General features: G+C 70.9%; 106 protein-coding genes and 1 tRNA gene. 61 read left to right on the forward strand and 46 right to left on the reverse strand.

Going from position 1 to position 105,358, the window contains the following annotated elements; translation table 11 throughout:
• Positions 1–168: 168 nt before the first annotated feature.
• Positions 169–735, reverse strand: a complete 567-nt coding sequence (locus MKL11_RS12120; RefSeq protein ID WP_243943610.1) for a NifU family protein — start codon at positions 733–735, stop codon at positions 169–171.
• Between the two features lie 115 nt (positions 736–850).
• Between MKL11_RS12120 and MKL11_RS12125 the strand changes: the two genes are divergently transcribed.
• The 4 genes from MKL11_RS12125 (at position 851) to MKL11_RS12140 (ending at position 3,091) form a co-directional block, all read left to right on the forward strand.
• Positions 851–1,372 (forward strand): atp-dependent helicase, encoded by a 522-nt coding sequence (locus MKL11_RS12125; protein ID WP_243943613.1) that lies wholly within the window; start codon positions 851–853, stop codon positions 1,370–1,372.
• 99 nt (positions 1,373–1,471) lie between these two features.
• Positions 1,472–1,870, forward strand: coding sequence for a DUF2934 domain-containing protein (locus MKL11_RS12130; protein WP_243943615.1), 399 nt, complete (start codon positions 1,472–1,474; stop codon positions 1,868–1,870).
• A 155-nt stretch (positions 1,871–2,025) separates the two neighbouring features.
• Positions 2,026–2,691: an HAD family hydrolase gene (locus tag MKL11_RS12135; protein WP_243943617.1), complete on the forward strand. Its 666-nt coding sequence runs from the start codon at positions 2,026–2,028 to the stop codon at positions 2,689–2,691.
• Positions 2,692–2,881: 190 nt separating this feature from the next.
• On the forward strand, positions 2,882–3,091 hold the full coding sequence (locus MKL11_RS12140; RefSeq protein ID WP_243943618.1) for a hypothetical protein: 210 nt from the start codon (positions 2,882–2,884) through the stop codon (positions 3,089–3,091).
• Between the two features lie 21 nt (positions 3,092–3,112).
• Here the strand turns inward: MKL11_RS12140 and MKL11_RS12145 are convergent, their stop codons facing one another.
• From MKL11_RS12145 to MKL11_RS12155, 3 genes are all read right to left on the reverse strand, one after another.
• On the reverse strand, positions 3,113–3,349 hold the full coding sequence (locus MKL11_RS12145) for a hypothetical protein (protein WP_313900746.1): 237 nt from the start codon (positions 3,347–3,349) through the stop codon (positions 3,113–3,115).
• Between the two features lie 181 nt (positions 3,350–3,530).
• Positions 3,531–3,812, reverse strand: a complete 282-nt coding sequence (locus MKL11_RS12150) for a hypothetical protein (RefSeq protein ID WP_243943623.1) — start codon at positions 3,810–3,812, stop codon at positions 3,531–3,533.
• A gap of 315 nt (positions 3,813–4,127) precedes the next feature.
• Positions 4,128–4,502, reverse strand: a complete 375-nt coding sequence (locus MKL11_RS12155; RefSeq protein WP_243943625.1) for a DUF6481 family protein — start codon at positions 4,500–4,502, stop codon at positions 4,128–4,130.
• A 509-nt stretch (positions 4,503–5,011) separates the two neighbouring features.
• Here MKL11_RS12155 and MKL11_RS12160 point away from each other — a divergent pair.
• The 11 genes from MKL11_RS12160 (at position 5,012) to MKL11_RS12210 (ending at position 15,543) form a co-directional block, all read left to right on the forward strand.
• Positions 5,012–5,491 carry an ureidoglycolate lyase gene (locus tag MKL11_RS12160; RefSeq protein ID WP_243943627.1) on the forward strand — a complete coding sequence of 160 codons (480 nt, stop codon included), beginning with the start codon at positions 5,012–5,014 and terminating at the stop codon, positions 5,489–5,491.
• 171 nt (positions 5,492–5,662) lie between these two features.
• Complete coding sequence (locus tag MKL11_RS12165; RefSeq protein WP_243943629.1) at positions 5,663–5,857, forward strand: DUF4089 domain-containing protein; 195 nt, start codon at positions 5,663–5,665, stop codon at positions 5,855–5,857.
• Positions 5,854–7,251 (forward strand): AtzE family amidohydrolase, encoded by a 1,398-nt coding sequence (locus tag MKL11_RS12170; RefSeq protein ID WP_243943631.1) that lies wholly within the window; start codon positions 5,854–5,856, stop codon positions 7,249–7,251. The genes MKL11_RS12165 and MKL11_RS12170 overlap by 4 nt, the downstream gene beginning before the upstream one ends.
• Positions 7,251–7,634 carry an oxalurate catabolism protein HpxZ gene (hpxZ, locus tag MKL11_RS12175; RefSeq protein WP_243943633.1) on the forward strand — a complete coding sequence of 128 codons (384 nt, stop codon included), beginning with the start codon at positions 7,251–7,253 and terminating at the stop codon, positions 7,632–7,634. Before MKL11_RS12170 ends, hpxZ begins: the two co-directional genes overlap by 1 nt.
• Before the next feature lie 103 nt (positions 7,635–7,737).
• The gene (locus MKL11_RS12180) at positions 7,738–9,360 is read left to right on the forward strand and encodes an ABC transporter substrate-binding protein (RefSeq protein ID WP_243943635.1); all 1,623 of its coding nucleotides are present in this window, start codon (positions 7,738–7,740) and stop codon (positions 9,358–9,360) included.
• A gap of 201 nt (positions 9,361–9,561) precedes the next feature.
• Positions 9,562–10,515 carry an ABC transporter permease gene (locus MKL11_RS12185; protein ID WP_243943637.1) on the forward strand — a complete coding sequence of 318 codons (954 nt, stop codon included), beginning with the start codon at positions 9,562–9,564 and terminating at the stop codon, positions 10,513–10,515.
• Positions 10,516–10,529: 14 nt separating this feature from the next.
• Positions 10,530–11,459, forward strand: a complete 930-nt coding sequence (locus MKL11_RS12190) for an ABC transporter permease (RefSeq protein WP_243943890.1) — start codon at positions 10,530–10,532, stop codon at positions 11,457–11,459.
• 13 nt (positions 11,460–11,472) lie between these two features.
• Positions 11,473–12,528, forward strand: a complete 1,056-nt coding sequence (locus MKL11_RS12195) for an ABC transporter ATP-binding protein (RefSeq protein WP_243943639.1) — start codon at positions 11,473–11,475, stop codon at positions 12,526–12,528.
• Between the two features lie 8 nt (positions 12,529–12,536).
• Positions 12,537–13,562 (forward strand): ABC transporter ATP-binding protein, encoded by a 1,026-nt coding sequence (locus MKL11_RS12200; protein ID WP_243943641.1) that lies wholly within the window; start codon positions 12,537–12,539, stop codon positions 13,560–13,562.
• 96 nt (positions 13,563–13,658) lie between these two features.
• Positions 13,659–14,906, forward strand: a complete 1,248-nt coding sequence (locus MKL11_RS12205) for a hypothetical protein (protein ID WP_243943644.1) — start codon at positions 13,659–13,661, stop codon at positions 14,904–14,906.
• A 13-nt stretch (positions 14,907–14,919) separates the two neighbouring features.
• On the forward strand, positions 14,920–15,543 hold the full coding sequence (locus MKL11_RS12210) for a hypothetical protein (RefSeq protein ID WP_243943646.1): 624 nt from the start codon (positions 14,920–14,922) through the stop codon (positions 15,541–15,543).
• Between the two features lie 31 nt (positions 15,544–15,574).
• Here MKL11_RS12210 and MKL11_RS12215 read toward each other — a convergent pair whose 3' ends face one another.
• Positions 15,575–17,059, reverse strand: coding sequence for a PLP-dependent aminotransferase family protein (locus tag MKL11_RS12215; RefSeq protein ID WP_243943647.1), 1,485 nt, complete (start codon positions 17,057–17,059; stop codon positions 15,575–15,577).
• Positions 17,060–17,151: 92 nt separating this feature from the next.
• Here MKL11_RS12215 and MKL11_RS12220 point away from each other — a divergent pair, with 92 nt between their 5' ends.
• Complete coding sequence (locus tag MKL11_RS12220; protein WP_243943649.1) at positions 17,152–17,778, forward strand: FMN-binding negative transcriptional regulator; 627 nt, start codon at positions 17,152–17,154, stop codon at positions 17,776–17,778.
• Positions 17,775–18,491, forward strand: coding sequence for a GNAT family N-acetyltransferase (locus MKL11_RS12225; RefSeq protein WP_243943651.1), 717 nt, complete (start codon positions 17,775–17,777; stop codon positions 18,489–18,491). Before MKL11_RS12220 ends, MKL11_RS12225 begins: the two co-directional genes overlap by 4 nt.
• A gap of 2 nt (positions 18,492–18,493) precedes the next feature.
• Here the strand turns inward: MKL11_RS12225 and MKL11_RS12230 are convergent, their stop codons facing one another.
• Positions 18,494–20,041, reverse strand: coding sequence for a GMC family oxidoreductase (locus tag MKL11_RS12230; RefSeq protein WP_243943653.1), 1,548 nt, complete (start codon positions 20,039–20,041; stop codon positions 18,494–18,496).
• A complete protein-coding gene (locus MKL11_RS12235) occupies positions 20,038–21,462 on the reverse strand; it encodes an alpha/beta hydrolase (protein ID WP_243943655.1) in 1,425 nt (474 codons plus the stop codon). Before MKL11_RS12235 ends, MKL11_RS12230 begins: the two co-directional genes overlap by 4 nt.
• A 115-nt stretch (positions 21,463–21,577) precedes the next feature.
• Here MKL11_RS12235 and MKL11_RS12240 point away from each other — a divergent pair, with 115 nt between their 5' ends.
• Positions 21,578–22,333, forward strand: coding sequence for a GNAT family N-acetyltransferase (locus MKL11_RS12240; protein WP_243943657.1), 756 nt, complete (start codon positions 21,578–21,580; stop codon positions 22,331–22,333).
• Positions 22,334–22,384: 51 nt separating this feature from the next.
• Here MKL11_RS12240 and MKL11_RS12245 read toward each other — a convergent pair whose 3' ends face one another.
• From MKL11_RS12245 to MKL11_RS12280, 8 genes are all read right to left on the reverse strand, one after another.
• Complete coding sequence (locus tag MKL11_RS12245) at positions 22,385–22,837, reverse strand: NUDIX hydrolase (RefSeq protein ID WP_243943659.1); 453 nt, start codon at positions 22,835–22,837, stop codon at positions 22,385–22,387.
• 23 nt (positions 22,838–22,860) lie between these two features.
• On the reverse strand, positions 22,861–24,549 hold the full coding sequence (xseA, locus tag MKL11_RS12250; protein WP_243943661.1) for an exodeoxyribonuclease VII large subunit: 1,689 nt from the start codon (positions 24,547–24,549) through the stop codon (positions 22,861–22,863).
• A gap of 52 nt (positions 24,550–24,601) precedes the next feature.
• Positions 24,602–24,883, reverse strand: a complete 282-nt coding sequence (locus tag MKL11_RS12255) for a type II toxin-antitoxin system ParD family antitoxin (protein WP_243943663.1) — start codon at positions 24,881–24,883, stop codon at positions 24,602–24,604.
• A gap of 150 nt (positions 24,884–25,033) precedes the next feature.
• Positions 25,034–26,506 (reverse strand): MDR family MFS transporter, encoded by a 1,473-nt coding sequence (locus MKL11_RS12260; protein WP_243943665.1) that lies wholly within the window; start codon positions 26,504–26,506, stop codon positions 25,034–25,036.
• A 96-nt stretch (positions 26,507–26,602) separates the two neighbouring features.
• Positions 26,603–27,922 carry an MFS transporter gene (locus tag MKL11_RS12265; RefSeq protein WP_243943670.1) on the reverse strand — a complete coding sequence of 440 codons (1,320 nt, stop codon included), beginning with the start codon at positions 27,920–27,922 and terminating at the stop codon, positions 26,603–26,605.
• Complete coding sequence (locus tag MKL11_RS12270; RefSeq protein ID WP_243943672.1) at positions 27,922–28,131, reverse strand: Rmf/CrpP family protein; 210 nt, start codon at positions 28,129–28,131, stop codon at positions 27,922–27,924. The genes MKL11_RS12265 and MKL11_RS12270 overlap by 1 nt, the downstream gene beginning before the upstream one ends.
• Positions 28,132–28,196: 65 nt before the next feature.
• Positions 28,197–28,454 (reverse strand): DUF6894 family protein, encoded by a 258-nt coding sequence (locus MKL11_RS12275; protein ID WP_243943674.1) that lies wholly within the window; start codon positions 28,452–28,454, stop codon positions 28,197–28,199.
• 137 nt (positions 28,455–28,591) lie between these two features.
• Complete coding sequence (locus tag MKL11_RS12280) at positions 28,592–28,855, reverse strand: hypothetical protein (RefSeq protein ID WP_243943676.1); 264 nt, start codon at positions 28,853–28,855, stop codon at positions 28,592–28,594.
• 506 nt (positions 28,856–29,361) lie between these two features.
• Between MKL11_RS12280 and MKL11_RS12285 the strand changes: the two genes are divergently transcribed.
• Positions 29,362–30,378, forward strand: coding sequence for an NAD-dependent epimerase (locus tag MKL11_RS12285; protein WP_243943678.1), 1,017 nt, complete (start codon positions 29,362–29,364; stop codon positions 30,376–30,378).
• Between the two features lie 16 nt (positions 30,379–30,394).
• Here the strand turns inward: MKL11_RS12285 and MKL11_RS12290 are convergent, their stop codons facing one another.
• Positions 30,395–30,598: a hypothetical protein gene (locus MKL11_RS12290; protein ID WP_243943681.1), complete on the reverse strand. Its 204-nt coding sequence runs from the start codon at positions 30,596–30,598 to the stop codon at positions 30,395–30,397.
• A 392-nt stretch (positions 30,599–30,990) separates the two neighbouring features.
• Between MKL11_RS12290 and MKL11_RS12295 the strand changes: the two genes are divergently transcribed.
• On the forward strand, positions 30,991–31,356 hold the full coding sequence (locus MKL11_RS12295) for a c-type cytochrome (RefSeq protein ID WP_243943683.1): 366 nt from the start codon (positions 30,991–30,993) through the stop codon (positions 31,354–31,356).
• A 111-nt stretch (positions 31,357–31,467) separates the two neighbouring features.
• Here the strand turns inward: MKL11_RS12295 and MKL11_RS12300 are convergent, their stop codons facing one another.
• The 3 genes from MKL11_RS12300 to MKL11_RS12310 form a co-directional block, all read right to left on the reverse strand.
• Positions 31,468–31,986, reverse strand: a complete 519-nt coding sequence (locus tag MKL11_RS12300) for a MarR family winged helix-turn-helix transcriptional regulator (RefSeq protein ID WP_243943685.1) — start codon at positions 31,984–31,986, stop codon at positions 31,468–31,470.
• A gap of 125 nt (positions 31,987–32,111) precedes the next feature.
• Positions 32,112–33,050: a site-specific tyrosine recombinase XerD gene (locus MKL11_RS12305; RefSeq protein ID WP_279600436.1), complete on the reverse strand. Its 939-nt coding sequence runs from the start codon at positions 33,048–33,050 to the stop codon at positions 32,112–32,114.
• Positions 33,047–33,199: a histidine kinase gene (locus MKL11_RS12310; protein ID WP_243943687.1), complete on the reverse strand. Its 153-nt coding sequence runs from the start codon at positions 33,197–33,199 to the stop codon at positions 33,047–33,049. The genes MKL11_RS12305 and MKL11_RS12310 overlap by 4 nt, the downstream gene beginning before the upstream one ends.
• Positions 33,200–33,457: 258 nt before the next feature.
• Between MKL11_RS12310 and MKL11_RS12315 the strand changes: the two genes are divergently transcribed.
• The 8 genes from MKL11_RS12315 to MKL11_RS12350 all read left to right on the forward strand — a co-directional run bounded on the left by MKL11_RS12315 (position 33,458) and on the right by MKL11_RS12350 (position 41,216).
• On the forward strand, positions 33,458–34,057 hold the full coding sequence (locus tag MKL11_RS12315) for a shikimate kinase (protein ID WP_243943689.1): 600 nt from the start codon (positions 33,458–33,460) through the stop codon (positions 34,055–34,057).
• A gap of 19 nt (positions 34,058–34,076) precedes the next feature.
• Positions 34,077–35,222 carry a 3-dehydroquinate synthase gene (aroB, locus tag MKL11_RS12320; protein ID WP_243943697.1) on the forward strand — a complete coding sequence of 382 codons (1,146 nt, stop codon included), beginning with the start codon at positions 34,077–34,079 and terminating at the stop codon, positions 35,220–35,222.
• A gap of 146 nt (positions 35,223–35,368) precedes the next feature.
• Positions 35,369–35,443 (forward strand) — tRNA-Thr (locus MKL11_RS12325).
• Positions 35,444–35,637: 194 nt separating this feature from the next.
• Entirely contained in the window at positions 35,638–36,207 is a 570-nt protein-coding gene (locus MKL11_RS12330; protein WP_243943699.1) for an NUDIX domain-containing protein, read from the forward strand.
• A 112-nt stretch (positions 36,208–36,319) separates the two neighbouring features.
• Positions 36,320–38,038: an IlvD/Edd family dehydratase gene (locus MKL11_RS12335; protein ID WP_243943706.1), complete on the forward strand. Its 1,719-nt coding sequence runs from the start codon at positions 36,320–36,322 to the stop codon at positions 38,036–38,038.
• 67 nt (positions 38,039–38,105) lie between these two features.
• Positions 38,106–39,275, forward strand: a complete 1,170-nt coding sequence (locus tag MKL11_RS12340) for an acetyl-CoA acetyltransferase (RefSeq protein WP_243943715.1) — start codon at positions 38,106–38,108, stop codon at positions 39,273–39,275.
• A 250-nt stretch (positions 39,276–39,525) separates the two neighbouring features.
• Entirely contained in the window at positions 39,526–40,488 is a 963-nt protein-coding gene (locus MKL11_RS12345) for an acetyl-CoA carboxylase carboxyltransferase subunit alpha (protein WP_243943717.1), read from the forward strand.
• A complete protein-coding gene (locus MKL11_RS12350) occupies positions 40,485–41,216 on the forward strand; it encodes a DUF1796 family putative cysteine peptidase (protein ID WP_243943719.1) in 732 nt (243 codons plus the stop codon). The genes MKL11_RS12345 and MKL11_RS12350 overlap by 4 nt, the downstream gene beginning before the upstream one ends.
• 6 nt (positions 41,217–41,222) lie before the next feature.
• On the opposite strand, the gene MKL11_RS12355 is transcribed toward MKL11_RS12350, so the two are convergent.
• Entirely contained in the window at positions 41,223–42,125 is a 903-nt protein-coding gene (locus MKL11_RS12355) for a LysR family transcriptional regulator (protein ID WP_243943721.1), read from the reverse strand.
• 115 nt (positions 42,126–42,240) lie between these two features.
• On the opposite strand from MKL11_RS12355, the gene MKL11_RS12360 reads away from it, so the two are divergent.
• Positions 42,241–43,398 (forward strand): MFS transporter, encoded by a 1,158-nt coding sequence (locus MKL11_RS12360; RefSeq protein ID WP_279600462.1) that lies wholly within the window; start codon positions 42,241–42,243, stop codon positions 43,396–43,398.
• Between the two features lie 440 nt (positions 43,399–43,838).
• Here the strand turns inward: MKL11_RS12360 and MKL11_RS12365 are convergent, their stop codons facing one another.
• Positions 43,839–44,090 carry a CCDC90 family protein gene (locus MKL11_RS12365; protein WP_243943726.1) on the reverse strand — a complete coding sequence of 84 codons (252 nt, stop codon included), beginning with the start codon at positions 44,088–44,090 and terminating at the stop codon, positions 43,839–43,841.
• A 434-nt stretch (positions 44,091–44,524) separates the two neighbouring features.
• Between MKL11_RS12365 and MKL11_RS12370 the strand changes: the two genes are divergently transcribed.
• Positions 44,525–46,030, forward strand: a complete 1,506-nt coding sequence (locus tag MKL11_RS12370; protein WP_243943728.1) for a murein L,D-transpeptidase family protein — start codon at positions 44,525–44,527, stop codon at positions 46,028–46,030.
• 3 nt (positions 46,031–46,033) lie between these two features.
• Here the strand turns inward: MKL11_RS12370 and MKL11_RS12375 are convergent, their stop codons facing one another.
• The 11 genes from MKL11_RS12375 to MKL11_RS12425 all read right to left on the reverse strand — a co-directional run bounded on the left by MKL11_RS12375 (position 46,034) and on the right by MKL11_RS12425 (position 57,397).
• Complete coding sequence (locus MKL11_RS12375) at positions 46,034–46,207, reverse strand: YqaE/Pmp3 family membrane protein (protein WP_082643446.1); 174 nt, start codon at positions 46,205–46,207, stop codon at positions 46,034–46,036.
• A gap of 257 nt (positions 46,208–46,464) precedes the next feature.
• Positions 46,465–47,394, reverse strand: a complete 930-nt coding sequence (locus MKL11_RS12380) for a class I SAM-dependent methyltransferase (RefSeq protein WP_243943729.1) — start codon at positions 47,392–47,394, stop codon at positions 46,465–46,467.
• A 276-nt stretch (positions 47,395–47,670) separates the two neighbouring features.
• Positions 47,671–47,814, reverse strand: a complete 144-nt coding sequence (locus tag MKL11_RS12385; RefSeq protein WP_243943731.1) for a hypothetical protein — start codon at positions 47,812–47,814, stop codon at positions 47,671–47,673.
• Between the two features lie 317 nt (positions 47,815–48,131).
• Positions 48,132–49,718, reverse strand: coding sequence for a cytochrome c (locus MKL11_RS12390; protein WP_243943733.1), 1,587 nt, complete (start codon positions 49,716–49,718; stop codon positions 48,132–48,134).
• Positions 49,719–49,740: 22 nt separating this feature from the next.
• Positions 49,741–50,088: a hypothetical protein gene (locus MKL11_RS12395; protein ID WP_243943735.1), complete on the reverse strand. Its 348-nt coding sequence runs from the start codon at positions 50,086–50,088 to the stop codon at positions 49,741–49,743.
• On the reverse strand, positions 50,088–50,588 hold the full coding sequence (locus tag MKL11_RS12400; protein ID WP_243943737.1) for a TspO/MBR family protein: 501 nt from the start codon (positions 50,586–50,588) through the stop codon (positions 50,088–50,090). Before MKL11_RS12400 ends, MKL11_RS12395 begins: the two co-directional genes overlap by 1 nt.
• Positions 50,585–51,799: a geranylgeranyl diphosphate reductase gene (locus tag MKL11_RS12405; RefSeq protein WP_243943748.1), complete on the reverse strand. Its 1,215-nt coding sequence runs from the start codon at positions 51,797–51,799 to the stop codon at positions 50,585–50,587. Before MKL11_RS12405 ends, MKL11_RS12400 begins: the two co-directional genes overlap by 4 nt.
• Before the next feature lie 4 nt (positions 51,800–51,803).
• A complete protein-coding gene (locus MKL11_RS12410; protein WP_409565854.1) occupies positions 51,804–53,393 on the reverse strand; it encodes a BCD family MFS transporter in 1,590 nt (529 codons plus the stop codon).
• A 35-nt stretch (positions 53,394–53,428) separates the two neighbouring features.
• Entirely contained in the window at positions 53,429–54,313 is an 885-nt protein-coding gene (gene chlG, locus MKL11_RS12415; protein WP_243943752.1) for a chlorophyll synthase ChlG, read from the reverse strand.
• Between the two features lie 696 nt (positions 54,314–55,009).
• A complete protein-coding gene (gene ppsR, locus MKL11_RS12420; protein ID WP_243943754.1) occupies positions 55,010–56,455 on the reverse strand; it encodes a transcriptional regulator PpsR in 1,446 nt (481 codons plus the stop codon).
• Positions 56,456–56,485: 30 nt separating this feature from the next.
• Positions 56,486–57,397 (reverse strand): B12-binding domain-containing protein, encoded by a 912-nt coding sequence (locus MKL11_RS12425; protein WP_243943756.1) that lies wholly within the window; start codon positions 57,395–57,397, stop codon positions 56,486–56,488.
• A 324-nt stretch (positions 57,398–57,721) separates the two neighbouring features.
• Here MKL11_RS12425 and bchF point away from each other — a divergent pair, with 324 nt between their 5' ends.
• The 16 genes from bchF (at position 57,722) to MKL11_RS12505 (ending at position 76,526) form a co-directional block, all read left to right on the forward strand.
• The gene (gene bchF / locus MKL11_RS12430) at positions 57,722–58,228 is read left to right on the forward strand and encodes a 2-vinyl bacteriochlorophyllide hydratase (protein ID WP_243943758.1); all 507 of its coding nucleotides are present in this window, start codon (positions 57,722–57,724) and stop codon (positions 58,226–58,228) included.
• Positions 58,225–59,514 carry a ferredoxin:protochlorophyllide reductase (ATP-dependent) subunit N gene (locus MKL11_RS12435; RefSeq protein ID WP_409565851.1) on the forward strand — a complete coding sequence of 430 codons (1,290 nt, stop codon included), beginning with the start codon at positions 58,225–58,227 and terminating at the stop codon, positions 59,512–59,514. Before bchF ends, MKL11_RS12435 begins: the two co-directional genes overlap by 4 nt.
• Before the next feature lie 4 nt (positions 59,515–59,518).
• On the forward strand, positions 59,519–61,114 hold the full coding sequence (bchB, locus tag MKL11_RS12440; RefSeq protein ID WP_243943761.1) for a ferredoxin:protochlorophyllide reductase (ATP-dependent) subunit B: 1,596 nt from the start codon (positions 59,519–59,521) through the stop codon (positions 61,112–61,114).
• Positions 61,104–64,850 carry a magnesium chelatase subunit H gene (locus MKL11_RS12445; RefSeq protein ID WP_243943771.1) on the forward strand — a complete coding sequence of 1,249 codons (3,747 nt, stop codon included), beginning with the start codon at positions 61,104–61,106 and terminating at the stop codon, positions 64,848–64,850. Before bchB ends, MKL11_RS12445 begins: the two co-directional genes overlap by 11 nt.
• Complete coding sequence (bchL, locus tag MKL11_RS12450) at positions 64,847–65,740, forward strand: ferredoxin:protochlorophyllide reductase (ATP-dependent) iron-sulfur ATP-binding protein (RefSeq protein ID WP_243943773.1); 894 nt, start codon at positions 64,847–64,849, stop codon at positions 65,738–65,740. Before MKL11_RS12445 ends, bchL begins: the two co-directional genes overlap by 4 nt.
• On the forward strand, positions 65,740–66,603 hold the full coding sequence (bchM, locus tag MKL11_RS12455) for a magnesium protoporphyrin IX methyltransferase (RefSeq protein WP_243943781.1): 864 nt from the start codon (positions 65,740–65,742) through the stop codon (positions 66,601–66,603). The genes bchL and bchM overlap by 1 nt, the downstream gene beginning before the upstream one ends.
• Positions 66,600–68,027 carry a BCD family MFS transporter gene (locus tag MKL11_RS12460; RefSeq protein WP_243943782.1) on the forward strand — a complete coding sequence of 476 codons (1,428 nt, stop codon included), beginning with the start codon at positions 66,600–66,602 and terminating at the stop codon, positions 68,025–68,027. Before bchM ends, MKL11_RS12460 begins: the two co-directional genes overlap by 4 nt.
• Before the next feature lie 18 nt (positions 68,028–68,045).
• Positions 68,046–68,825, forward strand: a complete 780-nt coding sequence (gene puhA, locus MKL11_RS12465; protein ID WP_243943785.1) for a photosynthetic reaction center subunit H — start codon at positions 68,046–68,048, stop codon at positions 68,823–68,825.
• Positions 68,822–69,478, forward strand: a complete 657-nt coding sequence (puhB, locus tag MKL11_RS12470) for a photosynthetic complex putative assembly protein PuhB (RefSeq protein WP_243943786.1) — start codon at positions 68,822–68,824, stop codon at positions 69,476–69,478. The genes puhA and puhB overlap by 4 nt, the downstream gene beginning before the upstream one ends.
• 11 nt (positions 69,479–69,489) lie before the next feature.
• A complete protein-coding gene (puhC, locus tag MKL11_RS12475; RefSeq protein WP_243943788.1) occupies positions 69,490–69,978 on the forward strand; it encodes a photosynthetic complex assembly protein PuhC in 489 nt (162 codons plus the stop codon).
• Positions 69,978–70,274, forward strand: a complete 297-nt coding sequence (locus MKL11_RS12480) for a hypothetical protein (protein WP_243943797.1) — start codon at positions 69,978–69,980, stop codon at positions 70,272–70,274. Before puhC ends, MKL11_RS12480 begins: the two co-directional genes overlap by 1 nt.
• A 41-nt stretch (positions 70,275–70,315) precedes the next feature.
• Positions 70,316–71,359 (forward strand): magnesium-protoporphyrin IX monomethyl ester (oxidative) cyclase, encoded by a 1,044-nt coding sequence (gene acsF / locus MKL11_RS12485; RefSeq protein ID WP_243943896.1) that lies wholly within the window; start codon positions 70,316–70,318, stop codon positions 71,357–71,359.
• A gap of 1 nt (position 71,360) precedes the next feature.
• Positions 71,361–72,155 carry a putative photosynthetic complex assembly protein PuhE gene (gene puhE, locus MKL11_RS12490; protein ID WP_243943799.1) on the forward strand — a complete coding sequence of 265 codons (795 nt, stop codon included), beginning with the start codon at positions 71,361–71,363 and terminating at the stop codon, positions 72,153–72,155.
• Between the two features lie 110 nt (positions 72,156–72,265).
• The gene (gene hemA, locus MKL11_RS12495) at positions 72,266–73,483 is read left to right on the forward strand and encodes a 5-aminolevulinate synthase (RefSeq protein WP_243943801.1); all 1,218 of its coding nucleotides are present in this window, start codon (positions 72,266–72,268) and stop codon (positions 73,481–73,483) included.
• A gap of 176 nt (positions 73,484–73,659) precedes the next feature.
• Positions 73,660–74,673 carry a magnesium chelatase ATPase subunit I gene (gene bchI / locus MKL11_RS12500; protein ID WP_243943803.1) on the forward strand — a complete coding sequence of 338 codons (1,014 nt, stop codon included), beginning with the start codon at positions 73,660–73,662 and terminating at the stop codon, positions 74,671–74,673.
• A 215-nt stretch (positions 74,674–74,888) separates the two neighbouring features.
• On the forward strand, positions 74,889–76,526 hold the full coding sequence (locus MKL11_RS12505) for a magnesium chelatase subunit D (protein WP_313900749.1): 1,638 nt from the start codon (positions 74,889–74,891) through the stop codon (positions 76,524–76,526).
• Positions 76,527–76,562: 36 nt separating this feature from the next.
• On the opposite strand, the gene MKL11_RS12510 is transcribed toward MKL11_RS12505, so the two are convergent.
• Positions 76,563–76,709 carry a hypothetical protein gene (locus MKL11_RS12510; protein ID WP_243943805.1) on the reverse strand — a complete coding sequence of 49 codons (147 nt, stop codon included), beginning with the start codon at positions 76,707–76,709 and terminating at the stop codon, positions 76,563–76,565.
• Between the two features lie 207 nt (positions 76,710–76,916).
• On the opposite strand from MKL11_RS12510, the gene bchO reads away from it, so the two are divergent.
• The 6 genes from bchO (at position 76,917) to MKL11_RS12540 (ending at position 82,955) form a co-directional block, all read left to right on the forward strand.
• Complete coding sequence (gene bchO / locus MKL11_RS12515) at positions 76,917–77,822, forward strand: alpha/beta fold hydrolase BchO (protein ID WP_243943807.1); 906 nt, start codon at positions 76,917–76,919, stop codon at positions 77,820–77,822.
• Between the two features lie 100 nt (positions 77,823–77,922).
• Positions 77,923–78,705: a gamma-glutamyl-gamma-aminobutyrate hydrolase family protein gene (locus MKL11_RS12520; RefSeq protein ID WP_243943809.1), complete on the forward strand. Its 783-nt coding sequence runs from the start codon at positions 77,923–77,925 to the stop codon at positions 78,703–78,705.
• Between the two features lie 293 nt (positions 78,706–78,998).
• Positions 78,999–79,757: a guanitoxin biosynthesis heme-dependent pre-guanitoxin N-hydroxylase GntA gene (gene gntA / locus MKL11_RS12525; protein WP_243943811.1), complete on the forward strand. Its 759-nt coding sequence runs from the start codon at positions 78,999–79,001 to the stop codon at positions 79,755–79,757.
• 63 nt (positions 79,758–79,820) lie between these two features.
• A complete protein-coding gene (locus MKL11_RS12530; RefSeq protein WP_243943813.1) occupies positions 79,821–80,417 on the forward strand; it encodes a DUF1989 domain-containing protein in 597 nt (198 codons plus the stop codon).
• Positions 80,418–80,720: 303 nt separating this feature from the next.
• Positions 80,721–82,460: a methyl-accepting chemotaxis protein gene (locus tag MKL11_RS12535; protein WP_243943816.1), complete on the forward strand. Its 1,740-nt coding sequence runs from the start codon at positions 80,721–80,723 to the stop codon at positions 82,458–82,460.
• 111 nt (positions 82,461–82,571) lie between these two features.
• A complete protein-coding gene (locus MKL11_RS12540) occupies positions 82,572–82,955 on the forward strand; it encodes a VOC family protein (RefSeq protein ID WP_243943819.1) in 384 nt (127 codons plus the stop codon).
• 30 nt (positions 82,956–82,985) lie between these two features.
• On the opposite strand, the gene MKL11_RS12545 is transcribed toward MKL11_RS12540, so the two are convergent.
• From MKL11_RS12545 to MKL11_RS12555, 3 genes are read right to left on the reverse strand one after another with little or no spacing between them, the layout of a single operon-like run.
• Positions 82,986–84,239, reverse strand: coding sequence for a cytochrome P450 (locus tag MKL11_RS12545; protein WP_243943821.1), 1,254 nt, complete (start codon positions 84,237–84,239; stop codon positions 82,986–82,988).
• A gap of 9 nt (positions 84,240–84,248) precedes the next feature.
• A complete protein-coding gene (locus MKL11_RS12550; RefSeq protein WP_243943823.1) occupies positions 84,249–85,529 on the reverse strand; it encodes an NAD(P)/FAD-dependent oxidoreductase in 1,281 nt (426 codons plus the stop codon).
• 1 nt (position 85,530) lies between these two features.
• A complete protein-coding gene (locus MKL11_RS12555) occupies positions 85,531–85,776 on the reverse strand; it encodes a ferredoxin (protein ID WP_243943825.1) in 246 nt (81 codons plus the stop codon).
• A gap of 89 nt (positions 85,777–85,865) precedes the next feature.
• Here MKL11_RS12555 and MKL11_RS12560 point away from each other — a divergent pair, with 89 nt between their 5' ends.
• The 3 genes from MKL11_RS12560 (at position 85,866) to MKL11_RS12570 (ending at position 87,091) form a co-directional block, all read left to right on the forward strand.
• Entirely contained in the window at positions 85,866–85,985 is a 120-nt protein-coding gene (locus MKL11_RS12560; RefSeq protein WP_313900750.1) for a type II toxin-antitoxin system RelE/ParE family toxin, read from the forward strand.
• 90 nt (positions 85,986–86,075) lie between these two features.
• Positions 86,076–86,342 carry a helix-turn-helix domain-containing protein gene (locus MKL11_RS12565; RefSeq protein WP_243943827.1) on the forward strand — a complete coding sequence of 89 codons (267 nt, stop codon included), beginning with the start codon at positions 86,076–86,078 and terminating at the stop codon, positions 86,340–86,342.
• Positions 86,343–86,542: 200 nt separating this feature from the next.
• Positions 86,543–87,091 carry a hypothetical protein gene (locus tag MKL11_RS12570; protein WP_243943829.1) on the forward strand — a complete coding sequence of 183 codons (549 nt, stop codon included), beginning with the start codon at positions 86,543–86,545 and terminating at the stop codon, positions 87,089–87,091.
• Here the strand turns inward: MKL11_RS12570 and MKL11_RS12575 are convergent.
• The 9 genes from MKL11_RS12575 to MKL11_RS12615 form a co-directional block, all read right to left on the reverse strand.
• Positions 87,058–88,830: a class I adenylate-forming enzyme family protein gene (locus MKL11_RS12575; RefSeq protein ID WP_243943831.1), complete on the reverse strand. Its 1,773-nt coding sequence runs from the start codon at positions 88,828–88,830 to the stop codon at positions 87,058–87,060. The two genes, MKL11_RS12570 and MKL11_RS12575, sit on opposite strands and share 34 nt — an antisense overlap.
• Complete coding sequence (locus MKL11_RS12580; protein ID WP_243943833.1) at positions 88,827–89,597, reverse strand: SDR family NAD(P)-dependent oxidoreductase; 771 nt, start codon at positions 89,595–89,597, stop codon at positions 88,827–88,829. The genes MKL11_RS12575 and MKL11_RS12580 overlap by 4 nt, the downstream gene beginning before the upstream one ends.
• A gap of 256 nt (positions 89,598–89,853) precedes the next feature.
• Entirely contained in the window at positions 89,854–90,630 is a 777-nt protein-coding gene (locus MKL11_RS12585; protein ID WP_243943835.1) for an SDR family NAD(P)-dependent oxidoreductase, read from the reverse strand.
• 1 nt (position 90,631) lies between these two features.
• Complete coding sequence (locus MKL11_RS12590) at positions 90,632–91,690, reverse strand: phosphotransferase family protein (RefSeq protein WP_243943837.1); 1,059 nt, start codon at positions 91,688–91,690, stop codon at positions 90,632–90,634.
• Entirely contained in the window at positions 91,687–92,922 is a 1,236-nt protein-coding gene (locus MKL11_RS12595) for an acyl-CoA dehydrogenase family protein (protein ID WP_243943840.1), read from the reverse strand. The genes MKL11_RS12590 and MKL11_RS12595 overlap by 4 nt, the downstream gene beginning before the upstream one ends.
• Before the next feature lie 215 nt (positions 92,923–93,137).
• Positions 93,138–94,649, reverse strand: a complete 1,512-nt coding sequence (locus MKL11_RS12600; protein ID WP_243943842.1) for an ATP-binding cassette domain-containing protein — start codon at positions 94,647–94,649, stop codon at positions 93,138–93,140.
• Positions 94,646–95,566 carry a branched-chain amino acid ABC transporter permease gene (locus tag MKL11_RS12605; RefSeq protein WP_243943844.1) on the reverse strand — a complete coding sequence of 307 codons (921 nt, stop codon included), beginning with the start codon at positions 95,564–95,566 and terminating at the stop codon, positions 94,646–94,648. The genes MKL11_RS12600 and MKL11_RS12605 overlap by 4 nt, the downstream gene beginning before the upstream one ends.
• Positions 95,567–95,777: 211 nt before the next feature.
• Entirely contained in the window at positions 95,778–96,653 is an 876-nt protein-coding gene (locus MKL11_RS12610; protein WP_243943846.1) for a branched-chain amino acid ABC transporter permease, read from the reverse strand.
• A gap of 24 nt (positions 96,654–96,677) precedes the next feature.
• On the reverse strand, positions 96,678–97,937 hold the full coding sequence (locus tag MKL11_RS12615; RefSeq protein WP_243943848.1) for an ABC transporter substrate-binding protein: 1,260 nt from the start codon (positions 97,935–97,937) through the stop codon (positions 96,678–96,680).
• A gap of 318 nt (positions 97,938–98,255) precedes the next feature.
• Here MKL11_RS12615 and MKL11_RS12620 point away from each other — a divergent pair, with 318 nt between their 5' ends.
• The 5 genes from MKL11_RS12620 to MKL11_RS12640 all read left to right on the forward strand — a co-directional run bounded on the left by MKL11_RS12620 (position 98,256) and on the right by MKL11_RS12640 (position 103,302).
• Positions 98,256–99,281 (forward strand): cyclase family protein, encoded by a 1,026-nt coding sequence (locus MKL11_RS12620; RefSeq protein WP_243943850.1) that lies wholly within the window; start codon positions 98,256–98,258, stop codon positions 99,279–99,281.
• A gap of 10 nt (positions 99,282–99,291) precedes the next feature.
• Positions 99,292–100,242 (forward strand): 3-hydroxyacyl-CoA dehydrogenase family protein, encoded by a 951-nt coding sequence (locus MKL11_RS12625; protein ID WP_243943852.1) that lies wholly within the window; start codon positions 99,292–99,294, stop codon positions 100,240–100,242.
• Entirely contained in the window at positions 100,239–100,997 is a 759-nt protein-coding gene (locus tag MKL11_RS12630; RefSeq protein ID WP_243943854.1) for an SDR family NAD(P)-dependent oxidoreductase, read from the forward strand. The genes MKL11_RS12625 and MKL11_RS12630 overlap by 4 nt, the downstream gene beginning before the upstream one ends.
• Before the next feature lie 56 nt (positions 100,998–101,053).
• Positions 101,054–101,938 (forward strand): 3-keto-5-aminohexanoate cleavage protein, encoded by an 885-nt coding sequence (locus MKL11_RS12635; RefSeq protein WP_243943857.1) that lies wholly within the window; start codon positions 101,054–101,056, stop codon positions 101,936–101,938.
• 134 nt (positions 101,939–102,072) lie between these two features.
• Positions 102,073–103,302 (forward strand): ABC transporter substrate-binding protein, encoded by a 1,230-nt coding sequence (locus MKL11_RS12640; RefSeq protein ID WP_243943859.1) that lies wholly within the window; start codon positions 102,073–102,075, stop codon positions 103,300–103,302.
• Between the two features lie 15 nt (positions 103,303–103,317).
• Here MKL11_RS12640 and MKL11_RS12645 read toward each other — a convergent pair whose 3' ends face one another.
• On the reverse strand, positions 103,318–104,187 hold the full coding sequence (locus MKL11_RS12645) for an aldo/keto reductase family oxidoreductase (protein WP_243943861.1): 870 nt from the start codon (positions 104,185–104,187) through the stop codon (positions 103,318–103,320).
• Positions 104,188–104,279: 92 nt separating this feature from the next.
• Here MKL11_RS12645 and MKL11_RS12650 point away from each other — a divergent pair, with 92 nt between their 5' ends.
• Positions 104,280–105,182 carry a LysR family transcriptional regulator gene (locus MKL11_RS12650; RefSeq protein WP_243943864.1) on the forward strand — a complete coding sequence of 301 codons (903 nt, stop codon included), beginning with the start codon at positions 104,280–104,282 and terminating at the stop codon, positions 105,180–105,182.
• Positions 105,183–105,358 lie beyond the last annotated feature (176 nt).

Here is a 105,358-nt window from a genome sequence, read left to right on the forward strand (position 1 = left end):
GTCCGAGAGCCGACGGCCACCTTTCGGGACGATGCTGTCGCGTCTGGAGGCCGCCCGGCCGCAGCGTCATCGGGCGCAGCTTCGGGCGAGTCGTCAAACGCAAAGCGCCGGCGGTCGCGAGACCGCCGGCGCCGATCCGATCAACGTCCAGGGGACGGCGCGCGGTCCTCAGACCGCCTGGACCTCGCGGATTTCCGGCAGGAAGTGCCGGAACAGGTTCTGCACGCCGTGCCGCAGGGTGGCGGTGGAGGACGGGCAGCCCGAGCAGGCGCCCTTCATCTCCAGGTAGACCACGCCCTCCTTGTAGCCGCGGAAGGTGATGTCGCCGCCGTCACCGGCCACCGCCGGGCGGACCCGCGTCTCGAGCAGGTCCTTGATGGTCACGACGGTGTCGTGATCGGCCTCGTCGTAGAACTCGTCCTCGCCGCCCTGATCGTCGAGGCCGCCTTCGGCCATCACGGGGGCGCCGGACTGGAAATGCTCCATGATCGCGCCGAGGACGGCGGGCTTCACCTGGGCCCATTCCGAGCCGTCCTCCGCCTTGGTGACGGAGACGAAGTCGTGGCCGAAATAGACGCCGGCGACACCGGGAACGGCGAACAGCGCCGACGCGAGGGGGGAGCGGACGGCCGTCTCGGCATCCCGCGCCTCGAAGGTGGCTTCGGGCAGGACGACGCGGCCGGGCAGGAACTTGAGGGTCGCCGGGTTCGGCGTGGCTTCGGTCTGGATGAACATGGTCGGCGAACTCCGCTGCGCCGGTTCAAGGCCGGCCGGGACAGGCACCGCAAGGTGCTGCGTCCCATGTGGACCGGCGGGGGGATTTTCTCAACCGGGCCGGAGCGCCCGGAGAGTGGACATTCGCGCCACGCCCCTTCAGGACGGGCCGAACGACAGGCTGACGGAGCCGGCAGTGGATGTAACCGGGGATGGGATGCTCGCCCAGGACTTGCTGAACGACCTGCGGGCGGCGCAGGCCAAGCTGGAGGCCGCGCGCGAGGACGCGGCGTCGCTCAAGGTGCTGCTCGCCCTGCGCACGCACCAGCACGATCTGGCATGGCAGGACGCGCAGCGTCTCGGGGCCGAGCTGGAGGGCGTCCGCGCCCGGGCGAGCGCCCTGGAGGCCGACCTCGCCGAGGCCCGGACGCGCACGGCCTCCGCGGACGCGCTGGCGGAGGCCGACGAGCGCACCGAGGCCGTCCGGGCCGTGCTCGGCGCCGTGCTGGACAGCATCGGCAGCCGCGCCCTCGACCGGCGCCGGTTCCAGGAGATCATCGCGCGGGCCGGGCGCGCGGCCCCGACCGACGGTCCCGGCGCGGCCCGGCACGCGGTGCTGCTGACAGAGGCGCGCCGGGTGCTTGGCATTCCCGGATAGGGCGATCGGCGGACCAAGTCCGCGGCCGGCGGCACAGTTAACCGGCCCTTAACCCGACGCTCGCATCGTCGATCCCAGGACGGACAGGAGATCGGACGCATGCAGATCAGCGAGCAGCACGTGCGCGAATGCGCCTACTACATCTGGGAGAACGAAGGCCGGATCCACGGTCGTGCCGTCGCCCATTGGATGCGCGCCGAGGCCGAGCTGCGCGCCGGCGTGGTGCTGGCGGACGGCCAGGCCGCCGAGGCCAAGCCGGTCGCCGTGAAGGCCGCCGCCAAGGTTTCGGCTCCGAAGGCCGCCGCCGCCAAGACTGCGGCTCCGAAGGCCCCGGCCAAGGCCGCCGCGGCCAAGACCGTGACGCCCAAGACCGTGACGCCCAAGGTCGCGCTGGCCAAGCCGGCCGCCGCGAAGGCCGCCAAGGCCTCGAAGGCTGCCGTCACCGCCGGCCTCGCCGCCAAGGCCAAGCCGGCCCGCGCCCCGGCCTCGATGCACTGAGCCGACGGCGCCGTCACACGGCTCCATCAGAAGCCCGCCCCTCCGCCGAGGGGCGGGCTTCTGCCGTTTCCGCCCGGTGAAAGCCCGGAACAGGCCGCCCCCGCCCTCGTTGTTCGGCCGGATGCGTACGCCGTGCGCCACAACAGGGGCCCGCGATGCGCGCCGTGATCTTCGACATCGACGGGACGCTGCTCGACAGCGTCGACCTGCATGCCCGCGCCTGGGTCGAGGCCTTCGCGCATTTCGGCGTGGCGACCGAGGAGGCGAAGGTCCGCAGCCAGATCGGCAAGGGCGGCGACGAGTTGATGCCGGTGTTCCTGCCGCCCGAGCGCGTCGCGCGCGAGGGCAAGGCGATCGAGGGCTTCCGCTCCGACCTGTTCAAGAAGACGTACCTGCCCGAAGTCCGGCCGTTCCCGGGAGTCCGGCCGCTGTTCGAGCGTCTTCGCGCAGCCGGTCTGAAGATCGCGCTGGCCTCCTCGGGCAAGGGGCCCGAGGTCGAGCGCTACCAGGAAATCCTGGGGATCGCCGATCTCGTCGACGTCGTCACCAGCTCGGACGACGCGGATCGCTCGAAGCCGCATCCCGACATCTTCGAAGCCGCCGTGAAGAAGCTGGACGGTCTCGACAAGGACGCGATGATCGTGATCGGCGACACGCCCTACGACGCCGAAGCGGCGTCAAAAGCGGGCTTGCGCACCATCGGCGTGCTCTGCGGCGGCTTTCCGGAGGCCGATCTCTCGGCCGCGGGCTGCGTCGCGATCTATCGCGACCCGCAGGATCTGCTCGACGGATTCGATCGATCCCCGCTGGCCGCAGGCTGAGCGGCCGCAAAAGCAAGCTCTTTCAGAGGCGCAGCCCGCGTCGTCCACGGTTTCCCGCTGTCGGTGTTGCAGTGCGGTGACGGAGCCCGATGCCGGCTACGTAAAACCACGAATGGGGCTGGCGCGGCGCGGCGGGAAGGCGTAGCCACCCGCCCGCCATCTGGAACGTCTCCAAGCACGAGCGCCGCGCATGCCCCAGACTCACCAGGCCAGTCCCGCACCGCGCTTCGTGCCGGCGGCCAAGCCCCTAACGGACCAGATCGCCGAGGCGATCGCATGCCGGTCGACGCCACTCAGCCATCTGCTGCGGCTGATGGCGGCGCTCAACGCCGAGGGCGGCAACGAGGTGCTTCGCCACAAGCTGCGCGCCCGGATCGGCGCCCCGTTGCTCGACGCCTGAGCCCGTAACGCCGGCGGCGCATCAGCGCTGCCGATGCGGATGATTCGGTGGTCGCGCGGTGGCCTGGGTCGTCCGCGCCATGCAGGCGAAGTAGATCTGCCGGCCGATATCCTCGAGCTCCAGCCCGTTGGGGTTGGGCGCGGAGAACACCTTGGCGCGGGCCTCGTTCCGGCAGGCCGCATCCTCCGGGCTGCGGATCGGCGGCTCGGCCCGGGCCGGCTCGCCTCCGAGGAATGCCGCGACAATTGTAGCCGACACCAATGCGGGGACCCGCGTCCTGGCTTGGATACTCAACATACCGGAGCGTATTCCTCGTTGAACCGAGCCGCCGAGATAGGGCGGATCGCCGTGCCGTGAAGCTTCGTCAGACTGCGGTCTCCTGCCGAAATGCGGCGCTCGATCAATGTCGGGGTGCCGCGTTCGGTCGGTGGTCGGGGCCTCACGGCACGACCCACAGGCAGCGGCCGGCGCCCGCCACCGTCATGCATTCATAGGGTGCGCCGCCGATCAGCGCCCGCTGCTCCACGGTTCCGATATCGGCCCGCGCGATCTGGCGGCACCCGGCCTCCGGCGCCTCACGGGCCGGGCCGGTCGCGGCATCAATCCGGCGCGTGGCGATCAGCGTCTCGCAGGCGGTGACGGTGGTTCGATCCTGCGCCGAGGCATAGCCCGCCCCCAGGAAAACGATCGGCATCGCCGCCAGCAGGGTTCGTGAGCGCATCGTTTCCTCGCCGTTCACGTCGTCTTCTCGAAGGACGACGGGTCACGCCGCGCGTCGTGCAAGACGGCGGCAACTCTCAACCGGCGTCGGCGGGGGAGGGTTGCGCTTCTGCTGGCGCCGCAAGGGTTGGCGATCGCCAGCACGATTTTGTCCTCCAGCACGATTTTGTCCTGGAGACGTCCCACAGTCTCGCAGATCCCGGCTTCCCTCCGACGGATCGATGGCGACAGACCCGAAAACGACAACGCCGCCCGCCTGGGAGGGCGGACGGCGTTCGCGCGCGCGATGGATGCGCGCCGGGGCCGGCGCGGCGCCTCAGCGCTTGGCTTTGGCCTTGCGGGCGGCGTAGCGCGCGTCGCGCTGGGCCTTCTTCAAGGCGAGCTCGGCAGACTTGCGCTCTTGCGCGGCAGCGAGTTCGGCGGCTTCGCGGGCGAGCCGCGCCGTGAGCTCGGCCTCCTCGCGCAGACGCTTCTCCTCGGCAGCCTTCCGCTCGGCGGCGATCCGGGCGGCCTCGCGCTCGCGGGCGCGCTCTTCACGGGCCTGGGCGATCTCGGCCCGGGCCTTGGCCTTGGCGATCACCTCGGGATCGTCGGCCGGCGGGCGGGCCTTGAACTTGGCCAGCAGGGCGGCCTTGGCGCTCTGCGAATGCTGGCGGCGGTCGTCGAAATTCCGGTAGTCGAATGCGCTCATCTGACCTTTCTCGGTTGGGTACGTCACGCGTTTCGCGGGGACGACCGGCGACGCCGGCCACGTACGGAGACTACGGGTTCCAGAACCGTCCCCGGGCCCTGGAACCGCACCGATCCATCGGCAATACCGATGGTCCGACCCGAGCGCTCGGGTCACGCAAAAGCGCTCGGGTCGAACCATGTCTGATAAAAACGGGACAGCCCTTAGACCCAGCCTGCCCCGAGACGCAATCGTGTCTGCGTGCCGAGGTGGCCGCCAAGGCGACAATCCACGGCGACTCTGTAAAAGATTTGCCCGACGATGCCGAAAAACCTCAAGCCGACGATGGGACGCAGTGATCGCGAACCGCGTTTCGCCGGTTGCCGGTTGGGCCGAGCCGCAGGCTCGTTCTGATGCGCGAGAGGTAGGTCGCGCGCTTCGCGACGGCAAGAACAACGGTGCGGCATCGATGCCGCATCCTCCCATCGCAAGGCCGCCGAAAGTCGAAACCGATGGCGCAAGGAGCCTCGATGCGCACGATCACCCTCTCCGCGATCACGGCGGAGGCTTTCGCGCCCTACGGCGAAGTCTTGGACACCCCCGCGTCTCCGCCGCGCCAGGACCAGGCCGGGCAAATACAGAACACGCGGCCGACGGCGCGCGCCAACCTCGCGCTGATTCAGAGTGACCCGATGGACCGGCTGATGCCCCTGCACCGCCTGGAACGGCACCCGCATTCCAGCCAGGCCTTCGTGCCGCTCTCCGTCGCGGCCTATGTCGTGGTGGTGGCCCCGGATCGCGACGGCAGTCCGGACGAGGAGGGGATCCGGGCGTTCCAGGTCCCGGGTCAGGTCGGAATCAACTACCGCGCGGGTGCCTGGCACGCCCACATGATGACCCTGCAGGCCCCGGGCGTCTTCGCCATGCTCGTGCACGAAGACGGTACCGACGCGGATTGCAGCTTCGCCCCGATCGAACCGCTGACCGTTGCTTTCCCCGAGGGTGCGTGAAAATGCAGCAGGCGGTGTCGCAATCTGGAGTGATTTCGTTGTGCGACGAAATCCGCCCAAAAATTGGGCAGCGCGAACCCGTCGATGCGCAGGACGGCGCGGCGCGAACGGCACGATGCCTGCTAATCGACGAACCGGCCGGCTGCCGACATCGCCGGTGCGAGGAACGCGATGCCTGAGACGCCCCCTCCGTTCGACCCGGATGCCTACGCGGCGGCGGCCGCGCCGCTGCTCGGCCTCGAGATCGATCCGGCCTGGATCGCGCCGGTGACCGCGAACCTGCGCGTCCTCGCGGCGGCGGCCGAGCTGGTGGCGGGCTTTCCGCTCCCCGACGCGGTCGAGGCGGCGCCGAGGTTCGAGGCATGAGCGTGCCGGCCAATTCCGACGCCGCGACGATCGCCGCCGCGATCACCGAGGGCCGTGCGAGCGCCCGCGCGACCGTGGCTTCCGCCCTCGACCGGATCGCCCGGATCGACGGCCGCGTCGGCGCCTTCACGGACGTGCTGACCGAGCGGGCGCTGGCCCGGGCCGACGCGCTCGATGCCGCGATCGGCCGGGGCGAGCCGGCCGGCCCGCTCGCCGGCGTGCCGTTCGCGGTGAAGAACCTGATCGACGTCGCCGGCCTGCCGACCCGCGCCGGATCGACGATCAACCGGGACCGCCCGCCGGCCGCGCGCGACGGCACCGTGGTCCGGCGCCTGGAGGCAGCCGGGGCGATCCTGGTCGGCGCGCTCAACATGGGCGAGTACGCCTACGACTTCACCGGCGAGAACGTCCACGACGGCGACGCCCACAACCCCCACGCCCTCGACCACATGACCGGCGGTTCCTCCGGGGGTTCGGGCGCGGCCGTGGCGGCCGGTCTGGTGCCGCTGACGCTGGGCTCCGACACCAACGGCTCGATCCGGGTGCCGTCCGCCTTCTGCGGCTGCTTCGGTCTGAAGCCGACCTACGGGCGGATCAGCCGGGCCGGCAGCTTCCCGTTCGTCGGCAGCCTCGACCATCTCGGGCCGATGGCACGCAGCGTCACCGACCTCACCCTGGCCTACGACGCGATGCAGGGCCCCGACCCTGAGGATCCGGTCGCCACCACCCGGGCGCCGGAGCCCGCCGCCCCGGGCCTCGAAGCCGGGATCGGCGGCCTGCGCATCGCGGTGGCGGGGGGCTACTTCGCCCGCGGCGGAGACCCGGAGGCGTTCGCCGCGGTTGCCCGCGTCGCCGAAGCGCTGGGGGCGAGCTGCACGGTCGAGATCCCGGAGGCCCACCGCGCCAGGGCCGCAGCCTATCTCATCACGGCGGCCGAGGGCGCGACCCTGCATCTGGACCGCCTGCGCACCCGGCCGCGGGATTTCGACCCGGCGGTGCGGGACCGGCTGATCGCCGGGGCGATGATCCCGGCGCCGTTCGTGGAGCGCGCCCAGCGCTTCCGCCGCTGGTACCGGGACGCGGTGCTGGCGCTGTTCGACGGCGTCGACGTGATCCTGGCGCCGGCCACGCCCTGCCGGGCGCCGAAGGGCGGCCAGACCCACTTCGTCCTCGACGGCGTGACCCTGCCGGTGCGGGCCAATATCGGCCTGTTCACCCAGCCGATCTCGTTCATCGGCCTTCCCGTGGTGGCCGTGCCGGTGCGGCTCGATGCCGGGTTGCCGCTCGGCGTCCAGGTCATCGCCGCGCCCTGGCGCGAAGACCTGGCCCTGCGGGTCGCCCGCCAGCTCGAGCGGGACGGGATCTGCACGGCACCCGTGGCGGAGCTGTCCTGATGGTCATCGACGATCCCGCCGTGAAGGCCGAGGTCGAGGCCGCGTTCCGGGCCTACGAGATCGCGCTCACCACCAACGATGTCGCGACCCTGGAAGCCCTGTTCCGGGACGATCCCAGGACCATCCGGTACGGCATCGGCGAGAACCTCTACGGCATGGACGCGATCCGGGCCTTCCGGCGTGCCCGCTCGCCCGTGGGCCTGGAGCGGGCGCTGGCCCAGACGGTGATCACCACCTACGGGCGCGACTGCGCCACCGCGATGACCCTGTTCACCCGGGACAACGCCCCCGGCAGGACCGGCCGCCAGAGCCAGACCTGGGTGCGCTTTCCGGATGGCTGGCGGGTGGTCGCCGCGCATGTGAGCGTCATCGACGCCGGGTAATCGTGAGACCGTGCATGGGCCGGGGCCTGTTGGCCGCGGGCTTGCATACGGTCGATGGCATTCCGGGTCCCAGGCCCGGACCAGAGCGAGTACCCGAACCGATATGCTGTCTCGTCTGAAAACCTTCGGCGCCCGTGCGGCGCTGGCCGGTGCCCTGGCACTCTCCGCGAGCACCGCCGCCCTCGCGCAGGGCACGCTGCGGATCGGCATGACCGCGTCCGACATCCCGCTGACCACCGGCCAGACCGACAATGGCGGCGAGGGCATGCGGTTCCTCGGCTACACGGTCTATGACGGCCTGATCAATTGGGACCTGTCGAGCGCCGAGCTCGCCTCCGACCTCGTGCCCGGCCTCGCCACCAGCTGGGCGGTCGACGCCGCCGACAAGACCAAGTGGACCTTCAAGCTCCGGCCGGGGGTGAAATTCCACGACGGCTCCGACTTCACCGCCGACGCCGTGGTCTGGAACCTCGACAAGCTGCTGAAGTCGGACGCGCCGCAATATGATCCGCGCCAGTCGGCCCAGGGCAAGACCCGCATCCCGGCGGTCGCCTCCTACAAGGTGATCGACCCGCTCACGGTCGAGATCGTCACCAAGGCCCCCGACGCGACGCTGCCCTACCAGATCGCCTGGATCATGATGTCCTCGCCCGCGCAGTGGGAGAAGGTCGGCAAGTCCTGGGACGCCTTCGCCAAGCAGCCCTCCGGCACCGGCCCGTGGAAGCTGACCCTGTTCGCCCCGCGCGAGCGCGCCGAGATGGTGCCGTTCAAGGAGTACTGGGATAAAGACCGGGTGCCCAAGCTCGACAAGCTCGTACTGGTGCCGCTGCCCGAGGCCAATGCCCGGGTCGCGGCGCTGCGCTCCGGCCAGGTCGACTGGATCGAGGCGCCCGCGCCCGACGCCGTGGCCTCGCTCAAGGGCGCCGGCTTCACGATCGTCACCAACGCCTACCCGCACAACTGGACCTGGCACCTGTCCCGGGTCGAGGGCTCGCCCTGGAACGACATCCGGGTCCGCAAGGCCGCCAACCTCGCCATCGACCGCGACGGCCTGAAGGAGCTGCTCGGCGGCCTCGCCATCCCCGCCAAGGGCTTCATGCCCCCCGGCCACCAATGGTTCGGTCACCCGACCTTCGACGTGAAGTACGATCCGGACGCCGCCAAGAAGCTGCTCGCCGAGGCCGGCTACAGCCCGGCCAAGCCCCTGAAGCTGAAGGTCGCGATCTCGGCCTCGGGCTCGGGCCAGATGCAGCCGCTGCCGATGAACGAGTTCGTCCAGCAGAACCTCGCCGAGGTCGGCATCCAAGTCGATTACGAAGTGGTCGAGTGGAACACGCTGATCAACATCTGGCGGGCCGGCGCCAAGGCCGACATCTCCCGCGGCGTGTCGGCGATCAACTATTCGTACTTCATCCAGGACCCGTTCACCGGCTTCATCCGCCACCTCCAAAGTAACTTCGCCCCGCCGAACGGCACGAACTGGGGCTATTACAGCGACCCGGCGATGGACAAGCTGTTCGACCAGGTCCGAACCACCTTCGACAAGCCCGAGCAGACGAAGGTCCTGGAGAAGGTCCACGAGAAGTTCGTGGACGACGCGCTGTTCATCATGATCACGCACGACGTGAACCCGCGGGCGATGAGCCCGAAGGTGAAGGGCTTCGTCCAGGCCCAGAACTGGTTCCAGGACTTTTCGAAGATTACCATCGCGACGGCGGGGCGGTAGCACCACCGGCTCCCTCCCCCCTCTGCGGGGGAGGGTACCTGCGCAGCAGGGGGGAGACGGGCAGCGCGACGACGCGGGTTTCGGCTCCCGGCGCATCCTTTTCGGGCGCGTCGCTCCCCTCTCCCGACCCCTGCTGACGCAGGGGCCACCCTCCCCCGCAGAGGGGGGGAGGGGAATTTTCCGGCCACGGCAAGGCACGCGATGCTGATCTACATCCTCAAACGCCTGGTCTACGTGACGCCCGTGGCGTTCGGCGTCAGCCTAGTCTGCTTCATGCTGGTCCACCTGGCGCCGGGCGATGCCCTGAGCGCGGTGCTGCCGGCGGACGCCACCCAGGAGACCATCAACGAGATGAAGGCCGCCTACGGCTTCGATAAACCTTTGCCGGTCCAGTACCTGATCTGGCTGTGGCACGTGCTGCACGGCGATCTCGGCACCTCCATCGCCACCGGCCGGCCGGTGCTGGGCGAAGTCACCCGCGCCGTCATCAACTCGCTGATCCTCGCCTCGGTGGCGACCGTGATCGGCTTCACCTTCGGGACCCTATTCGGCTTCGTGGCCGGCTACCACCGCAACTCCGTGGCCGACCGGGCGGCATCCGCGCTCTCGGTCTTCGGCGTGAGCGTGCCGCATTACTGGCTCGGCATGGTGCTGGTGATCGTGTTCTCGGCCACCCTCGGCTGGCTGCCGCCCACCGGCGCCGGGCCCGACGGCTCCGGCAACTGGCGGCCCGATTTCGACCATCTGCGCTACCTGATCCTGCCGGCGGTGACGATGTCGGTGATCCCCACCGGCATCATCGCCCGCACGGTCCGGGCGCTCGTGGCCGACATCCTGGCCCAGGACTTCGTCGAGGCCCTGCGCGCCAAGGGCATGGACGAGTTCGGCGTGTTCAAGCACGTCGTGCGCAACGCCGCCCCGACCGCTTTGGCGATCATGGGCCTCCAGCTCGGCTACCTGCTCGGCGGCTCGATCCTGGTCGAGACCGTGTTCGCCTGGCCCGGCACCGGCTTCCTCCTCAACGCCGCGATCTTCCAGCGCGACCTGCCCCTGCTCCAGGGCTCGATCCTGGTGCTGGCGATGTTCTTCGTGGTCCTCAACCTGCTGGTCGACGTGATGCAGACCGCCCTCGACCCGCGCATCGAACGCGCCTGACCCGGAGGCCGATGATGACCGCACCGATCACCGCCGCCTCCATGGCCCTCGACGGCGGCGTGCTCTCCGCCGGGGACGTCGCTCCGGAGGCCGCCTTCGTCCCGTCCCGCGGCTTCTGGGGCCATGTCGGCCACCGCCTGGTGCGCGATCCCGTAGCCATGGGTGCCGGGGCCTTGATCCTGCTCGTGGTCCTGATCGCGATCCTGTCGCCCTGGATCACCCCGATGGACCCGTACAAGGGGTCGATGCTGCGCCGGCTCAAGCATGTCGGCGACGCCACCTACTGGCTGGGTTCCGACGAGCTCGGGCGCGACATGATCAGCCGGCTGATGCTGGGCTCGCGGCTGTCGCTGTTCATCGGGGTCACCCCGGTGCTGATCGCCTTCGTGATCGGCTCGGGGATCGGCATCCTGGCCGGCTATGTCGGCGGCTGGACCAACACGATCCTGATGCGCACCATCGACGTCTTCTTCGCCTTTCCCTCCGTGCTGCTGGCGATCGCGCTGTCCGGGGCGCTGGGCGCCGGCATCTTCAACTCGATCGTGTCGCTGACCTGCGTGTTCGTGCCCCAGATCGCCCGGGTCGCCGAGAGCGTCACCACCGGCATCCGCAAGCGCGACTACATCGACGCGGCGAAGCTGTCGGGCGCCTCGCCGCTGACGATCATGCGGGTGCAGGTGCTCGGCAACGTCGTCGGGCCGATCTTCGTCTACGCCACCAGCCTGATCTCGGTCTCGATGATCCTCGCCTCGGGCCTGTCGTTCCTGGGCCTGGGCGTGCGCCCGCCGGAGCCGGAATGGGGCCTGATGCTCAACACCCTGCGCACCGCGATCTATGCCAACCCGGTGGTCGCGGCCCTGCCGGGCGTGTGCATCTTCGTCGTCTCGATCGCCTTCAACATGTTCTCGGACGGCCTGCGCGCGGCCATGGAAATCCGCCAATGACGGAGATTCGCCAGTGAGCGTCATCCCGGACGCCCCCGACCCGTTCGACCGCGACCGCGGCGGACCGGCCCAGCCGCTCCTGTCGGTCTCAGGGCTCTACAAGCACTTCCCGGTCCGCAAGGCCGGCGGCAAGAAGCAGGTGGTGCGCGCCGTCGACGGCGTCGATTTCGATGTCCTGAAGGGCGAGACGCTCGGCATCGTCGGCGAATCCGGCTGCGGCAAGTCCACCACCGCCAAGCTGCTGATGGGCCTGATCGAGCGCGATTCCGGCTCCCTGCTGTACGACGGGCAGGCCGTGGGCGAGCGGGTGATGCCGTGGCGGTCGTACCGGCGCCAGGTCCAGATGGTGTTCCAGGACAGCTACGCCTCGCTCAACCCGCGCATGACCGTGGAGCAGTCGATCGCCTTCGGCCCGAAGGTCAACGGCGTGCCCGGCCGGGAGGCGGTGGAGCGCGCCCGGGCGCTGCTCGCCCGGGTCGGCCTGGAGCCGAAGCGCTTCGCCGGCCGCTACCCGCACGAGATCTCCGGCGGCCAGCGCCAGCGGGTCAACATCGCCCGCTCGCTGGCCCTGGAGCCGCGGCTGGTGCTGCTCGACGAGGCGGTCTCGGCGCTGGACAAGTCCGTGGAGGCGCAGGTGCTGAACCTCCTCCTCGACCTCAAGGCCGAGTTCGGCCTGACCTACATCTTCATCAGCCACGACCTGAACGTCGTGCGCTTCATCTCCGACCGGGTGATGGTGATGTATCTCGGCCGGGTCTCCGAGATCGGCCCGTCCGACACGGTGCTCGACGCACCCGCCCATCCCTATACCGAGGCGCTGCTGGCCTCGATGCCGTCCCTCGACCCCGACAACCGCACCCAGGCTGCGCTGCTGCAGGGCGACCCGCCGAACCCGATCGACCCGCCCTCCGGCTGCCGGTTCCATCCCCGCTGCACCCTCGCCGAGCCGATCTGCGGCGAGAAAGAACCGCCCCTCGACACGGTCGGGCCGCTGCACCGGGTGTCGTGCCTCGCCCGCCAGCCGGGCTCCGGCCATTCCGCCGCCCCGGCCCGGGCGCTCGCGGCATGAGCGCTTCGATGTCTCCTCCAGAGCCGGCCGTCACCCTCGGGAACCTGCGCGTCGCCTTCGGCAAGGTGCAGGTCGTCGACGGCGTCGACCTCACCGTGGAGCGCGGTCAGGCGATGGCGCTCATCGGCGAATCCGGCTCGGGCAAGAGCGTCACCCTGCGGGCGATCCTGCGGCTGTTCCACGAGGGGCGCAGCCGGATCGAGGGGACGATTCTCGCCGCCGGCCGGGACGTGCAGGCGCTGAGCAAGCGCCAGCTCGCCGATTTCCGCGGCGGCGACGTCTCGATGATCTTCCAGGAGCCGCTGCTGGCCTTCGACCCGGTCTACACGGTCGGCCAGCAGATCACCGAGGCGATCCGGCGCCACGAAAAGATCTCGAAGGAGGACGCCCGCAAGCGCGCGCTCGCTTTGTTCGAGCGGGTGCGGATCCCGAGCCCGGAGCGGCGGCTGGACAATTACCCGCACGAGATGTCGGGGGGCATGCGCCAGCGCGCCATGATCGCCCTCGCGCTCGCCTGCCACCCGCAGGTGCTGCTCGCCGACGAGCCAACCACCGCCCTCGACGCCACGGTGCAGATCCAGGTGCTGCTGCTCCTGCGCGAGCTTCAGCGCGACCTCGGCCTGTCGATCATCATCGTGACCCACGATCTCGGCGCGGCCGTCGAGGTCGCCGACCGGATCGCCGTGATGTACGCGGGCAAGATCGTCGAGACCGGCACCGCGCACCAGGTCGTGCTCGACCCGCACCACCCCTACACGATCGGCCTGCTGCGCAGCCGCGCGGAGGGGGCGCTGGCGAAGGGTTCCCGGCTCCAGACCATCCCGGGCAGCCCGCCCGACCTCGCAAACCGGCCGCCGGGCTGCCCGTTCGCGCCGCGCTGCTTTCTGGTCGAGGAAAGATGCCGCCAGGAGATGCCGCCGGTGGGCGAGATTTCCCCGGGTCACAAGGTGGCCTGCTGGCGGACCGACGAGGCATCGGCCGCCTACCGGGCGGGACCGACGCCGGTGCGCGCGGCGGAGCCGGTCCCGGCCTGACCGCCGGGGATCGACGCATCCGCGCGAAGTCTTTATCCGGGCTCGCGCGGCGTTCAGGCGGCGGATCACCGTGCGACCGGCCGCCCGAGCATCGCGATGAGCCAAGCCTCTCCTGAGATCGTCCTGGTTCCCCGCGGTGAGGCCGGCCATTTCCTGCCGGCGGCCCTCGGCTGGATGGGCAAGCCGGTCACCGTGACGGCCCACCCCGGCGCTTCCAATCACATCCTGTGCCTGCCGGTGCTCGATTTCGTCCGCCTCGGCTTCCCGGAGGCGAACGGGCGGCTGGACCTGCTCGAGCCCGGCGATGTCGAGAATCTGCGCTCCGGCCGGGCGGCCCTGTTGCTCGACCTGTCGAACGAGGGGCCGGGCCTGCACGCCCCGACCTTCGAGGCCCTGCACCGCAACCTCGAAGCGCTCGGCATCCCGCGGGCGCAGGTCGTCCTAGTCAGCCAGAACCGGCTGCTGCGGCTCGATTACGAGGGGCTCTACGGCGAGGGCCTGCGCTTCTGGACCTTCGATTTCTTCCCGCTCCAGGTCGCCCTCTGGCTCGACGCCGAGGCCGGCCCAAAACTCTTCCCCCAGCATCCCCTCGACCGGACCGGCGACGCGCCGCTCGCTCACGCCGCCGGCCCGGCCCGGTTCCTCTGCCAGAACGCGGCCCTGCGCTGGCACCGGGTGCTGCTCTACCGCTGGTTCCAGCTCAACGAGCTGGAAAGCGACGGCCTGATCTCGTTCCACGGGATCGGCGCCGACAACCCGAAGGCGGGCGGGATCGACGTGTTCCACGCGCCGCCGGAGATCGGCACAGCCTTCGGGCCGCTGCTGGCCGATATCGGCACCTGGATCCCCCGGCAGGCCAGGCTGCTCGATACCCCGGCGCCGGGCGGCGACATGGTGTTGACGCTCGATTCCCAGGCCTATGCGGCTTCCGACCTGACCATCATCTCCGAGACCGATTTTTTTGAAGTGGGCGTCGAGCGCATCACCGAGAAATCGCTGAAGGCCGCCGCCATGGGGCTGCCCTTCGTGATGGTCGGCGCCCCCCGCGCCGTCGCGCTCCTGTCGGAACTAGGCTTCCACACCTTCGGCAGCCTGATCGACCACCATTACGACCGGATCACCGACCCGATCGAGCGTCTGCCGCAGGTGTTCCGGTCGATCGCGGCGGCCTGGGCCGATTGCAAGCGCGACCGCACCGCCTGGCAGCGCCGGGCATGGGAGCAGGCCGAGGCGAATGTCGCGCATGCGCGCCACGGGCTGCTGCGGCAGCTCGACCGGGTGATGGTCGCGCCGCTGGTGGACCGCCTGGCCCGGTTCATGGAAACGGGCACCCTCGTGCACTGACCCGCGCCCTGTTGTGATTTCCGGCATTCCGATCGCGCCCCGGCGCTGCACCGCCTGCGACCGCGACCACTACGTCCCGGTGCGGTACTGTCCGTTCTGCGGCGCGGAGCAGGCGCAGCCGGACGCCGAAGCGCCAACTCCGCCTTCACCGCCGCCAATGGTGCCGGCGGCGGCTCCGGCCAGCGTCGCCGTGGAGCCGACATCGCCTCCCGAACCACCGGCCGCGGAGCCGCCGCCGGCAGCCGCGCCGGACCCGGCGCCGCCGAGACCGATCCCGTCGGCACGCCCGGACCCGCCCCAGCGCAAAGGACGGGTCCGGCTCCGCCAGGTCGTGCTGGCGCTCGGGGCCATCGTGGGTCTGGCGGCCCTGGCGCTGGCGCGCCGCGATGTCGTCCCGGCGCCAATACGGATCGAGGTCGGGGCGGCCTGGACGCCGGTAGCGCTGAAATCCTTTCGGAACGTCGCGGCGCTGCGGATCACCGCGGAGGGCGTGGTCAGCCTGCGCCTCGACGGCGAACGGGTGCAGCGCATCAGCCCGTCGAGCGGCGCGACGTTGCGGCCCAGGACCCTGCGGAGCCTGGAACTGCGCGCCGGCCGCGGTCCTGTCACCGTGACGCTGACGCCCCGGGGCGAGTGACCGGGCGGGGCTCCGTGCGGCCGCGGCGGCCTCAATCGACAACCTGCCGCACCGTCTCGGCCATGCGCCGAACCGCCGGCTCGATCGCCCGCTCGGGCACCGCCGCGTAGCCGAGCAGCAGCCCCGGCTCCGGCGGCCCAGCATGGTAGGCCGAGAGCGCCACCGTCGAGATCCCGGCCCGGCCGAGGCGCGCGACCGCGTCGGCATCGCCGCGGGCGGCGGGCCAGGCCGGGCCAGGCCGCGCGATCAGGTGCATCCCGCCCTCCATCGGGGCGACCGCGATCACGTCGGCGGCGTGGCGGCGGGCGGCCTCGACCAGAACCTCCTGGCGCAGGGCGTAGAGCCGCCGGGTCCGGCGCAGGTGGCCGGCGAGATGCCCGTCCTCGATGAACCGGGCCAGCGCCCATTGGCCGATCCCCGGGGGCGCCGGGCCGGTCTCGGCGAGCGCCTGGTTCACCGGCGCCACGAGACCCCGCGGCAGGACCAGGTAGCTGAGGCCGAGCGCGGGCAGCAGGAGCTTGGAGAAGCTGCCGACATAGATCACCCGGCCGCCGCGATCCAAGGCCCGCAGCGGTGCGAGCGGACGCCCGGCATAGCGGTAGGCGCCGTCGTAATCGTCCTCGACGATCCAGCCCGAGGCGGCGTCCGCCCAGGCCAGGAGGTCGAGCCGGTTCTCCAGGCTCATGGCGTGGCCCAGGGGATAATGATGGGCCGGCGTCACCACGGCGAGCCGTGCGCCGTGGAGCAACACCCCGGCCCCGGCCACCGAGAGGCCGCCGGGTCCGACCGGGATCGGGACCGGGCGCAGGCCGGCGCTCGCGAGCGCCTGGGCGATCCCGGGAAAGCCCGGCTCCTCGACGAGCGCGGTCTCCCCGGGATCGAGCAACAGTTCGGCGAGCAGGCGCAGGCTCTGGCGGATGCCGGCGGTGACGATCACGTCGTCGGCCTCGCAGGCCACGCCCCGCGCCTGCGCCAGATAGCCGGCGATGGCCGCCCGGAGCGCCGGCGAGCCGCGGGGATCGGGCCGCTCCGCCGGGCCGTGGCGCCACTCGGCCTGGAGCAGGCGCGCCCAGACCGCGAACGGGAAGGCGTCGAGCGCCGGCCGTCCGAGTGCGAAGGCATCGGGTACGCCGGGGCCGGCCATGAACTGCCGGGCCGGCGCCGCCACGAGTCGGGCGCCCCGGCGCGACAGCCTGGGCATCTTCGCGCTCGTCGACTGCGCCGCGGCATGCGTTAGGGGCAGGGTGTCGTCCGGCAGCATCGCGGCGACGCGGGTGGCCGAGCCGGACCGCGCCGTGAGGTAGCCCTCCGCGATGAGCTGCTCCAGGGCGAGCACCACCGTGCCCCGGGCGCAGCCGAGATCGGCGGCCATCACCCGCGAGGCCGGCAGCCGGGCGCCGCGGGGCAAGCGCCGGTCGAGGATGGCCGCGCGCAACCCCTCCCGCAGCTGCGCATGCAGCGGAACCGAGGATGCCGGATCGAGGCTGACGGGCGGCGGCAGCGGGCCCCGGGCCATGCGGAAAGCGGTCCAGTCGGATTTCGGAAACCGGACCTTTTGCCTGGTCCGCCGCAAGGTCAAGCAAGGCGGCGTCAGGAAGGACGGATTCGATGTACCAGCCGCCGCAGTTCCGGAACGACACGCGCGCGGCGCAGCACGGGCTGATCCGCGCGCATCCGCTCGGCCTGCTGGTCACCGGCGGCGCGGGCGGCCTGATTGCCAACCCCGTGCCGTTCCTGCTGGACGAGGCCGGCGCCCACGGCACCCTGCGCGCCCATCTCGCCCGGGCCAACCCGCAATGGCAGGCGCTGGCCGAGGCCGAGGACTGCCTCGTCGTATTCCAGGGACCACAGGGCTACGTCACCCCCGGCTGGTACGCGAGCAAGCGCGAGCACGGCCGGGTGGTGCCGACCTGGAACTACGCCACTGTCCATGCCTGGGGCCGGCCGCTTGTGATCGACGATGCGGACTGGCTGCGCCGCCAGATCGCCGATCTCACCGCCCTGCGCGAGGCTCCGCGCGCCGAGCCCTGGGCGGTGGACGACGCGCCCGCGCCGTTCGTGGCGGCGCAGCTGCGTGCCATCGTCGGAGTCGAGATCCCGATCACCCGCATCGAAGGGAAGTGGAAGATGAGCCAGAACAGGTCCGAGGCCGACCGCGCCGGCGTGATCGCCGGGATGCGGGCGGAGGGCGAGACGATCCTCGCCGACATGGTCGCCGAGCGGAGCGGATCGTGAGCCAGCGCCTCGACGCCTTCGGTCAGCCGATCGGCCCGGCCCTGCCGGACTGGACCCCGCGTCCGCGTCCGCCGCGGACACCTCTGGAGGGCCGTACCTGCCGGGTCGTGCCGCTCGATGCCGAAGCCCATACGGCCGGCCTGTTCGCCGCGTACAGCGCGGCGCCCGACCGGCGGAACTGGACCTATCTGCCCGACGAGATGCCGGAGAGCGAGGCCGAATTTCGCACCCGGCTCGAGGCCCGGGCCACGAGCGCGGATCCGCTGTTCCACGCGATCCTCGACCGGGCGAGCGGCGCGCCGCTGGGGATCGCCTCGTATCTCCGGATCGATCCGGGCAACGGCGTGATCGAGGTCGGCCATCTGCATTTCGGCCCGCGGCTCCAGCGCGCGCCTGCGGCGACCGAGGCGATGGCGCTGATGATGGCCCGGGCCTTCGACGACCTCGGCTACCGCCGCTACGAGTGGAAATGCGACAGCCTCAACGCCCCGTCCCGGGCAGCGGCGCTCCGCCTGGGCTTCACCTTCGAGGGCATTTTTCGCAATGCCACCGTGGTGAAGGGCCGTTCCCGCGACACGGCGTGGTTCTCGATCACCGACGCGGACTGGCCGCGGGTGCGGGCGGGCTTCACGGCGTGGCTCGACCCGGCGAACTTCGATGCGGACGGGCGCCAGATCCGCGGGCTTGCCGAGTTGCGCGCTGCGGCCGGATGAGGTCAGCCCCCGGCGGCCAAGAACGCCTCCGCAGTGCGCAGGCTCAGCGCCATGATGGTGAGCGCAGGGTTCGCCGCGAGCGAGCTCGGGAAGGTCGAGCCGTCGCAGATCCACAGATTGCCGATGTCGAAGCTGCGGCCGACGGGATCGACCACCGCGCTCGATCCGTCGCGCCCCATCCGGCAGGTGCCGATCGTGTGGGCGACCCGTTCCAGAACCCAGATGTCCTCGGCGCCGGCCGCCTGCCACAGATCGCGCATCACCTTGGTGGCATGCGCGTTGAGGCGCTCCTCGTTGGTGCCGTAGCCGAAGCTGATCTGCGCCTTGCGCATCCCGCGCGCGTCGGTCTCGTCCGACAGGGTCAGCACGTTGGCGTCGCAGGGCAGCGTCTCGCCGTTGATGCCGATGCCGGCGAGGTGGTTGTAGCCGTCGAGATAATCGAGCAGCGGCTGGCCCCATAGGCCGCGCCCGCGCGCCACCGCGTTGCCGAAGGTCAGCGGCACCACGCCGAGGCTCTGGATCAGGTAGCCGCCAGCGAAGTCGGCCCCGGCGCGGATGAAGTCCTCGGTGATCAGCGACGAGGGATAGCCGCGGTTCATCCGCACCGCGTTGGCGAAGGTGCCCCAGACCTGCGTGGCGACGTGGCCCATGTAGTTGCGGCCGACCTGATCGCTGGAATTGGCCAGCCCGAGATGCAGCAGCAGCCGCGGCGTCTCGACGGCGCCGGCACAGAGGAACACCGCGCCGCACCGCTGGCGCCGTTCCTGCCCGTCCTGCGTGTAGACCACCGCGGTGACCCGGCCGTCGGTACCGCGCTCGAGCCCGTGCACGAAGGCCCCGGGCCGGATCTCCGCCCCATGGGTGACGGCGAGCGGCAGGTAGGTGACGTCCATGCTGGTCTTGGCGCCGTTGCGGCAGCCCTGGTGGCAATAGCCGCAATTGATGCAGGCGTTGCGGCGGGGGCCGCCCTCGGAGTCGAAGTCCCGCGAGACCACCGCGGCCGGAGCGTCGGCCCAGCGGATGCCGAGCGCGTCGCAGGCGCCGGCCATGATCTGCGCCGGGCCGTTGCGCGGCACGGGCGGCAGGGAATAGCGGCGGTCGGGATCCCAGGGATAGGATTGCGGCCCGGAGACGCCGATGAAGCGCTCGACCCGCGCGTAGAACGGGGCCAGATCCTCGTAGCTCAGCGGCCAGTCGACGCCCTCGCCGGACTCGGTATGGAGCCGCAGGTCGCGGGCATCGGCCCGGGGCACGAAGGCGCCCCAATGCAGGGTCGAGCCGCCGACCCCGGTGCCGCTGTTGTTGGCCCCGAACGCCTCCGGGGTGGAGCCGCCGCTCAGGCGCTCCTCGGTCCAGTAGATCTCATCGGCCAGGGTCTCGTCGAAGGCGAAGCGCGCCGGTGAAAAATTCGGCCCCGCCTCCAGGGCCACGACCTTCAGGCCGGCCGCGGCCAGCCGGGCGAGGAGCGGCGCGCCGCCCGCGCCGGTGCCGACGATGACCGCGTCGACGGATTCATCCGTGCGGTAGGTCCGCATCCCGTCGAGGTTCATCGTGCGGTCTCCCCCTGCATTGGGCGCGGTTCCCAGGGTTCCGGCGCGTCGAGCCCGACTTCGTGGAAGCCCGGCAACCCGTCCGCGATCGGGCCCGGCCGGTCGCCGCCGGCGCCGATGCCGGAGAAGCCGATCCGGGCCAGGGCCGCCGGATGGGCGAGCCACAGGCGCACCGCGTCGGCCCGCAGATCCTCGAACCAGAACCGCATCCGGTCGCCGTCCAGGCGGCCGCCGAGGGATTCCGGCACCTTCAGCGCGCCGCGCTCGGTGAGCGTCAGCAGCGCGTCCTGATCGCGCCCGTCGAGGACGACGAAGGGGCGGCCGTGGGCGGCGCGTGCGGCCGCGTCGAGGGTGCGCAGGGCGGCGCGATAGGCCTCCGCATCGGGCGGCAGGGCCACGAAGCGCCAGCCGTCGCCAGCCCCGGAGGCCAGGCGTGCATCGATCCGGGCGGCGAGGTCGATCCCGGTCGCCGGCAGGACGCGGGTGCAGGCGGCGCGCAGGATTCCGAGTTCCACCGGATCGAGCGCTTCCGGCCGGTAAGCGGGATCGCCGGGCTCCGCGCGCTCTTCGAGGGCCGTGCGCAGGCGGCTGTTGACCCGCTCCGAGGCGATCAGCGCGGCGTAGGCGGGGGCGATGTCGGCAGCCTGCGCGGCATCCACGCGCGGCCGGTCGCCGATATGCGTGCGCAACAGGTCGGCCAGGGCCTCGGGACGCTCCAGCGGCAGAAGATGGCCGACGCCGTCGACCGTGACGACCCGATAATGGGCGAGGTGTGGCGCCATCAGAGCGCGCTGCGCGTCGGCGCCGAGATCGGCATCCTCGGACCCCGCCAGGATCAGGGCCGGGGTGGACAGGATCCCGATGCGACGGCTCAGATCCTCGTTCGCGCCCGATTGGAGCCAGGCCTTCCAGGCGTCGGGTGCGGCCTGCAGGACATCGGCGACCGCGCTCGCCTCGGTCTCGGGGTCGAGCGAAGCGCCGACATTCGCGCGCACGAAGGCCTTGGCTTCGCGCAGGCGGGTTTCCGGATCCGCGTCGATCCACGCGATCATCTTGGCGCGGCGATCCTCCGGGATCGGCTCGGGGCTCGGCGGCGAGCCCGAGATCAGGATCAGGTCGGTCAGTCCCTCCAGGCCCGGCTCGCCGTCCTCGGAGCGGCGGGCGAGGGCGAGCGCCACCTTCGCGCCCATGCTGTGGCCCGCGATGGCGAAGCGCGCAGGCGCCCGGGATCGGATCACGGCCGCCACGTGATCCGCCATGGCAGCGACGGAAAAGCCCGTCGCCCCGGCGGCGTTGCCGAAGCCTGGCAGGTCCACGGGCACACAGACCGGCGCGTCGCCGAGGGCGCGGGAGACGGGCGCCCAGGTCCGGGCGCTGCCGCCGAGAAAATGGAGGCTGAAGAGAAGGTCAGGGGCGGACATGGCGGGGACATCGCGCGAGGCTGGAATGCTTCAAGCGTACGCGACGCCGCATGGACCGAGCGCACCGGGGTGGCGCGTTCCCGAGCCGCATGGGATCAAGCGGTCGGAGCGACTCATGACGTCCGACATCGATCTGGCCTGGCGCGTGGAAGAGGCCTGCCTCAACGCCTGGCCGAGCCCGCGCCAGCTCCTCGTCCACGGCTACCTGCTGCGCGCCACGGGCGGTACCTCGAAGCGGCAGAACTCGGTGAACCCCCTGCGCGGCAGCGGGGCGCCGGAGCCGGCGATCGCGGCCGGGCAGGCGCTCTATACCGCCCTCGGGCGCCGGCCGATCTTCCGGGTGCCGGCGATCGCGCCGCAGATGGAGCCGCTCCTGGCCGGGGGCGATTACACCGTCGTCGACGAGACCTGCACGCTGTTCCGCGACCTTACCGACTTACCGGGCGGCCCGGATCCGGGGGTCAGGCTCGCACCGACGCCCGATGCCGCATGGCTGGCCCTGCGCGACGCCGTGAACCGCGCCGATGCCGCCGCCGCGCAGGCGTTTCGCGACACGGTCGAGACCCTGATCCTGCCACGGGCCTTCGCGTCGGCGACAGTGGACGGCGGCATCGGCGCTTTCGCCTTCGGGGTGCTCGACGGCGACTTGCTGGTGATCGAGTCGGTGGCGACGCCCGAACCCCTCCGGGGCCGCGGCCACGCCAAGCGCGCCGTAGGCGCGCTGCTGCACTGGGCCCGGGGGCGGGGCGCCCGGGCCGCATGCCTGCAGGTGGTCGCGGCGAACACGCCGGCGCGGGCGCTGTACCGGGGGCTGGGATTCGAGCGGGAGCTGTACCGGTATCACTACCGGGTCGGGCCAGAGCCGGCTTGATCGGCCGAGCAGCGTCTCAGAATCGGTAAACCAGAGATCCCGTCCTCGACCTCATCCCGAGGTGTTTCCGCCGGCGGCCCGCACATAATCGGACAGGCGTTCCCGAAGGTGCGAGACCGCTTGCGGATGGGCGGTGAACCGCCCAACCGGCATCAAGGTCCAGTCGGTGCCCTCGCTTCCGAAACGGATGCTCCCGACTTCGGCCGGCAGGAGCGGAGCGGCACAGAAATAGGCCGAGGCCCCAGTGCCGGACCAGCTCGGATAGCGACGCTGCCAGACGATGCGCTCAGGCTCGATGATCAGGCCGAACTCTTCGTGGGTCTCCCGAAGCGCGCAGTCCGCCGGAGACTCGTCGTTCTCACGACCGCCGCCTGGGAGGTCCCAAAGCCCGGGGAACGGGATGTCCGGCCGGTCGTCGCGCCGGTAGACGAGGATCTCGTCACCGAGGATCAGGGCGATCTTTGCGCCGGTAAAGGGCCGCCCATCCCAAACGTCGATCCACACGCCGCTCTGCCCCTCGGCGCGGTTCAGAAGAGCGAACCCTGCCGCGTCGGTGCGGCGGCGCTCGCGGGCGTGCGCTTCCCGGTCTCCGCACCGGATGCCGGCTGCGTCCGCGCCGTGCGCCGGGCGGGCCTGGCGGAGACGGACGGGTCGGACGTTCCATCGGGTACCGCGTTCACGGTCCCGTCGGCGAATTGCAGGCTGAGGCGGGTGGCGGCGGCGGCCTCGGCGGCGTGGCGGACCGGCAGGCCGGCGGCGTCCCGGACCAGGACGTAGCCGCGCTCCAGCACGGCCCGGTAGCTCAGCGAGCCGAGGAGATGGGCGAGGCCCTCCAGCCGGTCGCGGCGGCGCTCGACGCCGCGCAGGCCGGCCTGGGTCAGGCGGTCGGACAGGGCGACCAGGCGGTCGGCCCGGCGCGCCTGCAGGGCCCGCGCCCGCTCCAGGCTGGCATCCCGGGCGACGACGAGGCGGCGCCCGAGCTGGGCCAGGGCCTCGCCCTTGCGCTGGACGTCGTTGCGCAGGGCGGTCAGCGGCCGGTGGTCGATCCGCGCCAGCCGCGCCCGGGCGTTGGCGAGCGCCACGTCGGGCGAGCGCCGGGCCATCCGGTCGAGGAGGAGCTGCAGCCGCGCGCGATGGCGGCTGGCGCCGGCCGCGAGCGCCGGGGCGAGGCGCGCCTCGGCGAGGTCGAGGCGCTGGCGCTTGGCCGCCAGCAGGGCATCGGCGCTCGGGAGCGCCCGGGCCAGCGCCCGCAGATCGGACCGGTCGCGCTCGACCCGGCGGCCGATCGACCCGACCGCCCGGGCGGAGAGGTCCGCCACCGTCGCGATCAGGTCGGCGCGAACCGGCACGGCCATCTCGGCGGCGCCGGTCGGGGTCGGCGCCCTGCGGTCGGAGACGTAATCGATCAGCGTGGTGTCGGTCTCGTGGCCGACCGCCGAGATCAGCGGGATCGCGCTCTCGAAGGCGGCGCGGACGACGCATTCCTCGTTGAAGGCCCAAAGATCCTCGATGGAGCCGCCGCCCCGGGCGACGATCAGCACGTCCGGGCGCGGGATGGCGCCGTCCGCGCCCAGCGCGTTGAAGCCGCGGATCGCTGCGGCGACCTCTTCCGCCGCGCCGTCGCCCTGGACGCGCACAGGCCAGACCAGGACCGGGCGCGGGAACCGGTCCTCCAGCCGATGGAGGATGTCGCGGATCACCGCCCCCGTGGGCGAGGTGACGACGCCGACGACGCGGGGCAGGTAGGGAATGGCGCGCTTGTGCTCCGTAGCGAACAGCCCCTCGGCGGCGAGCTGCTTCTTGCGCTCCTCCAGCAGGGCCATCCAGGCGCCGAGCCCGGCCGGCTCCAGGCTCTCGACCACGATCTGGTAGGAGGACTTGCCCGCGAAGGTGGTGATGCGCCCGGTGGCCACCACCTCCAGCCCCTCCTGGGGCTTCTGGCGCAGGCGCCCGAACACGCCCTTCCAGACCACCGCGTCGATCCGCGCCTGCCCGTCCTTCAGGGAGAAATAGGCGTGGCCGGACCCGTGCTGGCCGCGATAGCCGGAGATCTCGCCGCGCAGGCGGACATGGCCGAAGGCGTCCTCCAGGGTGCGCTTGAGCGCGCCCGCCAGCTCGCCGACCGACCATTCCGGCTGGTTGGCGGTGAGCACGCTGGTCGGCGGGATGTCCGCCGCGGGCGAGGCTGCGGGGCGCGGAGGCGGCACGAGGGGCATGGGCGGACGCTAGAGCAAGCGGCGGAAAAGTGGAAACCGGTTTTCGGCGGCTTCACGCACTATCCCGCATCCGCGCTTCGTGACGCTGACGCATCCGCTCGGCCATGTCTTCCGACGACACCGCGCGTTCGGGATGGGCTTTCATCTCGTCGTAGGTCGCACCCACCTCGTCGCGAAGCCAGCGCTCGACGGCGGCATCGCGCTCCTGCAGCGCACGGAGACCGGCCCGGACCACCTCACTCGCGCTCGCGAACGCGCCGGCCTTGACCTGGGAGTCGATGAAGGCCGCCTGTTCGACGGGAAGGCTGAAAGTTCGCTTCTCGGTCGCAGCCATGCGGGGTCCAGCGTGTGGACGGTATGAAACAATCATACCGCCGCCCGGACGGACCGCAAACGCAGACCGGCGCTGGTTCGTAGCGCCGAAGCGTTCGACGAATTGAGGCTCGGCGAAGCGCCCGTTCTGCGGCGGCGAGGCCGCGCGTTCTTACTCCACCGCCAGCTCGCGCGGCGCATCCGAGATCGCCACCCGCGGCACGAACAGCGACAGCACCAGCGTCAGCAGCGCCACCGCGAAGACTGTCCAGAACGTGCCGTGGAGGGCGTGCTGCAGCCCGTTGCGGATCGCGTCGCCGCCCGTCCCGAGGCTCGCGGGATCGTCGAGGAGGCGCCGGAGCTGGCCGGGATCGACCGCCGGCCCGCCGGCCGGATGGACCAGACGGTAGTTCAGCACGGCGCCGAGCGCGGTGGCGCCCAGGGTCGAGCCGAGGTTGCGGGCGAAGATGTTCGAGGCGGTGGCGGCACCGCGCTGCGCCCAGGCGACGCTGTCCTGGATGATCACGATGGCGGCGGTCGAGAGGAAACCCATGCCGAGCCCCATCACGATGGAGCCGCAGGCGGCCACGATCGGCGAGGTCTCGGAACCCAGGGCGACGAAGGCCGTGGCACCGAGCGGCAGCAGGGTCGCGCCGACGAGCAGGGTCGGGCGCAGGCCGAAGCGCACGAAGTTGCGCGCCGCCGTGGTGGCGCCGATCGGCCAGCCGAGCACCATCAGCGTCAGGGTCAGGCCGGCGATCAGCGGCGATTGCCGGAGCACGCCCTGGACGTACATCGGCAGGAACGCGGTCAGGCCGATCACCGTCATCCCGGAGAGCAGCGTCGCGGCGTTGGCGGTGGCGATCGGGCGCTGCATCCACAGGCGGATGTCGAGCATCGGATCGGCGGCCCGGCGCTCCTGCAGCACGAACAGGAGCGCGGCGACCACGAAGCCCAGCGCCGGCCAGAAGACTGCCGCGGCCGAGGTCCCGGCCTCGGTCAGGGCCATCATCAGCGCGGCGATCGCCGCCGTGAACAGCGCAGCGCCGAGCGCATCGATCGGGCGGCTGCGGCGCTCCACGCTCTCCCGCAGGTAGGCCAGGAACAGCCCGGCCGCGACGAGGCCGACCGGCAGGTTGATCCAGAAGATCCACGGCCAGCTGAGATGGCCGATGATCAGGCCGCCGACCAGCGGCCCGGCCACCGACGAGATGCCCCAGACGCTGGCGAGATAGCCCTGGACCTTGCCGCGCTCCCGGGCCGGGTAGAGGTCGCCGATCACCGTGAGGCTCACCGGCTGGATCGCCCCGGCGCCGACGCCCTGCACCAGGCGGAACAGGATCAGCGAGGGCATCGACCAGGCGAGGCCACACAGCAGCGAGCCGGCCAGGAAGACCGCGATGCCGAACAGCAGCACCGGGCGGCGTCCGTAGAGGTCGGACAGCTTGCCGAACACCACCGTGGTGGCGGTCTGGGTCAGCAGGAAGGAGCCGAACACCCAGGCATAGAGGTGGAGGTCGCCGAGCTGCCCGGCGATCTGCGGCATGGCGGTCGAGACGATCGTCGCCTCGATGGCGATCATGAACATCGCCGCCATCACCGCGGCGAGGACCAGCGGGCGGCGCGTCTCGGAAGGACTGGGCATGCGCGCGATCTAGGCCCGGAGAGGGCCTCGACCTAGCGCCCAGAACACGGTCCCGCACGGCCCCGCGTCCGAGCCGTGCGGGAGCGCACATCCGGGCTATGCTTCGACGTCGGCGTCGAGATCGCGCCCTCGCGTCTCCGGCAGCAGGAACGCGGCGATGGTCCCCACCAGGCTGAAGGCTGCCAGGTAATAGGCCGGGGCCAGCCGATCGCCGGTCGCCGCGATCAGCCAGTTGATCACGTAGTTGGTGCTGCCGCCGAAGACCGAGACCGAGAGCGCGTAGACGATCGACAGGCCGGCGGAGCGCACCGCCCGCGGCAACGCCTCCGGGATCCCGACGATCACCGCGGCGGCGTTGATCGAGGACAGGGCCGAGAGCAGGAAGGTGACGGCGTAGACGCTGGCCGCGCTCGGCGATCTCACCACCCAGGCGAAGGCCGGCACGGCCAGGACCAGGATCAGGGCCCGCGGCCAGATCATCACCGGGCGCCGGCCGACCCGGTCCGCCAGCCAGCCGCCGAGCAGCGGAAACATCACCGAGGCGAGGCCCAGGGCGATCGGCACCGCGGTGGCGGCGGTCTCGCTCAGGCCGAGGGTCGCTCCGGCATAGACCGGCATGTTGGTACCCACGGCGTTCGACACGGTCGAGGCGGCGATGACCAGGAAGGTCAGCCCCAGCAGGCGGCCATGCTCGCGCAGCAACCGCCCGACCACCGCGAAGGTCGAGGATGCCGCGTGCGGATCCTCCTCGGCGCCGGCGGTCTCGGGCAGATGGCTGCGGATCACGAGGCCCACCGGCACGACGCAGAGGCCGAGCCCGAACATCACCCGCCAGCCCCAGGCCGACATGGCCTGGTCGCCGACGACGAGCGCCAGGATGGTCGCGACGATGCCGGCGAACAGGGCGGCGCAGCCCTGGCTGGCGATCTGCCAGCTGGTGACGAAGCCGCGCTTGGCCGGAGGCGCTGCTTCCAGCAGGTAGGCGGTGGACGGCCCGACCTCGCCGCCGAGCGCCAGGCCCTGGATGAGGCGGCCGGCGATGACGATCACCTGCGCCCAGCCGCCGATCGCCGCGTAGGACGGGCAGGCCGCCAGCATCAGCATGCCGAGCGCCATCAGGGCGATGGTGATCAGCATCGCGGGCTTGCGTCCGGCCCGATCCGCGAAGGCGCCGATCAAGGCGCCGCCGATCGGCCGCATCACGTAGCCGACGCCGAACAGGGCCAGCGACGCGAGCAGGCTGTGGGTCGGGTCGGTGGCCGGGAAGAACGCCTCGCCGATCGGCTTCGCGAAGAAGGCGTAGACGGTGAAATCGTAGAATTCGAGGGCGTTGCCCAGCACGACGGCGCCGACCGCCTTGCGGTCCAGGGTGGGATGCGGCGCAGCGCCGGCCTGGAGCGTGGTTTTGGCGTCCATCAGCGCGTCGGCTCCCCGGCCGGCGGGTGCTTGGCGATTCCCCCGGTCACCGGCTCGGCCCCATCGGAGACGGCTTCGTCGTAGCCCGCAAGCCAGCGCGTGCGCGCCTGCGTACCCTCGGCATAGGGGCAGGCCTCGCGGGCAAGACCTTTGCCGGGCGCGGCGCGGCCCAGCGCGTGCGTGTCGAGATCGTTCGGGGGCGAATCCATGCGGGCTGAGATCCTCGTGTCGCGTCCGCGGCGATGTAGGGCGAGCGGAGCGCGACGGCTTGCGCTCAATGCAGGGTCGGATCCGCGTCCGGCGGGAGGGCGACGACCTCGCTGAACGGGAATTCCAGCACCACCTCGCCGGCGGCGTCGGTCACGACCAGACAGGCGGTCAACAGCCGGGCCTGGTTCTGCGGATCGGCCAGGGCCGCGCGGATCGTGTCCTGAGCCTTCTCCCAGGCCTGATCCGGGTCGCGCAGCTCGACGCCATTCGGATCGGTGATCGTGTCCTCGCCGATCTGCGTGTGGAAGAAGTAGCGCGGCATGGCCGGCGTCTCCGGTCTCGATCGCGCGTGGTCGCGCGCGCAGGATCCAGATGGGGATCGGAACGGCTCAGGTCAGCACCGCGGCTCCCCCGGGACCGGGCCGGGGGAGCCATCCGGCACGATGCCAGGCGCCGTGCTCAGCCGTTTGCAGCTTGGGTCGCCGGGGACGAAGGGACCGGCCGGAGGGTGTGCACGGTGGCGGAGGGGGCGCCCGTGCGGTGCAGCTTCTCCATCGCCATCAGCGGCCGCAACTCGGGCTCGGCGAAGTCCATCAGCCGGGCGTTGCGCCAGCGCGGCTTGCCCGCGCCGCGGCCGAACCAGCGCGGGCGCACCTCCTCGACCAGCAGCACGAGCCGGCCGGTCCAGGATTTCCGGAACCAGAAGCGCCCGGTCAGAGCCATCGTCCCATCCTCCGCAGCAGACCCGATCAGGCCGGCACCGCTCAGCTATCGGCAGCTCCAATATCGGACTTGGCCGCGCAAGTACCGGTCGATCGTGCGGATCTGTCGGAGATAGACCGATATCCACAGGCCGAGGCCGGGCCTTGACGGGACTCAGCCTGCGACGTGCCGCAACACCAGGCCGAGCACGAGGAGCCATACGAGACCCGACGTGACGTAGACGAAGCCGCGCAGGAGAGCGGATTCGAGGGCGTGGTGCCGGGAACCCGGATCGGCCGGCCGGGACCTGCGCTCCGCCGGCCAGAGCGTCGTCTCGAGCGCGCCCGCGGGGGCGCAGCGAGGTAGCGCGTCAGGCTCTCCGGCAGGGGGCGTCCGTCGGTCTTCACGGGACGAGAAATGACGCTTCGCCCGTCCGGCGGCAAGGTGCGGCCCGCGGGTGAATCGCAGGCGGGTGCGTGCTACAGATCGCCGACCCCGGCGGCACGGCCGGCCCTCGGCGTCCGATCATGTCCCTGCCCCCTGTCCTGATCACGGGCGTCGCCGGCTTCATCGGCAACGCGCTCGCGCTGCGGTATCTCGAAGCCGGCCGGCAGGTCGTGGGCCTCGACAACGTCAACGCCTATTACGACGTCGGCTTGAAGGAGGCGCGGCTCCGGCGCCTCGACCCCTTCGAAGGCTACAGCTTCGAACGGCTCGATCTCACCGACGGGGCCGGGCTCGACGCGCTGTTCCGGCGCCACGGCTTCCGGACCGTGATCCACCTGGCCGCACAGGCCGGCGTCCGCCACTCGCTGACGAACCCGCATGCCTACGCATCGAGCAATCTCGTCGGCTTCCTCAACATCCTCGAAGCGTGCCGGCACGGCGGCGTGGAGCACCTGCTCTACGCCTCCTCCAGCTCGGTCTACGGCGCGGTCACGGCCATGCCGTTCTCGGTCCACCAGAACGTCGACCACCCGGTGAGCCTCTACGCGGCGACCAAGAAGGCCAACGAGCTGATGGCCCACAGCTACAGCCATCTCTACGGGCTGCCGACCACGGGCCTGCGCTTCTTCACCGTGTACGGGCCCTGGGGCCGGCCCGACATGGCGATGTCCCTGTTCGCCCGCGCCATCCTGGCCGGCGAGCCGATCCAGGTGTTCAACCAAGGCCGGATGCGCCGGGACTTCACCTATATCGACGACATCGTCGCGGGCATCGTCGCCCTGGCCGAGAGGCCGGCCGCGCCGAACCCCGCCTGGAGCGGCGCCGCCCCGGATCCCGGCACCAGCGCGGCGCCCTACCGGGTCTACAACATCGGCAACAACGAGCCGGTGGAGCTGATGGAGATGATCGCGCTCTTGGAAGACGCGCTCGGGCGCAGGGCCGAGACGGTCCTGCTGCCGATGCAGCCGGGCGACGTGCCGGCCACCTACGCGGATATCGACGACCTCGCCCGCGATACCGGCTTCCGGCCGGCGACCCCGCTGAAGCTCGGCATCGCGCGCTTCGTGGCGTGGTACCGGAGCTATCACGGCCTCTGAGGCGACCGGCCGTGCCTCAGCGATGGCGCCCGGCCGCGCCGCGCCGCCGATAGCCGAGCACGGCCGCGATCCCGACGAAGACCGCCAGCGCCGTCCACATCCCGCCCTCGCCGAGCTTGCCAACGATCGTCGAGAGCCGTTCCGGCTCGTCCATGAGCACGATCAGGATGGCGGTCAGGCCGCAGAGCGTCACGACGACCGCCAGGGCGCGAAAGGTCATCAGGGGCGCTCCGTTCCCGACGCCGCCACCGGCGCGATCCGGCGGCAAGCCGGCCCGACCTGCTTACAGCATCGTGCCGAACGGTGGTCACCGGCTTTCGGAAAACGGCGATGCGCAGTCAAAGCCCGACGGTCCCGCAAGCCGGCCCGGCGCCGAAGCCGCTTCGATCGCCGAACCGCTATCGCCCGCTCGGCCACGATCCAGCTTCCATCCGCCGCAGGCGGCGATGCCCGTGGCCCGGTGTTGAGGGTCTGGCCGCTCGCTCATGCACGGGACGACGGTCGCGGACGGCTAGGCCGTTGCACCATCTGCGTGTAATCATTTAGAGCTGTTCCAGGCAGGCAAGCTCTGCTCTAAACGCTGCCGCGACAGCGGCCATAAGGAGGAAATCCATGCGTTCTTTCGTTCTCGGCGCCGTCCTTGCCGCCCTGATCCCCCTCTCGGCGCAGGCCCAGGAGGCCGGTGATGCGGCCGCAGGCGAGAAGGCGTTCGCCCCCTGCAAGGCGTGCCACAACTTCCAGAAGAACGGCGTGGGTCCGGACCTCAAGGGCGTCGTCGGGCGCAAGGCCGGCACCTACGAGGGCTACAACTACTCCGCCGCGATGAAGAATTCCGGCATCACCTGGGACGAGGCCAATCTCCACGAGTGGCTGAAGAACCCGAAGGCGAAGGTGCCCGGCACCAAGATGATCTTCCAGGGCTACCCGGACGACAAGAAGGTCAGCGACGTGATCGCCTACCTCAAGACGCAGTCCTGAGACAGCGCGCGATCGCGCAACCGGAATGGGGGCATCCGCGCAGCCGCGCGGGTGCCTTCATCCGTTCAGGACTGGAATGACGGGGCTTCGACCGCCGGGCGTGACGGCGCGCTACTCGGGGATCAGACCGGCCTGAAGGCCGAGCCGCAAGGTGACGAGATCGTTCAGCAGATCCTTCCGGCCCTGCATATCCAGGCCGGTCCGGTCGCCCGCCTCGTCGGGAAGGCAGGCGAGCACGTCCCGCAGCTTCGCGCCGGCGGGTGTCAGGAAGATGCTGACCTGCCGCTCGTCGGCCCGATCGCGGGCGCGCCGGACCCGGCCCGAAGCTTCCAGGCGCTTGAGCAACGGGGTCAGAGTCCCGGAATCGAGGAACAGGCGATTGCCGATCTCCTTGACCGACAGGCCGTCCTCTTCCCACAGCACCATCAGCACGAGGTATTGCGGATAGGTCAGCTCATAGCGGCCAAGAAGCGTCCGGTAGGCGCGGCCGAAGGCGTGCGCGGCGGCGTAGACCGCGAAGCACAATTGGTTGTCGAGGCGCTGCCGGTCCCGCTGCGATGGCAGGTCGACGGTCGCACGACCCGCCTGGTTCGGCTCAGCGCCGCTCTGCGAAGCAGTCGGGCCTGACATCGGATGAACTCTCTCTGGTAAAGGCAGGCTATCGTACCGGTATGCCGACAGGTCTCTCTTAGTCAGTTCGAGAAACCTGTACAATTCTCGTCGTCGGGCGGCGTGCCACAGATCCCGTGCGGCGTTCAGCCATCCATGAGCGGGTGCAGGTCTCGTACCATCGCCTTCAGGCGCTCATCGAGGACGTGCGTGTAGATCTGCGTGGTCGAGATGTCGGCGTGGCCGAGCAATTCCTGGACGATGCGCAGATCGGCCCCGTTCTGCAGCAGGTGACTGGCGAAGGCGTGGCGCAGAACGTGCGGGCTGACCCGGTCGGGGCGCAATCCGGCGGCGACCGCCACGGCCTTGAGGTCGCGGGCGAAGGCCTGCCGGGTAAGGTGGCCGCTGTCGCTGTCGGCGGGGAACAGCCACGGGGATTCCTCCGGCACCGCCGCCAGATGAGCGGTCATCGCCACCCGGGACGCCTCGGTCAGCGGGACGAGCCGCTCGCGGCCGCCCTTGCCCTTGATGAACAGGTAGCGCTCGCGCGTGGTGCCGGCGGCGCGCGGCAGGGCGACGAGTTCCGAGACGCGCAATCCCGTAGCGTAGAGGAGTTCGAGCAGGCAGACCATCCGGCGGGCGCGCCGCGCCGGCCCCGCCTCCTTGTCGGCCGCCGCCGCATGCGCGGTGGCCAGCAGCCCGTCCACCTCGGCGATCGACAGCACCTTCGGCAGGGTCCGGCCCCGGCGCGGCCCCGAGACCGCGACGCTCGGATCCGCCTCGGCATAGCCCTCGGCGTAGAGAAACTTGTGGAAGCCGCGCACGCAGGACAGGCGCCGCGCCGCCGACGAGGCCATCAGCCCGCGCGTCTCCAGGTCGGCGACGAAGGCCCGGAGGCCGTGCGTATCGGCCTCTTCGAGGGGAATGCCGGCGCGGCCCAAATAGGCGAGGTAATCGTCGAGGTCGCGCCGGTAGGCGGCCAGCGTGTTGGCGCCCGCGCCGCGCTCGGCGGCCAGCATGTCGAGATAGGCGGCGACCTCCGGAGACGGGGGCGTGACCGGGCCGTCTGCCGCCGCCGCGCTCAATGGCTGCCCGGCTGGAGCTTCGAAGCCGGGATGGTCACGGTCATCTCCCGGGGGGTCGGCACCACGAAGTTCGCCAGCGCGAACATCGCCGCGAAGACGAGCCCGGCCAGGATCGCGAGGGTGGCGAAGAAACGGAACAGGGTCGGCACGTCGGTCGAACCTCGGGCAGACGAGCGCGGTCGGTGGGGAGGGGAGCGCGCGAAAAGCCCCCCCGAGATGTCGCGAGAGATCGGTTTCCATCACGCGATCGCGGCGCTGACAAGGCCCGCGAGGACACAGCGATGCGTTTCGCAGGCCGCTTGAATCGCGCTAAGAGCCTGGCACAGGATTGGAAGCCCCCCGGCGAGGCGCGCACGGGGCGGCCGACAGGGAGCCGGAGACGCCGCGACCATGCGATGCTGCCGTCGATGAACGAAGAGGATGTCGGTGAACCGATCGAGGCGCGCCTGCGCCGGGCGCTGGGCCTGCGCTCGATCGTGCTCGTCGGCTTGATGGGGGCGGGCAAGAGCACGGTCGGGCGGCGCCTGGCCAGCCGGCTCGGGCTGATCTTCAAGGATGCCGACAGCGAGATCGAGGCGGCGGCCGGCCTGACCATCCCCGACATCTTCGCGATCTACGGCGAGCCGAGCTTCCGGGACGGCGAGGAGCGGGTCATCTCGCGCCTGCTGCGCGCCGGCCCCCTGGTGCTGGCCACCGGCGGCGGCGCCTACCTGCGCGAGGCGACCCGGGTGCGGATCAGGGAATCCGCCATCTCGGTCTGGCTCAAGGCGGATCTCGACGTGCTGATGCGGCGGGTGCGCAAGCGCGGCAACCGCCCGCTGCTGCTCACCGACGATCCGGAGGCGACGATGCGCGACCTCATGGCGGTCCGCCACCCGGTCTACGCGGCGGCCGACATCGTGGTGATCTCCCGGGAGGTGTCGCACGACCGCGTCGTCCAGGACGTGCTGGAGGCGCTGGACGCCCACCTGAACGCGGCGGCACCGAGCCCCATCGCCGCCCAGTGACCTTGCAGCGAGCCTGTCCGTGACCGAGCCCTCGACCCATCCGGTTCCCCTGACGGTGCATGTGCCGCTCGATGCCGGCCGCCACTACGACATCCTGATCGGCCGCGGCCTGATCGAGACGGCGGGCGCGCGGATCGCCGCCCTCGGGGCTCGGCGGGCCGCGATCGTCACCGATGAGAATGTCGGGGCGCTCTACGGGGCGCGCCTGCGCGACAGCCTGGAGCGGGCCGGCCTGGGTTCAGGCATCGTCACCGTGGCGCCGGGCGAGGGCTCGAAATCCTACGCCGGCTACGCGCAGGTCTGCGACGGCCTGCTGGCGCTGAAGGTCGAGCGCGGCGATCTCGTGGTCGCGCTCGGCGGCGGCGTGGTCGGGGACCTCGCCGGCTTCGCGGCCGCGACCCTGCGGCGGGGCGTGCGCTTCGTGCAGGTTCCGACCAGCCTGCTCGCTCAGGTCGATTCCTCGGTGGGCGGCAAGACCGGGATCAACGCGCCGCTCGGCAAGAACCTGATCGGCGCCTTCCATCAGCCTCGCCTCGTCCTGGCCGACACGGCGGCGCTCGACACCCTGTCCGAGCGCGAGATGCGGGCGGGCTACGCCGAGGTCGCCAAATACGGGCTGATCGCCGATGCCGGCTTCTTCGACTGGTGCGAGGCCAAGTGGCGCGGCATCTTTTCCGGCGGCCCGGAGCGGGACGAGGCGGTCGCCGCCTGCTGCCGGGCCAAGGCGGCGGTGGTCACCCGGGACGAGCGCGAGGACGGCGAGCGCGCGCTCCTGAACCTCGGCCACACCTTCGGCCACGCCCTGGAACGGCTGACCGGCTACAACTCGGCAAGGCTGGTGCACGGGGAGGGCGTCGCGATCGGCCTCGCCCTGGCCTTCCGGTTCTCGGCGCGGCTCGGGCTCTGTGCCGGGCAGGATGGCGGCCGCGTCGCCAACCATCTCGCGCTCGCCGGCCTGCCGACCCGCCTCCAGGCGGTTCCGGGTGGCTGCGGCGACGCCGACGCCCTGCTCGACGCGATGGCCCAGGACAAGAAGGTCCGCGATGGCGCCCTGACCTTCATCCTCGCCCGCGGCATCGGCCAGAGCTTCATCGCCCCCGGGATCGACCGGGGGGCGGTGCGGGCGTTCCTGCAGGACGAGCTGGCCGTCGACGCGCGTTCCTGACACGGTATCGGCCTTGCCTTGCGCCGGTCGGACCGCTATGAGCCTGCCACGTCCGGGACGGTGCAGACCGTCGTGGAATTCTGGCCGGGTTCGTCGCTGAGACGGCCAGGACAGGAGGTCGGGGCCGGTTCGCCGGCCCTGCGGTTGCCGGTGTAGCTCAGTGGTAGAGCAGCGCTTTCGTAAAGCGAAGGTCGGGGGTTCAAATCCCTCCTCCGGCACCATTTTATTCTGCCGACTTGCATAGCGACGTCAGTCGATTCCGAGACGGCTCTGCCTCACACGGTCGGACCCGTCGATCGCCGGATGGCGGCCCGCAGAAACGCCGCCGCGCCTATCATGTCTCTCGGAACCCGACGCGCCATCCCCGTGTAAGGCCTTGTGGGCGACGGGACGGCCCGGCAGACGGGGATACGCCATGACAGCCGAGATCCTGGACGTCCGGTTCATCCACGAGGGCTGGAGCAAGTTCGGGATCGCGACGGTGCGCCTCGCCGACGGCGCCGTGGTCGAGCGTGAGATCGAGGATCACGGCAACTCGGTCGGCGTCCTGCCGTATGATCCCGAGCGAAAAGTCGCCACGCTGGTGCGGGAGCTGCGGGTGCCGCCGCTGTTCGCCGCCGGCGAGCAGGTTCAGCTGGAGGCGCCGGCCGGCCTGATCGACGACGGCAGCCCGGAGGAGAACGGCCGGCGCGAGGTGCTGGAGGAGGTGGGGCTGCGCCTGCGCGACCTGGAATTCGTCGGCGCGACCTATTCCTGCGCCAGCCTGACCACCGAGAAGCTGCACCTCTACCTCGCGCCCTACGGCAAGGCCGACCGCGCCGAGGATGGCGGCGGTGCCGAGGGCGAGCACGAGAACATCCGGATCGTGGAAATGCCGCTCGCCGACCTCGCCGGGATGGCGGACCGGGCCGAACTCACCGACTTGAAGACGCTGACACTGGTTTTGGCGCTCCGCGTCCGCCATCCGGAGCTTTTCGCGGCGTGAAAATCCGCTATCGCGTCGTCGCACAATGGTTGATCACCGGCGCGGTGTTCTTCGCGGTCGCCTGGATCGCGTTCCACCTACGCTGAGCTGGACCACCTCGGGGAGCGAGATCATGAGCGACGCGTCCGGCACCGCCGAACCGCACGGCCTCGACCGGGGTCTGACCAATTACGGCGACCGCGATTTCGCCCGCTACCTGCGCCGCTCCTTCGCCCGGTCCATGGGCATCTCGCGCACGCTCCTCGACAAGCCGGTGGTCGGCATCGCGATGACGCCGTCCGGCTTCAACAACTGCCATCGCGGCATGCCCGAACTGGTGGAGGCGGTCTCCCGCGGCGTGCTGGCCGCCGGCGCCCTGCCGCGGCCTTTTCCGACCGTGTCGCTGGGGGAGGTTTTCCTCAACCCGACCAGCATGATGTACCGCAACCTCATGGCCATGGACACGGAGGAGATGATCCAGGCCCAGCCGATGGACGCGGTCGTGCTGATCGGCGGCTGCGACAAGACCGTGCCGGCCCAGCTCATGGGCGCGGCCTCGGCCGGCCTGCCGGCGATCCAGGTGGTGACCGGCCCGATGTCCACCGGCCGCCATCGCGGCCAGCGGCTCGGCGCCTGCACGGATTGCCGGGGTTTCTGGGCCAAGTACCGGGCCGGCACGGTGGATTCGGAGGAGATCGCCGAGGTCGAAGGCCGGCTCTCCGTCACGGCCGGCACCTGTGCGGTGATGGGCACCGCCTCGACCATGGCGTGCATCGCCGAGGCGCTCGGCATGTCGTTGCCGGGCACGGCCGCGATCCCGGCGGTGCATTCGGACCGGCTCGTCGCCGCCGAGGAGACCGGCCGCGCCGCCGTGCGGCTGATCCAGACCAAGGTTACGCCAGCGCAGGTCATCACGGAAAAATCGGTCGAGAACGCGATCCGGGTCCTGATGGCGGTGTCGGGCTCGACCAACGCGATCGTGCACCTCACGGCCATCGCCGGGCGCCTCGGCATCCGCATCCCCGCCGGGCGCTTCAACGCAATCTCGGACGAGACACCGGTGCTGGTCGACCTGAAGCCGGTGGGCGAGGGCTACATGGAGGATTTCCACGCCGCCGGCGGCATGGGCGCGCTGCTGCGCGAGCTGCGCCCGCTGCTGCATCTCGACACCATGGACGTGGAGGGCCGGACCCTGGCCGAACGCCTGGACGAGCCGCCCGGCTGGGTCGACCGCGCGGTGATTCGCGCCTTCGACAACCCGGTCTCGCCGGTGGGCGGCCTGGTGGCGCTCAGCGGCAACCTCGCCCCCGACGGGGCGATCTTCAAGCGCGCTGCCGCGACGCCGGAGCTGTTCGAATCCGAGGGGCGGGCGGTCGTGTTCACCGGCCTCGAGGACCTGAGCCGGCGGATCGACGACCCGGACCTCGACGTCGCGGCGGGCGACGTGCTGGTGCTGCAGAATGCCGGTCCGCACGCCGCCGGGATGCCGGAGGCGGGCTACCTGCCGATCCCCAAAAAACTCGCCCGGGCCGGGATCAAGGACATGGTCCGCATCTCCGACGCGCGGATGTCCGGCACCGCCTTCGGATCGATCGTGCTGCACATCGCCCCGGAGGCGGCCATCGGCGGCCCGCTCGGGGCCGTGCGCGACGGCGACCGGATCCGCCTGTCGATCCGGGACAAGCGGATCGACCTCTTGGTGGACGACGCCGAGATCGCCCGCCGCCTCGCCGACCATCGTCCGCCGCCCGCGCCCAAGCGCGGCTACAAGGCGCTCTACCGGCGCACCGTCACCCAGGCGCCGGAAGGCTGCGACTTCGACTTCCTGATCGGGGAGGGCGAGCCGGGCTGACGCCCGCGGCTTGATCCTCGGGCACGCCGGGCCCATCGTTCGACGAAGAATCGGGAGGAGTCGAAAAATGACGCGCGCCTGCATCGTGGGCTGGGCCCACACCCCCTTCGGCAAGCTCGAGGAACCGGATGTCGAGGGCCTGATCGCGCGGGTGTCCGGCGAGGCGCTGGCGCATGCCGGCGTTGAGGACGCGCAGGTCGACGGGATCTATGTCGGCGTCATGAATACCGGCTTCTCGAAGCAGGGCTTCGAGGGGTCGCAGGTCGCCCTGAACCGGCCGGGCCTCGCCCACGCGCCGGCGACCCACCTGGAGAATGCCTGCGCCACCGGCTCGGCGGCGCTCTACGCGGCCCTCGACTTCGTCGATAGCGGCCGCGGCCGGATCGCCCTGGTGGTCGGCGCCGAGAAGATGACGGCGAAATCCGTGGCCGAGACCGGCGACATCCTGCTCGGCGCCTCCTACCGGAAGGAGGAGGCCGACATCGAGGGCGGCTTTGCGGGCGTGTTCGGGCGGATCGCGGCGGGCTATTTCAAGCGCTACGGCGACCGCAGCGAGGAACTGGCCCGCATCGCCGCCAAGAACCACCGCAACGGCGTCGCCAACCCCTATGCGCAGCTCCGGAAGGATCTCGGTTTCGAGTTCTGCAACAAAGTTTCAGAAAAAAACCCCTACGTGGCAGCGCCGCTCCGGCGCACCGATTGCTCGCTGATCTCGGACGGCGCCGCCGCCCTCGTCGTGGCGGATGCCGAGACCGCCGAGGGGCTGGCGCGGGCGATCGGCTTCCGCGCGCGGGCCCATGTCAACGACATCCTGCCCCTGTCGCGCCGGGACCCGACCGAATTCAAGGGCGCACGCCTCGCCTGGGACAAGGCCCGCGCGCAGGCCGGGATCGGCAACGACGACCTGTCCTTCGTCGAGACGCATGATTGCTTCACCATCGCCGAGCTCATCGAGTACGAGGCGATGGGATTGGCCGAGCCCGGCCAGGGTTTTCGCGTCGTCCGCGAGGGCCTGACCGAGAAGGGCGGCCGCCTGCCGATCAACCCGTCCGGCGGGCTGAAGTCCAAGGGCCACCCGGTCGGCGCCACCGGTGTCTCGATGCACGTGATGGCCTGCCTCCAGCTCATGGGCGAGGCCGGCGACATGCAGGTCCCCGGCGCGAACCTGGCCGGGATCTTCAACATGGGCGGTGCGGCCGTGGCCAACTACGTGTCGATCCTGGAGCGGCGGCGCTGAACCGGGGTTCGGGCCGCCCTCGATGACAAGCCGCGAAGGACCCGCCTGTCACGCATGATCGACCGGATCACGCCTCGGGCCGGGCAATCTCCCAAGCCCACCACCGCAACCGCCCCGCCAAAAAATCCCGCCCGGGCAACCTCCGCGCAAAGCTGCTCGAACCCCGCGCCGGTTGACACCAAACCCGCCATCGCCAACACCTCGCGCCCGCCGCTTCCGGAGCGGCGAACCCGGGAAGACCTGTGACACGATGGCGGTGACGCGCACCTACCTCGACTTCGAGAAGCCGGTTGCCGAGCTGGAGGCCAAGCTCGAGGAATTGCGGGCGGTCGGGGAGCGCGACGGCGCCGTCTCGATCTCCGAAGAGGTCGGCCGGCTCGAGGCCAAGGCCGGACAGGCGCTCGCCGAGATCTACGCGAGCCTCACGCCCTGGCAGAAGACCCAGGTCGCCCGCCACCCGCAGCGCCCGCATTTCGTGGATTACTGCGCCGGGCTGATCAGCGAGTTCACGCCGCTGGCCGGCGACCGCAGCTTCGGCGAGGACGAGGCGATCCTGGGCGGCTTCGGCCGCTTCCGCGGGCGCCCGGTCCTGGTGCTCGGCCAGGAGAAGGGCGCGACCACCGAGGCGCGGCTGCGCCACAATTTCGGGATGGCCCGGCCCGAGGGCTACCGCAAGGCGGTCCGCCTGATGGAGACCGCCGACCGGTTCGGCCTGCCGGTGATCGCCTTCGTCGACACCGCCGGCGCCTATCCGGGCATCGAGGCCGAGGAGCGCGGCCAGGCCGAGGCCATCGCCCGCTCCACCGAGGCGTGCCTAGCGCTCGGCGTGCCCAACGTCGCCGTGGTGATCGGGGAGGGCGGCTCGGGCGGCGCCATCGCGCTCGCCACCGCCAACCGGGTGCTGATGCTGGAGCACGCGATCTACGGGGTGATCTCGCCGGAGGGCGCCGCCTCGATCCTGTGGCGCGACCAGGGCCGCGCCCACGAGGCCGCCACCGCCATGAAGATCACCGCCCAGGACCTGCTGCGGCTCGGCGTCATCGACGGCATCATCCCGGAGGCCACCGGCGGCGCCCATCGCGACCGCGAGGCGGCGATCCGCGGCGCGGGCGACGCCGTCGCCGATTCGCTCGCCCAGTTCGACGGCCTGAGCCCGGTGGAGATCCGCGACCGCCGGGCGGAGAAATTCCTCGCCATCGGCCGGACCCTGTGAGCGCACCTGGCGCGACCGGCGGCCTGCTGGGCGCCCTCGGGCGCCTGCTGGGCCGGCGCGACGCGCGCGAGCCGGGCGAGCACAACCACGTGTCGCTCGGCTGCAATTGCCAGATGGCGCACGTGCTCAAGACCCTGGACCTGCGCCACTGGTCCGGCCCGCTCGACTGGATCTTCGCCATGCCCGGCATGGTCCGGGACTGCCTGGACGACGACTTTGCCGCGCTCACCGACCGCGGCCAGCTCGAGAGCATCCCGGAGGCGGAGCGCCGCGGCCCCGACATCTGGCGCGGCCGGCACCGGCTCTACCGGGAGCGCCACGGGCTCGAATGCGTGTTCAACCACCACGACCCGGCGGCGAACGCGGCGGATTACGCCTTCCTGACCGAGGGCGTGCGCCGCCTGCGGGTGGCCCTGGACACCCCCGGCACCGAGAACCGGCTGTGGATGATGACGCATCTGCACACGCCCCGGGACATGGTCGAGGCGATCGACGACCTGCTGCGCGCGCGCCCCAGCCGCAACCACCTGACCTTCCTGCAGCTCCAGCCGGAACATCCCGGGGTGGACGTGGTCGAGGCCCTCGACCTCCGGCCTACCTTACGCTGGCTGACGATCCGCACCCGCTCGACCCCGGTCGGCCTGCGGCTCGCCGACCCGGCCGAGGACGCCCAGCTCGTGGAGATCATCCGCACCGAGGCGGGGCGCCTGCCGGTTGTGTTCGGCTGACGGGGCCTAACCCCCGCGCATCCGCTCCGCCAGGAAGTCGACCAGCACCCGCACCCGGGCCGGCAGGCCTGCGCCGCCCACGAACACCGCGTGGATCGCCTCGCGGTCCTGCGGGTTGAACGGCTCCAGGAGCGGCACCAGCCGGCCGGTCGCGAGGTCGTCGGCGATGTGGAAATTGCCGACCCGGGTGATGCCGACGCCGCCGAGCGCCAGCTGCACCAGGGTCTCGCCGTTATTGGCCGCGAGGGTGCCGCGCACCGGCAGGATGACGTCGCGTCCGTCCTCGCGGAACGGCCAGCCGGGCTCGATCCGGCGGAAGGTGAAATCCAGGCAGTTGTGGTCGGCGAGGTCGGCGGGCCGGTGCGGAATCCCGGCCCGGTCGAGATAGGCGGGGGCGGCCACCACGGTCCGGCCGGTCTCGCCGAGCCGCCGGGCGGTGAGCGGGCTGTCGGCCAGGGGCCCGAACCGGATGCCGATATCGGCCCGGCCGCCGAGCACGTCGGCGATCTCGTCGCTCAGGTCGATCTCGACCACGATGCCGGGATGGCGCGTGACGAATTCGCCGAGCAGCGGCACGATCACCAGGCGCCCATGGGCGGTGGCGGCGCTGACCCGAACCCGCCCGCGCGGGCAGCCCTGGTCGGAGAGTGCGGTCTCGGTCTCCGCGAGATCGGCCAGGATGCGCCGTGCCGCGCGCCCGTAGGTCTCGCCCTCCTGGGTCAGGCGCAGCGTCCGGGTGGTCCGGACCAGGAGCTGCACGCCGAGCCGCGCCTCGGTCCGGGCGACGACCCGGCTCACGGCCGAGGGCGTCAGCCCGAGCCGGCGCGCCGCCCCCGACAGGCTCCCGGCCTCCGCCACCGCCACGAACACGGCCATGTCCCCGGCGCGGTCGGCCTTGTCGCGCTGCATTCGTGCCTCCAACGCACAGATCTCGATCCGGCGAGCGGTCTACTCGCATCATGTCAAATCCGCCACGTGCTGCCCCGGAACAACCGGAGCCTTCACATGGCGATCAAATCCTCCCCTGCTGGCCCTGGCGGTCGGCGCCTTCGGCATCGGCGTTACGGAATTCACCCCGATGGGCATGCTGCCGCTCATCGCCGGGGATCTCGGCGTCTCGATCCCCGCCGCCGGCCTCGTGATCAGCGCCTACGCGCTGGGGGTGCTGGTCGGCGCGCCGCTGATGACCCTGGCCTCGGCGCGCATACCGCGCCGCCGGCTGCTGGTCGGGCTGATGGCGATCTTCACCCTCGGCAACCTTTTGGCTGCCGTCTCGGACAGCTACGCCATGCTTGTCATGGCCCGCCTCGTCACGGCGCTGAACCACGGGGCGTTCTTCGGGATCGGCTCGGTGGTGGCCGCCGGGATCGTGCCGCCGGAGCGCCGGGCCGCCGCGGTGGCGTCGATGTTCTCCGGGCTCGCGATCGCGACGATCGGCGGCGTGCCGCTCGCCGCCTGGATCGGCGAGGTTCTGGGCTGGCGCACGGCGTTCTGGGGCATCGCAGGCGTCGGCGCGGTCGCCATGGTGGCGCTGCGCCTCGCGTTGCCCGAGTTGAAGGTCGAGGCCCGGGACGACCTGCGGGCGGAGTTGCGCGCGCTCGTCCGCGGCCCGGTGCTCGCCGCGCTGGCGCTCACCATGGTGGGTTTCAGCGCGATGTTCACGCTGTTCACCTACATCGTGCCGATCCTGCGGATCGAGACCGGCGCGACGAGCCTGTTCGTCACAGCGATGCTAGTGCTTTTCGGGATCGGCCTCACGGCCGGGAATTGGCTGGGCGGTCGCCTCGCCGACCGCTCGGTTGACGGCACCATCCTCGGATCCCTGGCGGCCCAGATCGTCATCCTCGCGCTGTTCGCCTGGGGCATGCACGGGGAAGCGTCGGCGGCGCTGCTGATTGCCCTCTGGGGCATCGCGAGCTTCGCCATCGTGCCCCCGCTCCAGATGCGCGTCATGGATGAGGCCAGCGGGGCGCCGAACCTGGCCTCGGCGATGAATATCGGCGCGTTCAACCTCGGCAACGCCATCGGGGCGGCGGTCGGCGGCGGCGTGATCGATGCCGGGCTCGGCTACGACACCGTGCCGCTCGCGGGCGCCGCCCTGGCGGCGTTGGGGCTCGCTTTCCTGCTGTGGCTGCGCCGGGACGGACGGGTGCGGGCCGCCGCAGCGGCGAGCTGCGGATAATGCCGCCCGCTCAAGGACTTGGAACCATCTGCGAAGGTCCCGGATTCAAAAGGTCCGGGACCCAGCCCTTTCAAGGTGTTTGGATTGGGCCGCGTTCGGGACGTTTCGCCGACGGGTTCACACGTCTCCACTTGACGGCAACGCTTTGAAAACGTGGCGCTTTCCCCGCCCCCCTTGCGGGGAGTAGTCAGGGGTGGGGGTGGTGCAGGATTGAGCCGAACGGTGCCTTCTGAACCACCCCCACCTCCAGCTCCTCCCCGCAATGGGGAGGAGCGCGCGTCGCGTCTCGCTTGAATAGCTGCGCCAAACACCTTGAAAGGGCTGGGTCTTCGACCTTTTGCGGGTCCAGGGCAAAGCCCTGGGTCGAGCGAAGCCCGATGCATCGGGTCTCCGCCCCGATACCCCGCCAAAGGGCTGAGCCCTCTGGAAACCCGGTTCCGTCAGTGCGTGGCGCGCGACAGGGCGACAATGGCGCCGACGATGACGATCGTCTGGAAGCCGATCGAGCCGATCACCCACTTCATGATGTCGAACTTGGCCTCGGCCAGATCGGTCTTGGTGACTAGGTTCGCGAGATCGGCATCGCGACTCTCGCGGATCGCACTGGTGATCGCCTCGGCCTGATCCTCGGACAGACCGGATGCCTTGAGCCGACGGACCAGGGCATAGGTGTCGAGTGAGAGCGCCGTCATGGGCCACGCCGCCCTCTTCGCGAGCCGGTTCCGGCCGCTGTGATGCCTGGATCGATCCGGATACCGATGCCCATCGCTCGCTGATTCCGGCAGAAGCTCGCGCGTCAGGGAAAGCTGGCGATTTTGCCGAATGGGCGCAAGCGGGTCCTTGCAGCGTGCGTCTCCTCACCGCCGCAGCGGCTGGATGCCTCGGGGTCGCGGCAAGCCCGAAGCCGTTCGGAACAGGAATGATTCGTCGCTGGTGGCCCGGCCCGGATCGCCTTTCCCGCAGGCCCGGTGGCGCCGCCATCCACCGAAGAGTCCCGTGCCCTGTTGCAGACAGGATCTTGCGGTAACAAAGGCGCAAGCTTAACGAGCCTATTGGGTTGGGGAGTGGCGCCCGATGTCGGCTATGAAAAGGCCGCCGGGCGCAGGCTAGGACGACGAGGTTCCCCATGACGGCGCGTCTCGCGACTGCGCGACTGCTGGCGGCCGCTTCCCTGCTGGCCCTCGCGCTGGCCGGCTGCCAGGACGGTTCCGGGATCAACGGCCCGACCGCGCGCAGCATCGCGCCGATCGCCCCGCAGACCCTGGCCCTGATGCAGACCAAGGGCATGCAGCAATCCGACCCGATCCTGATCCGCACCTACAAGAAGGAAGCGGAGATGGAGGTCTGGAAGCGCGGCGGCGACGGCCGCTACGCGCTGCTGAAGACCTACCCGATCTGCCGCTGGTCCGGCCAGCTCGGGCCGAAGGTCCGCGAGGGCGACCGCCAGGCGCCGGAGGGGTTCTACACGATCACCCCGGGCCTGATGAACCCGAATTCCGCGTACTACCTGTCGTTCGATACCGGCTTCCCGAATGCCGTCGACCGGGCCAACGGGCGGACCGGCAGGTACCTGATGGTGCACGGCACCTGCTCGTCGGCGGGCTGCTTCGCCATGACCGACGCGACCATCGCGGAGATCTACGCGGTCGCCCGCGAGGCGTTCATCGGCGGCCAGCGCAGCTTCCAGTTCCAGTCCTACCCGTTCCGGATGACGGCCCAGAACATGGCCAAGTTCCGCAACGACCCGAACATGCCGTTCTGGGAGAACCTCAAGGAGGGCTCGGATTACTTCGAGGCCCTGCGCGAGGAACCGAAGGTCGGTCAGTGCGGCACCAAATACGTGTTCGGCGGCTCGGACGCGGCGGCCGGCGCGTGCAAGCCGAAGGTCGACCCGCAGGTGGCCGAGAAGCGCGAGCACGACGCCCGCGAGGTGGCCGAGCTGGTCGCCAAGGGCACGCCGGCCGTGCGCGTGGTCTACCAGGATGGCGGCCAGAACCCGGTGTTCCGCCCGCCGGCCAACACCAGCGCCTTCGCGAGCCTCGGCGGCACCGAGACGGTGCTGCCCTACGACGCCAAGGAGTTCGGCCGGCACAATCTCGGCGACGTCAGCCGGCCCGAGACCCTGGCGGCCGGTCCGCAGGAGATCGAGATCGGCCCGAAGGGTCAGCCGACGATGATGGCCGGCGCCGAGCCGGCGCTCCCCGCCAAGACGGCCGCCAAGGGAGCCTCCACGCCCGGCCGGGGGCAGAAGCCGGCCGCCACGACGCTGATGGCCAACCGGGCCGAGCCGGAACTCCGGGTCGAGACCACCGCGTCGGTTTCGGAGAAGCCGGCCCGGATCGCGGTCGCCGATGCCGACGGCGATCCGAGCAGCTACCAGAAGCTGCTGGGCTCGCTGTTCGACAAGGAGAAGCCGGCGGCCCCCGCCACCCCGGCGGTCGACGCGACCGTGGTGCCCGAGCCGGTCAAGCTCGCGCGCGCGGCCGAGAAAATCGCCCCCAAGACGGCGGCCAAGCCGCACGCGGTGAAGACCGCCAAGGTGGAGGCCAGGGCAGAGGCCAAGCCCGAGATCAAGGCCGATTCGAAGCTGGCCCTGCGCAAGGGCGAGCCGGAGGCCAAGGCCAAGCCGTAGCGGTCAGACCAGCGGCCGGTCGCGGTTCATCAGCCACAGGGCGTGGACCGTGCCGGGCAGCCAGCCGAGCACCCAGAGCAGGATGTTCAGCAGGAACTGCACGCCGAACCCGGTGGTGACGAGCACCGCCACCGGCGGGATGAAGATCGCGAGCAGGATGCGGACGAGGGTCGACACGGGCACTCCGGGGCTCAAGGCCGAGATCATCGTCCCGAAAGGTGGCCGACGGCTTTCGGACAAGGACAATGCGCGTGAACGAGCGCGCGCATCGTGCCGGTACCGATATCCGGCGCGATGCGCCAGAGCGGCCGCCGCAGAAATGGATCCCGGTTCGGCACAAGCGCGTGCGTTGCATCAACGCCCGCGAGCGGTTCCCGATCGCAGGGCGACCGGGAACCGCTCGAGCCGCGATGGGATCGGACCTTCGGAACGTCCTATCGCGGCATCGCCGAGGCGCCGAGCACGCGGCCTTCGCCCGCACGGACGCGCCTGATCCGGTTTCGGATCGGCCGCGTCAAGGAGCCCAGGATCATCGTGACGGCACTGAAGCGCAGGCGATCGAACGCCCCGATACACCGGTTCACGACCGGGCTCCGTTCCGTCCGCCGGTAGGCGTGCAGCGCGCCGATGCGCGACGCGCGCGCAAAGCCGAGGGCACGGATCCCACGCACAACCTGATGGTGATGCTGATACAGGAACCACTCGTTCCCGCTGGCCGGTTTGCGCGCATCGATATCGAACACCAGTAATCCGTCGGGTTTGAGTGCGCGACGGAGCTGCGTGATCGTCTGCTGGATATCGGGGACATGGGCCATCGTGTTGAAGCCCGTGATGAGGTCGTAGCGACCGTCTGCCAAGGCGTCCGTGTTCAAGTCGATAAACTCGGCCGGCACGTCGGCCCGTGCGAGCCGCCACCGCGCGAATTCCAGCAGCGGCGTCGAGACATCGGCCAAGGCGATGTCCCAGCCATAGCGATGAAACAGGAGGCTGGCCGTGCCGACGCCGGAGCCGAAATCCAGGTGCCGTCCGGGCGGCAGGGCCGTCAGAGCATCGGCCACCTGCACCGGAAGGGCAGGGTAGGGGCCATCCCGGTTCTCGGCCTGGCGCGCATGATACGCGATGTTTCCGAAGACCCAGTTCGAGACACTGCAGTAGAATGCGCGCAGTCCTTCGGGGGTCGAACGATCGGCTTCGGCCCACTTTGTTTTGGAAATCTCGGCCGTGTTGCTGACAATATTTTTGACGTCATCAATGCTCATATTCGAGTATTCGGACAGCAAATGGACGACGGCCTGAGTCGGCGGCATATTCCTGCCGTCGACCAGGATTTCAGTCCAGATTTCGTTCGCGGACGACGCCATCATGTTCGATACCCCTCATCAATGTCATGGGATTTGAATGACTGACGCATTGCTGTGATTATTTATCGATCATACCGGTACGCCGGTTTAATATTGAATTTAAGTACCTATTAAGTAGTATTTGTGGAACTTAATAAGATTTTATCCCTTGAATATAGAAATAGAGCGCATATTTTCTGGTCTTTTCGTCCTCATAGGACTGCAATCGGATTGTTGCCGGTCAGTATCGCGATCGTGTCCCGCGCATTGGCGCGGCAGGCCCCGGTCGGCGGCCGAGGCTCACGAGGCGCGCCGCGTCGGTCGCGGGACGAGGACGTCCGGCGCGGGCGGTCGGTCGCCCGGCGAGGCGTGTGTGCGGATGCCGTCGAGCTGAGCCCGCCAGGGTCCGATCACGTTGCCGGCTTGCTCGAGGGGATCGAACATCTCAGCGTCGAGGCGCGCCGTGACCGCTCCCACGGGCTCCCTGGCGCGGGCCCGGCGATCACCTCCTGCGCGGTCTTCGGGCGGGAGAGACGAATCGCTCGCGCCGCGTCTCGAAGGTTCGCGGGCGAAGTTCGGGACGCGATTCCCGAAGTCGCACCCGTCGGAGCGATCGGACGGGCGAAGGCGCCGGACCGAGCGCCGGACGTGGCCTCGAGTTCGGGCAATCGGCCGCATCGGGCCGACGAACCCGGATTCCCGCCCCCGTCGAGCCCGGGCGTGCCTGCGGCACCCCGGACTCGACGGGCGGTCTCAGACCGTCAGTTCTTCACCGGCGGCGTGGTCGCGCTGGGGACATTCGCGGCCTGCTTCTCCGGGTTCTTCACCTGGCTGTAGGCGACGTTGGCAAAGGTGCCGATCACGGCGGGCCAGCTCGGGGCGGCGTATTGCGGGTCGTCGCGGCCGACCTTGCAGAAGGCGGTGGTCAGCGCGTTGACCACGTCGTCGTCGGAGGCGCCGGTATCGGCCGCCTTGATCTGCGGCACCACCCGGGTCAGCGTCGGCACGAAATCCTGCTGCTTCAGGCCGGTGAGCGTCGCCGCGACGCCGACCTTGTCGAAGGCCGCCTTGAGCTTGTCCTGCTCGATCTCGGCGCAGGGGGCGGTGCCGGCCAGCATGGTCTTGGTGGCGGCGCGGGCTTCGGAGGCCTTGCTGCCGGTCACCGGGGGCGCCTTGTTGCCCCAGGAATTGCGGATGTAGTCGGTGACGTTCTTGACCTCGACATCGGTCATCTGCTGGCCGATCGCCACCATCGGGGCCAGCCCGCTCTGGGCGGCCAGACCGCCGTAGATCACCCGCAGCACCGTCTCGGGTCCCTCCGACATCACCGAGGTGTTGCCGGCGAGCGCCGGCACCGCGCCCTCGATGCCCTTGCCGTCGGGCTGGTGGCAGGAGGAGCAGTAGGTCAGGTAGGTCGAGGCCCCCGGCGCGTCCGCGGTGTCGAAGGAGGCGAGGTCCTTGGGCTTGTAGGTCTGCTTGGCCGGGACCGTGCGCAGGTAGGCGACCATCGCCTTCAGGTCGTCCTCCTTCACCTTGGAGAGGGATTCCATGATGGTCTGGCGCATCGGGCCGGCGGCGACGCCGGGGCGGTCGCCCGGGGCGGTGCCGGTCTTGAGGTAGGTCACCACCTGCTCGTCGGTCCAGGCGCCGATGCCCTGGTGGCCGTCTGGGGTGATGTTGGGGGCGTACCAGCCGTCGATGACGCCGCCGCCGAAGCGGCCCGCGAAGCTCGAATTGCCGACGAGCTTGTTCTCGTTGTGGCACATGGCGCAGTGGCCCAGCCCCTCGACCAGGTAGGCGCCGCGGTTGACCTCGGCGCTGGCGTTCGGATCGGGCTTGAAGCGCTCGTCCGAGAAGAAGGCGGTCCGCCACGTCACCAGCGCGGTGCGGACGTTGAACGGGAACGGGATCTGGCTCTCCTGGCGCTTCTCGTTCACCGCCGGGACCGATTGCAGGTAGGCCCAGATCGCCTTGGTGTCGTCGTCCGTGACCTTGGTGAACCAGCCGAACGGGAAGGCCGGGTAGAGATAGCCGACGTTCTTGCTGTAGCCGTGCCGGAACGCCTTGTCGAAATCCTCGTAGCTCCAGTTGCCGAGCCCGGTCGCCTTGTCGGGGGTGAGGTTGGGGGTCATGATCACCCCGAACGGCATGTTGAGCGCGTAGTTGCCGGCAAGGAACTTGCCGCCCGGGGCGGTGTGGCAGGCGGCGCAATCGCCCATGGTCACGAGGTACTTGCCCCGCTCCACCGGGTCGGACCCGTCCTGCGCCAGGGCGGGGCCCGCGAGCAGCAGGGCCGCCACCATCGGGGCCGCATTGCGGCCGGGGAAGCGGGCAATCCTGCGCTGCATGGCGACCTCTCCCGTGCCGTCTTTATAGGTTTTCCAGGGTGCTGGCCGAGAACGCGGCGGTTCCCGGCGTTGTTCCGGCCTGCGGCGGGGTGCGGCGATGCGCCGTGGCGGCCGCCCGGAACCGCAGACCGAGATCGGTGAGGTGGGCCGCGAGCCCCGCGAGCATCCAGCCGGCGACCACCTCCCAGCCGGATCCGACCAGGGCGGCCCGGAGCGCCAGCATCAGGGCCGCCCCGGAGGCGAGGTTGGCCAGGAGCGGCGGCACGGCCAGGCCCCGGCGCCGCGCCAGCCGGGCGAGCAGCAGCGCCTCGGCGGCGACCAGCGCCAGGATCGCGTCGACGATCCGGCCCGAGGCGAACAGGGCCTCCATCAGGCGAGCCCCCGGAACGGCGCGTTGAGACGCACGATCCGCAGGTTCAGGCAGGCGGCGACGCTGACCCAGGCGAGGTAGGGCAGGTTCATCAGCCCGGCGGCGAGGGAGACCCGGCCGGTGACCAGCACCAGCACGGCGATCGACAGCCACAGGGCCGCGACCTCGGCGAGCGCCCAGTCGGGCCGGCGCAACCGGAAGAACAGCACGCTCCAGGCGATGTTGAGCACGCCGTTCACCGCGTAGGCGGCGACCAGCAGCCCCCGGGCGGTGGGATCGGGATCGCCGTTCCAGGCCATCACGGCAGCGATAGTGGTGAGCAGGAAGATCGTGGTCCAGACCGGCCCGAACGCCCAGTCCGGCGGCTTCCAGGCCGGGAACCGCAGGTGCCGGTACCAGCCATCCGTCTTGGTCGCGACGGCGCCGGCGACGGCCACCAGGATCGCCGCCAGGGCCGCGACCGCGGGCGGCCCCCAGCCCTCGCCCCCCGGAAAACTCAAGGCGAGACCCAGCGGAACAGGTGGGCGAGGTCCTTGAAGAAGATCCGCGCGTGGGCGGCGGGTTTCGACCGGACCAGCTCCTTGTTCATGTAGCTGTCCCAGGTGAGCTGCTGGACATCCTTGTCCCGGCAGATCGAGACGAAGCGCTCGCGCAGGCCGTCGCTGCGGTACCAGACCCACTGCATCATCCCGAGGATCCAGAACACGCGCCCGTGCAGCTTCATGAACTTCTTTCGCGCGCCCGCGAGCGCCCGGGCCTCGCCGGTCTTCAGGAACGCTGCCGCCGCTTCGGCCGAGAGCTGGCCGCCGAGCATCGCGTAGTAGATGCCCTCGCCGGAGGCCGGGGCGACGACGCCTGCGGCATCGCCCGCGAGCAGCACGTCGCGGCCGTTGTCCCAGCGCTTGAGGGGTTTCAGCGGCAGGGGCGCGCCCTCCCGGCGGAGCGTCTCGGCGCCGTCGAGGCCGGTGGCGACGCGCAAGGCCCGGATCGAGGAGCGCAGGGAGAAGCCCTTCTTCGCGCTCCCGGTGCCGATGCTCGCCGTCTCCCCGTGCGGGAAGATCCAGGAGTAGAAATCCGGCGAGTGCCGGCCCTGGTAATAGACGTCGCAGCGGGCGGCATCGACGGCGTCGCCGCCCGGCGCGTCCCTCGGGGGCACCCGGACGATCTCGTGATAGGCGAAGACCTGTTTCATCGTGTCGTGGCCCGGCACCTCGGCCCGGCCCACCGGCGAGCAGGCCCCGTCGGCGCCGATGACCAGCCGCGCCCGGACCGCGTGGCGGGCCTGGGCCTCGCCCTTGCCGGTGGTGAAATGCACCAGCGGCAGCCCGTCATCCGGCCGGGTGATCTTTTCGTAGGCCGCCTCGCGCAGATCGGCGCCGGCCTGCTCGGCCCGGGCGCGCAGCCACGGGTCGAAATGCTGGCGGTCGACCATGCCGACGAAGCCCTCGCCCACCGGCATGTCCACGGCCTTGCCGCTCGGCGCCACCATCCGGGCGGAGCGGATCTTGGCGACCAGCAGGGAATCGGGAATCGCGAAGTCGCGGATCAGCCGGGGCGGGATCGCGCCGCCGCAGGGCTTGATCCGCCCGGGCTTGTCGAGCAGCAGCACCGCGTGACCGGCCCGGGCCAGCTCGGTGGCCGCCGTGGCCCCCGCAGGACCGCCGCCGACCACGACGACATCGTACGAAGCGCCATCAACCAACCGAGCCATCGCGTCACCTCGCGCCGAGGATGGGATTGAGCGGGATATTGCCCCGGCCCGGGGCCCGGACGGCCTCGAGCCGCAGGGCCAGCACCACCGCGACGAGGAACAGAGCCCCCTCCGCGGCGAAGACGGCGGCGTAGGCCTGGACCGGCTCGGCCGTGACCAGCCGGACCAGATCCACCGCGGCCGCCCCCAGAAAACCGCCGGCCCCGAAGGCGACGCCCTGGGCCGCGCCCCAGACGCCCATGCGGGTGCCGCGCTCGCGGGCATCGCCGCGACCGGCCAGCGCCATCATCGAGCCGATGGCGGCGACCGCGTAGGCGCCGTTGGCGACACCCAGCGCGAACACCACCGGCCGCAGGGGCAGGACGTCGCCGCCCGCGGCCAGCGCGAACAGCGCGGCGGCCGAGCCGGCGCAGCCGAGCGCGATCCAGAGCCGCAGGGAGGCGAGGGGGGTGCCGCGGGCGGCCAGCGTCACGCCGGCCACCAGCAGCATCCCGGCCAGCACGCCGCCGTGCTGGAGCCCGGCGAGCTTGGTGGTGGCTCCCGGGCTCATGGCGAAGACCAGCCCGGCATAGGGCTCCAGGATCAGCTCCTGGGCGCTGTAGGCCAGCATCGAGACGAACACGAAGATAGTGAAGGTCCGCGCCACCGGATCGGCGAGCACCTGGGCCAGCACCGTGAAGAACGGTTTTTTGGTGGTTTCGGGCTCGGGAGCCCGGATCGGCAGGCGTCGCTCGACCCCGGCGAGCGCCAGCACGGCGACCGCGAAGGCGATGGCCGAGACCGTGCCGGAGACGGCGACCAGCCTCAGCCCGGAGAACGGATCCAGAAAGTGCCCGGCGAGCGGCGCCGTCAGGGCGAAGCCCAGGATCATCATCACCCACACGATGGTGGCCGCCGCTCCGCGCCGGGCCGGCGCGACGACCCCCGACAGCAGCACCAGCAGAGACGTCCCGGCGGCCCCGACCCCGATCCCGACGCACAGGAACGACACGGCCGCCAATGCGAGGCCGAGGACCAGATCGGTGGCGGCGAGCGCCGTGCCGCAGGCCGCCCCGAACCCGCCGAGGCAGAGGGCCGCCATGCCGACGACGATCCAGGGGGTGCGGGTCCCGCTCCGGTCCGAGCCGTAGCCCCAGCGCGGGCGCAGCACCTGCACGGCGTAGTGCAGGGCGACCAGCAGGCCCGGCACCAGGGCGGGCAGCGCCAGCTCCACCACCATCACCCGGTTGAGGGTGGCGGTCATCAGCACGACGACGCTGCCCAGGGCGGTCTGGACCAGGCCGAGGCGGAGGATCTGGGGCCAGCCCAAGTCGCTTTCAGGCGCGCCGCTCCTCCCTCCCCGCTCTGCGGGGGAGGGTACCCTGCGAAGCAGGGGGGGAGAGGGGAGCGCCGTATCCTGAGACGTCGCGACAGGCGTGAATTCCTGCACCGTCGCGCTGCCCCTCTCCCGACCCGGCCTGACGGCCGGCCCACCCTCCCCCACGGAGGGGGGAGGGAACGGGGCGTGGGTCGGGCCGTGGCCCTCATCGAGCGCCGAAACCGCCACGCGCCCCCTCTCCCGCTCGCGAGAGGGGACCCGAGCCCCATCCGGCATTGGGGCGGAAGCGGCACGCGAATCGGAAGGCGTCATCACGCCCCTCCCACCAGCGGGCGCAGGGCGAAGGCGGCGACCAGCATGCCGAGCACGTAGAGGGTCGTGCCGGTGCCGTTGTACCAGGCCGCCCGCTCGCGGGGGCTCTTCAGGAACCGGGCCATCAGGGCGAGCTGTCCGGCCAGCAGGGCGGCCACCACAGCGGCATGGCCCTGGCGCTCCCAGGCGAGGAGCAGCCCGATCACCACCACCTGCGGCACCGCCATGACCAGGCAGGCGAAGCGGGCGGCCCGGTCCGAGCCCATCTGCACCGGCAGGGACATGAGCCCCATGCGCCGGTCGCCCTCCACCGACTTGAAGTCGTTGAGCGTCATGATGCCGTGGGCGCCGACGGAATAGAGCAGGGCGACGAGCAGGACCCGCCGGTCGGGCAGGGCGGCGGCCATCACGGCGGCGCCGGTGAACCAGGGCAGGCCCTCGTAGCAGAGCCCGACCGCGGCGTTCCCCCACCAGCCATTCTTCTTCAGGCGCAGGGGCGGCGCGGAGTAGATCCAGGCGAGAACCAGCCCGAACAGGGCGGCGCCCAGGATCCACGGACCGAGGGCGGCGGCCACCAGCAGGGACAGCAGCGTCCAGCCGAGCGCCAGGTAGAGGCCCCAGCGGCCCGGGATGCGCCCGGAGGGAATCGGCCGGCCCGGCTCGTTGATCGCGTCGACATGCCGGTCGAACCAGTCGTTGGTCGCCTGGCTGGTGGCGCAGACCAGCGGCCCGGCGAGCACGATGCCCGCGGCGATCACCGGCCATTGCCCGTGGGCCGGCTGCCCGGACGAGATCACCCCGCAGGCGAACGCCCACATCGGCGCGAACCAAGTGAGCGGCTTGAGAAGCTCGACGACGGCGCTCGGGGCGGGCGTGGTGGCCATGCGGGCAGGCTAATAGGGACGCCTGGCGTGTCAAGCTGGATTTACACTCGGCGAAAAAATGTCGCCCCGGGTTGGCGGACAAACGTGGCCGTGAGCCGCTAAATACAGAATTCAATCCCAGTGCGCCCCAAACACGATCGCGTCAGGCGCGCGGCCGGTTCGGCGAAGGATCCCGGCTCGGCGCCTCAGCCTTCGCGGGCTATGCGAAGGCTAATGCGGAGCGGGGGCGCTCCCAGCCTTCGAAGAATTGGCCTGTCCGGCCGGCAGGCCCGGACTGACGCGCGGCGTATCGGGCTTTCGGAACGGGATCCGGTTCTGTCCGCCACGCCCGCTTCACCCGTCATCGAACGGTCGCCCGGTGCGCCGCGCTGTCCCGGGACGGCGCGCGACCATCGAGGCTGTCGCGCTGGGTTCGGAGCGACGGTGCGGCGCATCAGACCGGCTCATCCGGCGTCTCCTCGACCAGACGCCGATTCTTCTCCAGCTGTGCTTCAAGGGCCTGTGCGCGAACGCGAAGTGCGAATCCGCCAGCGCGCATCCCGCGTCCTTCCACAGAGTGGAAGCCTTGAAGGAGGCCTCCGCCGCGCTTCGGCGCCTCAGCCTGAGGGGGTGGGTTGGAGATCCCGCCCGTCCCACCGCATCATCGCCCCCGGACCAACCCAGGCCGAAGACCCCGCGCCCAAAACCTCAGACCAATCAATCGTCTTCGCCGGGGGTGTCGAGGTCGCCGACGCCGTAGCGGCGCATCTTGGCGTAGAGGCCCTGGCGGCTGAGGCCGAGCATCTCGGCCGCGGAGGCGCGGTTGTCCCGGGTGATCCGCAGGGCCGCCTCGATGCACAGCTTCTCGATCAGGTCGGTGGTCTCGCGGACCAGGGTCTTCATCGAGACCCGGCCGACCAGCTCGGCCATCTGTTCCACCGAGCGCGGCACGTCGCGGCTGCCGGCGAGCCGCCCCTCCGGGATCCGCCGCGGGGCGGAGCGGATCGCGAAGCCCAGGCACGGCCGGGAACCGGGCACCGAGACGGCGGCGACCTCGACATCCTCGACGCCGCCATAGGTGCCGCGGATCACGGTGGCGAAGCGGCGCACGGAGCCGTGGTCGACCAGGCTGGCGAACAGGGCCTGCGCCTCGGTGTCCTCCCGGCCGAGCCACTGGTCGAGAGGCCGGCCCCTCGCCTGGCTCTCGGTGGCGAGCTGCGCCAGTTCCAGGAAGGCGGCGTTGGCCATCAGGACCCGGCGGGCCGAATCGGTGACCACGAAGCCTTCCGGCATCGCCTCGATCACCGCGCGGGTCGGCGCCTCCTGGTCGGGGCCGGACTCCGAGGCGGCCGGATCGGCCACGAGCCGCATCAGCGCGCTCGGGCCGCCCTCGCCGCGGAACAGCGAGACCGAGACCGTGACCTCGCCGCGCCCGTGCGGCAGGGTCGCGCGGACTTCCCCGGCCTGCCCGGTCGCCCGCAGGGCGGCGAACTGCGCCTCCAGGGTCCGGGCGCTGCCGGCCTCGAACAGGTCGACCGCGTCCTGGCCGGCCACGCGCTTGGCCGGGCGGCCGAGCAGGCGCGCGGCGGACGGGTTCGCCTCGGCGACCCGGCGGGTGCCGGCATCGACCACCAGCACCGCCTCGCCGGAGATCTGGAACAGCAGCCGATACCGTGTCTCGGCGGCGCGCAGGCGGTCGTAGTCGCGCTCCAGGGCCTGCTGCGCGTCGGTGAGCCGGCGCTGGAGCGCGGCCACCGCCCGCATGTCACGGCCGAGGATCAGGATCGGGCCACCCTCCACCGAGCGCAGGGAGGCGTAGCGGATCGGCAGGTCGACGCCGCTGGGGGAGGGGTGGTTGATCTGCCGCCAGCGGGTGATGCCGCCAGTCTGCGCGTCGCGCAGCAGGGCGTCGACCTTCGGCCGGCTCTCGATCGTCACGGTGTCGATCCAGCGCTGCCCGAGCCAGCCCGAGATGTTCTCCGCCTCGAAATCGGCCGCGGCCGTCGCATCCCGGATCACGCCGTCGGCATCGACCACCAGGGACAGGTCGGCCGCGGCCGCGACAAGACGCCCGACCGCCTCTCCGTCGAGATGGGCGGCCACCTGAAGCAGCGCCGGGGGTGGCCGCTGCGGGGTGGGGTGAGGCTGGGGCGTCACGGTCACCGTAATGTGATGATTGATCGGTCGACCCTTTCAGCAGGCCATGGCCCGTCTGTCCAGCAACGCTTCGGCGGTGGCTGGCGCCAGGCAGCCATCCGGCGCGCAGGCATCGGCGCCGACGATGCCGGCCTCGCCGCCGTAGCGGGCGAAGTACGGGCCGCCGACGATCACCCGGACCTCCGGGTTGCTGGAGGCGCGGCGCACCTCCGTCACCGTGCCGGACAGGGCCGGCAGGTAGACGTCGCAGGACAGCGATAGGCCGACCACGTCGAACCACTCGCTGCGCAACAAGGTCAGCGGATCGACCTCCGGCCCGGGGACCGCCGTGGTCACGTCCCAGCCGGCCTCGCGGAAGAAGCTCGCGACGATCGACAGGCCGAAATGGTGGGTCTCGCCGGGGCAGGGCAGCAGCAGCACGCTGCGGCCGTTGGCCGGCACGGTATCGTCCTCGAGCTGCGCGCAGAGGCGCCGGCTCACCGCCTGCAGCCGGCCGAGCCCCTCGGTCACGGCCAGGAAATCGCAGGCGTCGTCCTCCCAGAGCTCGCCGAGGTGGCGCGCCGCCGGGGCGAGCAGGTCGAGCAGCAGGCGCGGCAGCGGCAGCCCGCCTTCGCGCAGGGCGGCGACCTGGGCGTCGAGGTCGATCGGCCCGGGAGCCAGCAGGAGCGCGCTGAAGGCGGCGATCTCGTCCGGGCTCGGCGCCCGGTCGGCCTGGGCGCGGCGGCCGGCGGGCCGGTGGGCCAGCATCAGCCGGGGCAGGATCTCCGCCTCGACCAGGCGGGCCAGGGCGTCCGGCACCGCCTTGTCGTCGGCGGACGCGCGCGGGATGGCCTGGTGGCGGACCCGCGGTCCATCCTCGAAGGCCGAGCGGCCGTCACCCATCGCGCCGCAACCGCCGGCGACCGGCCCAGGGTCCAGACGCTCACCGAAATGCCTCCAGTCTCCCATCGGCATCCCTCCCAGAAGCGGCCCCGGCCCGGGTGGGCCGGCGGTTCCGCAAGCGCGTCGAGTGCGGCGTTGCCCGCCGGTCTTCTCAAGTCTTCGTCGCCGCAGATCCTCAGATCGAACCAGCCAAGCTACAAAAACCAAAGGCCAGCCGACGGAACGATACCCGAGTCGTCGATCTTGGCAATGACTTGGAACAAAGAAAATATGTCAAACCCGTGTCACCCCATTCAAGCGTAAAGCGCACTTGACACTTTTGGGGCTGCGGCCCTAGCCTCTGTCAACGACGGCGCTTCCAGGCGTCGCCGAGCACAGGGGAGCGGATGCATGGGTCCCGGGGACCGGCCATCACGACCGCTCTACACGTCTGCCGAACGGCACCGGCGCGACGCTTCGTCCTGGACCCTCGTGCAGGGGGTGCTGGCCCCGGTGCAATTCCTGATTTTCCTCGTGAGTCTGGTCCTGGTGCTGCGGGCGCTCGCCACCGGGCAGGGCCAGCTGGCCGCCGAGGCCTCGGTGGTGGTCAAGACCCTGGCGCTCTACGCGATCATGATCACCGGCTCGATCTGGGAGAAGGCCGTGTTCGGCCGCTGGCTGTTTGCCCCGGCCTTCTTCTGGGAGGACGTGGTCAGCATGCTGGTGCTGGCGCTCCACACCGCCTATCTCGCCGCGCTCGCCACCGGCGCCCTCGGCGGGCAGGCCCTGCTGATCCTCGCGCTGACGGCCTACGCGACCTACGTGGTCAATGCCGGGCAGTTCCTGCTCAAACTCCGGGCCGCCCGCCTGGACGGCACCGGCACGCGCCAGGCGCACTTTGCGGAGGCGCTCTCGTGAACGCGCCCGTTCCGCCCCCCGTAACCACATCCTCAGCCCCCTGCGGTGGCATCGACCTGCACCAGGAGCAAGGGCAGCGTGCGGTGTTCTGCGGGCTCACCGGCATCGTCTGGCTGCACCGGAAGATCCAGGACGCGTTCTTCCTCGTGGTGGGGTCGCGCACCTGCGCCCACCTGATCCAGTCGGCCGCCGGGGTGATGATCTTCGCCGAGCCGCGCTTCGCCACCGCGATCATCGACGAACGCGATCTCGCCGGGATCGCCGACGCCAACGAGGAACTCGACCGGGTCGTCACCCGGCTGATCGAGCGCAGGCCGGACATCAAGCTGCTGTTCCTCGTGGGCTCCTGCCCGTCCGAGGTGATCAAGCTCGACCTGTCCCGGGCGGCCCAGCGCCTGTCGGGTCGCCTCGCGCCGGTGCGGGTGCTGAACTATTCCGGCTCCGGCATCGAGACGACCTTCACGCAGGGCGAGGATGCCTGCCTCGCCGCCCTAGTCCCGGAATTGCCGCGGTCGCCCGCGGAGTCCGCCCCCTCACTCCTCATCGTCGGAGCGCTGGCCGACGTGGTCGAAGACCAGTTCCTTCGGATTTTTTCCGCTTTAGGAATCGCGGACGTCCGCTTCCTCCCGGCGCGCCGCGCTGGCGCGATGCCGGCCATCGGGCGCAACACCCGCTATCTCCTCGCTCAGCCGTTCCTGGCCGACACCGCCCGCGCCCTCGACGAGCGGGGCGCACAACGGCTCGCTGCTCCGTTCCCGCTCGGCGCCGAGGGCACCACCGGCTGGCTGCAGGCAGCGGCCGAGGCGTTCGGAGTCGCCGACGAGACATTCGTGGCGGCAACCGCCGCCGGCCGCGCCCGGGCCGAGACCGCGCTCGCGCCCCATCGCGAAAAACTCGGCGGCAAGCGGGTGTTCTTCTTCCCCGATTCGCAGCTCGAAGTGCCGCTGGCGCGCTTCCTCGCCCGCGAACTCGGCGTGTCGCTCGTCGAGGTCGGGACCCCGTACCTGCACCGGGCCCATCTCGCCGCCGAGATCGAGTGGCTGCCCGCGGGCACGCGGGTGACGGAGGGCCAGAGCCTCGACGACCAGATGGACCGCTGCCGGGCGGCCCGGCCGGACCTGACGGTCTGCGGCCTCGGGCTTGCCAACCCGCTGGAGGCGGAGGGGCTGTCGACCAAGTGGTCGATCGAGCTGCTGTTCACGCCCGTGCAGGGCTACGAGCAGGCCGGCGACCTCGCCGAATTGTTCGCACGCCCGCTCCGGCGCCGCGCCCTGCTGGAGGTGTAGGGCCATGCAGCTCACCCTCTGGACCTACGAGGGTCCGCCCCACATCGGCGCGATGCGCGTCGCCACCGCGATGACCGGGCTGCACTACGTGCTGCACGCGCCGCAGGGCGACACCTACGCCGACCTGCTGTTCACGATGATCGAGCGGCGGGATGCGCGCCCGCCCGTCACCTACACGACCTTCCGCGCCCAGGATCTCGGCCGCGACACCGCGGAGCTGTTCAAGCAGGCGGTCTCGGCTGCCTACGCGCGCTTCCAGCCGCAGGCGATGATCGTCGGCGCCTCCTGCACCGCCGAGCTGATCCAGGACGATCCGGGCGGGCTGGCCAAGGCCCTTGACCTGCCGATCCCGGTGATCCCGCTGGAGCTGCCCGCCTACCAGAAGAAAGAGAACTGGGGCGCGTCCGAGACGTTTTACCGGTTGGTCCGCGGGCTTGCCGGTGCCCCCGGACCGCGTCCCGCCCGGGAGCCGGGCCGGCGCCCGCTCTGCAATATCCTGGGCCCGACGGCGCTCGGCTTCCGACACCGCGACGACCTGATCGAGATCCACCGGCTGCTCGACAGCCTGGGGATCGACGTCAACGTCGTGGCGCCGCTCGGCGCCAGCCCGGCCGATCTCGCCCGGCTCAAGGACGCCGACTTCAACGTCGTGCTCTATCCGGAGACCGCCCGCAGCGCGGCCGAGTATCTCAAGAAGAGTTTCGGGCAGCCGTTCACGCAGGAAGTGCCCCTCGGGGTCGGTGCCACGAACCGCTTCATCGCGGAGGTCGCGGCGCTCGCCGGTATCGATCCGGCGCCGCTCCTCGACGGCCCCGGCTCGCGCCTGCCCTGGTACTCGCGCTCGGTCGATTCGACCTACCTGACGGCCAAGCGCGTCTTCGTGTTCGGCGACGCCACGCACGCGATCGGCATCGCCCGGATGGCGGCCCGGGAGCTCGGCTTCACGGTGGTCGGCCTCGGCACCTACGGACGCGAATTCGCCCGCGAGGTCCGGGCCGAGGCGGTCCTGCACGGTATCGAGGCACTGATCACCGACGATTACCTCGACGTCGAGGCCGCGATCCGGGCTGCCGCCCCGGAACTGGTGCTCGGCACCCAGATGGAGCGCCACGTCGCCAAGCGGCTCGGCATCCCCTGCGCAGTGATCTCCGCCCCGATCCACGTCCAGGATTTCCCGGCCCGCTACGCCCCGCAGATGGGCTTCGAGGGCGCCAATGTCCTGTTCGACACCCTGGTCCATCCGCTGATGATGGGCCTCGAAGAGCACCTCCTCGGGATGTTCCGGGAGGACCCGGAATTCCACGACAGCGTCGGACCGTCGCATCTCGGCGGCAACGCCCGTTCAGCCTCGTCCGCGGAGGCCCCCGAGGTCGCGGCATCGACCGCTCCGTCGGCGTCCGCCGCCCCGATCCTTCTCGACGAGCCCGTCGTGATCACGACGGCACCCTGGGCGCCCGAGGCCGAGAAAGAGCTGAAGAAAATCCCGTTCTTCGTGCGCGGCAAGGCGCGCAGCAACACGGAGAAATTCGCCCGCGAGCGGCGGCTGCCGCTCATCACCCTCGAAACCCTCTACGACGCCAAGGCGCATTATGGCCGCTAGAGCGCTCCCCGCCGGCTTGGATGCCGGCTCGGCGAAGACGGGCGCGTCGCAGCGCCGCCCGCCGATCCGCGTCGTCATCGTCACCCTCGACAACCACCTCGCCAGCGCGGTGGAGCGGGCGCGCCTGCGCCTGCGCTCCGAGATGCCGGGGCTAGTCCTCGACTTCCACGCCGCGGCCGAGTGGGACACCGATGCCGCGGCGCTCGACGCCTGCCGGAGCGACATCGCGCAGGCCGACATCGTGCTCTCGGCCATGCTGTTCATGGACGAGCATGTCCGGGCGATCCTCCCGGCGCTCGTGGCCCGGCGCGACGCCTGCGACGCGATGGTCGGCTGCATGTCGGCGAGCGAGGTGGTGAAGACGACCAAGCTCGGCCGCTTCGACATGAGCGGCACCAAGCGCAGCGCCCTGGATTTCCTGAAGAAGCTGCGCGGCAAGCCCGGTCAGCAGGGCAATGCCGGCCGGCAGATGGCCCTCGTGCGCAAGCTGCCGAAGATCCTGCGCTTCATCCCGGGCTCGGCGCAGGACGTGCGCGCCTACTTCCTGACGCTGCAATACTGGCTGGCGGGGTCGGACGAGAACGTCGCCGCCCTGGTCCGCTTCCTGGTGCACCGCTACGCCGCCGGCGCTCGCGCCGCCTGGCGCGACGGGCCGGCCGCGCCGGCGCCCCTCGACTACCCCGAGACCGGCCTCTACCATCCGCGCATGGCCGGCCGGATCGGCCAGGACCCGTCCCGCCTGCCGCGCGCGGCGGAGGCGCGCGGCCGGGTCGGGCTGTTGCTGATGCGCAGCTACGTGCTCGCCGGCAACACCGCCCATTACGACGGGGTGATCGCCGCCCTGGAGGCCAAGGGCCTCGACGTGGTGCCGGCCTTCGCCAGCGGCCTCGACAACCGTCCGGCCGTGGACGCCTTCTTCATGCGGGACGGCCGCGCCCGCATCGACGCCCTGGTGTCGCTCACCGGCTTCTCGCTGGTCGGCGGCCCGGCCTACAACGACGCCGCCGCCGCGGAAGCGATGCTGGCCCGGCTCGACGTGCCCTACCTCGCCGCCCAGGCGCTGGAATTCCAGACGATCGAGCAATGGGAATCGGGCGAGCGCGGCCTGTCGCCGGTCGAGGCGACCATGATGGTCGCGATCCCCGAACTCGACGGCGCCACCGCTCCAATGGTGTTCGGCGGTCGCTCCTCGGCCTCGGGCAGCGACAATGCCCGGGACATGCGGGCCCATCCCGAGCGGGTCGCGCGGCTGGCCGAGCGGGTCGAGCGCCTCGTCTCCCTGCGTCGCACCCCGAAGGCCGAGCGCAAGATCGCCGTCGTGCTGTTCAATTTCCCGCCCAATGCCGGCGCCACCGGCACGGCCGCGTTCCTGTCGGTCTACGCCTCGCTGCTCAACACCCTGAAGGGCCTGGCGGCGGACGGTTACGCCGTGGAGATCCCGGATAGCGTCGACGCCCTGCGCGACAAAATCCTGGACGGCAACGCCAAGCGCTACGGGGCCCAGGCCAACGTCCATGCCCGCATCCGAGCCGAGGATCATGTCCGGCGCGAACGATACCTCGCCGAGATCGAGACCCAGTGGGGTCCGGCGCCTGGGCGGCACCAGACCAACGGCTCCGACCTGTTCGTGCTGGGCGCGCAGTTCGGCAACGTCTTCGTTGGTGTGCAGCCGGCCTTCGGCTACGAGGGCGACCCGATGCGGCTGCTGTTCGAGCGCGGCTTCGCGCCGACCCACGCGTTCTCGGCCTTCTACCGCTACCTGCGCGAGGATTTTGCCGCCAACGCCATTCTGCATTTCGGCACCCACGGGGCGCTCGAATTCATGCCCGGCAAGCAGACCGGCTTGTCCGAGGCGTGCTGGCCGGAGCGGATGATCGGGGCGCTGCCCAACATCTACCTCTACGCCGCCAACAACCCCTCCGAGGGGACGCTCGCCAAGCGCCGCTCGACCGCGACGCTGGTGAGCTACCTGACCCCGAGTCTCGCCACCGCCGGGCTCTATCGCGGGTTGCTCGACCTGAAGAGCTCGATGGAGCGCTGGCGCGGGCTCGATCTCGCGGCGGTCGCCGAGCGCGAGACCCTCGCCCGGCTGATCCAGGAGCAGGGCGCCGCCGTCGATCTCGTCCCCGCCGAGCCGGCCTGGACCGGCGATCTCGGCGCCCGGGTCGCAAACCTCTGGTCGGCCGTGCAGGAACTGGAGCAGACCCTGATCCCGCATGGGCTGCACGTGGTCGGCGAAGGCGTGCCGGCGGAGGAGCGGATCGACTTGCTGCTCGCGCTGGCCGAGGCCTCGCATGGGCTGAAGCCCGACCGCGCCGCTATCGAAGCCCTCGTCGCGGGGCAGGGCGCCGAGGCGGCCTTCGCGGTCTCCGGGCTGACCGGCGATCCCGAGACGCGCGCCGCCTTCGGGGCGCTGGCCGAGACCGACGCCCTGCTTGCCCGGGACCACGAGCTCCCGGCTTTGCTGCAGGCGCTCGACGGCCGCTTCATCCCGCCAGTGGCCGGCGGCGACCTGCTGCGCAACCCGGCGATCCTGCCGACCGGGCGCAACATCCACGGCTTCGATCCGTACCGCCTGCCCTCCGCCTTCGCGGTGGCCGACGGCGCCCGGCAGGTCGAGCGCATCCTCGAGCGCTTCGCAGCCGACGGAAAACCCTGCCCCGAGAGCGTCGCCCTGGTTCTGTGGGGCACAGACAACCTCAAGAGCGAGGGCGGCCCGATCGCCCAGGCGCTCGCGCTGATCGGCGCCACCCCGCGCTTCGACGGCTACGGCCGGCTCAGCGGCGCCGAGTTGATCCCGCTCGAAACCCTCGGCCGGCCGCGGATCGACGCGGTCGTCACCCTCTCGGGTATTTTTCGAGACTTGCTACCGCTCCAGACCAAGCTCCTCGCGGAGGCGTCCTTCCTCGCTGCGAGTGCGGACGAGCCGGTCGAAAAAAACTTCGTCCGGAAGCACGCTCTGGCGATCCAGGCCGAGCAGGGTTGCGATCTGGAAACCGCGGCGTTGCGGGTCTTCTCGAACGCCGAGGGCGCCTACGGGGCCAACGTCAACCAGTTGGTCGATTCGGGAGCCTGGGACGACGATGCCGAGCTGTGCGAGACCTTCTCGCGCCGCAAGAGCTTCGCCTATGGCCGCTCGGGAAAGCCGGCGCCGCAGCGGGCGCTGATGCAGGCGGTGCTCGCCTCCGTCGACATGGCCTACCAGAACCTCGATTCGGTCGAGGTCGGCGTCACCTCGGTGGACCATTACTTCGACGGGCTCGGCGGCATGGGCCGGGCGGTGGCGAAGGCCCGCGGCGCGGCGGTGCCGATCTACATCAGCGACCAGACCCGCGGGGAGGGGCGCGTGCGCTCCCTGGAGGAGCAGGTGGCGCTGGAGACGCGCACCCGCATGCTCAACCCGAAATGGTACGAGGGCCTGCTCGGCCACGGCTACGAGGGCGTGCGCCAGATCGAATCCCACCTGACCAACACGGTCGGCTGGTCGGCCACCGCCAACGCGGTCCAGCCCTGGATCTACGAGCGGATCACCGAGACCTACGTGCTCGACCCGGCCATGCGCGAGCGCATGGCCGCCCTCAACCCCACCGCCTCGGCCAAGGTCGCCCAACGGCTGATCGAAGCCCACAAGCGCGGCTTCTGGACCCCCGACGCAGCGATGCGGGACGCCCTCGACCGGGCCGAGGAGGAACTAGAAGATCGTCTCGAAGGCGTCACCACAGGAGTCGCCGCATGAACATCGCCATCCGCAATCCGGTCGTTGCCCGGAAGGAAGAAGGCAGCCTCCAGGTCGCCCTCGACCCGGATCTGAAGATCGAGACCGCGAAGGTGTTTGCCGTCTACGGCAAGGGCGGCATCGGCAAGTCGACGACCTCGTCGAACCTGTCGGTGGCCTTCTCGAAGCTCGGCAAGCGAGTGTTGCAGATCGGCTGCGATCCCAAGCACGACTCGACCTTCACGCTGACCAAGCGCCTCGCACCCACGGTGATCGACGCCCTGGAGGCGGTGAACTTCCACTCGGAGGAGCTGCGCGTCGAGGACTTCGTGGTCGAGGGCTATAACGGCGTGATGTGCGTCGAGGCCGGCGGCCCGCCTGCGGGCACGGGCTGCGGCGGCTACGTGGTCGGCCAGACCGTGAAGCTCCTGAAGGAGCACCACCTGCTGGAGGATACCGACGTCGTCGTGTTCGACGTGCTCGGCGACGTCGTCTGCGGCGGCTTCGCCTCGCCGCTCCAGCATGCTGACCGGGCGCTGATCGTCACCGCCAACGACTTCGACTCGATCTTCGCGATGAACCGGATCGTGGCGGCGATCCACGCCAAGTCGAAGAACTACCCGGTGCGGCTCGGCGGCGTCATCGCCAACCGTTCGGCCAAGACCGACGAGATCGACCGGTTCAACGCGGCGGTGGGCCTGAAGCGGCTCGCTCACTTCCCCGACCTCGACGTGGTCCGCCGCTCGCGGCTCAAGAAGTCGACCTTGTTCGAGATGGACTCCTCCCCGGAACTCGACGCGGTCACGGCTGAGTACATGCGGCTCGCCGAGACGCTCTGGGCCGGCGAGGAGCCCTGCGAGGCCCTGCCGATGAAGGACCGCGACCTGTTCGAATTTTTGGGATTCGATTGATGGCGGGCGCAAGCTACGACACCCGCAGGGGTGAGTTGACCACCTATTTCGACCGCACTGCGGTCGAGGCGTGGTCGCGCCTGACCTCCGACGCGCCGGTGAGCCGGATCCGCGCCACCGTGCGGGCCGGACGGGATGCGATGCGCGGAACGCTGCTAACTTGGCTGCCCGCCGACATGACCGGCCTGCGCCTGCTCGACGCGGGCTGCGGCACCGGGGCGCTCAGTGTCGAGGCCGCAAGGCGCGGCGCCGAGGTCGTCGCCATCGACGTTTCGCCGACGCTGGTCGGACTCGCTCAGGCACGGCTGCCGGCGATCACCGGCCCCGGCCGGATCGATTTCCGCGTCGGCGACATGCTTGACCCGAGCCTCGGCCGGTTCGACCACGTGGTCGCGATGGATTCGCTGATCCATTACCGCGCCGCCGATATCGTCCGGGCCCTCGCGGTTCTGGGCGCCCGCACCGACGGGTCGCTGTTGTTCACGGTGGCGCCGCGCACGGCCCTGCTGACCCTGATGCATGCCGCCGGAAAGCTGTTTCCCCGCGGCGACCGCTCGCCGGCAATCCTGCCGGTGACGGAGGGTGGATTGCGTCGCCGCATTGACCGCGAAGCCGCCCTGTCCAGCTTCACCTGGGCACAGAGCCATCGGGTCAACAGCGGGTTCTACCTGTCGAACGCGATCGCGCTGACGCGCGCCGTCCGCGCCTCCCACCCACGCCCTCATCCTGAGGTGCCGGAGCGCAGCGGAGGCCTCGAAGGAGCCCTCCAGCCAGTCGCGCGATCCCTGGAGCACTCCTTCGAGGCTGCTGCGCAGCACCCTGGGATGAGGGGGATTGATGGGACGGAAGGGTCCGTCTCATGAGATCCGGCCGCGCCCTGACGAACGCCCTGATGCGCCTCGGCCCGGCGATCCTGCCGTTTGCCGATGCCGCCACCGTCGAGCTTCCGCTCGGCCGGCTGCTGCGGCTCGCCCTGTTCCAGGTCACGGTCGGGATGGCGGCGGTGCTGCTGATCGGCACCCTGAACCGGGTGATGATCGTCGAGCTCGGCGTGCCGGCCTGGATCGTGGCGGTGATGCTGGCCCTGCCGCTGATCTTCGCGCCGTTGCGGGCCCTGGTCGGGTTCCGGTCGGACACGCACCGCTCGGTGCTGGGCTGGCGGCGGGTGCCGTATATCTGGTTCGGCACCCTGCTCCAGTTCGGCGGGCTGGCGATCATGCCGTTTTCCCTGCTGATCCTGTCGGGCGACACCACCGGCCCGCTCTGGGTCGGGGACGTGGCTGCGGCGTTCGCCTTCCTGCTGGTCGGGGCCGGGCTGCACACCACCCAGACCGTCGGCCTCGCCCTCGCCACCGACCTCGCCCCCGCGCATGCAAGGCCCAAGGTGGTGGCCCTGCTCTGCGTCGCCCTGCTGTTCGGCATGATGGCGAGCGCCCTGCTGTTCGGGCTGTTCCTCGCGCACTTCTCCCCCGTTCGACTGATCCAGGTGATCCAAGGCGCGGCTCTGGTCACCATCGTGCTCAACGGGATCGCCCTGTGGAAGCAGGAGCCGCGCGCTCCGAACCGCACCCAGGCGGCCCCGGCGCGTGACTTCCGCTCCTCCTGGCACGCCTATGCGGGACAGGGGACCGCCCGCCGCCGCCTCGTGGCGATCGGGCTCGGCACCGCGGGGTTCTCGATGCAGGACATCCTGCTGGAACCCTATGGCGGCCAGATCTTGCACCTCTCGGTCGGGGCCACCACGGCGCTGACAGCGCTGCTCGCCGCCGGCGGCGGGCTCGGCCTGCTGATCGCCGCCCGCTGGCTCGGGCGCGGCGGCGACCCGTTCCGGGTCTCGGCGGTGGGCGTCGGGATCGGCATCCTGGCCTTCTCGGCGGTGGTCTTTGCCGCGCCGCTCGCCTCGGCCGACCTGTTCGCGGCGGGCGTCAGCCTGATCGGATTGGGCGGCGGCCTGTTCGCCCACGGCACGCTCACCGCCTCGATGAACCGGGCCGGCCCAGAGGATACCGGTCTGGCGCTCGGCGCCTGGGGCGCGGTGCAGGCCAGCGCCGCCGGCCTCTCGATCGCGGCGAGCGGCGTCGTGCGCGACATCGGCGGCGCCATCGCCCAGTCGGGCGTGCTCGGCGAGGGCATGAACGAGCCCGCGATCGGCTATCTGATCGTCTACCACATCGAGATCGCCCTCCTGTTCGCAGCCCTGATCGCCCTGGGGCCGCTGGTGCGGGAGGACGCGCGTGCAGCAGGGAAAGATCGGCTCGGCGGCATCCTTGCCGAACGGGCGGCCTGAGACTCGGGGAGGACAGCCATGCCAACCGGCGCCATTACGGGTTACGTCGACGTCGCCCAGGTCGTGCTCTACGCCTTCTTCATCTTCTTCGCCGGGCTGGTGTTCTGGCTGCGCCGGGAGGACCGGCGCGAGGGCTACCCGCTGGAGAACGAGATCGTCGGCCGCCGCAAGGCGCCGGACCCGGTCCTGATTCCCCGGTCCAAGGCGTTCCACCTGCCCGGCGGCGAGACGACCTACGCCCCCCCGGCGATGCAGGGCCGCAACGATATCGAGACCGGAATCCCGGCCCGCAAGGTCGAGCCCTGGCCGGGCGCGCCCTACGAGCGGACCGACACGTCGCTCCAGGCCGGCGTCGGCCCCGGCTCCTGGGTGGTTCGGCACGACGTGCACGACAAGACCTGGGACGAGGAATACCGGATCGTGCCCCTGCGGGTCGCCAAGGCCTTCGTCATTCACGAGGACGGCCCGAACCCGATCGGCATGACCGTGTTCGGCATCGATAACGGGGTGGCGGGCGTCGTCAGCGACGTATGGATCGACCGGGGCGAGTCGCTGATCCGCTACTACGAGGTCGAATTGCCCGCGGGCGGCCGCCGGCTGATGCCGTCCACGTTCTGCCGGGCCGGCGGCTTCACCAAGACTGTGAAGTCCGAGGCCCTGCTCGCCGCCCAGTTCGCCGACATCCCGGGGACCCGGGATCCCGACAGCATCACCTTCCTGGAGGAGGAGCGGATCATGGCCTATTTTGGCGCTGGCACGCTCTACGCCACCCCGGCCCGCGCGGAGCCTCTGCTATGAGCGGCGACTTCCTCCCCGAGGGCACCCCGCGCGGGCTGCCCGGCCCGCTGCCGGCGAACGAGCGCATCTTGTGGCAGGGGGCGCCGACCACCGGGGGCCTCTGGGTCCGCGCTTATCATGCCCGCCTGGTCGCCGCCTGGTTCGTTGCCTGCGCTCTGGCCTTCGGGCTCACGGCCGGCTCGCCTATCTCGGCGCTCACAACCGTCGGCCTGACCCTGCTGGTCGGCGCGGTCGGCCTCGCCCTGCTCTGGCTGTTCGCGTGGCTCACCCACCGCACCACGGTCTACACGATCACCGATCGCCGGATCGTGCTGCATGCCGGCATCGCCCTGCCGGTGACCCACAACGTGCCGTTTGCGCAGGTCGAGGGTGCGGCGTTGCGTGCCTTCACGGATGGGAGCGGAGATCTGCCGCTGCAGTTGCGGCCGGGCCTGCGCATCGCCTACCTTCAGCTGTGGCCGCATGCCCGGCCCTGGCGTCTCGCCCGGACCGAGCCCATGCTGCGTTCCGTGCCCGATGCCGAGGCGGTGGCGACGCTGCTGGCGCGGGCGATCGAGGCCCATGCCGAGGCGTCGCAGACGGTGCGGCCCATGATCGTGCCGCGTCCGCGGGCGGTCTACGACAATCCCGGCCGCCTCGTCGCGGCCGAATAGGGAGAGGCGCGATGGGCGAGCGGGCGGAGAGCGTCGGCCGGGCCACAGGCCCGGCAACCGGACCGGCACCGGCCCTGCTGATGATCGGCGCCGGCGCGCTGATGGGCTTCACCATGCTGGCCGTCCTGATCGGGCGCAGCGAGGGCATCGGCATGATCGCCCTGCCGCCGGCCAAGCCGGTCACGCGGCTTGACTTCCGCGCCGAGGACCAAGTCGACGGCTCGATCGCCCTGCGCAATGCCGCCGACCGTCAGATCGTAGCCTGGATTCGCCCCGGAGAGGACGGTTTTCTGCGCGGGACGTTGCGGGGCCTGGCCCAGGCCCGGCAGCGCGACGGCCTCGGCTCTGAGCAGCCGTTCAGCCTGACCCGCTACGACGACGGCCGTCTGTCGCTCGCCGACGACGCCACCGGCCGCCAAGTGCCGCTCGAAGCGTTCGGCCCGACCAATGCCGGGGCCTTCGCCCGCCTGCTCGCCGCCGCCAGCCCGGAGACGCGCTGATGGGCCTGTTCGGGAACCGCACCGTCACCGTGCCCTGCACGATCGAGATCGAGCAGACGCCCGAGAGCCTGCATGCGCACGTGACCCTCGATTCCGGTTTCGAGATCGAGCCAGGCGACGAAGTCCAGGTCCACGACGCGCCGACCTCCGTGCCCTACGGCGAGCGCATCACCGTGCGCCGCACCGCCACCGTTACCCGGGCCGGCCCGCTGGAGCGGGCCTGGACCAAGCTCGTCGCCCATCTCGAACTGACCGAGCTCTACGAAGTCAGTTTTTCCGAGAGGAGGAAGCTGTGAACGCTCCCGTCCCGCCGCTCTCCGGCCAGCCGGTTCCGAAAATGCCGGTCAACGAATCGACCAAGGCCGCCCAGGAGACGACCTTCCTGTCGCCCCGCTTCTACACCACCGATTTCGACGAGCTCGACCGCACCAACGTCGAGCCAGTGCGCCGGGACTGGGACCTGCTCATCGCCGAGTTGCGCGCCGATCCGAACAAGCGCCACTTCACCCGCAACGCCGATTTCGACTGCGACCTGTCGCAGATGGAGCCCGAGCTGCGGAAGGAGTTTCTGGATTTCCTGGTGTCTTCGATCACGGCCGAGTTCTCCGGCTGCGTGCTCTACGCCGAGATGCGCAAGCGCGCGAAGAACAAGGACATCAAGGAGCTGTTCGGCTTCATGAGCCGGGACGAGGCCCGGCATGCCGGCTTCATCAACGATACGCTGAAGGATTTCGGGATCGGCGTGGACCTTGGCTTCCTGACCAAGTCGAAGAAATACACGTTCTTCCGGCCGAAATTCATCTTCTACGCGACGTACCTGTCCGAAAAGATCGGCTACGCCCGCTACATCACCATCTTCCGCGAACTGGAGAAGCACCCGGAGCGCCGCATCCACCCGATCTTCAAGTGGTTCGAGCTGTGGTGCAACGACGAGTTCCGCCACGGCGAGGCGTTCGCGCTGCTGATGCGCGCCAACCCGAAGCTGACCAGCGGCGTGAACCGCTACTGGATCCGTTTCTTCCTGCTGGCGGTGTTCGCCACGATGTACGTGCGCGACCATCACCGCCCGGCCTTCCACGCCGCGCTCGGGGTCGACCCCACCGACTACGATTACAGGGTGTTCCGCATCACCTCCGAGATTTCGCGGCAGACTTTCCCGCTGGAACTCGACCTCGACAACCCGACGTTCCACGCCGGGCTGGAGACCCTGCTCGCCTGCTCCCGGGCGATCGCTGAGGCCCGGGCCCAGGGCGGCGTCCTGGGCAAGATCAAGCACGGCATCCAGGTGCTGCGCGCGGCCGCCACCTTCGTCCGGCTCTACCTGCTGCCGGTCAAGGCGAACGCCCTGCCGGCCGATATCCGTCTCCAGCCGGTCTGGTAGCATGGCGACCTACGCCGCCCCGGTCGTCTACGCGCTTCTGCTCTGGTGGTTCTCCACCGGGCTGATCCTGCTGCTCGACCACGCCCCGCGGCGCACCCATCCGTGGAGCATGGCCGGCGCGACCCTGCTGCTCGCCGGCGCTCTGGTGGCGATCCGCACCAGCAGCCAAGATACCAGCGCGACGGGGGCCTATACGGCGTTCACGGCGGCCCTGGTGGTCTGGGGCTGGCAGGAGATGAGCTACTATATGGGCTTCCTCTCGGGCCCGAAGCCGGCCGCCTGCGCGCCGGGCCTGCGTGGGCTCGACCGGTTCTTCGCGGCGCTCGCCACCAGCCTGTGGCACGAATTCGCCATCGTGATCGGCGGCCTGGCGATCCTGGCCCTGGTCTGGGGCGGGGCCAACACCATCGCGCTGTGGACCTACGGCGCGCTCGTGGTGATGAACCTGTCGGCGCGGCTCAACCTGTTCCTGGGGGTGCGCAACCTGCACGCCGAGTTCCTGCCGGACCATCTCGGCTACCTGGCCTGCTACCTCTCGCGCAAGCCGATGAACCTGCTGTTCCCGGTCTCGGTCAGCCTCGGCACCATCGCGGCCGGACTGCTCGGGCGGGCGGCGCTGAGCCCGGACCTGCTGGCGCACGAGCTGATCGGCTTCACCGTCCTGGCGACCCTGATGGCGCTGGCGACGCTCGAACACTGGTTCCTAATGCTGCCGCTGCCCTCGTCCGAGCTGTGGCGGTGGAGCCTGCCGGCGCGCGCGCCGGACGGTGCGGCGCGGCCAGGGGACAACGGCTAGATCCGACCTTCACAGCAGGATTTCGCGCGCGCACCAATTTGGAACTGGTCTCGTGCGAGATCCGACCTCACAGGCGGGGGCAACCCGCGAACAAATCGGGGAGAGGCGACATGGACTACGAGACCTTCTTCGGAGCCGAGATCGCCGGACTCCACCGCGAGGGACGCTACCGGGTCTTCACCGACCTGGAGCGCCATTCCGGCAACTTCCCGCACGCCACGCACCACCATCCGACGGGCACGCGCCCGGTCACGGTCTGGTGCTCCAACGACTATCTCGGCATGGGCCAGCACCCGGCCGTCACCGGGGCGATGCACGAGGCGATCGACCGCTGCGGCGCCGGCGCCGGGGGCACCCGCAACATCTCCGGCACCAACCACTACCACGTGCTGCTGGAGCGCGAGCTCGCCGACCTCCACGGCAAGGAGGCGGCCCTGCTGTTCACCTCCGGCTATGTGTCGAACTGGGCGGCCCTCGGGACCCTGGCCGGCAAGCTCCCGAACTGCGCCGTGTTTTCCGATTCCGAGAACCACGCCTCGATGATCGAGGGCATCCGGTTCTCCCGGGCCGAGCGCCACATCTTCCGTCACAACGACCCGGAGGACCTGAACCGGAAGCTCGCCCTGGTCGATCCGTCGCGGCCGAAGCTGGTCGCCTTCGAGTCGGTCTATTCCATGGACGGTGACATCGCCCCCATTGCCGAGATCTGCGACGTCGCCGAGGCCCACGGGGCGCTCACCTATCTCGACGAGGTCCACGCGGTCGGCCTCTACGGCGCCCGCGGCGGCGGCATCTCGGAGCGCGACGGCGTCGCTCACCGCCTCGACGTGATCGAGGGCACGCTCGGCAAGGCGTTCGGCGTGCACGGCGGTTACATCACCGCCTCCGAGAAGCTCTGCGACTTCGTGCGCAGCTTCGCCTCCGGCTTCATCTTCACCACCTCGCTGCCCCCCGCGGTGGCGGCGGGCGCCGCGGCCTCGATCCGCCATCTCAAGGCCAGCGGCACCGAGCGGGCGCGCCATCAGGAGCGCTGTGCCAAGGTCCGGACCGCCCTGGAGGCAGCCGACATCCCGGTCCTGCCCAACGACAGCCACATCGTGCCGGTGATGGTCTGCGATCCGATGCTGTGCAAGGCGATCTCCGACACCCTGCTCGACGAGTTCGGCATCTACGTGCAGCCGATCAACTATCCCACCGTGGCCCGCGGCACCGAGCGCCTGCGGATCACCCCCTCGCCGCTGCACACCGACAAGGACATCGCGCATCTGGTGGGGGCGCTGTCCACGATCTGGGCGCGGATCGGGCTCCGGCAGAAGGCGGCGGAGTAGGGGTTCCCTTCTCCCACCCGCTCCCTCATCCTGAGGTGCCCGCGTCAGCGGGCCTCGAAGGAGCCCTCCAGCCGGCCGCGCGATCCCTGGAGGCCTCCTTCGAGGCCTCCGCTGCGCGTCGGCACCTCAGGATGAGGGGGTGGATCGGATACCCCCTCGCAGCATCGAGTCAGCGCGTGCCCACCTTCCCCTTCTCGGCCATCGTCGCGCAGGACGAGATGCGCCAGGCGCTGCTGATCGCCGCGGTGGACCCGTCCATCGGCGGCGTGCTGGTGTTCGGCGACCGCGGCACGGGGAAATCCACGGCGATCCGGGCGCTGGCCGCGCTGCTGCCGCCGATGCGGGCGGTGGTCGGCTGCCCGTACAATTGCGATCCCGACAGCCCGGCCGAATCCTGCCCGCATTGCGCGAGCACGTCAGGCCCGCGGAAAAGTCACAAGAAACCGGTTCCGGTGGTGGATCTGCCGTTGGGCGCCACCGAGGATCGGGTGGTCGGCACCCTCGACTTGGAGCGGGCGCTCGGCGCCGGCGTCAAGGCGTTCGAGCCGGGGCTGCTGGCCCGGGCCAATCGCGGCTTTCTGTATATCGACGAGGTGAACCTCCTGGAGGACCACTTGGTCGACCTCCTGCTCGATGTCGCCGCCTCCGGGGTCAACACCGTGGAGCGCGAGGGACTGTCCCTGCGTCACCCCGCAAAATTCGTCCTGGTCGGCTCCGGCAACCCTGAGGAGGGGGAGCTGCGCCCGCAGCTCCTCGACCGGTTCGGGCTGGCCTGCGAGGTCACCACCCCGCGGGACATCGCCACCCGGATCGCGGTGGTGCGCGCCCGCGACGCCTACGAGCGCGACCCGGAGGGCTTCTGCACTGCGCGCGCCCGGGACGAGGCCGCGATCCGAAAGAAAATCCTGCTGGCCCGGGAGCGCCTGCCGGGCCTGGCGGTGCCGGATTCCGCCCTGGAGCGGGCCGCGCAGCTCTGCCTGGCGCTGGGCACCGACGGCCTGCGCGGCGAGCTGACCCTGATGCGCACCGCCCGGGCGCTCGCGGCCCTCGACGGGGCCGAGGCGGTCACCGACGACCACATCCGCCGGGTCGCCCCGGCCGCCCTGCGCCACCGCCTGCGCCGCAACCCGCTGGACGAGTCTGGCTCGACCGCCCGGGTCGAGCGGGCCCTGGCGGAGGTGTTTTCGTGACGGGGCCGGCGCCTCTCACCTTTGGAGGGAACCCGGCTCGCACCTCTGAAGATGAAGCGGGGGTTCCCTCTCCCGTGCGGGAGAGGGGGTCCGTTGCGGCCAGCGGAGGCCGATCGATCAGTCCCGCCGCTTTCGCGGGAGAACGTGGCGAGCTGAGCAACGGCGACGTCCCACAGGGAAAGCGTGCGCCCGGAAATACCGAAGCGCCTCGAAAGATCTGGCCCGATGCCCTGCGCGCCGCCCGCCTCCTCGCCACCGATCCGCACGGCTTCGGCGGCGCAGTGTTGCGGGCCGGGCCGGGGCCGGTCCGCGACCGCTGGCTCGACGGCCTGCGGGCTGCTCTGCCCCCCGGGACGCCGTGGCGGCGGCTGCCGCCGGGGATCGGCGACGACAGCCTGCTCGGCGGCCTCGACCTCGCCGCGACCCTGGCGGCCGGCCGGCCGGTGGCGCGGGCCGGCCTGCTGGCGGAAGCCGATGGCGGGCTGATCGTCATGCCCATGGCTGAGCGGCTGCCACCCGGCATCGCGGCCCGTCTGGCGGCTGCCCTCGACACCGGCACCGCCTCGGAAAGCCCGGCGCGCTTCGGCCTCGTGCTGCTCGACGAGGGCGAGGGCGACGAGACCGTGGCGGAGGCCCTGGCCGACCGCCTCGCCTTCCGGATCGACCTGAGCGGCGTCGGGATCGCGGATTGCGACACGCCTGCCGTCGCCGCAGACACCGATCCCGGCGCCCCGGAGCTCGACCCGCTCGGCACGCTGTGCCGGCTGGCCGAAGCGCTCGGCGTCGCGTCCTTACGCGGGCCGATCCTGGCGGCCCGGGTCGCGCGGGCGCTGGCGGCGGAAGAGCCGGTCGGCACGGACGCGATCACGGCCGCCGCTCGTCTGGTCCTGGCCCCCCGCGCCATGCGCCTGCCGACGCCGGAGGAGGCCGAGGCGCCCCCCCCGCCGTCGACGGAGGATGGCCCTACGGAGGACACCACGGATCCGGCCCCGCTCGATGCGGCCGAGGACCGCGTGCTCGAGGCGGTGCGGGCGGCGATCCCGGCAAACCTTCTGGATCAGCTGCTGGCGGGGGGCGTGCGTCTCGCGACCGCCAAGGCCGGCCGGGTCGGCCAGCCGGCGGCGGCGCGCACCGGGCGACCGATCGGCAGCCGGCGCGGCGACCCGCGGCGGGGGCGCCTCGACCTGCTAGCGACCCTGCGGGCGGCAGCCCCGTGGCAGGCCCTGCGGCGTGCGGAGGGGGAAACCCGCCCGATCGTGGTCCGGCGGGACGATCTGCGGATCCGGATCCTGCGGCAGCGGACCGAAACCACCACGGTGTTCTGCGTCGACGCCTCGGGTTCGGCCGCCCTGGAGCGGCTGGCCGAGGCCAAGGGCGCGGTCGAGCTGCTGCTGGCCGAGGCCTATGTCCGGCGCGACCGGGTGGCGCTGGTGGCGTTCCGCGGCAGCACGGCGGAACTGGTCCTGCCGCCGACCCGCTCGCTGACCCGGGCCAAGCGCGGCCTCTCGGGCCTGCCGGGCGGAGGCGGCACGCCGCTGGCGGCGGGGATCGATGCGGCGCTGAGCGTGGCGCTCGGCGTCCGCCGGAGCGGCAGCCGGCCCGTGATCGTGCTGCTGACGGATGGACGCGCCAACGTCGCGCGTTCGGGGGAGGGCGGCCGCGCCCGAGCCGGAGCGGAAGCCCTGCAGGCGGCCCGCGCGCTCCGCACGGCCGGCTTGCCGGCCCTGGTGATCGATACCGGCGCCCGGGGCGAAGGCGCACGCGCGGTCGCAGATGCGATGGCCGCCCGATACCTGGCTCTGCCCCGAGCCGATGCCGGCCTGCTCAGCGTGGCGGTGCGGGCCGCGCTCTGAGCGATATTCTACGGCCTGTCCGAGCCGGGTCGACGATTAGAGGGGATGACCGGCGCCGAGATCGGCGACACGCTGGTTGTGGGACATCCAGGCGTTCAGCATCTCGCGGAACAGGCCACGGAAGTTCCAGCGGCCCGCGGTCGAGCCGGCGAAGTGATGGGTCGAGGAGGTGAAGACGATCATGGCCGGTTCCAACGGTGAGAGATGCGCGGTGCCTGCGTTCGGCCCTGTGATGCGCCTGTTGCTGCGTCGCAGCAATCCGAGTTGCGGCAGCTGTGGCATGCGGTTTCCGCATGCATTCTCAATGCCTTACGAAATACTTCCAATCCGGCACGATAGCGCTGAGGTCCACGGCGCCGTCACGTTTGGTGCACCGCAGGATACAAGCCGGTGCTAAGCTTCAAAGAGTTGGACCGGCCCGACTGGGCGGTCGAGGGCCGGGATTGGCCGCACCGGGCGGCGAGCCGCTTCGTCGAGGCGGCGGGCCTGCGCTGGCATGTCCAGGAGTTCGGCCGCGCCGAGGCGCCGGTGCTGCTGCTCCTGCACGGGACCGGGGCCGCCACCCATTCCTGGCGCGGGCTGGCGCCGCTCCTGGCCCAGAGCTTCTTCGTGATCGCACCGGACCTGCCGGGCCATGGCTTCACCGATCCCCTGCCGGATTCGGGCTTGTCGCTGCCCGGCATGGCCCGGGCGGTAGCGGACCTCGTGGCGGCGCTCGGACGCCCACCTGTCGTGGCGGCCGGTCACTCGGCCGGGGCGGCGGTGCTGGCGCGGATGTGCCTGGACGGCGCGATCGCGCCCCGGCTGCTGGTCGCCTTCAACGGCGCGCTGGCGCCGCTGCCCGGGGCGGCGAGCCTGCTGTTTCCCGGCATGGCCCGGCTGCTGTTCCTCAATCCGTTCACCCCGAAGATCTTCGCCTGGACGGCGGACCGGTCCGCCGCCAAGCGGCTGATCGAGGGCACCGGCTCGCGCCTCGATCCGCAGGGTGTCGATCTCTACCGGCGGCTCTTCGCCCGGGCCGGCCATGTCCGTGGGGCGCTCGGCATGATGGCGAACTGGGATCTCGCCGGGCTGCACCGGGCCCTGCCAGGCTTGACGACCCGCACCCTGCTGATCGTCGGCGGCGACGACCGGGCGATCCTGCCGGACACCGCGTTCACGCTGCGCGACCGCTTGCCCGACGCCCGGGTTGCGCTGATCCGGGGGCTCGGCCATCTCGCCCACGAGGAAGCGCCCGAGCGCGTCGCCGAGGTGCTGCTTGAGGAGGCGCGGAGTCTCGGCGTCCTCGGACCCTGAACCGAGGCCGGCGGGACTGGCGCCGGCCTTGCCTGGATCGTAGAGCCAACCGCAGGCTGTGAGACCTGCGGCATAGCCGGGAATAGGAGTTGTCGGGACGATGGCGAGACCCGTGATCGGCGTCATCGGAAACGCCCGCCTGCTCGACAACCGGTTCACGGCCCAGATCGTCGGTGAGAACAACCTCCGCGCGCTGGCCGAAGTGGCCGGAGCCCTGCCGCTGGTGTTCGCCGGCTGCCCGGCGATCACCGATCTCGGCGACCTCCTCGACACGGTGGACGGCATCCTGCTCACCGGTGGGCGGGCCAACGTCCATCCGACCCACTTCAGGACCGAGCCGCACCCGGCGCACGAGCCCTACGACGAGGCCCGTGACGCGACGGCGCTGCCGCTGATCGAGGCCTGCATCGCCCGCGGCGTGCCGCTGTTCGGCATCTGCCGCGGCTTCCAGGAGATGAACGTCGCCTTCGGCGGCAGCCTGCATCCGGAGATCCGCGACATACCCGGTCGTCTCAACCACCGGATGCCGCGGCTCGAGAACGGCGAGATCCACCCGGACCTGGAAGTCGTTTTTGCCGAACGCCACGCGGTTCGTCTCACCCGCGGCGGCGCCTTCGCGCGGTTGCTCGGGCGCGAGACGATCCGGGTGAACTCCCTGCACGGCCAGGGCATCCTGGAGCCGGGCGCCCGCATCGTGATCGAGGGCATCGCCGAGGACGACACGATCGAGGCGATCCGCATTGCCGACGCGCCGGGCTTCGCCCTGGGCGTGCAGTGGCACCCGGAGCACGACGCCACGACGAACCCGATCAACCGCGCGCTGTTCGAGGCGTTCGGGGCCGCGGCGGCACGGCGGCGGGCCGAAGCGGGCAGCCGGCGCTGAGCTGAGTCCCGCCGGCAATACGTCCGGCGAAGTTACGGTGTCGTTCCTGGAGCATTCGTGTGTGAGCAGACGGAGTCTTGCCCACCTTAATCTATGTTTGGACGGCTACCGAACACTTCGGCACTTCCTTTGAACGCCCCGAAGATTCTTCGCGTGACGACGTTCGATTCACCTTTTCCCCGGACGACCTGTCGCAGGAGGGAACAGCGATCTGCAACCGGGGTTGCCCGAGTCCCGAACAGTGGTTGCCTCCTCCCGAGGCACACCTGCGCAGATCTTGAGCCATCGCCCGCATGCAGTTTCCCCGCGACGACGACGAGCATCCGCGCGCCCAGGCGTTTCGCGACTTCATCCGGAATCCGCCGTTCCCCTGCGTCGGCGCCAAGTCGGCCCTGTCGCGCGGGCGTATGAAGATCGTCGTGGCCTGGGACATCACCTCGGGCTGGGACGACATGCGGATCTACCCGGCGCTGCTCGCCTTCGTGGCGCGCTACCGGGAGACCCCCGACCTGTTCCAGAGCTTCGCGGTGGTGTTCGAGGGGCCCGGCGACCTCTCGGAGGAGGCGTTCGAGCAGAATCTCTGGGCGCGGGCGCAATCGCTCACCGACAAGGATGCCTGGCTCGGCCAGCCCCACGATTCCCGAGTGGCGGACGATCCGGATAACCCGCACTTCTCTCTGAGCTTCGGCGGCGAGGCGTTCTTCGTGGTCGGTCTGCATCCGAACGCGAGCCGGCCGGCCCGGCAATTCTCCTCGCCGGTGCTGGTGTTCAACCTGCATGCCCAGTTCGAGCGCCTGCGCGCCGAGGGCCGCTACGAGAAGCTGCGCGCCTCGATCCTGGAGCGCGACGAGGCGTTGGCCGGCAGCCTCAACCCGATGCTGGCGCGCCACGGCGAGACCTCCGAAGCGCGCCAGTACAGCGGGCGCGTGGTCGGCGCCGAGTGGCGGTGCCCGATGCAGGGCCGCCCCGCGGCGCCCGCCACCCCGGCGGCTGATGACTGGCATCCGTTGGCGCTGCCGCGCGACGGCCTCATCCCGAATAACAGCGCCTGAGGCGCCGGATCGCGGCGGCGCCTGCGGCGTTGCCGGCTGGAGCCTTACGGGAGCGGAGACATCATGGACCTAGCGGACGTGCAGCAGATCGAGCCGCGCTCAGGCGTCGCGTTCACCCTCGACCGAGGGCAGCGCCTGACCGTGATCGACCCGCGCGGCGAGCAGGTGGCCGATCTCGTCGCCTACAACCGCCACGACACGGGCGAAGTGATCTCGTCCGGGCGGACCCTCGACTATGCCAGCCGGATCTACCTGACCACCGGCGATCCGCTCTACTCGAACCGCTCGAACGTGCTGCTGCGCATCGTCGAGGACACGGTCGGGCGCCACGACTTCCTGCTGACGCCGTGCTCGGCCGACACGTTCCGGATCATCTACGGCGACACGGATCCGCATCGCGGCTGCTTCGGCAACCTCGCCGCGGCGCTCGCCCCCTACGGCATCGAACCGGACGCGATCCCGGTGGCTTTCAATTGCTTCATGAACGTGCCGATCGACGGGACGACCGGGGCGCTGACCGTCGCGCCGCCGCTGAGTCGGGCCGGCGACCGAATCGTGTTCACCGCGGAGACCGACCTGATCATCGGCCTGACCGCCTGCTCGGCGCTGCAATCGAACAACGGCAGCTTCAAGCCAATTCATTATCGGATCGAAGTATAGATCCCATCGCTGCCGTCAATTCTTGACAGTCTGAAATGAATTTTGTATTTTTTCTCCAACGAATCTTGTTATGATATGAATTTAGCGAGCTATTAGCTTGCGACATACACAATAAGACTTGTTCAGGCCCGAGGCGCGACCAAAAAAAGCCGGCAACGACCGGTGTGGAGTTTATGTTTACCAATCCTGTGTCTATCTTTCGCTCCGGATCAGCTCCGGGGGGTACATGGTGCCGCGTGCGGTGCCGCCCCCGACGCTGAAAGCTCCCGACGGCCCGCCTTCCGTCCCGTTCCCGGTGCTCCGATGACACGCTCGCAGACCAACCGCTCGCCCGGGGGCCACACCGCGCCACGGTGGAGCCTCTCGAACGTCGCGCTGCGCCACAAGCTGGCGGCGGTGATGGCCCTGGTGCTGGCTGCGGTCGGCGCCTTGAGCGGCCTGAACTACTTCGACACCCGCGCCTCGGCACTCGAAGACCGCGCGCTGATGACGAAGAACCTCGGCGACGTCGCGCAGAGCCTGCTCGCCCACTACGAGGCGCTGGCGTCGACCGGCCGGATGCCACTCGATCAGGCCCAGAAGGCCGCCCTCGACGCAGTCAGCGCGCTGCGTTTCGGCAACGCGGATTATTTCTTCGTCCTCGATACGGAGGGTCGGCTGATCGCCAACGCGTTCAACGCCAAGAATGTCGGCAAAGTGGTGCTGGATCAGACCGACGTGCCGGGCGGCAAGCGTTACTTCGCCGAGATGGTCGAGGTGGCCAAGCGCGACGGTGCCGGCTTCGTCGATTACATGAAGCCGCGCGCCGGCGGGACCGAGCCGGTCGAGAAGGTCGTGAGCGTGCAGATGTTCAAGCCCTGGGGCTGGATCGTCGCCGCCGGCCTCTACCGGGACGATGTCCACGCCGCCGTGCGCAATCGCGCGCTGACCAACGTCGTGTGGTCGGCGGGCCTCGTGATCCCGGTCCTGGCGCTACTCCTGCTCATCGGCAACGGCCTGTCGCGGCCGATCGTGCGCCTGACCGAGGCCATGCGGGCACTCGCGGGCGGCGACCTCGCGGTGCTGGTCGCGGATCAAGAGCGCGGTGACGAAGTCGGCGCGATGGCGCGGGCCGTGCAGGTGTTCAAGGACGCGCTCAACGCCAAGCGGGCGGGCGAGGCGGCCGCCGCCGCCGAGAACGCCGCCAAGCTGCGCCGGGCCCAGGCGCTGGACGAGCTCACCGGCCGGTTCGACGCGCATGTCGGCGCCCTGACGCAGAGCCTGTCCGCGTCCGCCGTGGAGATGGAAGCCACCGCCCGGGAGATGACCCGCACCGCGGCCCGCACCACCGAACAGTCCGGCCGGGTCGCCGCCGCCTCCGAGCAGACATCGAGCAACGTCCAGACTGTGGCCGCCGCCAGCGAAGAAATGGCCGCCTCGATCCAGGAGATCGCGTCCCGGGTCGCCCGATCCTCGACCATGGCCGACCGGGCCAGCGTCGACGCGGCCCGCACCAACGCGCTGATGCAGGTCCTGTCCCGGGGCACGGACCAGATCAGCGAGGTGATGGGCCTGATCGCCGGTATCGCCGGGCAGACCAACCTCTTGGCCCTCAACGCGACCATCGAGGCCGCCCGGGCCGGCGAGGCCGGCAGGGGTTTTGCCGTGGTGGCCGGCGAGGTGAAGGCCCTGGCGGCCCAGACCGCCAAGGCCACCGACACGATCGCCGGACAGATCGCCGCCATCCAGAGCGAGACCCGGAACGCCGTCGAGTCGATCCAGACGATCGGCGGCACGATCGACACGATGCGCACGGTGGCGCTGAGCGTAGCCGCGGCCATGGAGGCGCAGGGGGCTGCGACGAGCGAGATCGTCCGGAACGTCACCCAGGCAGCGCAGGGGACGCAGGCGGTCAGCCTCGACATCGTGGAGGTCCGCGAGGCCGCCGGCGAGACCGGCGCCGCCGCTGGCCAGGTTCTGAGCGCCGCGCAGGATCTGGCGCGCTACGCCTCCGGGTTGGGCCAGGAGGTGACCACGTTCCTGGCGGCGGTGAAGGCCGCCTGAAGGTGGCAGACCGGGCGAGGCGCATCACAACCCTGGAGTGGTAGACGGCACCGGGCCCGGTCAGCAACCGTGCGGGTTCCGGATGGCTCACGCTCGCAAGGGACCGGCCCGATGCGTTTCGCCCATGTCGCCCTGTGGACCCACGACCTGGATACGGCCGCGGCCTTCTGGCGGCGCTATTTCGATGCCGAAGTCGGCGCGCCGTACCACAGCCAGCGGCAGAAGGGATTCGTGTCCCGGTTCGTCACCCTGCCCGGGGACGGCGCGCAAATCGAACTGATGACGGCGCCCTGGGTCGCAGACGGGGCTCACGACGCGCGCGTGGGCTGGACGCATGTGGCGATCGCCCTCGGCGGCGTCGAGGCCGTCGACGCCCTCGCGGCCCGCTGCGCGAAGGATGGCTGCCTCACGTCGCCGCCGCGCTGCACCGGCGATGGTTTCTACGAGGCGGTGATCGCCATGCCGGACGGGACGCCGATCGAGATCACCGACTGAACGGAAGCGGAGTAGATCGGGCGAATCCCGTCAGGCGATCCCGTCGATCGCCACCCGCAGGTGCTCCGGCCCGCGCAGGGCGGCGCCGGACCGGTAGGGCGGCGGGTCCTCGATCAGCCGGGGCGCCTTGAGCCGACTGGCAAGCGCCGTGAGCGCCGCCTCGGCCTCGAACCGAGCCAGCGGGGCGCCGACGCAGTAATGCAAGCTGCCTCCGAAGCCGAGATGACGGATTCCGGCGCGGTCGGGATCGAAGCGGTCGGGATCCGGGAACATTGCGGCATCGCGGTTGCCGGAGGCGAGCAGCAGGACCAGGTCGGCGCCCTCGGGGATGGTGACGCCGGCGATGTCGATGGAAGACAGCGTCTTGCGGGTCCGGAACTGCACCGGCGGCTCGTAGCGCAGCAGCTCCTCGATCAGCCGCGGGGCGCGGCCGGGATCCCAGCGCAGGCGCTCCAATTCGTCGGGGTGGCGAAGCAGGGTGAGCAGCCCATTGGTGATCAGGTTCACCGTGGTCTCGTGGCCGGCCACCAGCATCAGGATCGAGGTGGCGATCAGGTCGTAATCGCCCATTTTCGCCCCCGTCGGCGTCGCCTCGTTGGCGAGTCCCGAGAGCATGTCGTCCTGTGGGTGCCGGCGCTTCTCCTTGATCAGGTCGGCCATGTAGCCGCCGATCGCGTCGAAGGTTCGGCTGTTCGCGGCGCGGATCTCGGTGTCGGACAGGCTATCGGGCTCGAGGGCCGTGGCGAGCTGGCTCGCCCACCCATGGAACTTCGGCTCGTCCTCCCGGGGCACGCCGAACAATTCGCAGATCACCGTCACGGGGAGGGGGTAGGCGAGGTCGTCGACCGCGTCGATCTCCCGGGCGCCGCGCTTCTCATCGAGCAAATCGGCCACCAGCCGTTCGGAACGGGCCCGCATCGCCTGGACGCGCTCCCGGGAGAACTGGTGCATCACGGAGGCCCGCAGGACGTCGTGGTCCGGCGGGTCGCGGAAAATGAAGACCCTGTGCCGGTCCATCATCCAGTCCTTGAGCGGCTTGACGATCAGGTCCGTGAGGGGATTGCCGGTGCGCGGCCGGTCGGCCGGCGGCAGGGTCTCGGAGCTGACCCGCGGGTCGTGCAGCAGGCTCGAGATGGCGCCGTGGTTCGAGGCCACCCAGGTCCCGGCTTCGGTCCCATCGTCCTGACGTGAGACCGGATTCTCCCGCAGCTTGGCGTAGACGGGATAGGGATTCGCGCGGTTGGCGAAATCCTTGACCTGGTCGAGGAGGGTGGCGTCGGGCATGCGGTGTCCTCAGGGAAAGCCCGGGGCGAGGACCATGATCCCCTTCGACGGGCGATCGGTGGCCGCCCCATCCGGCGGGAACGGCGCGCCGGCGGCGACCAAATCGGCATGGGCCGGCAGCCAGCGAGCGCTGTCGACCGCCACGGCCGCGATGCAGCGTCCCGCCTGACCGTAGACGGCGACGAAGCGGCCCGAGCCGGGCTCGCCCAGGGTGATCGCCAGGGCGTCCGCGCCTTCGGTCAGCCCGACGGACTTGACCACGACATCGCCCTGTGCGGACCAAAAGGTCGGCAAGGCACCGTAGGGACCTTCGGGATTCGCCCCGGCGAGCAGCCGCCCGGCATGGATCCCCTGTGCCACCGCCTGGCTCCAATGCTCCAGCGCCACGCGGCGCCCGCCGTAGAGCGGGTGGGGGAAGCGCGCCACGTCGCCGGCGGCGGCGATGCGCGGATCGGGCTGCCCGTCGGTGTCGAGGACGTAGCCGGCCGCATCGCAATCGACGCCGCCGGGATCGGCCGACAGGCCGGAGCCGTCGAGCCATTCGGTGTTGCGGACGGCCCCGAGGGCGATCACCGCGACATCCGCCTCGATGCGGGTGCCGTCGGTGAGGTGGGCCCGCACGAACCGGCCCTCCGCCTCCTCCAGCCACTCGACCTCGCTGCCGCAGCGCAGATCGACGCCCCGGCCCGCGTGGATCGCTCCGATGAACGCCCCGACCGTGCCGCCGAGGACGCGGGCCAGCGGCGTTGGGCTGGGCTCGACCAGGGTCACGGGCAGGCCGAGCTGCCGGCACGCGCTGGCGACCTCGCAGCCGATGAAGCCGCCGCCGATCACCAGCACCCGGCGGGGACCGGCGGCAAGGGCCGCCCGCAGGGCAGCGGCATCGTCCCGCCCGCGCAGGGTGAAGACGCCGGCGAGCCGGCCTTCGTGGGGGTTCGGCCAGGGCCGGGCGCGGGTGCCGGTGGCGATCAGCAGGCGGTCGTAGGGCAGGGCGCGCCCGTCCGCGAGGTGGAGGGTGCGGGATCCTCGGTCGAGGCGTTCGGCCGAGCTGCCGAGGTGCCAATCCACGTCCGCGCCGAGGCTGCTCGGCAGGGTCGTGGCGTCCGGCCGGGTCTCGCCGATGAGGACGTGCTTCGAGAGCGGCGGGCGGTCATAGGGGCGGTACGGCTCAGCGCCGACGATGGCAAGCGCGCCGGTGAACCCGGCCTCGCGCATCGCCTCGGCCCCGCGCAAAGCCGCCAGGCCGGCGCCCACCACGACCGCGCGCTCGGTGGTTGATCCCGGCGCCATCTCAGGACGCCTGCCCCGGATCCTCGACCCGGATCGCCTGAACCGGGCAGGCGACGCGCGCGCGCTCGATGTCGGCCCGGTCCTGCGCAGCGGGAGCGGGATCGTAGAACAGGGCTTCGTGCCCCTCGATGCGGAAGTGCCGCGGCGCCGCGTAGCAGCACTGGGCATAGGCCTGGCAGAGATTGAGATCGACGCACACCCGCAGGCCGGGTGGTGAGCCGGAGGACGCATCGGCGGGGGTGGACATGGCGGTGCAACCGCGGCGGGGACGGGGAGTTCCGCGCGGGGCGTCGTCTCGACCGTCGCAGGCGATCCAAAAGTTTCCGCGCGATCTAGATCGCCCAGACCAGCCGGCGGATCGTCATCCTGCGGGCTTCCGTGAAGAAAACTCGGAAGACGCCGCCATCCGAGATCAGATTGGCCAAGCAGCGAACCAAATCCCCCGTCGGACAATGAGCGCGCAGCATCGAGGCAACCGGGAGGCGGACGATGAAAGACCGAACTGTGGACCGTCTGACAGAAACCTGGCGGCAGGACCCCGAATACGTGGCCGCCTACGAGGCTCTCGACCATGAATTCGCGCTGGCGAAGGCGATGATCCTGGCACGGACACGCGCGCGCCTGTCGCAGACGCAACTCGCGGAGAAGATGGGAACGGATCGGGCCAGGATCTCGCGATGGGGATCGGGGGCCGCGAGCCCGACCGTGGAGACGCCGCGGCGGATGGCCGACGCGACGGGCATGGAACTCATGGCTCGCTTCAAGCGCCCGCGCCGCAGCAAGCCCGCTCAGCCGAACCGGGCAACGGTTTGAAGCAACGGGGATGCGCCGCACCTCGGCCGGCGAGTCTCCAACGTTGCGGCCGGGGTCATTGGGGCCGATTCACTGATCTAAAAATATCATGGCGGATCGCCGTCGAAATGAAGCATTGGAATTCCCCTGCGTGACGGTTCGCACTATTGTCGCGCCGCCCCGCGGACCGACCCGAAACGCCGCGATCTCAGGAGGGCACCATGCCGTACGGTGCACGAACGAGTCTCGCCGCCCTGATCCTGTCCCTCGCCCTGGGCGCGACCGGCGCGCGAGCCGAGCAGGCCTCGGGCTGGACCGATCCGCCGGCCCGCAAGCCGGCCGCGGCGGCGAGTCCGGCCGAGGCTCAGAAAGCCGCCCCGCCACCCGCATCGACTCCCGCCGCCGCGGCCCCAGTCCGCAAGGCGGTGGCCGCGCGGCCCGTCCGGACGCGGATCGTGACGCGCCGCCCCGCCCCGGAGGCCAAGCGGGTCGCCACGACCGCGCATCGGCCGCGCGTCGCCGCAGCCACGGTCCGGACCGTCCGCCCGCACAGGATGGTCGCGGTCGCACCGCCGCCTCCACCGCTGCCGGACGGCTACCCGCGCTACCGGGCCTACAATTACGGCCCGGGCTACGCCGACGAGCGGCTGGAGCGCCTGCGCGCCGCGGAGGCGGCCGGCTACCTTGTCGTGCGCCGCCGCTCGGTGGAGTTCCCGGACGGCCGGTCGCTGCGGGTCTACCGGCCGGACGACGAGGGCGAGCCTTTCTGAGCTGAAACCTCCGCGAACACGGCCCGCAGGGGCGCCCGCAGGATCTTGCCGGCGGGGTTGCGGGGCAGGAGCCCGTCCCAGACCACCACGCGCACCGGCACTTTGAAGGCCGCGAGCCGCTCGGCCGCGAAGGCCCGGATCTCCTCCGGCCCGATCCGGGCGCCCTCGGCCAGCGCCACGATCGCGCCGGGCTCCTCGCCCAGCGTCGGGTGCGGCACGGCCAGCACCACGGCATCGATCACGTCGGGGTGCGCGTAGAGGGCGTTCTCGACCTCGCAGCAATAGATGTTCTCGCCGCCGCGGATCAGCATGTCCTTGATCCGGTCGACGATGGTCAGGAACCCCTCGTCGTCGGCGCGGGCGAGGTCGCCGGTGCGCAGCCAGCCCTCCGAGAACACCTCGGCGGTGGCCTGCGGGTCGTCCCAGTAGCCGCGGACCACGTTCGGGCCCTTCACGCACAGCTCGCCGACGCTGCCGGGGGGGAGATCCTGGCCGAGCGGATCGAGGATCCGCACCTCGCAGACCGGCAGGGGCGGCCCGCAGGATTCGGGATGGGCCAGGTAATCCTCGGCCTGGTGGTGGGTGAAGGTCGCCGAGGTCTCGGTCATGCCCCAGCCGGTGGCGGGGACGGCCTTCGGGAAGGCCTCGCCCAGGGCGCGCACGAGATCGCCGGCCGCCGGGGCGCCGCCATAGGTCACGGATTCGAGGCTCGGCAGCGGCCGGCCCGCCTCCCGGGCGGCGGTGGCGAGCTGCCACGCGATGGTCGGCACGCCGCCGGCCCCGGTGCAGCCCTCCCGGTCGATCAGGTCGAGGGCCTCGTGGGCGTCCCAGCGATGCATCATGACCAGGCGATGGCCGCCGTAGAGCGCCGACCCGAGGCTCGCGTGGCAGCCGGTGACGTGGAACAGCGGGATCACCAGCAGCGAGGCCCGCTGCGGCGCGGACGGGTCGGACTTGGGCGGCGTCTCGCCCCGGCGCAGGGCGCTGCGCGACGCAGAATAGGGATAGGCCATCACCGTGGTCGCCGCCGCCCGGTGGGTGCCGACCGCGCCCTTGGGCCGTCCGGTGGTGCCGGAGGTGTAGAACAGGGTCGCGTCGTCCTCCGGGTCGAGGGCGATGTCGGGCGGGGCCAAGTCGGGCAGGGTGGCCCAGTCCGACACCGGGCCGATCACCACGGCGAGCGGCGTCGCCCGGTCGTCGGGCTCCATCCGGGTGACGAAAACCCGCTCCAGCGCCGGGCATTCGGCCCGGTGCGGCGCGATCCGTTCGAACCGGGCGCCGTCGGCGATCAGCACCCGCGCGCCGGAATGCCGGAGCGCGTAGGCCAGTTCCGGCCCGGTCCACCAAGCGTTGAGCGGCGTCGCGATCGCCCCGGCCAGCAGAGCGCCGTAATAGCAGACCGGCCATTCCGGCAAGTTGCGCAACGCGATCGCGACCCGGTCGCCCTTGCCGATCCCGGCCGCCACAAGGGCGTGGGCCAGGGCGGTCGCGGCGCGGGCGAAGCCCGTGAAGGTGACGCGCTCGTCCCGGTAGACCACGAAGGTTTTTTCCCCGTGCCCCTGGGCGATGCGGAACAGGTCGCGCAGGGTCGGCGGCGCGGTCGTCCAGATCCGGGTCGGCACGCCGCGGATCGGAACCGTGGCGATCGCGAACAGCGCGCCGGGCGCCGTGAGCCGGGCTTCCGCCGCGCGGAAGGAGAGGGCGGGCCAGCCGGCGGGGATGCGGGGATCGGGGCTCATCGCGCGATCGTCACGCCGCCGTCGATCACCAGCGCCTGGCCGGTGACGAACCGGCCGGCCGGCGATGCCAGGAACACGGCCGCCCCCGCGATCTCGTCGGGCTCGCCGATCCGGCGGAGCGGCGCGGCGTCGGTGGTGGCGGCCAGCATCTCGGGATCCTCCCACAGGGCCCTGGCGAAATCGGTGCGGATCAGTCCCGGGCAGAGGCAATTCACCCGGACGTTGGCCGGGCCGTACTCGACCGCGTAGTTGCGGGCGAGTTGAAGGTCGGCCGCCTTGGAGACGTTGTAGGCGCCGATCACCGGCGAGCCCTTCAGCGCCCCGATGGACGAGACGATCACGATCGCCCCGTCCCGCCGCGCAACCATGCCGGGGGCGACCATCTGGATCAGCCAGTGGTTCGACAGAACGTTGTTCTCCAGGATCTTGCGGAACTGCGCGTCCGAGATGCCGGCGAGCGGCCCGTAATACGGGTTGCTGGCGGCGTTGCAGACCAGCACGTCCACCGGACCAAGCCGGGATTCGGTCTCAGCGACCAGATCCTCCAGCTCGGCCTTCACGGAGATGCTGGCCGGGATCGCCACCGCGCGGCCCCGGCCGTGGGCGGCCGCGATCTCGGCCACCACGGCGTCGCAGGCCTCGCGCTTGCGCGAGGAGATCACCACCCGGGCGCCGTGCTCGGCCATCCGCAGGGCGATCGCCCGGCCAATGCCCCGGGACGAGCCGGTGATCAGCGCGACCTTGTCGGTCAGATCGAACAGGGACATGGGTCGGCTCGGTTCTGAATGGGGTGGGGCGCGCCCACCATCCTCATTCCGTGGGCCATGATGCTTGCACATCGTCGAGGGAAGAGGGCACCGGCCGAGGACATGCGCGTCTCCCTCCCCCCTCTGCGGGGGAGGGAGAGCCGCGGTGTCTGCCGTGCCTTCTGCCGAACCCGATTTGTAAATCCGCAAGCCCGCACGGGAGAGGGGACCCGCGCCACGCTCGGCCGGCGGTCCGATTGTCCGACGCCGACCATCGTCATGCCTCCCCCAGCATCGACCGGCGCAGGCGCGCCATGCCGGCGAGCCAGCGTTCGGGGTCGTCGGCCCGGCGGCGGGCATAGTCCGCGACCTGCGGGTGCGGCAGGATCAGGAACTTGCCCACCGCCAGCCCGTCGAAGGCCGCCTCGGCCACGGAGGCGGGCGAGAGCACGCCGTCGCGGGCGGCGGCGCTGGCGGCCCCGAGCATGGCGGTTTCGACGCCTTGCGGGCACAGGGCGGCGACCCGGATGCCGTCCTCGGCATGCGCGATGGCAAGGTGTTCCAGGAAGGCCAGCGCCGCGTGCTTGGTGGCCGAATAGGTGGCGCTGCCGATCTGGCTGAGCAATCCGGCCGCCGAGACGGTGCCGAGGAAGGCGCCCCCGCCGCGGGCGAGCCAGAGCGGGACCAGGACCCGCGCCGCGTGGACATGGCCCATCACGTTCACCGACCAGGCGCGATCCCAGCTCGCCGGATCGGCCGAGGTCGCGAGCCCGGGATCGGGGTCGCGCTCCAGGATGCCGGCATTGGAACAATACAGCGCGATCGGGCCGATCTCGGCCTCGATCCGGCGCAGGATTTCGGCGACGGCCGCGGCATCCGCTACGTCGAGCGCGTAGGCACGGCCGCCGAGCCGGGCGGCGACGGCCTCCGCCCCGGCGCCGTCCCGGTCGAGGGCGACGACGCGGGCGCCCCGGGCCTGCGCGGCCTCGGCGAGCGCCCGGCCGATGCCCCTTGCGGCTCCGGTGACGGCGACGACGCGGCCGGCGAGATCCATCTCAGGCCCCCGCGCGCTCGGCGAAGGCCCAGGCCGAGGCGGCGAGCGTCGGCACCCGGGCCGCCATGGCGGCGGCGTGCTCGCTCGCGGCGTTGCCGGCCTTGGCGCGGGCGGCCACGCCCTGGAGGATGCCGACCAGCCGGAACAGGTTGTAGGCGAAGTACCAGTCGAGATCGGGCAGATCCGCCCGGCCGGCGGCGCGGCAGTAGAGCGCCACCGCCTCGTCCCGGGTCGGGATGCCCAGCGCCGGCAGGTCGAGGCCGCCGAGCGAACTGCGGCCGTCCGCGGGCAGTTCCCAATGCATCAGCAGGTAGCTGAAATCGGCGAGCGGATCGCCCAGCGTCGACAGCTCCCAGTCCAGAACCGCGCTGACGCCGCCATCGGGCGAGAAGATCAGGTTGTCGAGGCGGTAATCGCCGTGGACGATGGCGGCGCCCTGCTGTTCCGGCACGGTCCTGGGCAGCCACGCGATCAGGCGCTCGACATCCTCCAGCCGGTCATCCTCGGCGGCGCGGTACTGGTGGGTCCAGCGGTCGACCTGACGGGCGAAGTAGTTGCCGGGCCGGCCGTAATCGGCGAGCCCCGCCGCCTCCGGGTCGATCGCGTGCAGGCGGGCGAGCGTCGCGATCATCATGGCGTAGTGCCGGTGCCGGGCATGCGGATCGAGGCCGGGCAGGGTACCGTCCCAGTGGACGGTGCCGCCCACCGCCTCCATCACGTAGAAGGCCGCGCCGATGATGTTTTCGTCCTCACAGAGGGCGAAGGGCCTCGGAACCGGAAACCCCTCGCCATAGAGCGCGCCGATCACCCGGAACTCGCGCTCCACCGCGTGCGCGGAGGGCAGCAGCGGCCCGAACGGCTTGCGCCGGAGCACGTAGGCCTGGCCGGGCGTTTCCAGCCGGTAGGTCGGGTTCGACTGGCCGCCGCGGAACTGCTGCACGGTGAGGGGACCGGCATAGTCGCGCACATGCTCGGCGAGCCAGGCGGCCAGCCGGGCCTCGTCGATCCGATGGCGCGGCTCGACCGGCTTCACGCCGGAGAAGGCGTCGGGGCCGCTCATGCACCCTCCCGGGCATTGGTGTAACGCCCGAATTCGAGTCGGGCGATGGAGCGGTTGTGCACCTCGTCCGGCCCGTCGGCCAGCCGCAGAGTTCGGATATGGGCGTACATCTTGGCCAGTCCGAAATCCTCGGACACGCCGGCGCCGCCATGGGCCTGGATCGCGTCGTCGATCACCTGGAGGGCGATCCGCGGGGCCGCGACCTTGATCATGGCGATCTCGAGCTTCGCCCCCTTGGCACCGACCTTGTCCATCATGTCGGCGGCCTTCAGGCAGAGCAGCCGGGTCATCTCGATGTCGATCCGCGCCTCCGCGACCCGCTGCTCCCAGACAGATTGCTCGCTGATCCGCTTGCCGAAGGCGACCCGCGAGACCAGGCGCCGGGCCATGGCCTCGAGCGCCGCCTCGGCCACCCCGATGGTGCGCATGCAATGGTGGATGCGCCCCGGCCCGAGCCGCCCCTGCGCGATCTCGAAGCCGCGCCCCTCACCGAGGATCAGGTTCTCGGCCGGGACGCGCACGTTCTCCAGCACCACCTCGCCGTGGCCTTTGGGCGCGTCCTCGTAGCCGAAGACCGGCAGCAGGCGCTCGACCCGCAGGCCGGGCGTGTCCATGGGCACGAGGATCTGCGATTGCTGCCGGTGCCGGGGGGCGTCAGGATCGGTCTTGCCCATCAGGATCGCGATCCTGCAGCGCGGGTCGCCGACGCCGGTGGACCACCATTTGCGCCCGTCGATGACGTAATGCGCGCCGTCCCGGCGGATCGCGGTCTCGATGTTGGTGGCGTCCGAGGAGGCCACGTCCGGCTCGGTCATCAGGAAGGCCGAGCGGATCTGCCCGTCCATCAGCGGCCGCAGCCAGGCCTCCTTCTGGGCCGGGCTGCCGTAGCGGTGCAGCACCTCCATGTTACCGGTATCCGGCGCGGCGCAGTTGAAGACCTCCGAGGCGATCCCGACCTTGCCCATCGCCTCGGCGCAGAGCGCGTAATCGAGGTTGGTCAGGCCGGCGCCGCGGTATTCATGGGTGTCGTGCTCGGGGGAGGGCGGCAGGAACAGGTTCCACAGGCCCTCGCCGCGGGCCATGTCCTTGAGGCGCTCCATCGTGGGCGCGGGTTCGCGGCTCGCCGCGCGCTCGGCCGCGACCGCAGCGGCGGCCGGCAGGATCGCGTCGGCGATGAAGGCGCGCACGCGAGTTAGCCAGTGCGTCTGGGACTGGGAGAGGTTGAAATCCACGGCGTCCGCTCCGCTTAGGCCCAGCGCCGGATGTGACGCCTCGATGACCTCGTCCGTCCAACCCACCCCCTCGTCCTGAGGTGCCCGGCGATCGCAGATCGCCGGGCCTCGAAGGAGCCCTCCAGCCCGCTCGCGATCCCTGGAGGCCTCCTTCGAGGGCTACGCTGCGCTCCGCCACCTCAGGATGAGGGGATGGGTGGGATGCGCGGGATCCCTCACAAATACTTCGCCCCCATCTCGCCGGCGAACCGGTCCGGCGGGCCTTCCCAGACGATGCGGGCCTGTTCCAGAACGTAGACCCGGTCGGCATGGGGGAGCGCGAAGGTGACGTTCTGCTCGCCGAGCAGCACCGTGATCGGCGTGGTCTGACGCAGGCGCTCCAGGGCCTTCGACAGCAGTTCCAGGATGACGGGTGCGAGGCCGAGCGTCGGCTCGTCGAGGATCAGCAGGCGCGGGCGCATCATCAGGGCGCGGGCGATGGTCAGCATCTGCTGCTCGCCGCCGGACAGCGTCCGGGCGGTCTGCCCCTCGCGGGCCTTGAGGATCGGGAACAGCTCGTAGAGCCACTCCCGCTGCTTGGCGCTCTCGGCCTTGGGGAAGTGCTGGCCGCCGAGATCGAGGTTCTCGCGCACGTTGAGGTCGCCGAACAGCTCGCGGGTCTCAGGCACCTGGACGATGCCGGCCCGGGCGATGGCGGCCGGCTTCATCCGGGCGAGGTCCCGTCCGTCGAACCGGATCGTGCCCGTATGCGGGACCAGCCCCGAGATGGCGTTGAACAGGGTGGTCTTGCCCGCCCCGTTGAGGCCCACCACCGAGACGAACTCGCCCTCGTGGATGTGGATCGCGGCGCCGCGTAGCGCCTGCGCCTTGCCGTAGAGCACGTCGACGCCCTCGACGGTCAGCAGCGAATCCGGCTTGAACGCCGCCTCGGGCCGGGCCGCCGTCTCGATGCTGCCGCCGAGATAGACCCGCCGCACGGTCGGGTCGGCCATCACGGATTCCGCCGAGCCCTCGGCGATGCGCTCGCCGAGATACATGGCGAACACCCGGTCCACGAGGGCCGCGACGCTCTTCACGTTGTGGTCGACGAGGAGCACGGCCTTGCCCTCGTCGCGAAACCCCCAGATCAGCTCGGAGAAGGAAGCGACCTCGCCGCCGGTGAGGCCTGCGAATGGTTCGTCGACCAGCACCACCTTCGGATCGCGGGCGATGGCCTTGGCGAGCTCCAGCCGGCGCAGGTCCGCGAAGGGCAAGGTGCCGGGGCGCCGGTCGGCCACCGCGCCGAGGCCGACGCGCTCGGCGATTTCTTTTGCGCGGCGCGCGACGTGGGGATCCGCGGCCAGGCGGAGCAGGCTGTCGGGCAGGAGCGCGAGGCTGATGTTCTCCAGCACGGTCTGCCGCTGGAGCGGCCGCGCGTGCTGGAACACGAGGCCGATGCCCGAGCGGGCGACCCGGTGCGCCGGCAGCCCGCCGATCTCGGCGCCGTCCAGGCGGATCGAGCCGGCGCTCGGCCGCTCCAGCCCCATGATCAGCTTCATCACGGTGGACTTGCCCGAGCCGTTCGGCCCGATCAGCCCCAGGATCTCGCCGGGCCGGAGGTCCAGGTCGATGTCTTTGACGGCGACGAGGCCGCCGAAGCGCTTGGTCAGGCCGCGCACGGTGAGGCAGGGTTCGGCGCGGGCGGGGGACACGGCGCGCGGCGGCGCGGGCCTGACGGCGACGGTCATCGCGCTCTCCGGACGGATGCGAGGCCGAGCAGCCCCGAGGGCACGAACAGGATGACGAGGAGCGCCACCGCCGAGACCACGAAGGTCGAGAGCGCGCCGAGCGGCCGCAGCAGCTCGCCCGCGGCGATCAGGAACACCGCCCCCAGCGCCGCGCCCACGATGGTCCGGCGCCCGCCGAGCACCGCCGCGATGATCACCTGCACGCCCACCGCGGTGTCGATCAGCGTGCCGACCGAGGCGGTGCCCATGTAGAAGACCACCAGCCCGCCCGCGAGGCCCGAGAAGGCGGCGCTGACCGCGAAGGCCGCGAGCTTGTGCTTGGCGACGTTGAAGCCGAGCGCCCCGGTCACGATCGGGTCCTGGCCGGCGGCCTGGAGGATCAGCCCCACGGGCGAGCGGGCGATGGCGGTGAGCACCAGCCCGGCGAAGGCCATGAAGCCGAGCGCGATCCAGTAATTGGTGTCGGCGTCGATGGAGATCACGTCCGGCACCGTGAGCCCGATCTCGCCGCCGGTAATCCCGGAGAACACCACGATCATGTTCTGCAGGAGCAGGACCGCGACCAGGGTGATCAGCCCGAAATACGGCCCGCGCACCTTCAGGGCCGGAAGCGCCAGGGCCATCCCGCCGACCACCGCCAGCACCGTCCCGGCTGCCAGGCAATAGGGAATCGGCACGTCGTAGCGGTTGTTGAGAATGCCGGCGCCGTAGGCCCCGAGCCCGATCAGGAAGGTCGGGCCGAAATTGACCTCCCCGGCGAAGCCGAAGAGCAGGTCCCAGGCCATGGCGAACACGCCGAAGTAATACGCGATGGTGAGGAGCCCGAGGATGTAGCCCGAGACCCACCAGGGCAGGAACGCGGCCAGGGCGAGGGCCAGGAGCGCGACCCAGAAGCCCGGGGTGGTGAGGAGCTTCATGGGGCTTGCCTCGACGGTGAAACGACCGGCCTCACCCGGCGCCGAGACCCATCCCATCCAAACCCCTCATCCTGAGGTGCCGCATCAGCGGCCTCGAAGGAGGACTCCAGGGATCGCGCGGCCTGCTGGAGGGCTCCTTCGAGGCCTCCGCTGCGCTCCGGCACCTCAGGATGAGGGCGCGGGTTGGGGACGTTTGGGGTGGAAAAAACCATTACCGCCGCCCCAGCAGGCCCTGCGGGCGCAGGTACATCACGGCCACGAGCAGCAGTAGCGCCGGGATCACCCGGTAAGCCGGGGAGATCAGGTAGGCGGTGGCGGTCTCGAGATAGCCGACCACATAGGCCGCGATCAGCGAGCCGGTGACGCTGCCGAGCCCCCCCAGCACCACGATCGAGAAGGCGCTCGCGGTGAGCGGCCCCACCGAGTAGGACGAGACCCCCAAAAACATCCCGAGCAGCACCCCGGCGATGCCGGCGAGCAACCCGTAGATCGCCCAGACCGCGACGTAGATCCGCGCCATGTCGTGGCCGAGCAGCGTGACCCCGCGGGGGTTCATGGAGGCGGCGAGCAGGACCTTGCCGGCCCGCGCCTTGTTCACGAACACCCATAGCAGGCCGATCACGATCCAGCAGATCACCGCGGTGAAGATCTCGTTCCTCGGGGTGCGGACCCCGGCGATCTCGATCACGCCCTCGACGATCGGCAGCACGGTCTTCGGGTTGTCGGTGAAGAAGTAGGCGACCAGCTCCTGGATCATGATCCCCCAGAGCAGGGTGCCGGTGAGCACGAAGATCTCTTTTTCCTCGCGCGGGATCGCCTTGCTGCGCTCGATCGGGGCGACGATGGCGAAATAGGTCACCAGGGCGGCGGCCAGGCCGCACAGGATGCCGATGCCCGCGCCCGCGTAGGAGCCGAGGCCGAACTGGGCCGAGGCCGCCCAGGCGGCGACCGCGGCCATCACCATCAGCGCGCCGTGCGAGAGGTTGAGCACGCCGGAGACGCCGAAGATCAGGGTGAAGCCCATCGCGCCGAGCGCGTAGAGCGCCGAGATCGCGAAGCCGTCGACGAGGATCTGGAGCACGATCATTGTTTTGGGACTCTCGCGTCGCGATTACTGGACCGCCGGCTTGACCGCGGGCGGGAGGACCAGCTTGCCGTTGGCCACCTCCGAGGGCCAGATCGCGACCTGCTTGCCGTTCTGCCACTGGCCGAGGACGCTGGTCATCAGGCCCGGGCCATACTTGATCGAGTGGGTGAAGGTCTCGTCCTTGCCGTAGAACGTGATGTGCCCGACGGTGCCGACCCAGTCGGTCTTCTCCAGGGCGTCGACCAGCTTGTCCGCTTCCGTAGACCCGGCCCGCTTGATCGCCTCCGCGCTGTAATGCATCGCGTCGTAGGCCATGTAGCCGGCATAGGACGGCGCGCCGCCGAAGCGCTTGGTGAAGGCCTCGGCGAAGGGGATCGTCTTCTCGGTGAGCGCCACGCCCGGCAGCGCCACGCTGTCGAACAGCACGCCCTGCGTGCCGCCGTTGGTGTTGGCCCAGAAGCTCGAGGAGGTCGCCTGGCCGCTGATCCCGGTCATGGCGATCGGCACCTGCTGGTTCTGCCACTGCACGGTGGGCTGCACGCCGACATGGGCGATGCCGGTGACGATCAGGTCGGGCTTGGCCGCCTCGATCTTGTTGTAGATCGGCGTGAAGTCGCCGGTGTCCGGCGAGAAGCGGACATGCTCCACGATCGTCAGGCCGGATTTCGGCAGGCATTCCTCGTAGGCGGCGTCGAGCGGCCGGGTCCAGGCCGCGTCCTCGCTCATGATCGCCGCGGTCTTGGCCTTCAGCAGCCCGACCAGGGCATCCTTGGCCGAGTCGCAGACCGCCTGCGCCAGGGCGTGCGAGGTCAGGTAGCCGTGGAAGACGTACTTGTTGCGCGCGTAGTCCTTGTGGACGGCGACGCTGATCTCGTTGGAGGCCGCCCCGGGGGTGATCATCGGGGTCTTGAGCCGGGCCGCCCAGGGCATCAGCGCGAGAACGACCTCGGAGATGTAGCTGGCGATGACGAGGTTGACCTTGTCCTCGCTGACCGCCCGCTGGAACGCTCGGACCGCATCCGAAGCCGAACTCTTGTCGTCGTAGGTGACGATCTGGATCAGGCGCCCGTCGACGCCGCCCTTGGCGTTGATCTCGTCGGCGGCGAGCTGGACCGCCTGCGGGATCGAGGCCCCGGCCACCGACTGCGCCTCGGCGATCACCCCGACCTTGATCGGGTCGGCGGCGCGCGCCTGTCCCGAGACGATCAACCCCGCCGCGAGCAGCATGGGCAGCCTGCGCCGAAGCGGGGCATGCCGAGCGACAAAGCGCGCGGTCTCGGACATCGGCGATTCCTCATCCCAGCGCCCGCATTTTTTATTCGCGGGCTTGGGACGGACTGTATCCGCGCCAAGCCGGATCACAAGGCCCGCATTGGGACCAGCCGGTGACGTTTCGGCCGAGTCGTTTTCCGCACGGGGTATCGACTCGCGCCGCCCGGGCCTAGGCTCCCGGCGGCTCCGCGAAATGCGGGGCCCGACGGCCTCGAAGAAGGGCGACGGACAGGTGAGGAACGCACGCTCGGCCGCGGCCGGGGTTCGCCCCGGGCCGCGGCCCCGGATTCCGGCGGATCGACCCGTGCTGTCGGCGCGGGGAACGCACGCATGAGCCTGCGCTGGACCCGGCGGCCCGAGGGCTCGACCTGGGGGGATTTCGGCCCCGACGACGAGCGCGGGCGGCTGAACCTCCTGACTCCCGAGAAGGTCCGCCAGGGCGTCGCCGAGGTGCGCGAGGGCCTGACCTTCTGCCTCAGCCTGCCCTTGGACCTGCCCGGCGGCAACGTCCTCAACCCACGCCGCCACCCGCCGCAGATCACCCCGACCCGGCGGGCCAACGGCCGGCCGAACATGAACTTCCCGGTCTGCGAGGAGGTCGACGGCGCCACCGACGTGATCTGCGACGACCGCGCGCTGATCCACCTGCAATACTCGACGCAGTGGGATTCGCTCGCCCATGTCGGCTCGTTGTTCGATGCGGACGGCGGGGGCGCGGCGCCGACCTTCTACAACGGTTTTCGCGGCGGCCGGGACATCGTCGGGCCGAGCACGCCCGAGGCGGCCGACCAGCCGTCCCGGGCGAAAAAGCTCGGGATCGAGCGGCTCGCCGAGGTGGGCATGCAGGGCCGCGCCGTGATGATCGACCTGCGCGCCCATCTCGGCGACGCCAAGGCCAAGGTCGGCTACGCCCAGCTCGCCCGGATCCTCGAGGCCGACAGCGTCGTGATCGAGCCCGGGGACATGGTCTGCCTGCATACGGGCTTCGCCGAGCGGCTGATCGCCATGGGCGGGGAGCCCGATCCGAAGCAGGTCCACAACCTCTGCGCCGGCCTCGACGGCCGGGACCCGCGGCTCCTCGACTGGATCACGCGCTCGGGCCTGTGCGCGCTGATCGCCGACAATTACGCCGTCGAAGCCTACCCGGCCGGGGCGGGGCCGGCCTGCTGCGCGACCCTGCCGCTCCACGAGCACTGCCTGTTCAAGCTCGGGGTCAATCTCGGCGAGCTGTGGCACCTGACGCCGCTGGCCAATTGGCTGCGCGCGCACGGCCGCAACCGGTTCCTGCTCACCGCGCCGCCGCTGCGCCTGCCCGGCGCGGTCGGCTCGCCGACGACGCCGATCGCGACGGTCTGAGGGAGACACCATGGCGGAAATCGCGATCGTCGGCGGCGGCCTGATGGGGCACGGCATCGCCCTGGTGCTGGCGCTGCACGGGCATGCCGTGCGGATCACCGACACGGATGCGCAGACCCGCGCCCGCGTGCCGACGCTCATGGCCTCGGCGCTGGCGACCCTGCAGGAGGCCGGCGCCGCCCCGGAGGGGTGGGACTCCGCCCGGCTCGCCCAGGCCGTCCGCGTCGAGGCCGAACTGGAGCCCGCGGTGACCGGCACCGGCCTGGTCATCGAGGCGATCACCGAGAATCCGGAGGCCAAGCGGGGGCTGTTCGCCGAACTGGACCGGCTCTGCACCGCCGATACGATCCTGGCCAGCAACACCAGCTACCTCGACGTCTTTCCGCTGATCCCGGAAGCCCGGCAGGCGCGGGCGCTGGTGATGCACTGGTACACGCCGCCCTACATCGTCGACCTCGTCGACGTGGTCCCGGGCCCCGGCACCGATCCGGCCGTGGTCGCGGCGATGCGCGATCTGGTGCTCGGCCTCGGGCAGGTGCCGATCGTGCTCAAGCGCTTCGTCCCGGGCTATGTCGCCAACCGGATCCAGTCGGCGATCAGCGCCGTGGTGTACGAGCTTCTCGACGCCGGCATCGCGGCGCCCCGGGAGATCGACGACGCGATCATCCACGGCCTGTCCCTGCGCATCCCGATCCTCGGCCACCTCGCCAAGGCCGATTTCACCGGGCTGGATCTGGCGCAGCGCGCCCTAGCCAATGCTGGCCACACGCCGCAGGGCGCACCGATGCGCTCACAAACCCTGGACGCGCTCTGCGCCGCGGGCCGGACCGGGGTGATGGCGGGGCGCGGATATTTCGACTGGGGCGGGCGCGAACCCGAGGACCTGTTCCGCGAGCGCGACCGCAAGCTCCTGGCACTCAAACGCGCCATGGCCGGGATCGGCCGGATGGAGGGCACATGATCGGCGCGGACCTGTCCGGACGGCGCATCCTCGTCACCGGCGCTTCCTCGGGCATCGGGCTGGCGACGGTGACCCTGTTCGCCCGCAACGGCGCAAGCGTGGCCCTGAACCACCTGCCCGACGACCCCCGCGGCCCCGCGGAGGCCGAACGTCTCGCCGCCGAGGGCTTGGCCGTGATGGCGTTGCCCGGGGACGTGTCGCGGCCCGGAGAGGCGGAGGCGATGGTGACGGCCGGGATCGCGGCGCTGGGGGGCCTCGACGTGCTGGTCAACAATGCCGGGACCTCCGGCACCACGGCGCCGATCGCCTTCGAGGATCTCGACGCCATGACGGAGGATTTTTGGGCCACGATCCTGGCGACGAACCTCCTTGGCCCGTACCGGTGCGCCAGAGCCGCGGCGGCGAGTCTCAAAGAAAGCCGCGGGGCGATCGTCAGCACCGCCTCGGTGGCGGGACTCGGGCGGCGGGGCTCCTCGATCGCCTACTCGGCCAGCAAGGCCGGCCTGATCAACCTCACCCGCAGCCTCGCCCGGGCGCTGGCGCCGGACGTGCGCGTCAACGCCGTCGCCCCCGGCCTCGTCGCCACCCCGTGGACAGAGCCGTGGCCGGAGGCGCGCAAGGCCGCGACGGTGCAGCACACGATGCTGCGCCGCATGGCCCGGCCCGACGACATCGCCGAGACGATCTTCTTCCTGGCCGCGGGCGCCGCCTACATCACCGGCGAGACCATCACGGTCGATGGCGGGGCGATGTAGCAGGGCTCGTCCACACGCGGGAAGGCAACGTCAGGATCAGGGCCAGGGAGCAAAGAATGTCCCGGACGACCGTCATCACCTGCGCCCTCACGGGCTCGTTCGACACGCCCCGTAAAAACCCGGCGGTACCGGTGAGCCCCAGAGCCATCGCCCAGTCGGCCCTGGAGGCCGCCTCCGCCGGGGCAGCGGTGGTCCATATCCATGTCCGCGATCCCGAGACCGCCGCGCCCAGCATGGAGCTCGCCCATTACCGCGAGGTGGTCGAGCGGGTGCGCGACAAGAACGAGTCCGTGATCCTCAACCTCACCACCGGGGCCGGGGGCCGGTTCGTGCCCGGCGATCCCGACCCGTCGGTGGCCGGCCCCGGCACCATCTTCGTGTCGCCCGAGATCCGCACGCGGCACGTCGCGGCCCTGCGCCCCGAGATCTGCACCCTCGACATCGCCACGATGAATTTCGGCGAGCACCTGTTCCTCAACACACCCGCGCATCTGCGGGCCATGGCGGGCCAGATCCGCGCGACCGGGGTGAAGCCGGAGATCGAGGTGTTCGATCTCGGCCAGATCGAGCTGGCCCGGCACCTCATCACCGAGGGGCATCTGGCGCGGCCGCCGCTGTTCCAGATCTGCCTCGGCATCCCTTGGGGGGCACCCGCGACCCCGGAGGCGCTGGTGGCGATGCGGGCCCGGCTGCCGGAGGACGCGATCTGGTCGGCCTTCGGCATCGGCCGGGAGGAATTTTCGATCCTGGCCGTCGCCGCCGGGATGGGCGGGAACGTCCGGGTCGGGCTGGAGGACAACCTGTACCTGTCCCGGGGCGTGCTCGCCCCGAGCAACGCCGCCCTGGTGGAGAAGGCTGTGAGCCTGCTGGCCCATCTCGACCGCGAACCGGCCACCCCCGACGAGGCCCGCGCGATGTTCGGGCTGGCGCCACGCGGGTAAGCCGCGCCCCTGACGGATCGTCCGCATCCTCTCACCCGCCCGTATCGGCGCCAAGAGAGGCTGGATAAGCTGCATTCGGACAGGATCCGAGCGGCGAACAACGCCGCCACGTTCAAGAAAACAGGGAGAGAGACATGCCGGTCCGCCACCACATCGCGCGGCTGACGGGGATTCTGTGCGCGCTCGGGGCCGGGGCGGCCCTGGCGGCCGACCTCGTGCCGGTGAAGATCGGCGTGCTGAACGACCGCTCCGGCGTCTATTTCGACTCCGGCGGCGAGGGGTCGGTGGTGGCCGCCCGCATGGCCGTGGAGGATTTCAAGCCGGAGGCGCACGGGCTGAAGGTCGAGGTGATCGCCGCCGACCACCAGAACAAGCCCGATATCGGCGCCGCGATCACCCGGCAATGGTACGACCGTGACGGCGTCGACGCGGTGTTCGACGTGCCGACCTCGTCGGTGGCGCTCGCGGTGGCGCAGATCACCAAGGAGAAGAACAAGGTCTTCGTCAATTCCGGCGGCGGCACCGCGGACCTGACCGGCCCGGCCTGCACCCCCAACACCGTGCACTGGACCTACGACACCGCCGCCATGGCCAACGGCACCGGCAAGGCGATCCTCAAGCGCGGCGGCAAGACCTGGTACTTCATCACCGCCGACTACGCCTTCGGCCTCGCCCTGGAGCGCGACACCAAGGCCGTGGTGCAGAAGAACGGCGGCACGGTGCTGGGCGCCGTGCGGACGCCGTTCCCGAACCCGGACTTCTCGTCGTTCCTGCTTCAGGCGCAGGCCTCGGGCGCGCAGGTGATCGGCCTGGCCGATGCCGGCCTCGACGCCGTCAACGCGATCAAGCAGGCCCACGAATTCGGCATCCGCCAGGGCGGCCAGACCCTGGCCGGCCTGCTGATCGCCGAGACCGACATCCATGCGCTGGGCCTCGACGTGGCGCAGGGCCTCGTGTTCACCGCCTCGTTCTACTGGGACCTCAACGACGCCACCCGCGCCTTCGCGGCCCGCTACGAGAAGCAGATGCTCGGCAAGAAGCCGACCTCCTACCATGCCGGCGTCTATGCCGGCACGCTCCACTACCTGAAGGCCGTGGCGGCCCTGCACTCGGCCAAGGACGGCGCCGCCGTGGTCGCCAAGATGAAGGAGATGCCCACCGACGATCCCCTGTTCGGCAAGGGCACGATCCGGCCGGACGGGCGCAAGATCCACCCGATGTACCTGTTCGAGGCCAAGGCGCCCTCCGAGTCGAAGGGCGAATGGGACCTCTACAAGGTGCTGGAGACGATCCCCGCCGACCAGGCGTTTCGGCCGATGAGCGAGGGCGGCTGCCCGCTGGTGGCCGGCCTTTCGGCGAAGTAGGCTCCACGGAGCTGGTCAGGCCGCCTCGATCCCGTCGAGGGCGGCCAGGGCGTCGCCCGGCAGGACCAGCTCGGCCGCCGCGAGATTCTCGCGCAGGTGGCCGAGCGCGGCGGTGCCCGGGATCAGCAGGATGTTGGGCGCCCGGCGCAGCAGCCAGGCGAGCGCCACCTGCATGGGCGTCGCCCCGAGCCGGGCCGCGACCTCGGACAGGGCGCCGGATTGCAGCGGGCTGAAGCCGCCGAGGGGGAAGAACGGCACGTAGGCAGTGCCGGCGGCGGCCAGTTCGTCGATCAGGGCATCGTCGGCCCGGTGCGCAAGGTTGTACTGGTTCTGCACGCAGACGATCTCGGTGATGCGCCGGCCCTCGGCGACCTGCTGCCGGGTCGCGTTGCTCAGGCCGATCCGCCGGATCAGGCCCCGGCGCTGCAAGTCAGCCAGCACGGTGAGCGGCGCCTCGATCGCGCCCTCCGCGGGGCCGTGCGCGTCGAACATCAGGCGCAGGTTGACCACGTCGAGGGCGTCCACGCCGAGATTGCGCAGGTTGTCGTGGACCGCCTGGGTCAGCGCCTCGGCCGAGAAGGCCGGATTCCACGAGGCATCCGTGCCGCGCTTGGCGCCGACCTTGGTGACGATCGTGAGATCGTCCGGATAGGGGTGGAGCGCGTCCCGGATCAGCTGATTGGTGACGTGCGGCCCGTAGAAGTCGCTGGTGTCGATGTGGTCGACGCCCCGTGCCACCGCCTCGCGCAGGACGGCGACGGCCGCATCCCGGTCCTTCGGCGGCCCGAACACGCCGGGTCCTGCGAGCTGCATGGCGCCGTATCCGAGTCGCTTCACGGTGCGGTCGCCGAGCGAGAAGGTGCCGGCCTTGGCGATATCGGTCATGGTGCGTCTCCGTTGTCCGCCCCGGATGTAGACCCGCCCTACTGATCGGATAAGCAGGGATCATCGGCACGGGCTGTTCGGGATGGCGAACAATGGCGGCGGATCTCGCGGACCTGGCCGCCTTCGTGACCGTGGCGCGGGCCGGCGGTTTTCGCGAAGGCGCCCGCGGCAGCGGCGCCAGCGCGTCGAGCCTCAGCGAGGCGGTGCGCCGGCTGGAGACGCGCCTCGGCGTGCGCCTCCTGAACCGCACCACCCGCAGCGTCGCGCCGACCGAGGCCGGCGCGCGCCTGCTCGAACGGCTCGGGCCGGCGCTGGGCGAGGTCGAGGCCGCCCTCGACGTGGTGAACGGGTTTCGCGACCGGCCGGCCGGGCCGCTCCGGCTCAACGTGCCGCTGAGCGCGGCGCGCCTCGTCCTGCCGGCGATCGTACCGCCGTTCCTGGCGGCCTATCCCGAGATCCGACTCGAAATCGTGGTCGAGGACGGCTTCGTCGATGTCCTGGCGGCCGGCTGCGACGCCGGCATCCGCTACGACGAGCGGCTGGAGCAGGACATGATCGCGGTGCCGATCGGCCCACGGCGGCAGCGTTTCGCCACCGCGGCGGCTCCGTCCTATCTCGACCGGCGCGGCCGCCCGGAGCATCCGCGCGACCTCCTGGCCCATGCCTGCCTGCTGGGCCGGTTCCCGAGCGGCCGACTCACGGCGCCGTGGGAGTTCGAGCGCGACGGGGAGGTCGTCCGCGTGGATCCGTCCGGGCCGCTGATCGTGCGCGTCGGCGCCAGCGACCTCGCCGTGGAGGCGGCCGTCGCCGGCACCGGGATCATCCACCTGTTCGAGGATTGGCTGCGCCCGCACCTGGACAGCGGCGCCCTGGAGCCGGTGCTGGAACCCTGGTGGCAGGTCTTTTCCGGTCCGTTCCTCTACTTCCCCGGCCGCCGGCACCTCCCGGCGCCGCTGCGGGCCTTCGTCGCCTTCATCGCCGTGCGGACGCCGTGAGAAATCGGAGGGGCCGGCCCGGGAGGCCGGCCGCCGCCCCCGTTCAGAACCGGAGGGTGAGGTTGCCCTTGACGGCCTGGTCCTGCGCCCGGGCCCCGACCTGGCCGGTATAGGCCACGCCGAGCGTCGCGTTCGGCGCCACCCGCAGGTCGAGCCCCGCCTGCGCCACCAGCGCG

Source organism: Methylobacterium sp. J-077, from assembly GCF_022829365.1.
Classification (GTDB): Bacteria; Pseudomonadota; Alphaproteobacteria; order Rhizobiales; family Beijerinckiaceae; genus Methylobacterium.

Excerpts from the sequence above, each read along its gene's own strand:
- MKL11_RS12120 (WP_243943610.1), bottom strand. The coding sequence starts at position 735 with ATGTTCATCCAGACCGAAGCCACGCCGAACCCGGCGACCCTCAAGTTC.
- MKL11_RS12130 (WP_243943615.1), top strand. The coding sequence starts at position 1,472 with ATGCAGATCAGCGAGCAGCACGTGCGCGAATGCGCCTACTACATCTGG.
- MKL11_RS12135 (WP_243943617.1), top strand. The coding sequence starts at position 2,026 with ATGCGCGCCGTGATCTTCGACATCGACGGGACGCTGCTCGACAGCGTC.
- MKL11_RS12140 (WP_243943618.1), top strand. The coding sequence starts at position 2,882 with ATGCCCCAGACTCACCAGGCCAGTCCCGCACCGCGCTTCGTGCCGGCG.
- MKL11_RS12150 (WP_243943623.1), bottom strand. The coding sequence starts at position 3,812 with ATGCGCTCACGAACCCTGCTGGCGGCGATGCCGATCGTTTTCCTGGGG.
- MKL11_RS12155 (WP_243943625.1), bottom strand. The coding sequence starts at position 4,502 with ATGAGCGCATTCGACTACCGGAATTTCGACGACCGCCGCCAGCATTCG.
- MKL11_RS12160 (WP_243943627.1), top strand. The coding sequence starts at position 5,012 with ATGCGCACGATCACCCTCTCCGCGATCACGGCGGAGGCTTTCGCGCCC.
- MKL11_RS12165 (WP_243943629.1), top strand. The coding sequence starts at position 5,663 with ATGCCTGAGACGCCCCCTCCGTTCGACCCGGATGCCTACGCGGCGGCG.
- MKL11_RS12170 (WP_243943631.1), top strand. The coding sequence starts at position 5,854 with ATGAGCGTGCCGGCCAATTCCGACGCCGCGACGATCGCCGCCGCGATC.
- hpxZ (WP_243943633.1), top strand. The coding sequence starts at position 7,251 with ATGGTCATCGACGATCCCGCCGTGAAGGCCGAGGTCGAGGCCGCGTTC.
- MKL11_RS12180 (WP_243943635.1), top strand. The coding sequence starts at position 7,738 with ATGCTGTCTCGTCTGAAAACCTTCGGCGCCCGTGCGGCGCTGGCCGGT.
- MKL11_RS12185 (WP_243943637.1), top strand. The coding sequence starts at position 9,562 with ATGCTGATCTACATCCTCAAACGCCTGGTCTACGTGACGCCCGTGGCG.
- MKL11_RS12190 (WP_243943890.1), top strand. The coding sequence starts at position 10,530 with ATGACCGCACCGATCACCGCCGCCTCCATGGCCCTCGACGGCGGCGTG.
- MKL11_RS12200 (WP_243943641.1), top strand. The coding sequence starts at position 12,537 with ATGTCTCCTCCAGAGCCGGCCGTCACCCTCGGGAACCTGCGCGTCGCC.
- MKL11_RS12205 (WP_243943644.1), top strand. The coding sequence starts at position 13,659 with ATGAGCCAAGCCTCTCCTGAGATCGTCCTGGTTCCCCGCGGTGAGGCC.
- MKL11_RS12215 (WP_243943647.1), bottom strand. The coding sequence starts at position 17,059 with ATGGCCCGGGGCCCGCTGCCGCCGCCCGTCAGCCTCGATCCGGCATCC.
- MKL11_RS12220 (WP_243943649.1), top strand. The coding sequence starts at position 17,152 with ATGTACCAGCCGCCGCAGTTCCGGAACGACACGCGCGCGGCGCAGCAC.
- MKL11_RS12230 (WP_243943653.1), bottom strand. The coding sequence starts at position 20,041 with ATGAACCTCGACGGGATGCGGACCTACCGCACGGATGAATCCGTCGAC.
- MKL11_RS12235 (WP_243943655.1), bottom strand. The coding sequence starts at position 21,462 with ATGTCCGCCCCTGACCTTCTCTTCAGCCTCCATTTTCTCGGCGGCAGC.
- MKL11_RS12240 (WP_243943657.1), top strand. The coding sequence starts at position 21,578 with ATGACGTCCGACATCGATCTGGCCTGGCGCGTGGAAGAGGCCTGCCTC.
- xseA (WP_243943661.1), bottom strand. The coding sequence starts at position 24,549 with ATGCCCCTCGTGCCGCCTCCGCGCCCCGCAGCCTCGCCCGCGGCGGAC.
- MKL11_RS12255 (WP_243943663.1), bottom strand. The coding sequence starts at position 24,883 with ATGGCTGCGACCGAGAAGCGAACTTTCAGCCTTCCCGTCGAACAGGCG.
- MKL11_RS12260 (WP_243943665.1), bottom strand. The coding sequence starts at position 26,506 with ATGCCCAGTCCTTCCGAGACGCGCCGCCCGCTGGTCCTCGCCGCGGTG.
- MKL11_RS12265 (WP_243943670.1), bottom strand. The coding sequence starts at position 27,922 with ATGGACGCCAAAACCACGCTCCAGGCCGGCGCTGCGCCGCATCCCACC.
- MKL11_RS12270 (WP_243943672.1), bottom strand. The coding sequence starts at position 28,131 with ATGGATTCGCCCCCGAACGATCTCGACACGCACGCGCTGGGCCGCGCC.
- MKL11_RS12275 (WP_243943674.1), bottom strand. The coding sequence starts at position 28,454 with ATGCCGCGCTACTTCTTCCACACGCAGATCGGCGAGGACACGATCACC.
- MKL11_RS12280 (WP_243943676.1), bottom strand. The coding sequence starts at position 28,855 with ATGGCTCTGACCGGGCGCTTCTGGTTCCGGAAATCCTGGACCGGCCGG.
- MKL11_RS12285 (WP_243943678.1), top strand. The coding sequence starts at position 29,362 with ATGTCCCTGCCCCCTGTCCTGATCACGGGCGTCGCCGGCTTCATCGGC.
- MKL11_RS12290 (WP_243943681.1), bottom strand. The coding sequence starts at position 30,598 with ATGACCTTTCGCGCCCTGGCGGTCGTCGTGACGCTCTGCGGCCTGACC.
- MKL11_RS12295 (WP_243943683.1), top strand. The coding sequence starts at position 30,991 with ATGCGTTCTTTCGTTCTCGGCGCCGTCCTTGCCGCCCTGATCCCCCTC.
- MKL11_RS12300 (WP_243943685.1), bottom strand. The coding sequence starts at position 31,986 with ATGTCAGGCCCGACTGCTTCGCAGAGCGGCGCTGAGCCGAACCAGGCG.
- MKL11_RS12315 (WP_243943689.1), top strand. The coding sequence starts at position 33,458 with ATGAACGAAGAGGATGTCGGTGAACCGATCGAGGCGCGCCTGCGCCGG.
- MKL11_RS12330 (WP_243943699.1), top strand. The coding sequence starts at position 35,638 with ATGACAGCCGAGATCCTGGACGTCCGGTTCATCCACGAGGGCTGGAGC.
- MKL11_RS12335 (WP_243943706.1), top strand. The coding sequence starts at position 36,320 with ATGAGCGACGCGTCCGGCACCGCCGAACCGCACGGCCTCGACCGGGGT.
- MKL11_RS12340 (WP_243943715.1), top strand. The coding sequence starts at position 38,106 with ATGACGCGCGCCTGCATCGTGGGCTGGGCCCACACCCCCTTCGGCAAG.
- MKL11_RS12345 (WP_243943717.1), top strand. The coding sequence starts at position 39,526 with ATGGCGGTGACGCGCACCTACCTCGACTTCGAGAAGCCGGTTGCCGAG.
- MKL11_RS12355 (WP_243943721.1), bottom strand. The coding sequence starts at position 42,125 with ATGCAGCGCGACAAGGCCGACCGCGCCGGGGACATGGCCGTGTTCGTG.
- MKL11_RS12365 (WP_243943726.1), bottom strand. The coding sequence starts at position 44,090 with ATGACGGCGCTCTCACTCGACACCTATGCCCTGGTCCGTCGGCTCAAG.
- MKL11_RS12370 (WP_243943728.1), top strand. The coding sequence starts at position 44,525 with ATGACGGCGCGTCTCGCGACTGCGCGACTGCTGGCGGCCGCTTCCCTG.
- MKL11_RS12380 (WP_243943729.1), bottom strand. The coding sequence starts at position 47,394 with ATGATGGCGTCGTCCGCGAACGAAATCTGGACTGAAATCCTGGTCGAC.
- MKL11_RS12385 (WP_243943731.1), bottom strand. The coding sequence starts at position 47,814 with ATGTTCGATCCCCTCGAGCAAGCCGGCAACGTGATCGGACCCTGGCGG.
- MKL11_RS12390 (WP_243943733.1), bottom strand. The coding sequence starts at position 49,718 with ATGCAGCGCAGGATTGCCCGCTTCCCCGGCCGCAATGCGGCCCCGATG.
- MKL11_RS12395 (WP_243943735.1), bottom strand. The coding sequence starts at position 50,088 with ATGGAGGCCCTGTTCGCCTCGGGCCGGATCGTCGACGCGATCCTGGCG.
- MKL11_RS12405 (WP_243943748.1), bottom strand. The coding sequence starts at position 51,799 with ATGGCTCGGTTGGTTGATGGCGCTTCGTACGATGTCGTCGTGGTCGGC.
- MKL11_RS12410 (WP_409565854.1), bottom strand. The coding sequence starts at position 53,393 with ATGCCGGATGGGGCTCGGGTCCCCTCTCGCGAGCGGGAGAGGGGGCGC.
- chlG (WP_243943752.1), bottom strand. The coding sequence starts at position 54,313 with ATGGCCACCACGCCCGCCCCGAGCGCCGTCGTCGAGCTTCTCAAGCCG.
- MKL11_RS12425 (WP_243943756.1), bottom strand. The coding sequence starts at position 57,397 with ATGGGAGACTGGAGGCATTTCGGTGAGCGTCTGGACCCTGGGCCGGTC.
- bchF (WP_243943758.1), top strand. The coding sequence starts at position 57,722 with ATGGGTCCCGGGGACCGGCCATCACGACCGCTCTACACGTCTGCCGAA.
- bchB (WP_243943761.1), top strand. The coding sequence starts at position 59,519 with ATGCAGCTCACCCTCTGGACCTACGAGGGTCCGCCCCACATCGGCGCG.
- MKL11_RS12445 (WP_243943771.1), top strand. The coding sequence starts at position 61,104 with ATGGCCGCTAGAGCGCTCCCCGCCGGCTTGGATGCCGGCTCGGCGAAG.
- bchL (WP_243943773.1), top strand. The coding sequence starts at position 64,847 with ATGAACATCGCCATCCGCAATCCGGTCGTTGCCCGGAAGGAAGAAGGC.
- bchM (WP_243943781.1), top strand. The coding sequence starts at position 65,740 with ATGGCGGGCGCAAGCTACGACACCCGCAGGGGTGAGTTGACCACCTAT.
- MKL11_RS12460 (WP_243943782.1), top strand. The coding sequence starts at position 66,600 with ATGAGATCCGGCCGCGCCCTGACGAACGCCCTGATGCGCCTCGGCCCG.
- puhA (WP_243943785.1), top strand. The coding sequence starts at position 68,046 with ATGCCAACCGGCGCCATTACGGGTTACGTCGACGTCGCCCAGGTCGTG.
- puhB (WP_243943786.1), top strand. The coding sequence starts at position 68,822 with ATGAGCGGCGACTTCCTCCCCGAGGGCACCCCGCGCGGGCTGCCCGGC.
- puhC (WP_243943788.1), top strand. The coding sequence starts at position 69,490 with ATGGGCGAGCGGGCGGAGAGCGTCGGCCGGGCCACAGGCCCGGCAACC.
- MKL11_RS12480 (WP_243943797.1), top strand. The coding sequence starts at position 69,978 with ATGGGCCTGTTCGGGAACCGCACCGTCACCGTGCCCTGCACGATCGAG.
- acsF (WP_243943896.1), top strand. The coding sequence starts at position 70,316 with ATGCCGGTCAACGAATCGACCAAGGCCGCCCAGGAGACGACCTTCCTG.
- puhE (WP_243943799.1), top strand. The coding sequence starts at position 71,361 with ATGGCGACCTACGCCGCCCCGGTCGTCTACGCGCTTCTGCTCTGGTGG.
- hemA (WP_243943801.1), top strand. The coding sequence starts at position 72,266 with ATGGACTACGAGACCTTCTTCGGAGCCGAGATCGCCGGACTCCACCGC.
- MKL11_RS12510 (WP_243943805.1), bottom strand. The coding sequence starts at position 76,709 with ATGATCGTCTTCACCTCCTCGACCCATCACTTCGCCGGCTCGACCGCG.
- MKL11_RS12520 (WP_243943809.1), top strand. The coding sequence starts at position 77,923 with ATGGCGAGACCCGTGATCGGCGTCATCGGAAACGCCCGCCTGCTCGAC.
- gntA (WP_243943811.1), top strand. The coding sequence starts at position 78,999 with ATGCAGTTTCCCCGCGACGACGACGAGCATCCGCGCGCCCAGGCGTTT.
- MKL11_RS12530 (WP_243943813.1), top strand. The coding sequence starts at position 79,821 with ATGGACCTAGCGGACGTGCAGCAGATCGAGCCGCGCTCAGGCGTCGCG.
- MKL11_RS12535 (WP_243943816.1), top strand. The coding sequence starts at position 80,721 with ATGACACGCTCGCAGACCAACCGCTCGCCCGGGGGCCACACCGCGCCA.
- MKL11_RS12540 (WP_243943819.1), top strand. The coding sequence starts at position 82,572 with ATGCGTTTCGCCCATGTCGCCCTGTGGACCCACGACCTGGATACGGCC.
- MKL11_RS12545 (WP_243943821.1), bottom strand. The coding sequence starts at position 84,239 with ATGCCCGACGCCACCCTCCTCGACCAGGTCAAGGATTTCGCCAACCGC.
- MKL11_RS12550 (WP_243943823.1), bottom strand. The coding sequence starts at position 85,529 with ATGGCGCCGGGATCAACCACCGAGCGCGCGGTCGTGGTGGGCGCCGGC.
- MKL11_RS12555 (WP_243943825.1), bottom strand. The coding sequence starts at position 85,776 with ATGTCCACCCCCGCCGATGCGTCCTCCGGCTCACCACCCGGCCTGCGG.
- MKL11_RS12570 (WP_243943829.1), top strand. The coding sequence starts at position 86,543 with ATGCCGTACGGTGCACGAACGAGTCTCGCCGCCCTGATCCTGTCCCTC.
- MKL11_RS12575 (WP_243943831.1), bottom strand. The coding sequence starts at position 88,830 with ATGAGCCCCGATCCCCGCATCCCCGCCGGCTGGCCCGCCCTCTCCTTC.
- MKL11_RS12580 (WP_243943833.1), bottom strand. The coding sequence starts at position 89,597 with ATGTCCCTGTTCGATCTGACCGACAAGGTCGCGCTGATCACCGGCTCG.
- MKL11_RS12585 (WP_243943835.1), bottom strand. The coding sequence starts at position 90,630 with ATGGATCTCGCCGGCCGCGTCGTCGCCGTCACCGGAGCCGCAAGGGGC.
- MKL11_RS12590 (WP_243943837.1), bottom strand. The coding sequence starts at position 91,690 with ATGAGCGGCCCCGACGCCTTCTCCGGCGTGAAGCCGGTCGAGCCGCGC.
- MKL11_RS12600 (WP_243943842.1), bottom strand. The coding sequence starts at position 94,649 with ATGACCGTCGCCGTCAGGCCCGCGCCGCCGCGCGCCGTGTCCCCCGCC.
- MKL11_RS12605 (WP_243943844.1), bottom strand. The coding sequence starts at position 95,566 with ATGAAGCTCCTCACCACCCCGGGCTTCTGGGTCGCGCTCCTGGCCCTC.
- MKL11_RS12610 (WP_243943846.1), bottom strand. The coding sequence starts at position 96,653 with ATGATCGTGCTCCAGATCCTCGTCGACGGCTTCGCGATCTCGGCGCTC.
- MKL11_RS12615 (WP_243943848.1), bottom strand. The coding sequence starts at position 97,937 with ATGTCCGAGACCGCGCGCTTTGTCGCTCGGCATGCCCCGCTTCGGCGC.
- MKL11_RS12620 (WP_243943850.1), top strand. The coding sequence starts at position 98,256 with ATGAGCCTGCGCTGGACCCGGCGGCCCGAGGGCTCGACCTGGGGGGAT.
- MKL11_RS12625 (WP_243943852.1), top strand. The coding sequence starts at position 99,292 with ATGGCGGAAATCGCGATCGTCGGCGGCGGCCTGATGGGGCACGGCATC.
- MKL11_RS12630 (WP_243943854.1), top strand. The coding sequence starts at position 100,239 with ATGATCGGCGCGGACCTGTCCGGACGGCGCATCCTCGTCACCGGCGCT.
- MKL11_RS12635 (WP_243943857.1), top strand. The coding sequence starts at position 101,054 with ATGTCCCGGACGACCGTCATCACCTGCGCCCTCACGGGCTCGTTCGAC.
- MKL11_RS12640 (WP_243943859.1), top strand. The coding sequence starts at position 102,073 with ATGCCGGTCCGCCACCACATCGCGCGGCTGACGGGGATTCTGTGCGCG.
- MKL11_RS12645 (WP_243943861.1), bottom strand. The coding sequence starts at position 104,187 with ATGACCGATATCGCCAAGGCCGGCACCTTCTCGCTCGGCGACCGCACC.
- MKL11_RS12650 (WP_243943864.1), top strand. The coding sequence starts at position 104,280 with ATGGCGGCGGATCTCGCGGACCTGGCCGCCTTCGTGACCGTGGCGCGG.